The organism is Pseudomonas sp. D2002, assembly GCF_013385735.1.
Lineage (GTDB): Bacteria > Pseudomonadota > Gammaproteobacteria > Pseudomonadales > Pseudomonadaceae > Aquipseudomonas.
In genome coordinates this window covers 3,323-114,938 of the sequence record NZ_JACAPL010000003.1, presented here as the reverse complement: position 1 = coordinate 114,938, position 111,616 = coordinate 3,323, and the positions used below count along the sequence as shown (strand labels likewise).

At 60.6% G+C, this 111,616-nt stretch carries 114 protein-coding genes and 1 pseudogene (1 of these 115 only partly in view); 63 read left to right on the top strand and 52 right to left on the bottom strand.

Going from position 1 to position 111,616, the window contains the following annotated elements:
- Positions 1-607, top strand: partial view of an acyl-CoA thioesterase II gene (locus tag HX783_RS03780; RefSeq protein WP_177016014.1) — the 3' portion only. Its footprint begins 191 nt before the window's first position; 607 of the gene's 798 nt are visible here — the last part of the coding sequence; its start codon lies beyond the left edge, outside the window; the stop codon is at positions 605-607.
- A 6-nt stretch (positions 608-613) separates the two neighbouring features.
- Here HX783_RS03780 and HX783_RS03775 read toward each other — a convergent pair.
- The 5 genes and pseudogenes from HX783_RS03775 to HX783_RS03755 form a co-directional block, all read right to left on the bottom strand.
- Positions 614-862 (bottom strand): annotated as a pseudogene (locus HX783_RS03775) (terminase); the annotation flags it as partial.
- A gap of 171 nt (positions 863-1,033) precedes the next feature.
- Complete coding sequence (locus tag HX783_RS03770; RefSeq protein WP_177016013.1) at positions 1,034-1,438, bottom strand: Imm50 family immunity protein; 405 nt, start codon at positions 1,436-1,438, stop codon at positions 1,034-1,036.
- Complete coding sequence (locus tag HX783_RS03765) at positions 1,435-6,150, bottom strand: RHS repeat-associated core domain-containing protein (protein WP_177016012.1); 4,716 nt, start codon at positions 6,148-6,150, stop codon at positions 1,435-1,437. Before HX783_RS03765 ends, HX783_RS03770 begins: the two co-directional genes overlap by 4 nt.
- Before the next feature lie 198 nt (positions 6,151-6,348).
- Positions 6,349-7,830 (bottom strand): methyl-accepting chemotaxis protein, encoded by a 1,482-nt coding sequence (locus HX783_RS03760; RefSeq protein WP_177016011.1) that lies wholly within the window; start codon positions 7,828-7,830, stop codon positions 6,349-6,351.
- A 96-nt stretch (positions 7,831-7,926) separates the two neighbouring features.
- A complete protein-coding gene (locus HX783_RS03755) occupies positions 7,927-8,733 on the bottom strand; it encodes a TatD family hydrolase (RefSeq protein WP_177016010.1) in 807 nt (268 codons plus the stop codon).
- Between the two features lie 236 nt (positions 8,734-8,969).
- Here HX783_RS03755 and HX783_RS03750 point away from each other — a divergent pair, with 236 nt between their 5' ends.
- The 3 genes from HX783_RS03750 to HX783_RS03740 all read left to right on the top strand — a co-directional run bounded on the left by HX783_RS03750 (position 8,970) and on the right by HX783_RS03740 (position 11,496).
- Entirely contained in the window at positions 8,970-10,391 is a 1,422-nt protein-coding gene (locus HX783_RS03750) for a transglycosylase SLT domain-containing protein (protein ID WP_177016009.1), read from the top strand.
- 103 nt (positions 10,392-10,494) lie between these two features.
- The gene (locus tag HX783_RS03745; RefSeq protein ID WP_159954996.1) at positions 10,495-10,929 is read left to right on the top strand and encodes a DoxX family protein; all 435 of its coding nucleotides are present in this window, start codon (positions 10,495-10,497) and stop codon (positions 10,927-10,929) included.
- 258 nt (positions 10,930-11,187) lie between these two features.
- Complete coding sequence (locus HX783_RS03740) at positions 11,188-11,496, top strand: class I SAM-dependent methyltransferase (RefSeq protein ID WP_159954997.1); 309 nt, start codon at positions 11,188-11,190, stop codon at positions 11,494-11,496.
- Between the two features lie 18 nt (positions 11,497-11,514).
- On the opposite strand, the gene HX783_RS03735 is transcribed toward HX783_RS03740, so the two are convergent.
- The 3 genes from HX783_RS03735 to HX783_RS03725 are packed head-to-tail and all read right to left on the bottom strand — an operon-like array spanning position 11,515 to position 14,924.
- On the bottom strand, positions 11,515-13,260 hold the full coding sequence (locus HX783_RS03735) for a Gldg family protein (protein WP_177016008.1): 1,746 nt from the start codon (positions 13,258-13,260) through the stop codon (positions 11,515-11,517).
- A gap of 15 nt (positions 13,261-13,275) precedes the next feature.
- Entirely contained in the window at positions 13,276-14,001 is a 726-nt protein-coding gene (locus HX783_RS03730) for an ABC transporter permease (protein ID WP_159954999.1), read from the bottom strand.
- Positions 13,998-14,924 (bottom strand): ABC transporter ATP-binding protein, encoded by a 927-nt coding sequence (locus HX783_RS03725; protein WP_177016639.1) that lies wholly within the window; start codon positions 14,922-14,924, stop codon positions 13,998-14,000. Before HX783_RS03725 ends, HX783_RS03730 begins: the two co-directional genes overlap by 4 nt.
- 236 nt (positions 14,925-15,160) lie before the next feature.
- Between HX783_RS03725 and HX783_RS03720 the strand changes: the two genes are divergently transcribed.
- Positions 15,161-16,273: a hypothetical protein gene (locus HX783_RS03720; protein ID WP_177016007.1), complete on the top strand. Its 1,113-nt coding sequence runs from the start codon at positions 15,161-15,163 to the stop codon at positions 16,271-16,273.
- Between the two features lie 125 nt (positions 16,274-16,398).
- Positions 16,399-16,872, top strand: a complete 474-nt coding sequence (greB, locus tag HX783_RS03715) for a transcription elongation factor GreB (RefSeq protein ID WP_094952455.1) — start codon at positions 16,399-16,401, stop codon at positions 16,870-16,872.
- A gap of 43 nt (positions 16,873-16,915) precedes the next feature.
- On the opposite strand, the gene HX783_RS03710 is transcribed toward greB, so the two are convergent.
- Together HX783_RS03710 and HX783_RS03705 are read right to left on the bottom strand one after the other, a co-directional pair.
- The gene (locus HX783_RS03710) at positions 16,916-19,426 is read right to left on the bottom strand and encodes an ABC transporter permease (protein WP_177016006.1); all 2,511 of its coding nucleotides are present in this window, start codon (positions 19,424-19,426) and stop codon (positions 16,916-16,918) included.
- On the bottom strand, positions 19,426-20,109 hold the full coding sequence (locus tag HX783_RS03705) for an ABC transporter ATP-binding protein (RefSeq protein ID WP_106576832.1): 684 nt from the start codon (positions 20,107-20,109) through the stop codon (positions 19,426-19,428). The genes HX783_RS03710 and HX783_RS03705 overlap by 1 nt, the downstream gene beginning before the upstream one ends.
- Positions 20,110-20,119: 10 nt before the next feature.
- Here HX783_RS03705 and HX783_RS03700 point away from each other — a divergent pair, with 10 nt between their 5' ends.
- The 3 genes from HX783_RS03700 to HX783_RS03690 all read left to right on the top strand — a co-directional run bounded on the left by HX783_RS03700 (position 20,120) and on the right by HX783_RS03690 (position 22,130).
- Entirely contained in the window at positions 20,120-20,725 is a 606-nt protein-coding gene (locus tag HX783_RS03700) for an arylesterase (RefSeq protein ID WP_177016005.1), read from the top strand.
- 58 nt (positions 20,726-20,783) lie between these two features.
- Positions 20,784-21,074, top strand: coding sequence for a hypothetical protein (locus tag HX783_RS03695; protein WP_017136142.1), 291 nt, complete (start codon positions 20,784-20,786; stop codon positions 21,072-21,074).
- Positions 21,075-21,158: 84 nt separating this feature from the next.
- Entirely contained in the window at positions 21,159-22,130 is a 972-nt protein-coding gene (locus tag HX783_RS03690) for a L,D-transpeptidase family protein (protein WP_159955004.1), read from the top strand.
- A 134-nt stretch (positions 22,131-22,264) separates the two neighbouring features.
- Here the strand turns inward: HX783_RS03690 and oprI are convergent, their stop codons facing one another.
- Positions 22,265-22,516, bottom strand: coding sequence for an outer membrane lipoprotei OprI (oprI, locus tag HX783_RS03685; RefSeq protein WP_003172710.1), 252 nt, complete (start codon positions 22,514-22,516; stop codon positions 22,265-22,267).
- Between the two features lie 612 nt (positions 22,517-23,128).
- Between oprI and HX783_RS03680 the strand changes: the two genes are divergently transcribed.
- Positions 23,129-23,419 carry a GNAT family N-acetyltransferase gene (locus HX783_RS03680; RefSeq protein ID WP_159955005.1) on the top strand — a complete coding sequence of 97 codons (291 nt, stop codon included), beginning with the start codon at positions 23,129-23,131 and terminating at the stop codon, positions 23,417-23,419.
- A 119-nt stretch (positions 23,420-23,538) separates the two neighbouring features.
- On the opposite strand, the gene HX783_RS03675 is transcribed toward HX783_RS03680, so the two are convergent.
- Together HX783_RS03675 and HX783_RS03670 are read right to left on the bottom strand one after the other, a co-directional pair.
- On the bottom strand, positions 23,539-24,615 hold the full coding sequence (locus tag HX783_RS03675) for a 3-deoxy-7-phosphoheptulonate synthase (protein WP_177016004.1): 1,077 nt from the start codon (positions 24,613-24,615) through the stop codon (positions 23,539-23,541).
- A gap of 130 nt (positions 24,616-24,745) precedes the next feature.
- Positions 24,746-25,180, bottom strand: coding sequence for a PilZ domain-containing protein (locus HX783_RS03670; protein WP_177016003.1), 435 nt, complete (start codon positions 25,178-25,180; stop codon positions 24,746-24,748).
- Between HX783_RS03670 and HX783_RS03665 the strand changes: the two genes are divergently transcribed.
- From HX783_RS03665 to cysB, 5 genes are all read left to right on the top strand, one after another.
- The gene (locus HX783_RS03665) at positions 25,179-25,565 is read left to right on the top strand and encodes a thioredoxin (RefSeq protein WP_159955008.1); all 387 of its coding nucleotides are present in this window, start codon (positions 25,179-25,181) and stop codon (positions 25,563-25,565) included. The genes HX783_RS03670 and HX783_RS03665 overlap by 2 nt on opposite strands.
- On the top strand, positions 25,562-26,524 hold the full coding sequence (locus HX783_RS03660) for a putative 2-dehydropantoate 2-reductase (protein WP_177016002.1): 963 nt from the start codon (positions 25,562-25,564) through the stop codon (positions 26,522-26,524). The genes HX783_RS03665 and HX783_RS03660 overlap by 4 nt, the downstream gene beginning before the upstream one ends.
- 27 nt (positions 26,525-26,551) lie before the next feature.
- Positions 26,552-27,469, top strand: coding sequence for a 5'-nucleotidase (locus tag HX783_RS03655; RefSeq protein ID WP_177016001.1), 918 nt, complete (start codon positions 26,552-26,554; stop codon positions 27,467-27,469).
- Between the two features lie 69 nt (positions 27,470-27,538).
- Complete coding sequence (locus tag HX783_RS03650) at positions 27,539-28,039, top strand: universal stress protein (RefSeq protein WP_177016000.1); 501 nt, start codon at positions 27,539-27,541, stop codon at positions 28,037-28,039.
- Positions 28,040-28,142: 103 nt separating this feature from the next.
- Positions 28,143-29,117, top strand: coding sequence for an HTH-type transcriptional regulator CysB (gene cysB / locus HX783_RS03645; protein WP_003189876.1), 975 nt, complete (start codon positions 28,143-28,145; stop codon positions 29,115-29,117).
- A 5-nt stretch (positions 29,118-29,122) separates the two neighbouring features.
- On the opposite strand, the gene HX783_RS03640 is transcribed toward cysB, so the two are convergent.
- On the bottom strand, positions 29,123-29,605 hold the full coding sequence (locus HX783_RS03640; RefSeq protein WP_159955013.1) for a GreA/GreB family elongation factor: 483 nt from the start codon (positions 29,603-29,605) through the stop codon (positions 29,123-29,125).
- Between the two features lie 5 nt (positions 29,606-29,610).
- On the bottom strand, positions 29,611-29,979 hold the full coding sequence (locus HX783_RS03635; RefSeq protein WP_159955014.1) for a hypothetical protein: 369 nt from the start codon (positions 29,977-29,979) through the stop codon (positions 29,611-29,613).
- A 132-nt stretch (positions 29,980-30,111) separates the two neighbouring features.
- Here HX783_RS03635 and earP point away from each other — a divergent pair, with 132 nt between their 5' ends.
- Together earP and HX783_RS03625 are read left to right on the top strand one after the other, a co-directional pair.
- Complete coding sequence (gene earP, locus HX783_RS03630; RefSeq protein WP_177015999.1) at positions 30,112-31,245, top strand: elongation factor P maturation arginine rhamnosyltransferase EarP; 1,134 nt, start codon at positions 30,112-30,114, stop codon at positions 31,243-31,245.
- A gap of 49 nt (positions 31,246-31,294) precedes the next feature.
- Positions 31,295-31,867 (top strand): elongation factor P, encoded by a 573-nt coding sequence (locus HX783_RS03625; protein WP_003218698.1) that lies wholly within the window; start codon positions 31,295-31,297, stop codon positions 31,865-31,867.
- A 66-nt stretch (positions 31,868-31,933) separates the two neighbouring features.
- Here HX783_RS03625 and HX783_RS03620 read toward each other — a convergent pair whose 3' ends face one another.
- From HX783_RS03620 to HX783_RS03610, 3 genes are all read right to left on the bottom strand, one after another.
- Entirely contained in the window at positions 31,934-32,353 is a 420-nt protein-coding gene (locus HX783_RS03620; RefSeq protein ID WP_159955016.1) for an organic hydroperoxide resistance protein, read from the bottom strand.
- A gap of 254 nt (positions 32,354-32,607) precedes the next feature.
- A complete protein-coding gene (locus HX783_RS03615; protein WP_177015998.1) occupies positions 32,608-33,060 on the bottom strand; it encodes a MarR family winged helix-turn-helix transcriptional regulator in 453 nt (150 codons plus the stop codon).
- 80 nt (positions 33,061-33,140) lie between these two features.
- Positions 33,141-34,091, bottom strand: coding sequence for a LysR family transcriptional regulator (locus tag HX783_RS03610; RefSeq protein WP_159955018.1), 951 nt, complete (start codon positions 34,089-34,091; stop codon positions 33,141-33,143).
- Positions 34,092-34,196: 105 nt separating this feature from the next.
- On the opposite strand from HX783_RS03610, the gene HX783_RS03605 reads away from it, so the two are divergent.
- The gene (locus HX783_RS03605; protein ID WP_177015997.1) at positions 34,197-34,946 is read left to right on the top strand and encodes a sulfite exporter TauE/SafE family protein; all 750 of its coding nucleotides are present in this window, start codon (positions 34,197-34,199) and stop codon (positions 34,944-34,946) included.
- Here HX783_RS03605 and HX783_RS03600 read toward each other — a convergent pair.
- A complete protein-coding gene (locus tag HX783_RS03600) occupies positions 34,936-35,817 on the bottom strand; it encodes a LysR family transcriptional regulator (RefSeq protein WP_177015996.1) in 882 nt (293 codons plus the stop codon). The two genes, HX783_RS03605 and HX783_RS03600, sit on opposite strands and share 11 nt — an antisense overlap.
- Positions 35,818-35,887: 70 nt before the next feature.
- Here HX783_RS03600 and HX783_RS03595 point away from each other — a divergent pair, with 70 nt between their 5' ends.
- Together HX783_RS03595 and HX783_RS03590 are read left to right on the top strand one after the other, a co-directional pair.
- Entirely contained in the window at positions 35,888-36,094 is a 207-nt protein-coding gene (locus HX783_RS03595; RefSeq protein WP_177015995.1) for a DUF1127 domain-containing protein, read from the top strand.
- A gap of 45 nt (positions 36,095-36,139) precedes the next feature.
- Complete coding sequence (locus HX783_RS03590) at positions 36,140-37,372, top strand: winged helix-turn-helix domain-containing protein (protein ID WP_177015994.1); 1,233 nt, start codon at positions 36,140-36,142, stop codon at positions 37,370-37,372.
- 90 nt (positions 37,373-37,462) lie between these two features.
- Here HX783_RS03590 and HX783_RS03585 read toward each other — a convergent pair whose 3' ends face one another.
- On the bottom strand, positions 37,463-38,809 hold the full coding sequence (locus tag HX783_RS03585; protein WP_177015993.1) for a class II 3-deoxy-7-phosphoheptulonate synthase: 1,347 nt from the start codon (positions 38,807-38,809) through the stop codon (positions 37,463-37,465).
- A gap of 124 nt (positions 38,810-38,933) precedes the next feature.
- On the opposite strand from HX783_RS03585, the gene HX783_RS03580 reads away from it, so the two are divergent.
- Positions 38,934-39,689, top strand: a complete 756-nt coding sequence (locus HX783_RS03580) for a spermidine synthase (RefSeq protein ID WP_177015992.1) — start codon at positions 38,934-38,936, stop codon at positions 39,687-39,689.
- A gap of 101 nt (positions 39,690-39,790) precedes the next feature.
- Here HX783_RS03580 and HX783_RS03575 read toward each other — a convergent pair whose 3' ends face one another.
- Positions 39,791-40,582, bottom strand: a complete 792-nt coding sequence (locus tag HX783_RS03575; RefSeq protein ID WP_159955025.1) for a crotonase/enoyl-CoA hydratase family protein — start codon at positions 40,580-40,582, stop codon at positions 39,791-39,793.
- A gap of 421 nt (positions 40,583-41,003) precedes the next feature.
- On the opposite strand from HX783_RS03575, the gene HX783_RS03570 reads away from it, so the two are divergent.
- A complete protein-coding gene (locus HX783_RS03570) occupies positions 41,004-42,677 on the top strand; it encodes a DEAD/DEAH box helicase (protein WP_017136163.1) in 1,674 nt (557 codons plus the stop codon).
- A gap of 238 nt (positions 42,678-42,915) precedes the next feature.
- Here the strand turns inward: HX783_RS03570 and HX783_RS03565 are convergent, their stop codons facing one another.
- Positions 42,916-43,683, bottom strand: coding sequence for a class III extradiol ring-cleavage dioxygenase (locus HX783_RS03565; RefSeq protein WP_177015991.1), 768 nt, complete (start codon positions 43,681-43,683; stop codon positions 42,916-42,918).
- Positions 43,684-43,788: 105 nt separating this feature from the next.
- On the opposite strand from HX783_RS03565, the gene HX783_RS03560 reads away from it, so the two are divergent.
- Positions 43,789-44,445 (top strand): thiopurine S-methyltransferase, encoded by a 657-nt coding sequence (locus HX783_RS03560; RefSeq protein WP_177015990.1) that lies wholly within the window; start codon positions 43,789-43,791, stop codon positions 44,443-44,445.
- 155 nt (positions 44,446-44,600) lie between these two features.
- Here HX783_RS03560 and htpX read toward each other — a convergent pair whose 3' ends face one another.
- Positions 44,601-45,488, bottom strand: coding sequence for a protease HtpX (gene htpX, locus HX783_RS03555; protein WP_159955029.1), 888 nt, complete (start codon positions 45,486-45,488; stop codon positions 44,601-44,603).
- 303 nt (positions 45,489-45,791) lie between these two features.
- Positions 45,792-47,003 (bottom strand): pyridoxal phosphate-dependent aminotransferase, encoded by a 1,212-nt coding sequence (locus tag HX783_RS03550; RefSeq protein ID WP_017734399.1) that lies wholly within the window; start codon positions 47,001-47,003, stop codon positions 45,792-45,794.
- Between the two features lie 202 nt (positions 47,004-47,205).
- On the opposite strand from HX783_RS03550, the gene msrB reads away from it, so the two are divergent.
- From msrB to HX783_RS03535, 3 genes are all read left to right on the top strand, one after another.
- A complete protein-coding gene (msrB, locus tag HX783_RS03545; RefSeq protein WP_159955030.1) occupies positions 47,206-47,598 on the top strand; it encodes a peptide-methionine (R)-S-oxide reductase MsrB in 393 nt (130 codons plus the stop codon).
- A 214-nt stretch (positions 47,599-47,812) separates the two neighbouring features.
- On the top strand, positions 47,813-48,298 hold the full coding sequence (locus tag HX783_RS03540; protein WP_159955031.1) for a glutathione peroxidase: 486 nt from the start codon (positions 47,813-47,815) through the stop codon (positions 48,296-48,298).
- Positions 48,295-48,786 (top strand): MarR family winged helix-turn-helix transcriptional regulator, encoded by a 492-nt coding sequence (locus tag HX783_RS03535; RefSeq protein ID WP_159955032.1) that lies wholly within the window; start codon positions 48,295-48,297, stop codon positions 48,784-48,786. Before HX783_RS03540 ends, HX783_RS03535 begins: the two co-directional genes overlap by 4 nt.
- Here the strand turns inward: HX783_RS03535 and HX783_RS03530 are convergent.
- Positions 48,740-51,049, bottom strand: a complete 2,310-nt coding sequence (locus tag HX783_RS03530) for a response regulator (RefSeq protein ID WP_177016638.1) — start codon at positions 51,047-51,049, stop codon at positions 48,740-48,742. The two genes, HX783_RS03535 and HX783_RS03530, sit on opposite strands and share 47 nt — an antisense overlap.
- Positions 51,050-51,213: 164 nt before the next feature.
- Between HX783_RS03530 and HX783_RS03525 the strand changes: the two genes are divergently transcribed.
- Positions 51,214-52,104 (top strand): ATP-binding protein, encoded by an 891-nt coding sequence (locus tag HX783_RS03525; RefSeq protein WP_177015989.1) that lies wholly within the window; start codon positions 51,214-51,216, stop codon positions 52,102-52,104.
- Positions 52,101-52,583, top strand: coding sequence for a GAF domain-containing protein (locus HX783_RS03520; protein WP_159955034.1), 483 nt, complete (start codon positions 52,101-52,103; stop codon positions 52,581-52,583). Before HX783_RS03525 ends, HX783_RS03520 begins: the two co-directional genes overlap by 4 nt.
- A gap of 15 nt (positions 52,584-52,598) precedes the next feature.
- Here HX783_RS03520 and HX783_RS03515 read toward each other — a convergent pair whose 3' ends face one another.
- The 8 genes from HX783_RS03515 to HX783_RS03480 all read right to left on the bottom strand — a co-directional run bounded on the left by HX783_RS03515 (position 52,599) and on the right by HX783_RS03480 (position 61,406).
- Complete coding sequence (locus HX783_RS03515; protein ID WP_177015988.1) at positions 52,599-56,243, bottom strand: transporter substrate-binding domain-containing protein; 3,645 nt, start codon at positions 56,241-56,243, stop codon at positions 52,599-52,601.
- An 8-nt stretch (positions 56,244-56,251) separates the two neighbouring features.
- Positions 56,252-56,878 carry a response regulator transcription factor gene (locus HX783_RS03510; RefSeq protein ID WP_159955036.1) on the bottom strand — a complete coding sequence of 209 codons (627 nt, stop codon included), beginning with the start codon at positions 56,876-56,878 and terminating at the stop codon, positions 56,252-56,254.
- Between the two features lie 255 nt (positions 56,879-57,133).
- The gene (locus HX783_RS03505; protein WP_159955037.1) at positions 57,134-57,529 is read right to left on the bottom strand and encodes a response regulator; all 396 of its coding nucleotides are present in this window, start codon (positions 57,527-57,529) and stop codon (positions 57,134-57,136) included.
- A 173-nt stretch (positions 57,530-57,702) separates the two neighbouring features.
- Positions 57,703-59,034, bottom strand: a complete 1,332-nt coding sequence (locus tag HX783_RS03500; protein ID WP_159955038.1) for a deoxyguanosinetriphosphate triphosphohydrolase — start codon at positions 59,032-59,034, stop codon at positions 57,703-57,705.
- 72 nt (positions 59,035-59,106) lie between these two features.
- Positions 59,107-60,270 (bottom strand): EAL domain-containing protein, encoded by a 1,164-nt coding sequence (locus tag HX783_RS03495; RefSeq protein ID WP_177015987.1) that lies wholly within the window; start codon positions 60,268-60,270, stop codon positions 59,107-59,109.
- 94 nt (positions 60,271-60,364) lie between these two features.
- Complete coding sequence (locus HX783_RS03490) at positions 60,365-60,706, bottom strand: hypothetical protein (protein WP_159955040.1); 342 nt, start codon at positions 60,704-60,706, stop codon at positions 60,365-60,367.
- Positions 60,703-61,089, bottom strand: a complete 387-nt coding sequence (locus tag HX783_RS03485) for a phage holin family protein (protein WP_159955041.1) — start codon at positions 61,087-61,089, stop codon at positions 60,703-60,705. Before HX783_RS03485 ends, HX783_RS03490 begins: the two co-directional genes overlap by 4 nt.
- 2 nt (positions 61,090-61,091) lie before the next feature.
- Positions 61,092-61,406, bottom strand: coding sequence for a YqjD family protein (locus tag HX783_RS03480; RefSeq protein ID WP_058411763.1), 315 nt, complete (start codon positions 61,404-61,406; stop codon positions 61,092-61,094).
- Between the two features lie 363 nt (positions 61,407-61,769).
- Here HX783_RS03480 and HX783_RS03475 point away from each other — a divergent pair, with 363 nt between their 5' ends.
- Positions 61,770-62,978: an ammonium transporter gene (locus tag HX783_RS03475; protein WP_159955042.1), complete on the top strand. Its 1,209-nt coding sequence runs from the start codon at positions 61,770-61,772 to the stop codon at positions 62,976-62,978.
- Here HX783_RS03475 and HX783_RS03470 read toward each other — a convergent pair.
- Positions 62,965-64,683 carry a monovalent cation:proton antiporter-2 (CPA2) family protein gene (locus tag HX783_RS03470; protein ID WP_177015986.1) on the bottom strand — a complete coding sequence of 573 codons (1,719 nt, stop codon included), beginning with the start codon at positions 64,681-64,683 and terminating at the stop codon, positions 62,965-62,967. The two genes, HX783_RS03475 and HX783_RS03470, sit on opposite strands and share 14 nt — an antisense overlap.
- Before the next feature lie 155 nt (positions 64,684-64,838).
- Between HX783_RS03470 and HX783_RS03465 the strand changes: the two genes are divergently transcribed.
- The 3 genes from HX783_RS03465 (at position 64,839) to HX783_RS03455 (ending at position 66,449) form a co-directional block, all read left to right on the top strand.
- Positions 64,839-65,075 carry a glutaredoxin family protein gene (locus HX783_RS03465; RefSeq protein WP_177015985.1) on the top strand — a complete coding sequence of 79 codons (237 nt, stop codon included), beginning with the start codon at positions 64,839-64,841 and terminating at the stop codon, positions 65,073-65,075.
- A 74-nt stretch (positions 65,076-65,149) separates the two neighbouring features.
- Positions 65,150-65,485 (top strand): transcriptional regulator, encoded by a 336-nt coding sequence (locus tag HX783_RS03460; protein WP_177015984.1) that lies wholly within the window; start codon positions 65,150-65,152, stop codon positions 65,483-65,485.
- A gap of 73 nt (positions 65,486-65,558) precedes the next feature.
- Entirely contained in the window at positions 65,559-66,449 is an 891-nt protein-coding gene (locus tag HX783_RS03455; RefSeq protein ID WP_177016637.1) for a pseudouridine synthase, read from the top strand.
- A gap of 55 nt (positions 66,450-66,504) precedes the next feature.
- Here HX783_RS03455 and HX783_RS03450 read toward each other — a convergent pair whose 3' ends face one another.
- Both HX783_RS03450 and mobA read right to left on the bottom strand, forming a co-directional pair.
- On the bottom strand, positions 66,505-66,726 hold the full coding sequence (locus HX783_RS03450; protein ID WP_017136187.1) for a YgdI/YgdR family lipoprotein: 222 nt from the start codon (positions 66,724-66,726) through the stop codon (positions 66,505-66,507).
- A gap of 79 nt (positions 66,727-66,805) precedes the next feature.
- Complete coding sequence (gene mobA / locus HX783_RS03445) at positions 66,806-67,408, bottom strand: molybdenum cofactor guanylyltransferase MobA (protein ID WP_177015983.1); 603 nt, start codon at positions 67,406-67,408, stop codon at positions 66,806-66,808.
- A 76-nt stretch (positions 67,409-67,484) separates the two neighbouring features.
- On the opposite strand from mobA, the gene moaB reads away from it, so the two are divergent.
- Both moaB and glp read left to right on the top strand, forming a co-directional pair.
- The gene (gene moaB, locus HX783_RS03440; RefSeq protein WP_159955047.1) at positions 67,485-68,024 is read left to right on the top strand and encodes a molybdenum cofactor biosynthesis protein B; all 540 of its coding nucleotides are present in this window, start codon (positions 67,485-67,487) and stop codon (positions 68,022-68,024) included.
- A 22-nt stretch (positions 68,025-68,046) separates the two neighbouring features.
- Positions 68,047-69,234, top strand: coding sequence for a gephyrin-like molybdotransferase Glp (gene glp, locus HX783_RS03435; RefSeq protein WP_159961389.1), 1,188 nt, complete (start codon positions 68,047-68,049; stop codon positions 69,232-69,234).
- Between the two features lie 130 nt (positions 69,235-69,364).
- On the opposite strand, the gene HX783_RS03430 is transcribed toward glp, so the two are convergent.
- Positions 69,365-69,694 carry an EscU/YscU/HrcU family type III secretion system export apparatus switch protein gene (locus HX783_RS03430; protein ID WP_177015982.1) on the bottom strand — a complete coding sequence of 110 codons (330 nt, stop codon included), beginning with the start codon at positions 69,692-69,694 and terminating at the stop codon, positions 69,365-69,367.
- Positions 69,691-71,271 (bottom strand): flagellar hook-length control protein FliK, encoded by a 1,581-nt coding sequence (locus HX783_RS03425; protein ID WP_177015981.1) that lies wholly within the window; start codon positions 71,269-71,271, stop codon positions 69,691-69,693. Before HX783_RS03425 ends, HX783_RS03430 begins: the two co-directional genes overlap by 4 nt.
- A gap of 200 nt (positions 71,272-71,471) precedes the next feature.
- Here HX783_RS03425 and ccmA point away from each other — a divergent pair, with 200 nt between their 5' ends.
- The 10 genes from ccmA to HX783_RS03375 all read left to right on the top strand — a co-directional run bounded on the left by ccmA (position 71,472) and on the right by HX783_RS03375 (position 78,827).
- A complete protein-coding gene (ccmA, locus tag HX783_RS03420; RefSeq protein WP_177015980.1) occupies positions 71,472-72,107 on the top strand; it encodes a cytochrome c biogenesis heme-transporting ATPase CcmA in 636 nt (211 codons plus the stop codon).
- Complete coding sequence (ccmB, locus tag HX783_RS03415; protein WP_014717701.1) at positions 72,104-72,772, top strand: heme exporter protein CcmB; 669 nt, start codon at positions 72,104-72,106, stop codon at positions 72,770-72,772. Before ccmA ends, ccmB begins: the two co-directional genes overlap by 4 nt.
- 81 nt (positions 72,773-72,853) lie before the next feature.
- A complete protein-coding gene (locus HX783_RS03410) occupies positions 72,854-73,609 on the top strand; it encodes a heme ABC transporter permease (RefSeq protein WP_177015979.1) in 756 nt (251 codons plus the stop codon).
- Positions 73,606-73,782, top strand: coding sequence for a heme exporter protein CcmD (gene ccmD / locus HX783_RS03405; RefSeq protein WP_159955052.1), 177 nt, complete (start codon positions 73,606-73,608; stop codon positions 73,780-73,782). Before HX783_RS03410 ends, ccmD begins: the two co-directional genes overlap by 4 nt.
- Entirely contained in the window at positions 73,779-74,246 is a 468-nt protein-coding gene (gene ccmE / locus HX783_RS03400) for a cytochrome c maturation protein CcmE (RefSeq protein WP_159955053.1), read from the top strand. Before ccmD ends, ccmE begins: the two co-directional genes overlap by 4 nt.
- A gap of 3 nt (positions 74,247-74,249) precedes the next feature.
- Positions 74,250-76,238 carry a heme lyase CcmF/NrfE family subunit gene (locus tag HX783_RS03395; RefSeq protein ID WP_159955054.1) on the top strand — a complete coding sequence of 663 codons (1,989 nt, stop codon included), beginning with the start codon at positions 74,250-74,252 and terminating at the stop codon, positions 76,236-76,238.
- Positions 76,235-76,771, top strand: a complete 537-nt coding sequence (locus HX783_RS03390) for a DsbE family thiol:disulfide interchange protein (protein ID WP_016972113.1) — start codon at positions 76,235-76,237, stop codon at positions 76,769-76,771. The genes HX783_RS03395 and HX783_RS03390 overlap by 4 nt, the downstream gene beginning before the upstream one ends.
- On the top strand, positions 76,768-77,241 hold the full coding sequence (locus HX783_RS03385) for a cytochrome c-type biogenesis protein (protein WP_159955055.1): 474 nt from the start codon (positions 76,768-76,770) through the stop codon (positions 77,239-77,241). The genes HX783_RS03390 and HX783_RS03385 overlap by 4 nt, the downstream gene beginning before the upstream one ends.
- Positions 77,234-78,418, top strand: coding sequence for a c-type cytochrome biogenesis protein CcmI (gene ccmI, locus HX783_RS03380; protein ID WP_177015978.1), 1,185 nt, complete (start codon positions 77,234-77,236; stop codon positions 78,416-78,418). Before HX783_RS03385 ends, ccmI begins: the two co-directional genes overlap by 8 nt.
- 16 nt (positions 78,419-78,434) lie before the next feature.
- Positions 78,435-78,827: a hypothetical protein gene (locus HX783_RS03375; RefSeq protein WP_177015977.1), complete on the top strand. Its 393-nt coding sequence runs from the start codon at positions 78,435-78,437 to the stop codon at positions 78,825-78,827.
- A gap of 119 nt (positions 78,828-78,946) precedes the next feature.
- On the opposite strand, the gene HX783_RS03370 is transcribed toward HX783_RS03375, so the two are convergent.
- Entirely contained in the window at positions 78,947-80,479 is a 1,533-nt protein-coding gene (locus HX783_RS03370) for an MFS transporter (protein ID WP_177016636.1), read from the bottom strand.
- Positions 80,480-80,999: 520 nt separating this feature from the next.
- On the bottom strand, positions 81,000-82,184 hold the full coding sequence (locus tag HX783_RS03365) for an MFS transporter (protein WP_177015976.1): 1,185 nt from the start codon (positions 82,182-82,184) through the stop codon (positions 81,000-81,002).
- Positions 82,185-82,294: 110 nt separating this feature from the next.
- Here HX783_RS03365 and HX783_RS03360 point away from each other — a divergent pair, with 110 nt between their 5' ends.
- Positions 82,295-83,197: a LysR family transcriptional regulator gene (locus tag HX783_RS03360; RefSeq protein WP_177015975.1), complete on the top strand. Its 903-nt coding sequence runs from the start codon at positions 82,295-82,297 to the stop codon at positions 83,195-83,197.
- A gap of 121 nt (positions 83,198-83,318) precedes the next feature.
- Here the strand turns inward: HX783_RS03360 and HX783_RS03355 are convergent, their stop codons facing one another.
- On the bottom strand, positions 83,319-83,594 hold the full coding sequence (locus tag HX783_RS03355; protein ID WP_177015974.1) for a DUF6124 family protein: 276 nt from the start codon (positions 83,592-83,594) through the stop codon (positions 83,319-83,321).
- A gap of 524 nt (positions 83,595-84,118) precedes the next feature.
- Between HX783_RS03355 and phnC the strand changes: the two genes are divergently transcribed.
- The 14 genes from phnC to HX783_RS03285 all read left to right on the top strand — a co-directional run bounded on the left by phnC (position 84,119) and on the right by HX783_RS03285 (position 96,898).
- The gene (gene phnC / locus HX783_RS03350) at positions 84,119-84,952 is read left to right on the top strand and encodes a phosphonate ABC transporter ATP-binding protein (protein ID WP_177015973.1); all 834 of its coding nucleotides are present in this window, start codon (positions 84,119-84,121) and stop codon (positions 84,950-84,952) included.
- 32 nt (positions 84,953-84,984) lie between these two features.
- On the top strand, positions 84,985-85,986 hold the full coding sequence (gene phnD, locus HX783_RS03345) for a phosphonate ABC transporter substrate-binding protein (RefSeq protein ID WP_177015972.1): 1,002 nt from the start codon (positions 84,985-84,987) through the stop codon (positions 85,984-85,986).
- A 149-nt stretch (positions 85,987-86,135) separates the two neighbouring features.
- Entirely contained in the window at positions 86,136-86,918 is a 783-nt protein-coding gene (gene phnE, locus HX783_RS03340; protein ID WP_056857139.1) for a phosphonate ABC transporter, permease protein PhnE, read from the top strand.
- A 36-nt stretch (positions 86,919-86,954) separates the two neighbouring features.
- Entirely contained in the window at positions 86,955-87,659 is a 705-nt protein-coding gene (gene phnF / locus HX783_RS03335) for a phosphonate metabolism transcriptional regulator PhnF (RefSeq protein WP_177015971.1), read from the top strand.
- Positions 87,660-87,662: 3 nt separating this feature from the next.
- Complete coding sequence (gene phnG / locus HX783_RS03330) at positions 87,663-88,100, top strand: phosphonate C-P lyase system protein PhnG (protein WP_159961391.1); 438 nt, start codon at positions 87,663-87,665, stop codon at positions 88,098-88,100.
- Positions 88,100-88,690, top strand: coding sequence for a phosphonate C-P lyase system protein PhnH (gene phnH, locus HX783_RS03325; RefSeq protein WP_177015970.1), 591 nt, complete (start codon positions 88,100-88,102; stop codon positions 88,688-88,690). The genes phnG and phnH overlap by 1 nt, the downstream gene beginning before the upstream one ends.
- Positions 88,690-89,766, top strand: a complete 1,077-nt coding sequence (locus HX783_RS03320) for a carbon-phosphorus lyase complex subunit PhnI (protein WP_159955062.1) — start codon at positions 88,690-88,692, stop codon at positions 89,764-89,766. The genes phnH and HX783_RS03320 overlap by 1 nt, the downstream gene beginning before the upstream one ends.
- Complete coding sequence (locus HX783_RS03315) at positions 89,759-90,625, top strand: alpha-D-ribose 1-methylphosphonate 5-phosphate C-P-lyase PhnJ (RefSeq protein WP_177015969.1); 867 nt, start codon at positions 89,759-89,761, stop codon at positions 90,623-90,625. The genes HX783_RS03320 and HX783_RS03315 overlap by 8 nt, the downstream gene beginning before the upstream one ends.
- Positions 90,586-91,395: a phosphonate C-P lyase system protein PhnK gene (gene phnK / locus HX783_RS03310; protein WP_177016634.1), complete on the top strand. Its 810-nt coding sequence runs from the start codon at positions 90,586-90,588 to the stop codon at positions 91,393-91,395. Before HX783_RS03315 ends, phnK begins: the two co-directional genes overlap by 40 nt.
- Positions 91,395-92,114 carry a phosphonate C-P lyase system protein PhnL gene (gene phnL / locus HX783_RS03305; RefSeq protein WP_177016635.1) on the top strand — a complete coding sequence of 240 codons (720 nt, stop codon included), beginning with the start codon at positions 91,395-91,397 and terminating at the stop codon, positions 92,112-92,114. Before phnK ends, phnL begins: the two co-directional genes overlap by 1 nt.
- Entirely contained in the window at positions 92,104-93,249 is a 1,146-nt protein-coding gene (locus tag HX783_RS03300; protein WP_177015968.1) for an alpha-D-ribose 1-methylphosphonate 5-triphosphate diphosphatase, read from the top strand. The genes phnL and HX783_RS03300 overlap by 11 nt, the downstream gene beginning before the upstream one ends.
- Entirely contained in the window at positions 93,249-93,821 is a 573-nt protein-coding gene (gene phnN / locus HX783_RS03295) for a phosphonate metabolism protein/1,5-bisphosphokinase (PRPP-forming) PhnN (protein ID WP_159955066.1), read from the top strand. Before HX783_RS03300 ends, phnN begins: the two co-directional genes overlap by 1 nt.
- Positions 93,812-94,561 (top strand): phosphonate metabolism protein PhnP, encoded by a 750-nt coding sequence (gene phnP, locus HX783_RS03290; RefSeq protein ID WP_177015967.1) that lies wholly within the window; start codon positions 93,812-93,814, stop codon positions 94,559-94,561. The genes phnN and phnP overlap by 10 nt, the downstream gene beginning before the upstream one ends.
- Before the next feature lie 414 nt (positions 94,562-94,975).
- Complete coding sequence (locus HX783_RS03285; protein ID WP_177015966.1) at positions 94,976-96,898, top strand: M10 family metallopeptidase C-terminal domain-containing protein; 1,923 nt, start codon at positions 94,976-94,978, stop codon at positions 96,896-96,898.
- Positions 96,899-96,909: 11 nt separating this feature from the next.
- Here HX783_RS03285 and HX783_RS03280 read toward each other — a convergent pair whose 3' ends face one another.
- Both HX783_RS03280 and HX783_RS03275 read right to left on the bottom strand, forming a co-directional pair.
- Positions 96,910-97,791, bottom strand: coding sequence for a LysR family transcriptional regulator (locus HX783_RS03280; RefSeq protein WP_177015965.1), 882 nt, complete (start codon positions 97,789-97,791; stop codon positions 96,910-96,912).
- 29 nt (positions 97,792-97,820) lie between these two features.
- Positions 97,821-98,477, bottom strand: a complete 657-nt coding sequence (locus HX783_RS03275; protein ID WP_177015964.1) for a peroxiredoxin-like family protein — start codon at positions 98,475-98,477, stop codon at positions 97,821-97,823.
- Between the two features lie 227 nt (positions 98,478-98,704).
- Here HX783_RS03275 and HX783_RS03270 point away from each other — a divergent pair, with 227 nt between their 5' ends.
- Both HX783_RS03270 and HX783_RS03265 read left to right on the top strand, forming a co-directional pair.
- Positions 98,705-98,893 carry a type II toxin-antitoxin system HicA family toxin gene (locus HX783_RS03270; RefSeq protein WP_065901605.1) on the top strand — a complete coding sequence of 63 codons (189 nt, stop codon included), beginning with the start codon at positions 98,705-98,707 and terminating at the stop codon, positions 98,891-98,893.
- A gap of 11 nt (positions 98,894-98,904) precedes the next feature.
- Positions 98,905-99,309: a type II toxin-antitoxin system HicB family antitoxin gene (locus HX783_RS03265; protein ID WP_177015963.1), complete on the top strand. Its 405-nt coding sequence runs from the start codon at positions 98,905-98,907 to the stop codon at positions 99,307-99,309.
- Between the two features lie 6 nt (positions 99,310-99,315).
- Here HX783_RS03265 and HX783_RS03260 read toward each other — a convergent pair whose 3' ends face one another.
- Complete coding sequence (locus HX783_RS03260) at positions 99,316-100,512, bottom strand: MFS transporter (RefSeq protein ID WP_177015962.1); 1,197 nt, start codon at positions 100,510-100,512, stop codon at positions 99,316-99,318.
- Positions 100,513-100,690: 178 nt separating this feature from the next.
- Here HX783_RS03260 and HX783_RS03255 point away from each other — a divergent pair, with 178 nt between their 5' ends.
- On the top strand, positions 100,691-101,314 hold the full coding sequence (locus HX783_RS03255) for a DUF5666 domain-containing protein (protein WP_159955074.1): 624 nt from the start codon (positions 100,691-100,693) through the stop codon (positions 101,312-101,314).
- A gap of 131 nt (positions 101,315-101,445) precedes the next feature.
- Here HX783_RS03255 and HX783_RS03250 read toward each other — a convergent pair whose 3' ends face one another.
- The 8 genes from HX783_RS03250 to gcl all read right to left on the bottom strand — a co-directional run bounded on the left by HX783_RS03250 (position 101,446) and on the right by gcl (position 110,882).
- Positions 101,446-102,450 (bottom strand): sulfate ABC transporter substrate-binding protein, encoded by a 1,005-nt coding sequence (locus tag HX783_RS03250; protein WP_159955075.1) that lies wholly within the window; start codon positions 102,448-102,450, stop codon positions 101,446-101,448.
- Positions 102,451-102,555: 105 nt separating this feature from the next.
- Positions 102,556-103,380, bottom strand: coding sequence for an ion transporter (locus tag HX783_RS03245; protein WP_159955076.1), 825 nt, complete (start codon positions 103,378-103,380; stop codon positions 102,556-102,558).
- A gap of 31 nt (positions 103,381-103,411) precedes the next feature.
- Positions 103,412-104,284 carry an urea transporter gene (locus tag HX783_RS03240; RefSeq protein WP_177015961.1) on the bottom strand — a complete coding sequence of 291 codons (873 nt, stop codon included), beginning with the start codon at positions 104,282-104,284 and terminating at the stop codon, positions 103,412-103,414.
- Between the two features lie 129 nt (positions 104,285-104,413).
- Positions 104,414-105,829, bottom strand: a complete 1,416-nt coding sequence (gene pyk / locus HX783_RS03235) for a pyruvate kinase (RefSeq protein WP_159955078.1) — start codon at positions 105,827-105,829, stop codon at positions 104,414-104,416.
- The gene (locus HX783_RS03230) at positions 105,819-107,099 is read right to left on the bottom strand and encodes a glycerate kinase (protein ID WP_177015960.1); all 1,281 of its coding nucleotides are present in this window, start codon (positions 107,097-107,099) and stop codon (positions 105,819-105,821) included. The genes pyk and HX783_RS03230 overlap by 11 nt, the downstream gene beginning before the upstream one ends.
- 189 nt (positions 107,100-107,288) lie before the next feature.
- Positions 107,289-108,179 carry a 2-hydroxy-3-oxopropionate reductase gene (locus tag HX783_RS03225; protein ID WP_177015959.1) on the bottom strand — a complete coding sequence of 297 codons (891 nt, stop codon included), beginning with the start codon at positions 108,177-108,179 and terminating at the stop codon, positions 107,289-107,291.
- Positions 108,180-108,313: 134 nt separating this feature from the next.
- Positions 108,314-109,096 (bottom strand): hydroxypyruvate isomerase, encoded by a 783-nt coding sequence (gene hyi, locus HX783_RS03220; RefSeq protein ID WP_177015958.1) that lies wholly within the window; start codon positions 109,094-109,096, stop codon positions 108,314-108,316.
- 10 nt (positions 109,097-109,106) lie between these two features.
- Positions 109,107-110,882 carry a glyoxylate carboligase gene (gene gcl, locus HX783_RS03215; RefSeq protein WP_159955082.1) on the bottom strand — a complete coding sequence of 592 codons (1,776 nt, stop codon included), beginning with the start codon at positions 110,880-110,882 and terminating at the stop codon, positions 109,107-109,109.
- A gap of 257 nt (positions 110,883-111,139) precedes the next feature.
- On the opposite strand from gcl, the gene HX783_RS03210 reads away from it, so the two are divergent.
- The gene (locus HX783_RS03210; protein ID WP_159955083.1) at positions 111,140-111,580 is read left to right on the top strand and encodes a heme-binding protein; all 441 of its coding nucleotides are present in this window, start codon (positions 111,140-111,142) and stop codon (positions 111,578-111,580) included.
- Positions 111,581-111,616 lie beyond the last annotated feature (36 nt).

The window sequence follows — 111,616 nt, the reverse complement described above, 5'->3', positions numbered from 1 at the left end:
GCCGGATGTACCTGCCAGTTATCAAGTCGAAGTGCTGCGCGAAGGCAAGGCTGTCAGCCAGTTGCTGGGCCGCGTGGTGCAAAACGGCGAAGTGGCGACACTGGTACAGGCCAGCTTTGGTGCGTCTCGCGAGTCAGTGATTGAGGTCGCAAGCGAACCACCGCCTGCGTTCAAACATTGGGATGAATGCCAGGAACTGCCCTATATCAAGGGTGTGACCCCCGAATTCATGCGCCATCTGGCCATGCGCTGGAGCGTCGGCGGGCTGCCGTTCACCGGCAATAAATCACGCGACATGGGCGGCTGGGTGCGCCTGCGCGGTGATGTGAAGGAAGAGCCGCTGACCGAGTCGCACATCCTCGCCCTGGTCGACGCCTGGCCCCCGGCTTTACTCCCGCACCTGACCAAACCGGCACCGGGCAGCACGCTGACCTGGACCATCGAATTTATCCAGCCGCTGCAAGACCTGACCACGCTCGATTGGTGCCAGTATTACGTCAATATCGAACACGCCCGCGACGGCTACGGCCATGCCGCCGCGGCACTCTGGAGCCCAAGCGGGGAACTGATCGCCATCAGCCGCCAGACCGTGGTGGTCTTTGCCTGAGCCTCAGAACCGCTGGCTGCCTTGAGCTTCCAGCTTACGACCGTGGCGCTGAAGCGCCACGCCGGCCAACACGCCGATGACGCCGACGGCAAAACTGGCCAGGCTCAGGCTGAACACACCGGACGCCATCAACAGAAACCCGATGATCAGCAGCGGTACGGCAATTAACTGCAGCCCCAGGTTGGTCGGGTGCTGATGGGTTTCTGGGTGAATGCGCCATTGCCAGGCGGGGAAGTTGGGGTGACGTTTGCCCATGATTTTGAATCCTCTGTCCGTTGAAACAACATGGGGAGAGTTTAGGTGGGGGGCGGGCGGGGTGGCGAATTGGGGCTGGCTATGGGGGCCATAGTGTCTGACTACTTTGTTTGCATAACCATGATCTAATGTGGTCGGATCAATCAGATTGCACACACCTCTTTTCGCATCTCAGTAGCACGCTGAATCCGGGTCGTTGAAATATACAGATGGCCCACAGAGCGAAATATATTTCGCCTTGAACTCAATTACTGAAGTTGCAGATTTTGCTTGCAAGGCATAAAAATTTTCGTGTTTAGTTATTACCATTTTTAGTGGTTCCTTAGTCGGGATATTGCTGATTCTAACGTCGCTCAGACCTCCGCAATCTAAGCCTATCCGGCATGTATTGAACTCCTCCGGAATCCACTTTTTTGGTGGTGCGTCAGGAAGCTCCGAAATATCGAACCCTAAACCGATATTGGGCCTGTCATTGTCAATTGTCACAGAAAAAAGTGTTATTTCGCCTATTTCTACCGGATAGGTAAACACCTTGTTGAAGAAGATAGTATCTTCTAGATCATTCCAGTACTTCATTTCTTGCCTCGGAAGTAATAGTGGGCTTTGCCACCGTCTAATTTTCCATTTCTGGGCCTGTTTTTCGGCCGAAGGTTGAAATGTGATGTTTGATCACCCTTTCCCTCAGGTGCGGAAAATTTGTGTCCAGCTCCATGATCTTGAATTAGAATTTTAGAGCCGTCGGCGCGGGTGAACTCATACTCTCGCGTCATTATTGGTCGGCCTCGCTCATCTAGAACTTCATTATTTTGCTTGTCCCTCATTGATACCATTGAATATTGCCTTGTCTTCCCTAGTCTCGGATCAAGCACTGGGTCTGGGTGTTGCGTACGCGGAGCTCCTGCATCGACTTTAGCTTGTTTGAAAGCACCATTCCTTGAAACCTCTGGAGTAGACGGTTCGGCAGGTTTGTCACATGCTAGAGTTTTCCTACCTTTAGGTGGACAGTTGGCGCTTAACCCCGTTGGATCCACCCACCCCGTAGGGTTGGGCACGTACTGGTACGCATTGATCCCACCCGCCAGCTTCACCGGGTCAGGCGTCAGGTAACGACCAATATCTGGATTGTAGTAGCGGTGGCGGTTGTAGTGCAGCCCGCTTTCCGGGTCGAAGTATTGGCCTTGGAAGCGTAGCGGGTTGTCGATCTTGTTTATGTCGAGGCGGCTGATTTGGCCGTAGGCGCGGTAATGCGCGGACCAGACGATTTCGCCGTCTGGAGCGGTGAGTTCCTGCGGTGTGCCGAGGTGGTCGAGTTGGTAGTGGAAGGGCTGGGTGTCTTGAGGGCCAAAACCTTCCAACAGTACTAAGGGCCGAAAGCTGTCCGGCTCGTAGATGTAACTGCGATGACGATCGGCGTGATGCTCCGCAACCAGCTTGTCGCCTTGCCAGAAAAACTCAGTGGTTATCCCATCAACGGTTTTGCTGATCCGCCGACCGAACGGGTCATAGCGATAGCTGGCCGTTTTGCCGTTCGGTTGAGTAACGCCGATCAACCGATGCTGGCAGTCGTAGCGATACTCGGTGACGAGTTGATGGCCTTTACCGCGTCTTTGGCGGATCAGATTGCCGAAGGCGTCATAGTCATAATGATGATCGCCCTGAATCACCAGCCGATTCCCCGCCACGATGTCCGGGCCGGGACGATCCTGCATGAGCAGGTTTCCAGCCGGGTCGTGGCCGAAGCGCTCTTGCTGGTCTTGCGAGTGATCGGCCCGAGTCAGGCGGGCGAGGGGGTCGTAGTGGTAGTGGTGTTCGCCTTTGCGGGTGTCGAGCAGGCGGGTGAGGTTGCCGGTTTTGTCGTAGTCGTAGTGGCGGCGGTAGAGCTTGTGTTCTTCCTGGGTCACCGCGTGGGCGTGCAGGCGGTTTTGCTCGTCGTAGTGGTAGTGGCTGAGGAGCTGGCCTTGCTGGCGTTGGCGTTCTTTTCCGGTGTTGAACAGGTGAGACGTTAGGGTTTTGCCATTCAGCTCGACGGTGGCGAGGTGGCCGCCTTTGTCGTGGTTGAAGGTGAGGCGGTTGTTGTCCGGCAGGCGCAGGTTCTTCAGTTGGCCGCAGGTGTCGTAGCCGTAGCGCAGGGTGCCCCAGCCTTGGTGGTCGGCGGTGAGGCGGTTTTGGCTGTCGTATTCGTAGGCTAACGCCCAGTGGCCGTCGTCGACGCTGAGGAGGTTGCCCTGGCGATCGTAGGCATAGTCAACAACGTTGGAATCGGGAAGGGTTTTTCGTACAAGCCGCCCGGAAGCGTCTCGCTCGTAGCGGGTAATTAGCTGACTGCCGTCGTCGCCGTGTTCGGTCTTTTCCAGCAGGTTGCCGTTGAGGTCGTAAACGTACGCCGTACGCTGGCCATCAAAACCGATTTCTTGCTGGATCAGGCCGTTGGGGTGGTAATCAAGTCGGTAGGTCTCGCCGACTTCATTTTCGATCTCGGTCAGTAGCAACCGGGTGTTGTCATAGCGGTAGTTAACCTGGGTGCCATCGGCGTTGAGGCGACGGCTGATCAGGTGCAGGCCGTCGGCGTATTCGTAGCGGGTGACGTGGCCCAGTTCATCACGTTCGGAGGTGATTTTTCCGTACGGGTTGTAGCTGTATTCTCGCGCTGCGCCGCCAGGAAGTACGACACGAACCAACCGACCCACACCGTCCCACTGATACTGGGTCAGCGCGCCATGCTCATCCTCACGCGCAACCTGTCGCCCAACATCGTCATAGCGATAGCGTTTAACTCCACCGTTTGGAAGCTGTTCTTCAACAAGCTGCCCACGCTCATTCCAAACCAGCCGATGACAACCGTTATCCGGATACCAAACCCCAACCAGTTGCCCGTGTTTGTTGTAGGTGTAGTCCGTAACGTTGCCGTCAGGATCTGTCTGACGCGTAACGTCGCCCTGGTCATTGCGCTCATACTTCCAAACCGCCTCACCGCGCCGCACAACCCGTACGAACCCGTTGTCATGCTCGTAGGAAGTCGGCTCATCCTCCCCCGGAAACAGCGCCACCAAACGCCCAGCATCGTCGTACTGGTACGCCGTCACCGCGCCCAGCGGGTCCTGCTCAACCGTCAGTCGGCCCTTGTCGTCGTAGGATTTGAAATGCTCAGCACCATCAGGATCAATCCGCTGCACCAGCCGCGCGCGCTGGTCATGGACATACACTTCCTGACTGCCATCAGCGTTGTGAACCGTAACCTTGCCGTTGTCATCCCAGACATACCGCGTGTCCATCTGCGAAAAGCTGGCCCAATGCCGAACACACCGCGCGGCCTTGCCGGAACGTTCCCACTCCCAAAAGAAACTCGCCCCACCGGCCAATTGCCGCTCAAGAATGACGTGCTGCTCGTCGTATCGATAAACCTCGCTTTCGCCTACGGCATTGGTCGCCGAAACCAGTCGGCCAGCGTCGTCATAGGCGTAGGAAACGACGTTCTGCTCCGTCACCCAGACGTAGGGCTCACGCCCTTTGGCGCGATGAACCTGATAGTCCACCGCTACAATGCGGCCCAGTTCATAGCGCAAAAATAGAGACCGGCCTACACCGTTATCCAGCCGCTCAATCCGTCCCAAGCGATCACGAATAACCCGCAGCTGGTTGTCATACGCGTCGCTGATCGCTGTCAGAACACCGTCGCGAAAGTGATAAAAGCGCGATGCCTGAGCCAGTACCAGCTCATCGGGCAAATCGCCCAAATAGATCGCCGCTTCGGCCAGACTGTTAGTAATCGCCGGTCGAGCCACAGACGGCAAGGGCAGGGCAGTCGAGCGATTCTCATGATCCGTCCAAACCACCGAATCACCCGAAACCACCAACCGCTGCGCCAGCGAATGACTCCAGCCAAACCCCAACCCGCAATCCACTTCCACCGCACTGGTGCGGTACAACCGCGTCCACTCAAACGGCAAAATCCCGTCCAGCGCGCCATCGGTGAGGGTGAGCAATTCCTCGCCAGTGACCATCGACACCGGGCAGCCATTGGTGGCCGTTTTATCCGCAGGCGCCGTCGCATCGCCCTGGGGATTTTTCGCAGCGACAGGCACATCATCGACATGTTCCTGGCGCACCAACGTCGTCTGCTGGGTCTTCTTACGAACCGCAGGCACCGGGTTCGCAACCAGATTTTCCCCAGCCTTCAGCGGTGCAACCGGCACCGTCTGGATCCGAGTCGCCGGGCCACCGAGCAATAAGGGTTTAACCGTCTCGACATGGGCATCCAGCTTGGGCCCGACTATCTGATCCGCCAGCGTCTGCAGCCAGCCACGAACACGTCCGGACTTGATATGCCCCAATACTTGGGCACCCAGTCGAAGCTGCACGCCCATGCCTCGTGTTGCCCAGATCAAAACCAGGTTGATCAATACTTCGCCAGTAATCTCACCCATCAGTTCATACATCTGAGGCGGCGGCAGCAGGCGTATCCAGCTGACCATCGCTGACAGATAGATGAACAACAGCGGCTCATCGCTGAGCACCAGCAGGCCCTGTGCAATGGCGTCTTTGCTCAGTTTCAGCAGTTCATCAAGTTCGGTTTGGGAAATGTACTGGAGCAACTTCCGGCTATTGGTTCTGATGTCCGCCAGCAGGTCATACAGTTGCGTGATGTTGTCCCAGAGGTTGTAGAGGGCTTGGCTGATGCCGCTGACAAGCGCCACGCGTTGCAGCGCGCTACGTTCGAAAGGGGTGGCTTTGGCGAAGTCTTCCCACTGTGCCTTGAAGATTTTCGCCCATTCCTCGCTCAGGCGTGTTTCCAGCCCAGCTATCACCCGCTGATAAGACGCATACAGCGCCTTGACGTGGTCCCTGGAAACGTTTGGGTAAAAGGTGATTTTGTACCGCTGATCGCGGGTACATTCGTTGACTTCAAGAATGCCGCTTGGGCCAATGGTGTGATGGATCGGCGGCCCAACCGGGCTGCCATCCGCTGCAATGGCTTGCAGCATCACCGGCGTATTGCCGATGGGCACGAACTGCGTGCTTTCGAACATATGCACCAAGGTCAACGAACCCTGGGCCTTGCACATCGCAACGGTGGGACTTGGCGCTTTGGAAGAGACCGGCGCTACCAGTGCGACGTCTTCTCCCACTTTGAAAATCTGCTCGACCTCGAGTGTCGAACCACTCCAGAAGCGTTCGGCCCAGTCGTCAAAGGTGTTCAGGCACTCTCTGAAATCACGCAAGACGCTTTCAACATCCGGCGCGTTGGCGTCCATGGGGGCCAGGACAAACCCGGCAATCACCGGGATCAAAAGGCAGCCCTTTCGGGCGAGGCAGTCATGGAGAAATACATCGGCGGTCCCTCGCACTGAATAGTCAGGCGAGAGACTTTGGAGAGGTTCGTCAGGTAAATATGTCGGCGCTATTCGCTGGGGAGGCTAGGAGGTTTCGCCAAAATTTCGGGTAAACGGAGGGGCGATCGTAGGAGTCGGATTACAGGTTAGAAAGTCCTATAGCTTCAACTGCCCAATCGCCTTGCTCAACTCCCCGGCCAGCGTCGCCAGTTCATTGCTGGTCGTCGCTGAATCCACGGTTTGCTGCACCGTGTTCTCGGTCACATCACGAATGCTCACTACCGCGCGGTTCATCTCTTCGGCGACGTGGCTTTGCTGTTCGGCCGCCACGGCGATCTGGGTGTTGCTCTCGCGCATCTGCGCCACGGCGCCGGTTATTTCGGCGAGGGCCGCGCCGGCTTCCTGGGCTTGCTGTACGCAGTCGTCGGCCTTGAAGGAGCTTTCCTGCATGAAGTCCACCGCGTCGCGGGTGCCGGCCTGAAGCGCCGAGACCATGCGGGTGATTTCGTCGGTGGAGCTTTGCACGCGTTTGGCCAGGTTGCGTACTTCGTCGGCGACCACGGCAAAACCACGGCCCATTTCGCCGGCGCGGGCGGCTTCGATGGCGGCGTTGAGGGCGAGCAGGTTGGTCTGTTCGGCGATGCTGTGGATTACGCCGACCACGCCGTTGATTTTCTGGCTGTCCTCGGCGAGTTTCTGGATCATTTCGGCAGTCTGTTGCACGCCGGTGGACAGCCCGGCAATCGAACGCTGCACCCGGCTGACCACTTCCCGGCCGCTGCCGGCGAGGGTGTCGGCGGTTTGGGACAGGTCGCGGGTGGCGCCGGCGTGCTGGGCGATGTGGTAGACGGTGGCGGTCATCTCATTGATCGCGGTGGCGGCCTGATCGGTTTCGCTTTGCTGGCCGAGCATGCCGTGTTGTACCTCGTTCATGCTGCTGGCCAGGCGCGCGGCACCGTCATCGAGCTGCTGCGCTGTGCGCGCCACCGTGCCGACCACCCGCTGGTAGCCGGCTTGCATGGCGTTGAAGGCGCTGGCCATCTGGCCGACTTCGTCCTTGCAGGCCAACGGCACGCGGGCCGACAGGTCGCCGGTCTTCTCCACGTGCAGCATCACGTCTTTGAGGGTGTTGAGTTGGCTGAGCAGGAAGCGGATCAGCAGTTGCGAGGCACCGAGCATCGCCAGCATCAGGATCAGCACCGCCACGGCGTAGTTGGCGAAGCGTTCGCCAAAGACTTGGCTCAGGCTGCGCCCATAGGCCAGCACGGCGATCTGTTGACCGTCGGCCCGCGCGACGACGTCGGCACCAATCAGTGGGTTTTCGCCGAAAAGCGGCATGTGATTGAGCTCGATCCAACCACTGGCGGTGCTCAGGGCTGACAGATCCTGGTCGGCCAGCTGTGGGACTTGGCCACGGGCAAACGTCAGCCACTGTTCACCCTTGGGCAACGACTTATCGGCCGGCCACGCACCGAGCAATCGCGCCTGCGCCTGCGCCGAGGCCTGGGACGCATCGCTGCGTGCCTGTTGTTCGAGCTGCACGGCGTAAAGCACCAGCAGCAAGGTGGTGATGAAGGCGACCGCGTTGACGGCCCAGAATTTGTATTTCAGCGAGATATTGCTAAGCCAGGCACCCATGGAAGGTTTTCTCTGATAGCGGAAGCAGCATTGGCAAGGTGCCATTATTGTGCCGCTACTCAGGGAACCGGTTTTGACATGGGTCAATGCGCCGCATTAATCCACGGCAGGCAAGCCAAAAAACGCGCGCGAACAGGCGGTGCTGTGTTCGGCCAGGTCTTGCACCGTTTCATTGCGGTGCAGGGCGACTTCGCGCAGTACTTCCGGCAGGTAGGCCGGTTCATTGCGGCCATTTTTCGGCTTCGGTCGCAGTGTGCGCGGCAGCAAGTAGGGCGCATCGCTTTCCAGCATCAGGCGACCACGGGGAATTTCCCTGACCAGTGGATGCAGGTGTGTCCCACGGCGTTCATCGCAGATCCAGCCGGTGATGCCGATATGCAAGTCGAGGTCGAGGTAGCTGAACAGGGCTTGCTGTTCGCCGGTGAAGCAATGCACCACGGCGGCGGTCAGGTGGTCGCGGTAGTCCTTGAGGATTTCCAGCAGGCGCTGGTTGGCGTCGCGTTCGTGGAGAAACACCGGCAATTTCAGCTCGACGGCCAGGGCCAGGTGTTCTTCGAGGACTTTTTCCTGCTGTGGGCGCGGGGAAAAATCGCGGTTGAAATCCAGCCCGCATTCGCCCACTGCACGCACGCGGCTTTCGTTGAGTAAACCGCGCAATTGCCGCGCGCTGTCGCCGTTCCAGTCACTGGCGGAGTGCGGGTGGATGCCCGCGGTGCTGAATAGGCGCTGGCCGCTTTCATCGAGTTTTATACAGAGTTCCAGTGCCTGTTCGCTGCCTTCGACACTGGTGCCGGTGAGCACCAATTGCTGCACGCCGGCGGCATAGGCGCGGTCGAGAACGGCCTGGTGCCTCTCGTCGAAACTGGGGTTGGTCAGGTTGACGCCGATATCAATGAGTTGCATGGTGCTATCTCCGCCTGCGGCCGGAAAGCATATCAGAGCTGTAGATTTATAAGAAAAACTAAGAACTACAACGAGTTATAGCTGTCTTTGAACGTCGCAAGTGACATTGTGGTCGGCCGTACGCCTTCCTCCATGCCACCGTTGCGCGCCTTGCCAGCGCATAAAGCGCTCTGTTTCTGACCTCCAGCCCTTTGTCTTTCACGAAGGTGCTGGCCAGTATTCTTTCCGGAGAGCGGATGATCCGACCCTCGGCGTTGCTTATGTTGTGCCTGACGTTACTGCTGCCCACGGCGGCGGTCGCACGTCTGGACGGGCCGCTGGAAGTGACCAAGCCCGGCAAGGTGCGTGACCTGGCGCAGATTCGCTCCAGTCGCACGCTGCGCGTGCTGGTCAACCAGAGCCGCAACAGTTCCGGTGAAGTCCAGGGCCAGGCCATCGGTGTCGAATACCACCGCCTGCGCGCTTTCGAGCAATACCTCAATGGTCACGCCCGTGACGGTGAGGAAATCAACCTCAAGATTATTCCCAAGGCCAAGGACCAACTGCTCGGCGCATTGGCGCGTGGCGAAGGCGACTTGGTGGCGCCCGGTGAATTACTCGATGTGAAGGCCGCGCACAAGATCAGCACCAGTGACCCGATTGCCAGTGATGTGCCGTTGTGGCTGGTGGGCGTCAAGGGTGAACGGCGCTTTACCAAGTTGGAGCAGCTGTCCGGGCGCACCCTGGCGTTGACCACCGGCAGTGCGGCGGCGGATGCGATCAATCAGGTCAACCAGCAGTTGGCTTTGCATAAGCGGCCGCCGGTGAAGGTGGAGTGGGTCGATCCGACGTTGGCCGTGGAAGATGTGCTTGAGATGGTTCAAGCCGGGATCTTCCACCTCACCATCGTCGAGAAGCCGATTGCCGAGCGCTGGTCGAAAATCCTGCCCAAGTTACGCTTTGACCGGCAGGTGGCGATCAGCGAGCCGGGGGATGAATACTGGTTCGTGCGCCAGGATGCCTCGATGCTGCGGGCCAGTATTGACCGTTTTCTCAAGACCTACCGAACCCCGTCCGATCAGGACGTGGCCTTCCAACGTATCTACCGTCGCCTCTATCAAGTGCGCAACCCGCTGGCCCGCGCCGACCGCCAGCGCCTTGAAAAACTGCGCCCGGTCCTGCAAAAGCATGCTCGCGAGCAGGGCATGGACTGGTTGAACCTGGCGGCGCTGGCGTTCAAGGAGTCCGCTCTTGACCCCGGCGCACGTAGCAGTGGCGGCCCGACCGGGTTGATGCAGATCACGCCGTCGGCGGCGCAGCGCGTCGGCGTCAACAATATCGAGAGTCTGGACAGCAATGTGCAGGCCGGGGCCCGTTACCTGGCGATGATCCGTCGCAAGTTCTTTGCCAGCCCCAAACTCAACGAGCGTGAACGCATGGCCTTTGTACTGGCGGCCTACAACATGGGGCCTGAGCGGGTGCAGGGTATGCGCGCGGAGGCGCGTCGGCGGGGGCTCAACCCCAATCAGTGGTTCTTCCAGGTCGAGCGCATTGCCATGGAGCAGGTGGGAATGGGCGGCGTCAGCTATGTTAATAGCGTGAACAAGTACTACTTGGCGTTTGATCGGGAGCGGGAATCCCTGGAACCGGCAGCGCCAAAAATTGCTTCACGCAAATGATCGGGTTTATAGATAAGTATTAGGCATTATTTGCGCTTTTATCATTGCTTTATCCGATTAATATAGCGGCCAACTCACCCCTACTTTGAAAAGGATTAGCACCATGAGCCCACTGATCAACCGCATCCTGTCTACCCGCGCCGGTTATGGCCTGACTATCCTGCGAATCTTTGTCGGCATTATCTTCGCCGCCCACGGCTCGCAAAAACTCTTCGGCTGGTTTGGCGGCTACGGCCTGGCGGGTACTGCGCAGTATATGGAAAGCCTCGGCCTGACTCCTGGCACCTTGATGGCGGTGCTGTCGGGCGGTACGGAGTTCTTCGCCGGCCTGGCCTTGATCATCGGTTTATTGGCGCGCCCTGCGGCACTGGGGCTGACCTTCCTGTCGCTGGTGGCAATCTTTTCGGTGCATATCCATAACGGTCTGTTTATGGCTAACAATGGGTATGAATTCGCACTGGCCTTGCTCGGTGGCTCGCTGGCGGTGCTGCTGGAAGGGGCTGGCAAATTGTCTGTCGACCGCGCCATTGCCCACTGATACTCACATAACACCGGTAAAAAGCCCGCCATGAGCGGGCTTTTTCATTGCTCGGGATTCTTGACACTGCCCCACCGGCTTCTCTAGGATGCTGCTCATGCGCCGATTTAAACAGCTAATTGCGGGGCGCCACCGGGTTCAATGCAGCCCGACAGAAGCATGCACTCGTACAGAGTCAGGTTTCGAAATTCCGCTAAAGCGCTGGTTCGGTGTTGCCTCTCACCTGCCCGCAGACTTTTGAGGCAGAGACACGACACGATGAATGCACTACGCCCCCTCATACGCCTGGCCCCGATCACCGCGGACCTGACCCAACGCAACCCCAAAATCCTGCTGGGCGGCAAGCACCAGCCGACGCTATTACGTTATCTGGATGGCTGGCCGCGTCGCACGGGGCGTCCATCGGCGTTCCTGATCCAATTCGTGGAAGATGGCGAATCCCTGGCCCGTTTTGCCAGCAACAGCTTTGATCTTGCGGTTATCCAGGCGCCCAGTGCCGACCACGCCGAAGAGGTGATTCGTCAACTGACGCGCATTGCGCGACAAGGGCTGATTGCTCGTCGTTGACGCTCTGGTGTTGAGCGTTCAGCGAGGCCAGGTGGCAGCAGCTGAACGACGCCGGTGCTGGTAAATAAAAACGGCCCAGGCGATCAGGCATAACAGCAGTGGCACCGCCGCAATCATCAACAGCTTCAGGTGGCGTTCTGTTTGATGCACCTGTTGGTAAGCCTCGACTTTGAGGGCATGCAGCTCCATGGGGAGCCGCAGGCGTTCCTTGTTCAACGCTTGCAACTGGGTATTGCTGTCCACCGCTTGAGTGCCGACGCTTGATTTCGGTGGATTCAAGCGTTGCCACTCCTGTTCTGTTCGTTCAAGTCGTCGCTCAAGTTCAGCCGACTTTTGCGCATAGGTCTGTGCGGCCGCCTCGCGCATGTGCTCGAGCGGGTTTGAAGATTGGCCAGCCATTGCACGGGGTCTAATGCTTGCGAGCGCTTCGGGAGCAGCCAGGTTATCCAGGGTATTCAACACAAACGACACGTTGCTGTTGGGGGCCGAATCGATGACGGCATCCGTGAGCAAGTCCGTGTCGGCGACCACGACTACCTGGATGTTTTCAGCCTTCTGCAAACCAGCCGCACTGACTTTTATGCCGTCGGGGAATGTGGAGTAGGCCGGCCCATCGAGGCGAGCAGCGATCACCTGGCGCTGCCCGAGCGTGGACGTCTCATCAATCAGTGAATCGAACGCTGTCGCTGCTGCAAAGCGCTTGGTGTCCAGCAGTGCTGACTGCCTGGAACTTTGGAGTAGCGGGGTGAAGTTTGTGCGGCTTTTTCTTGGTCGAGAAAGTGCACCACTGCTTGAGACAATCACCGAGTTCAATTTCCAGGCACTGGCATCATTTTCTGTCATTGCTTGGCGTGGCAGGTTTAACCGGGCCGGATGCACTACGGTCGCCTGTCCTGTACCCAATGAGGCCGATGAGGCGTAGAGGTTGTCGACCAGTAGTTTGTCCGTTGGCATCTGTAGGCCCCAGGCCGACAGCAGCCCATCCAACTTGTTGTTTGTGGGGGCCACGTTTGTATCCATCTCGCTCATTGGGTCAATAAACAGCATCGCCTTCGCGCCGCTCAGTACAAACTGTTCAACCGCATACAAGGTTGCCTCCGGCAGCGCGCCCGGATGCACCACCATCAGCGCGCCGACTGATTGAGGGATTTGATCGGTGTTTGCTGCCAGTTCAACAAGGTTGAAATGCCGCTGCAGTTGCTCCAATACCTTTGCACCAGGCTGATCTAATGAAAGCCCGGATAGAACGCCGACGGTAGGGCGCTCAGGGTGCACCAACTTGTAGATCAGGTGGCTGATCTCGTACTCAAGCAACGAATCGTCGTCAAGACGGAATGCGTTGATACGTTGAGCGGCCTGGCCTGCACGGGTACCTATAAGGCCGAGAAACCCTTGCGAGTCGTCAAGGCCGAACAAGCCAGCTTTGTAGGCATCCTCTGAGTAAGGTGCTGGATCAATAACGTGCAGGTTAATCATGCCCTTTGCCGCTTTTTCGAACTCTTTGAGCAGGTCTTCCACATGCTCGCCATGGCGTTCCAGCGCTTGGCTTTTCTTCGGGTCATTGCTTGAATTGAAGTAATAAAGATCCAGGGGGTGTTCCAGCGTCGAGAGTAATTGGCGGACAGGGGGCGATAGCGTGTGGATTTTTTGTTGTGAAAAGTCCCAGCGCACATTGGGCAGATGGCTGACCCACGTTAGATTAAATGCCAGGAAAATCAGGAGTATGACCGTAAGTGTCATACCGGTACCAAGAATGGATCGCATGCGTTGCTTTCCTTTTCAACTGGTTTTGTAGTTCACAGTGACAATCGTTGCCGACAGAAAGGCAAAGATCATGCTGATGAAGTACAAACTGTCATGGAGTGTCAGCTTGCCGTTGTCGATAGCGCTGAAACGCGAGATTGGGTTAAGGGCGATCAGGCTGTCGATCACCCAAATGGGCGCCTGACGTTCAAGTGCATCCAGCACCGAGGAAAGTGCACTGGCGGTAAGCAGCAAACCCAGGGTCAATAGGAAAGTCACCATGCGCCGGTGCGTCAGTGCGCAAATGAAGCAGCCGACAGATAAATAGCTTCCGGCGAGCAACCAGCTGGCCAAAAATTGTGAGCTGATAACGAGATTGTCCGCGGCGCCCAAGTAATTGGCGATGACCACTATGGGAAATGTTAGGGTCAGGGCGATACCGCACACGAGCCAGGCGGCCAGAAACTTCCCGAGCACGCGTTCGGTTACCGTGATGGGCAGGGTGTTCATCACGTCGCGTAAGCCGGGGTTGCGTTCGTCCGACCAAAGTTGCGTCGATACAGCGGGAATCAGCAGCAAGTAGAGCCAGGGGTGCAGCTGGAAAAAGACCTGTAAGTCGCCACTGTCCTGTTCCAGCCATGGGCTCGTGTACAACCCCAGTGTTGCGCACAACACCAGAAACGCAGCTACACTCAGGTAAGTGCCGGGTGTGCTGGCGTAACTGGCGAACTGACGTTTGAAAATGACGGGCAGCTGTTTCAAGGGCTTACCTCTTGGCTCAGATGGTGCACAACTTCGTTCAGGCGCCCTGGCTCCAGATTCAGCGAAGTTATGTTCCAGCCGCTGCTGGCAATGAGTGCATTGATGGGGGGGTAGATGTTGTGCCCTGGCATGGCGAGAACCGTCACCTTGCCCGGTGCATGCCGGTCTTCTTCGATGCCAGCGACACCGGGTAGTACTGCCAGTGCCAGCAAGTCCAAAGGCGTTTCTGCGGCCAGGGTTACGGCGCGAAAATGCCGAGAGTTACGTTGCAGATCGAGCAGCGGGGCGTCAGCCATCGGTCGGCCTCCCGCGATAACCAGCGCACGCGTGCAGATGCTGGATAACTCGTTGCAGTGTCGGGAGGCGATGATGACCGTCATTTCTTCGGTCAAGGAGTGGATAAGTGTCCTGAACTTAAGCAGTTGATCCGTCGCCATACCTTCAGTGGGTTCATCCAGCAGGAGCAGGCTGGGTGTATGCAGGATCGCCTGGGCGATAGCGACTTTGCGCTTCAAACCGCTGGAGAGGGTATTGAGCGGGGCGTTGAGCACACGTGACAACTCCAGACGCATGGCCACCCGATCTACCCGGCTGCGCTTTTCAGCGCCGCTGAAGCCTCGGATGGCAGCAATGAAGTTGAGCATGTCTTTTACCGACATTGTGTGATGGTTGAGACCATCCTGAAGTTGGTAACCCAGTGCTTTGCGTGCTTGAAGTGGATGGGTTTGGGTGTCGAACCCTTGGATGTTGATATGCCCTCCGGAAGGTTTCACCAATCCGGATATCAAGTTCAGCAGTATGGTTTTACCCGCGCCATGTTCCCCGAACAGGCCTATGCATTCTTGGCGTTGAGCGCAAAACGAGAGGTTGTTGATAACGTTTCTTTTGCCCAAGTGCTTCGTCAGGCTGCTTATCTCGAGCATTTTTTTACCGAATAAGTTTTGCAGGACGTGAAATAGGCTTGCCATTTTGGTTGAACGCCGAAAAGGTTACGTTCAATCATTGCAGTTGGGAACGTGGGGGTGGCGATATCAGAAAAGTCCTACGTCAGGCCGGATAACTTGCTGTAACAATTACGTTGTTACGAGGCTTATTAGTGGTCGGGTTTAAACCCGACATTTATATAAGGTTTGTTCTTTTGTAATGAGGCCTGATTATCATGATGCTTTTACGTACGCTTGTTCTTGAACGCAACGGTCAGGACACCCCGGTCAACGGTGCCCTGCTCTGCGGGTTTGCGATTGCACAAACCGATTCCAACTTTCTCGTTTATAGCCTGGATGAAGAGACCGAGCCTGGTAACTCCAGGGTCTACATCGCGGCGTTACGTAAAAAGCTCGATCGGTATTTTCTCAGCGGTGTTGAGTCCAAGGAAGACCTGCAGGTGGCCATGCAAGTCTTCAAGCAAATCCTCACGACGGCCGCCGCTGGCGGTACTAAGGCAACTACCGATATCGAGGCAGGAGTGCCCTTTCATTTCATCGATTTGAAAGGCTGCAAGTTGCCGCCTGCCAGGCCAGAGGATCATCATTCAATGATCATCAAGAAGGCATTGGTGATGAAGGTGATCACGTTGGGCATGTCTGCTCCCTCGTTGCCGGCCATCGAGAGTGCTTCATTGATCGTGCCGTCCATTCGCTTCTCGTCGCAAATGGTCTCGCCGGCTGCCAGAGCCTCGAACCAGCCCAAGCTCGTGGAGGTGCCTGCACTCGAGCCTGTTGTTGAAGAAGCGTTGAACCCGGCCATTGCAATAAAGCAGCCGGCGCAGGTGAGTGAGGTCCCTCAGGTCCCCCAGGCCGCGCAGACAGTAGAGTTCAATGCGCCGCCCGCTCAAGCTCGTTTTGAGCCTGAGGAACCCGCCACGTCGAAACGCCCGGCCCCGATGGAACACGCAGCGATGCTTGAGGTTGACAGCACGCTGACCAGCCTCGCCAAGGTCGCCCAGGAGCTGACGCAACAAAAGCTCGCGGTCATCGAACGTGAGGAGGCGCTTGAGCAGTGGCAGGCTGGGCTGCAGCAGGCACAGGAAGAGCTCGACCAGAAGCTCGGTGAGCTGGAGCAACGCGATACCCAGCTGCAGCGCCAGCGGGTGGAAGTTAGCCAAAAGAGCCGTGAGTTGGAGCAGCGTGAAGCACAGTTGCTGAGCCAACAAGCAGACGTTGGCGAGAAGACCGAACAGTTGACGTTGGCGATGTCGCACTTGTCGACTATGCGCCAGCGCTTGCAGGGCGTGCTTCTTGAACTGGATCAAACCCTGGATGGCCACGCGTGAATTGATGCGTTTTACGACCTGGCTACTTTGCCGGGTTCATTTATCATCAACCCCTGCCAGCCGACGCCAATGCTTGAGGCAGCGGTGTAACGGCATTATTGGACATTGCCTGGGGATGCATGCGTTTGAGTACCAAGCTGATAACCAAAGAAGGTCATGAAGCGCTGAAAAAAGAGCTGGATTACCTGTGGCGTGAAAAGCGTCCGGACACCACCCGTAAGGTGACCTGGGCGGCGTCCCTGGGGGATCGTAGCGAGAACGCGGATTACCAGTACAACAAGAAGCTGCTGCGTGAGATTGATCGGCGGGTGCGCTATTTGCGCAAGCGGCTGGAAGATATGCGGGTGGTGGAGTACATGCCCGAGCAGGAAGGGAAGGTGTTCTTCGGTGCCTGGGTCGATATCGAAAACGAGCAGGGCGAAACCAAGCGGTTCCGAATCGTCGGTTATGACGAAATTTATGAGCGCATGGACTACATCTCCATCGATTCGCCCATGGCCCGCGCACTGCTGCGTAAGGAGGTTGACGATGAAGCGATCGTGCAAACCCCGAGCGGCGATGTGTGTTGGTGGATTACCGCGATCGAGTATGTGAAGTAGACGATGGCCGGCACGCAGCAGCGCGTGCTAGCCATCGGCCTTTTCAGCCTTCGCGCAACACCGTCAACGGGCTTGCATTCAATGCACGGCGTGTACCGAATACTCCGGCACCACCGATCAGCACGGCGCCGATCACCGGCAAGAGTATCAGCCACGGGTGAGGGTGCCAGCCCAGGTCAAACGCGTAACGGTACAGTACCCAGGTCACCAGCTCGGTACCCAGCGCTGCCAGCAGACCGCTGACCGCGCCCAGCAAGCCGAACTCTATACGTCGCGCCTTGACCAGCAACTTGCGCTCCGCGCCCAGCGCACGTAACAGCGCGCCTTGGCGAATCCGCTCATCCAGGGTGGCCTGCAAGCCGGAAAACAGCACTGCCATGCCCGCTGCCAACACAAATAACAGCACGTATTCCACCGCCAGGGTCACTTGGGCGAGGATGCTGCGCAACTGCTCGAGCAACGCCTCAACCTGCAGGATCGTAACAGCCGGAAACGCGCGGGACAGGTCGACGATCTGCTGGTCATGACCCGGTGCGAGGTAGAAGCTGGTCAGGTAGGTGGCGGGCAGGTCCTTCAAGGTGCCCGGCTGGAAGATCATGAAGAAGTTGGGCTGGAAGTTGTCCCAGTTGATCGTCCGCAGGCTGGTGACACGCGCTTCGCGGTTCTCCCCACCGATGGTGAACACCAGACGATCGTTCAGCTTGAGCTTCAGGCTTTCAGCGACTTTGGCCTCTACTGATACCCCGGGAATTTCATCACTCGGTTGCTGCGTCCACCAGGAACCTGCGGTCAAGACGTTGCCCGGTGGCAGGTCGGCTGCCCACGTCAGGCTCAAGTCACGTTGCACGGCACGGTCACCGCTGGAGTCTTTGCTGACGATTTGCTGCACCGGCTCGCCATTGATGCTGATCAAGCGCCCCGGTATCACCGGATACAACGGCGCCGCTTGAGCCTGCACCTCCAGCAGACGCGCGCCAAAGGCCTCCTTGTCGGCCGGCAGGATGTTCAGGGCGAAATAATTGGGCGCGTCCTTGGGCAACTGGTTTTGCCAGGTGTCGAGCAGCTCGCCGCGCAACAGCGCGATCAAGCCCATGGACAACAGGATCAAGCCAAACGCCAGGGATTGCCCGGCCGCTGCCAACGGATGACGCAGCAATTGGCCCAGGCCCAGGCGCCAGGGCAGGGTGGCGCGTGCCAATAAGCGCCGCAGGCTTTGCAGCAACAACAGCAGCAAGCCGCCGAGGATCAGCGCAGCTACGACACCGCCGCCCAGTAACGCGAAGGTCAATACCAGGTCGAGGCTCAGTCGCCACATGATCAGGCCAAGCGCGAACAGCGCCGCGCCATACACCATCCAGGTACTGGAAGGGATCGGCAGCAAGTCACGGCGTAACACCCGCAACGGTGGCACGCGACCCAGCGCCGCCAGGGGCGGCAGGGCGAAGCCGGCGAGGGCGACCAGGCCGGTGCCGATGCCCGCAACCGCCGGCAGCAACCCGCCGGGCGGTACGTCTGCCGGCAGCAGGTCGTGCAGGAAGTAGAACAGGCCAAACTGCGCCAGCCAGCCGAGCAGGGCACCGGCCAGGCTCGCTGCCAGGCCCAGTACGCTCAGTTGCAGGCTGAACAGCAACATCGCTTCGCGTCGTGACAAACCAAGGCAACGCAGCAGTGCACTGGCGTCGAAACGGCGGCTGGCAAAACGGTTGGCCGACAGCGCCACCGCCACACCGGCCAGCAGCACTGCGACGAGGCTGGCCATGTTCAGGTAGCGTTCGGCCTTGCCGAGGGCGCCGCCGATTTGCTGGTTACCGTCTCGCGAATCCTGCAAGCGCTGGTTGGCGGCAAGCCCTGGCTTGACCAGGTCGCGGTAGGTCTGCAGCGCTGTACTGCCTTGAGGCGCGCGCCACAGTTCGCGGTAGCTGACGCGGCTGCCGGGCTGGACTACGCCGGTAGCGTCCAGGTCCGCCAGGTTGATCATCACCCGTGGCGTAAGGCTGTAGAAGTTGCCGGCGCGGTCGGGCTCATACGTCAGGATGTGCGTCAGGCGCAGGGTCTTGTTGCCGACATCAATGTCATCGCCGACTTTCAGGTCCAGCGCCGTCAGCAGTCGTGCTTCCACCCAGGCCTCGCCGGGTGTGGGGCCGCCACCCGCTGTTTCAGCGCCGAAGGGCTGCGTGGCACTTTTGAGCTCGCCACGCAGCGGGTATTGCTCGTTGACCGCCTTGATACTGGAGAGCTGGATGCCGTTGTCCGTGGCGATGACGCTGGAGAACTCGACGATGCGTGCGTGATCCAGGCCTAGCTCAAGGCCGGATTTGATTTGCTCGGGACGGGCCGGCGAGCTGCCTTCGAGCACCAGGTCGGCACCGAGGAACTCGGTGGCACGCAACAGCATGGCACCGTTGAGGCGCGCGCCGAAGTAGCCGATGGCGGTGCTGGCCGCCACCGCCACCACGAGGGCGAAAAACAACACGCGCAATTCGCCGGCGCGGGCATCGCGCAGCAATTGACGCATGGCAAGGCTGAACAGGCGCAACAGCGGCAAACGTGCCATCAAGGCTCCAGGGGCGCGACCATCAGGCCGGCTTCAAGGCGGATCAGGCGTCGGCAACGGTGGGCCAGGCGCTCATCGTGGGTCACCAGCACCAGGGTCGTGCCGCTCTCTTTATTGAGTTCGAACAGCAGGTCGCTGATACGCTCGCCGGTGTGGCTGTCGAGGTTGCCGGTGGGTTCATCGGCAAACAGCACGTCCGGCTCGGCGGCAAATGCGCGGGCAATGGCGACCCGTTGTTGTTCGCCGCCGGACAGCTGGCGCGGCGAGTGGGTGAGGCGTTGGCCCAGGCCGACGCGCTCCAGCAGGTGCCGGGCGCGCTCGCGGGCGTCTTTGCGGCCGTCCAGCTCCAGCGGCAGCATGACGTTTTCCAGCGCGTTGAGGCTGTCGAGCAGTTGGAATGACTGGAAGACGAAGCCCACGTGCTCGGCGCGGATGCGCGCCCGCTGGTCTTCGTCGAGGGTGCTCAAGGCTTGCCCGGCGAGCGTGACTTCACCGCTGCTGGGCAGGTCGAGGCCGGCCAGCAGGCCGAGGAGGGTGGATTTACCGGAACCTGAGCTGCCGACGATAGCCAGGCTATCGCCCTTGTTCAGTTCCAGGCTCAGTTCGTGCAGGATAGTCAGTTCACCTTCCGCGCTGAGAACCACTTTGCTAAGGTTTCGCGCGGTGAGAATGCTTGCGCCCATGGAGAATCCGATGCGAATGTGGTTTTTGAGTGCTGGCCTGGCCTTGATGTGCATGGCCCAGAACGCAGCGGCGGGTACAGTCCTGATCGTTGGCGATAGTATCAGTGCCGGTTTCGGCCTGGATACCAGCAAAGGGTGGGTGGCGTTGCTGGAACAACGGCTCAAGCAGGAAGGTTTCGACGATAAAGTGGTCAACGCGTCCATCAGCGGTGACACCAGCGCCGGAGGGCTCGCGCGGCTGCCGGCGGCGCTTGCAGAGCATAAACCCGAGGTCGTGATCCTCGAGTTGGGCGGTAACGATGGCCTGCGTGGGCAGCCGCCAGCGCAATTGAAACAAAATCTTGCGTCGATGATCGACCAGTCCAAGGCCAGTGGTGCCAAGGTGCTGTTGTTGGGCATGCAATTGCCGCCCAATTACGGGCCGAAATACACCACGGCGTTCGCCGAGGTCTACGGGGCCCTGGCCAAGGAAAAAAGCATCCCGCTGGTGCCGTTTTTCCTTGAAGGCGTGGGCGGTCATCCGGAGTTGATGCAGGCAGATCAACTGCACCCGGCGGTCGGCGCGCAGGGCAAGTTGCTGGAAAATGTCTGGCCGACGCTAAAACCGCTGCTATGACGCTTTTCTACCGGCAGGCTTTCGGCTAAGGTGGCGCCCCCCCGATCTGGAGCCCCCGATGTCGCGCCCTGCCTGGTCCCTGTTCAACTACCAACTGATCGAGCCTGACGAGCAGCTGGATCTGTTCGCCTGCCAGGAAGTCCGGGTGCATCTGGTTGCGCGTCAACTGGAGCTGGGCGGCTCGATCGACCGCACGCTCTGCGGCACGTTGCTGCCGGCGCAACCGCGCTGGTCGTCGGTGGATCGCGCGATCTTCCAGGACCAGCGGCTGTGCCCACTGTGCCGTGCCATTCTCGAATCGCAAAAGCGCGGCACGCCGCTGATCTGGCCGGAGCTGCGCTTCGAATAGCAGCGGGGCGCACTGATGCTTGAAGCGTGCTTCACGTATACAATCAGTTTTTCCCTACCCGTCGTTCTGCGAAGGATTTTCCGGATGTTGTCGCGCCTCTCCGTCGTTACCTGCTGCCTGTCTCTCGCTGCCGTCTGCGCAGCCGGTTCGGCGTCAGCCTTGCAGTTGCCCCTGCCGCCGCCGGGCGAAGACATCGTTGGCCAGGTCCAGGTGATCAAGGCCAAGTACGAAGACACCTTTGCTGACCTCGGCACCACCTATGACCTGGGCTATTCGGAAATGGTCGCGGCCAACCCGGGTGTTGATGCCTGGCTGCCCGGTGCAGGCACCGAGATTGTGCTGCCCACCCGGTTTATCCTGCCGCCCGGCCCTCGCGAAGGCATCGTGATCAACTTGGCCGAATACCGGCTTTACTACTATCCCAAGGGACAGAACGTGGTTTACACGTTCCCGTTGGGCATTGGTCGTGAAGGCTGGGGTTCGCCGGTTGCGCACACCACCATCACCGGCAAAATCCCCAACCCGACCTGGACGCCACCCGCGTCGATCAAGGCCGAGCATGCCGCCAATGGCGATCCACTGCCTAACGTAGTGCCTGCCGGGCCGGACAACCCATTGGGGCCGTTCAAATTCACCTTGGGGACGCCGGGTTACTTGATCCACGGTTCCAACATGAAATTTGGTATCGGTACGCGTACAAGCCACGGCTGCTTCCGCATGTTTAACAACAATGTGCTGGAAATGGCCGACATGGTGCCGGTCGGCACGTCGGTGCGCATTATCAACGATGCCTACAAGTTCGGCAGCAGTGGCGGCAAGGTCTACCTCGAAGCCCATACGCCACTGAATGATGACGGCACACCGTCGGTGGTCGACAAACACACCGCGGTCATCAATGCCCTGCTCAAGCGCGAAGACCTGGCTAACAACCTGCGGGTCAATTGGGACCAGGTGCGTGACGTAGTGGCGGCCGAAGATGGTTTGCCGACAGAGATCGGTGTACCGGGCGCCAATGCGCCGGTGGCGTCGAGCACGCCGGTCGATCTGCAGCAGTAGCCTGCTCGATCAAAGCCCGCCACAGCCTTGTGCTGCGGCGGGCTTTTTTATTGCCTGGGTTTCAGGCCTGAATCCCAGGCATAAAAAAAGCCGACCCAAGAATGGATCGGCTTGATAACAACCCCGAAGGATTATTACTTGCGGCTTGCTTTTTCAAGCATGCGCAGAGCGCGCTCGTTAGCTTCGTCAGCAGTCTGTTGTGCTTTTTGAGCAGCAGCCAGAGCTTCATCAGCTTTACGGTAGGCTTCGTCTGCACGAGCCTGGGAGCGAGCTGCTGCGTCTTCAGTTGCAGTCAGACGAGCTTCGGTTTCTTTGGAGACGCTGCTGCAACCGGTAGCCAGAACTGCGGCCAGAGCCAGAGCAGAGAATTTCAGAACGTTGTTCATCGTGTTCCCCTTCAAGGACTTTCTATTAAATGGCTACTTTCTCAGAGTGAGCTGATAGCCGGCGTACATACTACTCATTACTTGTAGTAAGTAAACTGACGTAGCGCAAGAAGCAAAAAAAATTCTTGTGCCGAATCTATTTTGGCTAGTCTTTAGGAGGATTGTATAAAAACTGTCCAGTTTTTTTCAGCGCGGTGGGAACTGGATCCAAGCTGAGAGGTCCGGCCTGCATGTGTCGGGCAGGGTAAACAGGTAAAGATTTATATATCGACGCCGACACTTTTTTTCATTTGGCCTTTACCGCTCCCGGCATCTTTTGCGCATGTAGAGGTGACTTTAAGAGCGGCAGTTCGTCTCATGCTTCAACTGCCGGCAATGTTCAGGCTATCGATCACTGATTGATCGAAGCCCTGTCTGTAACCTCCAGCGGCAGGGGATGACGAGTGTGCCTTGAGCTATCACAGGATTGGTGCCTACTATTCTCTACGTGCTGGTTGTGAGCGCTATAGGTTTTCTCGTTGTCGAAACCGGCACGGGGTGGCGTAGATGTTCCTTCGCCGGAAAAACATCGGTAAGGTAGGGGTCGAATTCCAAGACCCGCGAGGAGTAGTGATGAGCGAGGCGTTGTCCATCCACCATGACCAGGCTGGTCATCAGTTCGAGACCAATGTGGACGGTCATCGTGCCTATCTGACCTATATGGACCTCGGGAAGCAGACCCTGGATATCTATCGCACCTTCGTGCCCAATGCACTGCGCGGGCGCGGCATTGCTGCTGCCTTGACCGAGGAAGCATTGAAGTTCGCCGAAGAGGCCGGGTACACCGTGATTCCATCGTGCTCCTATGTAGAGCGCTACATGGAACGCCATCAGCGCCACGCCGCCAAGCTGAATATTGAGTAAGGCGGGACGCAGAGCGTCCCAGGCCGCATTCCCACGCAGAGCGGGGGAACAATCAACCTTAAATGGCAGCATAAAAAACGCCGGGCTAAGCCCGGCGTTTTTGTGTGCGCAGTTTAAGGTCAGGTGCGTTTGCGTTTGGGCAATACGTCCTTGAGCTTGGCGTGCATGCTGCGCAGCGTGGTCTCGGTGGCGGACCAATCGATGCAGGCATCGGTGATCGACACGCCGTACTGCAAGTCGGCCAGGTCTTTTGGAATCGCCTGGCAACCCCAGTTCAGATGACTCTCGACCATCAAGCCGATAATCGACTGGTTGCCTTCGAGGATCTGGTTGGCGACGTTTTCCATTACCAGCGGCTGTAGGGCCGGGTCCTTGTTGGAATTGGCGTGGCTGCAGTCGACCATGATGTTCGGCTTGATCCTGGCCTTGTTCAGCGCCTGCTCGCACAGCGCAACGCTGACCGAATCATAGTTGGGCTTACCGTTGCCGCCACGCAATACCACGTGGCCATAGGCGTTGCCCTTGGTGGTGACGATGGACACGCCACCTTCCTGGTTGATACCCAGGAAGCGGTGCGGGCTGGACACCGATTGCAGCGCGTTGATCGCCACGGTCAGGCCGCCGTCGGTGCCGTTCTTGAAGCCCACGGCCGAAGACAGGCCGGACGCCATTTCGCGGTGGGTCTGGGATTCGGTGGTACGCGCGCCGATGGCCGACCAGCTGATCAGGTCCTGCAGGTACTGCGGGGAGATCGGGTCGAGGGCTTCGGTGGCGGTGGGCAGGCCCATTTCAGCCAGGTCCAGCAGCAATTGACGACCGATGTGCAAGCCGTCCTGGATCTTGAACGAGTCGTCCAGGTACGGGTCGTTGATCAAGCCTTTCCAGCCGACGGTGGTGCGCGGTTTCTCGAAATAGACGCGCATCACCAGGTACAAGGTGTCGGACACTTCAGCCGCCAGCACCTTGAGGCGCTCGGCGTATTCGTGGGCAGCCTTGAGGTCGTGGATCGAGCACGGGCCGATCACCACAAAGAGGCGGTGGTCGGTGCCGTCGAGAATGTCACGGATGACTTCGCGGCCCTTGGTCACGGTCTGCAAGGCAGCGTCACTCAGGGGGATTTCGCGCTTGAGCTGATCGGGAGTGATCAGGGTCTCATTGGATTCGACGTTTAGGTCATTGATCGGTAAATCAGCCATCGTGTTACTCGCCAGGGTCACGGGTGCCGGCCGCCAGCCATCCCCGTGCGGCGGGCACAGCATGATTTGAATGCAGGGGGGAGGAACCTTAGCGCGTAATGCGGGCCCGCGACAATGGGCAAAGCCGGCTTTAATCCAGCGCTGGCGCCACAACAGCCTCGTGGGAGAACTCGCCGGCATGGCGTGAAACCCATTCGCGGGCCATGGCCTCGAGTTGCACCGGCGTCGGCTCGGTGTGTTCGTGCAGGCGGCAGTAGCGTTCGATCTGGCACACTTGCTCACCCATTCGCGCACCGAACAGCGCGTGTTCATCGGTAAAAGAAATACCGACGCGATAGCCCGTTTCGACCTTGCGGCACCAGGCTACATAGCCCGGATAACGGGCACTGGCGCCCAGGGACGGGATGCGCAGATCAACCGCCGTGCCCTGGCGCCAGGCACGCGGGCAATTGCAGGCGACGCCGCCCAGGCCGATAGTGTGCAGGCGTTGGCGGGGAATGGCAGGAGTGGGGCGTTGGATTAACTCGACAGCGACATCATCAGGGTGAGGTAAAAAACGACCCATGTACACGGACTCCGAGCACCGTCCAGTTGACGGCGGTGGCAGCAGTATAGTGAAGGAACTGGAATTGACCGACCTGGATATTGACCAGCAATTGCTGGGATTGCCAGGTATTTCGCTTGTGGTGTTTACCAGTGTCGGCTGTTCCAGTTGCCGCTGGGCACGCCAGCAACTCCCCGGCTGGCGCTTGCCCGTAGACCGCGTGTGCTGGGTGGATGCCGGGCACAACGGCGGTGCGGTCGAGCGCTACCAGATCTTTCATTTGCCCGCGTTGTTCCTCGTGTGCGAGGGTCAATTCCTTGGGCAGTTACAGACCCGACTTACGCTTGGCGACCTGACTGAGGCCGTGAATCAAGCACTCACCCGTACACCAGAGGATTTGCCATGACCGCAGTTGCATCCCCGTCGCCACGCATAGGCATTATCGGCACCGGTGCTATCGGTGGGTTCTACGGCGTGATGCTCGCGCGTGCCGGTTTTGATGTGCACTTTCTGTTGCGCAGTGAATACGCAGCGGTCAGTGAGCACGGGCTGCACCTCAACAGTACATTGCATGGCAAGTTGCACCTGCACCCGGTGCAGGCCTATGCCCGCGCCGCAGACATGCCCGCGTGCGATTGGCTGTTGGTAGGCACCAAGTCCACCGGCAATGTGGACCTGGCGCCGACCATTGCCCAGGTCGCCGCGCCGGACGCCAAGGTGGTGCTGTTGCAAAACGGCCTCGACGTCGAAGACAGCCTGCGTGAGCACCTGCCCGCGTCGCTGCATCTGCTGGGCGGGCTGTGCTACATCGGCGTGCACCGCTCCGCGCCGGGCGTGGTCGAGCATCAGGCCTTGGGTCGAGTCAACCTGGGCTATCACAGTGGCACCGCGGCCAACGATGAGGCGCGCCAGCAAGCGATCGTCGAAGAGGGCGCCGCACTGTTTCATACAGCGGGTATCGAGTCCCAGGCCATGGCCAATGTGCACCTGGCCCGCTGGCACAAATTGGTGTGGAATGTGCCGTACAACGGCCTCTCCGTGTTGCTGGGCACCGGCACCACGGCAATGATGGCCGATGAATCCAGCCGTGAGTTGATCCAGGCATTGATGGCCGAAGTGGTGAAGGGTGCCCACGCCTGCGGCCATGAAATTCCAGCCAGCTACGCTGAGCAGATGTTCGCCATGACCGAAACCATGGACGACTACCTGCCCAGCATGTACCACGACCATGTGCACAAACGCCCGCTGGAGCTGGCGGCGATCTACGCCCGGCCTTTGGCCGCCGCGAAGGCCGCAGGGTGCGAATTGCCACGCATGCAGGCGCTGTACCAGGCCTTGAGTTTTATTGATCGGCGCAATCGCTGATACGGGCGCTGATTCGGGGGGAACACCATGGCAAAGGGATTGGGCGACAAACTGGTGCTGGCGATTTCGTCGCGGGCACTGTTCGACCTGAGTGACAGCCACAAGGTCTACCTGGCCGAAGGGGTGGAGGCTTACCGCAAGTACCAGATCGAACACGAGGAAGAAACCCTCGAACCCGGCGATGCCTTCCCGCTGGTCAAGAAGCTCTTGAGCCTCAACGCCAGCCTGGGCCGTGCCCGCGTCGAGGTGGTGCTGGTGTCGCGCAACAGTGCCGACACCGGTTTGCGCGTGTTCAACTCGATCCAGCATTACGGCCTGGATATTTCCCGCGCCGCTTTCGTCGGCGGGCGCAGCCCTTATCCTTATCTGGCCGCGTTTGGTTGCCATCTGTTTTTGTCGACCCATGCCGACGACGTGCGCAGTGCCCTGGACGCTGGTTTTGCCGCGGCGACGATTCTGTCGGGTGGCCCGCGCCGGGCGTCGAGTGAAGAGCTGCGGATTGCGTTCGATGGCGATGCGGTGCTGTTTTCCGATGAGTCCGAGCGTGTCTATCAGTCAGGCGGGTTGGAAGCCTTCCTGGCCAACGAGCGCGAGTCGGCGCGCCAGCCGTTGCACGGTGGCCCGTTCAAGGGATTCCTGGCGGCGCTCAACGTGTTGCAGCGTGAGTTCGCAGACGAGGCGTGCCCGATCCGCACGGCGTTGGTGACCGCGCGTTCGGCGCCGTCCCATGAGCGGGTGATTCGCACCTTGCGCGAATGGGACATCCGCCTGGACGAGTCGCTGTTCCTCGGCGGCCTGGAAAAATCTGCGTTTCTGGAGGCGTTTGCCGCCGATGTATTTTTCGATGACCAGGCCGGTCATTGTGAGAAAGCCAGGGAGGTGGTCGCCACCGGGCATGTGCCCCATGGCATCAGTAATGAGTTGAAAACCCACACCGAGAGCTAATCAGTCGAACTCCCGCAGGCGCTGCTAAGCTCATTCAATCCTCGCCATCCTGGCAGTCCAGGAGGTTCTATGATTCGTTCGATGTTGTATGCCACGGACCTCGGTCTGTATGCGCCTTATGTCATGCAACATGCGCTGGCGCTGGCCCGAACGTTCAAGGCGGATTTGTATGTGATTCACGTGGTCGAGCCGATTGGGCTGTTCGCCGAATCGGTGTTGCAGAGCTACCTTGATGAGAAGGCCTTGAGCGAATGGCAGAGCCAGGGGCTGACCACCGTCATGGCAACCATCGAGCAGCGCGTGCTGGACAGTTTTCGCGAGGAGTTGGGGGAAGGGGAGCAAGACTTGAAATTGATTCGCTCGGTGCGGGTGATCCAGGGGGACCCGTGCGAGGTGATTCTCGACCAACTGCGTAAACTTTCCGTCGACCTGCTGATCGTAGGAAGTCACAGCCACGCCACCGCGGCTGCCACACCGCTTGGGCGCACCGCTGCGAGGGTGCTGCAACTGGCGACAGTGCCGGTTTATATGGTGCCGTCACTGCAGCGTCGGCGCAGTGATGACAGTTGATGAGTCAAAACGATAAAAAGTTCTAGATTTATCCGTCTTACCTTTAATATAGTTATATACCGTCGCTGATACCCGTGGCGTCTATCTGCTTTGAGGGACATATATGAAGCTTCAACAACTGCGCTACATCTGGGAAGTGGCGCACCACGACCTCAACGTTTCCGCTACCGCTCAAAGCCTCTACACCTCGCAACCCGGTATCAGCAAGCAGATCCGCCTGCTCGAAGACGAGCTGGGCGTTGAAGTGTTCGCGCGCAGCGGCAAGCACCTGACCCGCGTCACCCCGGCTGGCGAGCGCATCATCACCACCGCCGGTGAGATCCTGCGTAAAGTCGAAAGTATCAAGCAGATCGCCCAGGAATTCTCCAACGAGAAAAAAGGCACCCTGTCGATTGCCACCACCCACACCCAGGCGCGTTATGCCTTGCCGCCGGTGATCCGCGATTTCATCAAGCAATACCCGGACGTCGCCCTGCACATGCACCAGGGTTCGCCGATGCAGATCGCCGAGATGGCTGCTGACGGCACCGTCGATTTTGCCATCGCCACCGAAGCGCTGGAGCTGTTCGGCGACCTGGTGATGATGCCGTGCTACCGCTGGAACCGTTGCGTCGTCGTGCCCCAGGGCCACCCGTTGGCCAAGCTGCCGAAGCTGACTCTGGAAGCCCTGGCTGAATACCCGATCGTGACCTACGTGTTCGGTTTTACCGGCCGTTCCAAGCTCGACGAAGCCTTCAGCCATCGCGGCCTCACGCCGAAAGTGGTGTTCACCGCCGCCGACGCTGACGTGATCAAGACTTACGTGCGCCTGGGCCTGGGCGTGGGCATCGTCGCCAAGATGGCGGTCGACACCAACCTCGACAAAGACCTGGTGGTACTCGACGCCAGCGAGTTGTTCGAGTCCAGCGTGACCAAGATCGGCTTCCGCCGCGGTACATTCCTGCGTGGCTTCATGTGCGACTTCATCGAGAAATTTGCGCCGCACCTGACCCGCGAAGTCATGGCCAAGGCGATCCAGTGCCACAACAAGCAGGAACTGGAAGAGCTGTTTGACGGCGTAGAACTGCCCGTCCACTGAGTGGTTTATTTGGCCTCGGTAACCGTAAAGTGTTGCCGAGCGCCTGCCACCAGAATCTCCACCTCATCACCTTCGAACTTGCCCAGCAGGCTTTTGCCCAGGGGCGAGCGTGGGGTGATGACGGTCACCGGTTGCCCCACCACATCCACCTTCAAGCCTGCCGCGTCCGGCGCCAGAAACAGCCATTGCTGGCGAGCGTTTTCGTCTTCCAGGCCCACCAGTGCGCCGACTTCTATGCCACGCTGATCATCGTAAGCGCGTAGCTGCAGGTTCTGGCACAGCGCCAGTGACTGCTTGATTTCCTCGACCCGCTTGGCTTGCCCGGCCGCCAGGTAGGACGCTTCCAGGCCCAAGGTGTCGTATTTGTTTTCGGCGATGTTTTCTTCGTGGGTCGCAGTTTCGTAGGCGGTCTGCGCGGCACGCTGGGCGATATCGAGGTCGACTGTGAGCTTTTCCAGGATCAACTGGAGAACGGCATGTTTATTCATGGTCATCAATCGCAGAATTGCAGGACATTTGCCTTGCTCTTTTCATTGGGCGCGTTCTGGTCCTGTTGCAGCCAGAACTGGCATTTGGGGTTGGCCAGGTTGCGCGCGTTGGTGCGTGCCTGGTCCAGGGTCTGCTGCTGTTCCTGCTTGCGAAGGTTCTCTTGGTATTGCTCGAACATGCGGTTCGGCGGTTCCGGCGCGGCCACGGCGGGTTTGCCCAATTGCTGCACCGCCTGGGCTACCGGCGCCAGGCTTTGCGGGAACAGGTAGCGCGAGGCCAGCCAGGTGGTCAGCACAATGGCGATGAACCCCAGCCACAGGCCGAACGCCACAGCAACACTGAGCTTGAACAGCGACAACGAACGATCAGACATGGTGGCCTCCTGGCAGGCATTTGCGGCGTGGCGGCGATTGTCGCACAGCCACTGTGCAGAATAATCGCGATCAAGCCTTCTGCATCGACGCATTTATGCGGACAATCGAGCCTTTGAGCGTTGGAGCCCGGAATGAAAGCCCGCTGGGATATTTTTTGCAGCGTCATCGACAACTACGGCGACATCGGCGTGACCTGGCGCCTGGCCCGGCAATTGGTGGTTGAGCACGCGTGTGAGGTGCGCTTGTGGGTCGACGACCTGCGCGCCTTCGAACGCCTGTGCCCAGAGATTGATGTGCGGCTGGACCAGCAGTGGCAGGAAGGCGTGGAGGTGTGCCATTGGCCGGCGCAGTGGCGCGACACGCCATCGGCCAATGTGGTGATCGCCGCGTTCGCGTGCCAGTTGCCGCCTGACTATATGGAAGCCATGGCCGCGTGCGAACGCACACCCTTGTGGATGAACCTGGATTACCTCAGTGCTGAGGACTGGGTAGTGGGTTGCCATCGCCTGCCGTCGGTGAAGTTCAAGGGTGTGCAGAAGTACTTCTTTTTTCCGGGCTTTCGTCCGGGGACTGGCGGGCTTTTGCGTGAAGGCGGGTTGCTGGAGCAGCGTCAGGCGTTTCAGCAGGATCCGGCAGCACAGCAACAATTCCTACAGGCGCTCGGCGTATTTCCAGCAGCGGGTGTGCGTTTGATGTCGTTGTTCGCCTACGAAAATGCCGGGCTCGCCAGTTGGCTCGACGTGCTGGCGACGGACGGGCGTGCCACTCATCTATTGGTGCCGGAAGGGCGCATCCTCGGCGATGTGCAGCGCTGGCTCGGTGTAGACGGGCTGGCCGTGGGAGATCTGCATCAGCGCGACGCTCTGACCGTGCAGGTGCTGCCTTTCGTGCGCCAGGAACAATATGACCGCCTGCTGTGGTGCTGCGAATTCAATGCGGTGCGCGGTGAAGACTCGTTCGTGCGCGCGCAATGGGCGGGGCGCCCGTTGCTGTGGCACATCTATCGCCAGGACGAAGACATCCACCTGGACAAGCTCGATGCCTTCCTGACGCTGTACACCGCCGCCTTATCGCCAGCCGCCAAAACGGCGGTGGTTGAACTCTGGCAGGCCTGGAACGCTGATGGCGATATGGCACAACCGTGGAAAATGCTGCTGGAGCACTGGCCAGAGGTGTGCCGGAACGCCGATTCGTGGTGTCTGGAACAAGGCTTGCAGGCGGATCTTGCGACGGCGCTGGTGAAGTTTTATGAAAGTTGGATATGATACGCCACCTTGAATTTTGTAAATCCCATCCAAATTTCGGATATATGCAATGAAAACTGGTAAAGAACTGAAACCCGGTACAGTGATCCGTCTCGAAAACGACCCTTGGCTGGTTCAGAAAGCTGAGTTCACCAAGTCTGGTCGTAACAGCGCAATCATGAAGACCAAGCTGAAGAACCTGCTGACCGGTTACAAGACCGAGATCGTCTACAGCGCCGATGACAAACTGGACGACGTGATCCTCGACCGCAAAGAAGCGACCCTGTCCTTCATCAGCGGCGACACCTACACGTTCATGGACACCACCGACTACACCATGTACGAGCTGAACGCTGAAGACATCGAAGCCGTTCTGCCGTTCGTTGAAGAAGGCATGGAAGACGTCTGCGAAGCGATCTTCTTCGAAGACCGCCTGGTTTCCGTAGAGCTGCCGACCACTATCGTGCGTAAGGTTGCCTACACCGAAGGTTCCGCTCGCGGCGACACTTCCGGCAAAGTCATGAAGCCTGCCAAGCTGGCTAACGGTACCGAACTGCAAGTGGCCGATTTCATCGAAATCGACGACCTGATCGAGATCGACACCCGCGAAGGTGGTTCGTACAAAGGTCGCGCCAAGAAGTAATTCTGGCCTCGCCGATACGAAAAAAAGCCCGACCTTGCGTCGGGCTTTTTTGTGGGCGTTTGTTAATCAGACCGTCACGTGCAGGCGCACATCGACGTTGCCACGGGTGGCGTTGGAGTACGGGCAAACTTGGTGGGCGGCGTCGACCAGGCTTTGCGCGTCGTCTTGATCCAGGCCCGGCAAGTTGATGTTCAGGTCGATATCCAGGCCGAAACCACCGGGGATTTGACCGATGCCGACGTGGGCAGTGATCGAAGCGTCATCCGGGATTTTGCGTTTGGTCTGGCTGGCGACGAATTTCAGCGCGCCGATAAAGCAGGCCGAGTAACCGGCAGCAAACAGCTGTTCAGGGTTGGTGGCCTGGCCACCGGCACCGCCCAATTCTTTAGGGGTGGAGAGTTTGACGTCGAGGATGTTGTCGCTGGAAACAGCACGACCATCACGGCCGCCGGTGGCGGTGGCTACTGCGGTATAGAGCGTTTGCATGGGGTCTTCCTCTTGGTTTGTTAGCGCTAAATATTTGCGCGCTAAGTAGATGGTGAGATGAATGTATAGCGCTAATGTTTAGTGCGCAAGATAAATTTATAAAAATCTTTTCCGACGGGAATTTCCTGACACTCACCCAAACAAATGTGGGAGCGGGCTTGCTCGCGAAAGCGGTGGATCAGTCAATTAATCAGTGACTGACACACTGCCTTCGCGAGCAAGCCCACTCCCACATTTTTACGGCGTGAATGCCTTCAAATTGCGTTTTGCAGATTGCCCCGCAAGGCAATCAAATCCCCCTGCAACTTGCGCAACTGCTCCAGTTGCAGCCCGCTGGCGCCGAGGATGCACTGCGGAATGCCCATGGCCTTTTCCTGCAGCGCACGGCCTGCCTGGGTCAATTCCACCACCACCACACGTTCATCCTCGCGGCTGCGGGTGCGGCTGAGCAGGCCTTCGGCTTCCAGGCGCTTGAGCAGCGGCGTCAGTGAGCCCGGGTCGGTCAGCAGGCGGCTGCTGATTTCGCCGACGGTCAAGCCATCCTCTTCCCACAACACCATCATGGCCAGGTACTGCGGGTAGGTCAGGCCGAGGGCTTGCAGCAGTGGCTTGTAGACCTTGGTCATCAGCAGCGAAGTGGAGTGCAGGGCGAAACACAGCTGGTTATCCAGCATCAAGGATTCGCAAGGATCGGGGTTTTTGCTCATGACGGTGCCTCGAAAAAGCGTGTATGGGCTGGAATCTAGCGGTCAAACCTTTAATGCGCCAGATAATTCTGTCTGCGCGGTCAGACCAAACCGCTTTGCAGCGCCAGATCCCACGGCGGCACCGGGCTGAAACGCGACTTCAAGTATTCCAGCAACAACCGGCTACGCGCATTTGCCTGTTGCTCCAGGCGTAACGCGTAGATGCCGCTGGTTTCCGGGCTGGGCAGCCCATCTTCGCAAAACAGCGGCAACAGTTCGCCGCGCACCAGGTATTCACTGGCAAGCCAGGTGGGCAGGTGCGCGATACCCAGCCCGGCGAGTGCGCCCGAGAGCAGCGCTTCGGCGTTATTGGCACTCATGCGAATGCGCTGCGGGCGATAGGTGGCGCGGCGCCCATCCAGCTCGAAGCGCCAGGCGAACATTGGCGCCAGGCCGTCCCAGTCGAGGCCGTCGTGTTCGCTCAACTCGCGCGGATGCGTCGGCGTGCCTCGGCTTTTGAGATAGGCCGGGCTGGCGCAGGCGATACGCACGATGCTGGCCAGCGGTGTGGCAATCAACCGCGTGTCGACGATATGCCCGGCGCGCAACACCAGGTCGACCTTGCCCAAGTGCGCGCCCTGCATGTCGACAAAGCTGTCGATCAGGTGCAGGTGCACGTCCAGCCCCGGGTACACATTCAGAAAATCGGCGATCACCGGCGCCAGATGCCGTCGACCAAACGCCGCCGGCGCGTCCACGCGAATCAAGCCCTCCGGCGCATGGCTCAACGACACCGCCTCAGCCCGGGCCAACTGCAACTCACCGACAATGCGCCGCGCCCGCTCGGCGAAGGCCAGGCCTGCCGGTGTCGGCACCACCGCGTGGGTGCTGCGTTGAAACAGGCGGCTGCCGACCGAACTTTCCAGGCTGTCGATCCGCCGAGCCACTGCCGAAGGCGTCAGCGGATGACGGCGGGCGGCGGCGGAAAAACTGCCGGTCTCCAGCACATCCAGAAACAGGCTCAGTTGATCGGTCAGCGTATTGGGGTTCATAGGCGCGCTTATGCGAGATTGGCACAGCCATTGTGCGTTGCTGTGCGTTTCCGCGCCAGAGCCGACTGCGTAGCATGCAAGGCCTGGGTTTTGGAGTGAGAAGCGGTGTTGGATTTAGCGATGTACCTGTTATTAGGCGCGGCCCTGGGCACGGTCGGCGGCCTGTTCGGCATTGGCGGCGGGCTGATTGCAATCCCGGTGCTGGGCGTGTTGTTCGGCCTCGATCAGCAACTCGCCCAAGGCACGGCATTGGTGATGGTGGTGCCTAATGTGATGCTGGCGCTGTGGCGTTACCACCAGCGCAATCGCATCGAACTGCGCCACGCGTTGCCATTGGGCGTCATGGGCTTCAGCTTCGCCTGGCTCGGTTCGATCTGGGCGGTCGGCCTGGATGCCGGCGCCATGCGCGTGGGCTTTATCGCGTTTTTGCTGACGCTCTCGGCGTACAACCTTGTGCGCATGTTCACCCGCAATGCGCCGCCGACGGCCGAGATGCGCTATTCCTGGCCATGGCTCGGGCTGCTGGGCGCGGCGTCCGGCTCCATGGGCGGTTTGTTTGGCGTGGGCGGCGCGGTGGTTGCCACGCCGGTGCTGACCAGCCTTTTCGGCACCACCCAAGTGGTCGCGCAAGGTTTGTCGCTGGCCTTGGCGTTGCCCAGCACCAGCGTGACGTTGGTGACCTATGCCTGGCACCACGAAGTCGACTGGATGATCGGCGTGCCCCTGGCCGTTGGCGGCCTGCTGAGTATCAGCTGGGGTGTAAAAGTCGCCCACGCCTTGCCCGAGCGCGTGTTGCGCGGCTTGTTCTGCGCTTTCCTGGCGATCTGCGCGGTGATGCTGACGTTTAAAGTCTGAAGCCTTCGAGGATGTATTCCGCCAGGCAATCGGTGATGGGCGAGGCCATTGCAGGGTTGCGCAGTAACCGCAGATCGACCGACGGTAGCGGCGGAAAACCTTCCTCACTGCCGAGTACGCGCAGGTCTTCGGTCACCAGGCTTTCCATGCTCACGGTAATCGCCAGGCCGGCGCTGACCACTGCCTGGATCGCTGCACCATTGGAGCTGTGATACGCCAGGCGATAGTCGCGCCCGCTGGCATCCAGCGCGGAGCGCGTCCAGTGGGTGCAGAAGCTGTCCAGGCCGGAAATGGCCAGGGGCAGCGACTCATGCTCGTCCACGCAGAAGCACGGCGCAGCCACCCAGACCATCCGCTCACTGCGCAACAGTTCGCCGATTTCGCTGCCCGGTTCACGGCTGATCACCGTGAGGGCCAGATCCCGGCGTTGCATCAATACCAGGGACGATTCGCAGTGCATCTCCAGCTGAATCAGCGGATAGGCCTTGGAGAATCGCTTCAGAATGCCCGGCAAGTAGCGCATCACGTAGTCATCCGGCGTGCCGATGCGCACCAAGCCGACCATGTGCGGTTCGCGCAGGGTGTTGAACACCTCGCTGTGCAGTTTCAGGATGCGCCGCGCATAACCGAGCAACACCTGGCCTTCCGGCGTCAGCCGCACCTGGCGCCCGTCGCGCTCGAACAGCTTGCGTTGCAGCACGTCTTCTTCCAGGCGCTTCATCTGCATGCTCACCGCCGACTGAGTGCGGTTGACCAGTTCACCGGCGCGGGTAAAGCCGCCCTGATCGGCGATGGCGACGAAGGTGCGCAGCACTTCAGTGTCGATGCTGGGGTAGCCGGACAATTGATCAATCTCCGAGATGTATTGCATAAGAAACATTCGTTGGATTGATCATAAGGCCAGGCACACACTCTCGTCATCCCCACTGGAGGGCGAGAAGATGAAAGGTCAGAAAGGTTTTGTGTTGATGGCGAAACGTCCGTTTTCCGGGCTGTTTCACACGATTGCGCGCTGGCAGGCGTTGCATCAAGAGCGTCAGACACTGGCAAGTTTGAGCGATGAGGCGCTCAAGGACATCGGGCTGAATCGCGGCGATGTCGAGCAGGATCGTCACCTGCATTTCTGGCAAGACCCGCTGCGAAAATGACCCAGGATGCAGTAGGGTGGTCGGCGAGCCCATCCGGAGAAACCCATGCCCGTCGACCTGTCTTTTTCACTCAAGCAAGCGCGACGCCTGGCGCTGGCGGCCCAGGGGTTCTCCGGGCGCCAGGCGCCGGCACAGGTCAAGGCCGCGCACCTCAACCGGCTGATTGAGCGTTTGGGTGTGTTGCAGATCGACTCCGTCAATGCGGTGGTGCGCTCGCATTACCTGCCGCTGTTTTCGCGCCTTGGCCATTACTCCCCGTTGATTCTTGAGCAAGCCGCCTGGAGTCAGGGGCGACGGCGCTCGCTGTTTGAGTATTGGGGCCATGAGGCTTCGCTGCTGCCTATGGCGTTGTACCCGTTGATGCGCTGGCGCATGGAACGGGCGAAGATGGGGCAGGGGATTTACTCGCAGATGGCGCGTTTTGGCCGTGAGCAGCAGGCCACTATTGAGCGCGTATTGCAGACCGTCGAGGCGCGCGGTGCACTGGGCGCAGGCAGTTTGTCGACCCGTGAGGAGCGCGCGGGCCCGTGGTGGGATTGGAGTGACGAAAAGCACGCGCTGGAGTGGCTGTTTGCCGCCGGGTTGGTCACCGTGGCGGGGCGGCGTGGGTTTGAGCGGCTTTATGATTTACCCGAGCGGGTGATTCCCGGCGAGATCCTTCAACAACCCGCGTTAAGCGAAGCCGAGGCCCAGCGTGGCTTGCTGCTGCACAGTGCGACGGCGCTGGGCGTGGGGACGGAAAAAGACCTGCGTGACTACTTCCGCCTTGACCCCGCCGACAGCCGCAGCCGCTTGGCCGAACTGGTCGAGGACGGTCAGTTGCTGGCCTGCCAGGTGCAGGGCTGGAAAGCACCGGCATTCTGCCTGCCCGATCCGAAAGTACCGCGCAAGGTACCGGCCAGCGCCTTGCTGTCGCCGTTCGACTCGCTGATCTGGGAGCGCAGCCGTACCGAGCGGTTGTTCGACTTCCGTTATCGGCTGGAGATCTACACCCCGCAAGACAAGCGGGTGTACGGCTATTACGTGCTGCCGTTTTTGCACAATGAGCGCATCGCTGCGCGCGTCGACTTGCGCGCCGAACGCGCCAATGGCTGCCTGGCGGTGCATGCGGTGCACGAAGAAGAGACGGGGTTGGATGAGGAAGGCATGCAGGCGTTGGCCTTGAACCTGGCGCAGATGGCCAGTTGGTTGGGGCTGGAGCAGGTCCAACTTAATTGCCAGCGGCCCAGTGCTGCTCGGCTGAGAGTAGCAATGCTCAACTTGGGTATAGGCCTATAGAGCGCCATCGCGGGCAAGCCCGGCTCCCACAGTTGGAATGCATTACCCTGTGGGAGCCGGGCTTGCCCGCGATGGCGTCGACTCAACTTCTTAGCGTTTAACCTGCTTCAAGGTCTCGGCAATCAGGAACGCCAGCTCCAGCGACTGATCGGCATTCATCCGTGGGTCGCAATGGGTGTGATAGCGGTCCGACAAGCCGTCCTCGGTGATCGGTCGCGCGCCGCCGATGCACTCGGTGACGTTCTGCCCGGTCATCTCGATATGAATCCCGCCGGCATACGAACCTTCGGCCTGATGCACCTGGAAGAACTCCTTCACCTCGCCAAGAATCTGCGCAAAGTCGCGCGTCTTGTAGCCGCTGCTGGCCTTGATGGTGTTGCCATGCATCGGGTCCGAGCTCCACAGCACCTGCTTGCCCTCGCGTTGCACTGCGCGAATCAGGTTGGGCAGGTGGTCGCCAACCTTGCCGGCGCCCATGCGCGCGATCAGGTTGAGGCGGCCGGGGTCGTTGTCCGGGTTGAGAATGTCGATCAAGCGGATCAGGTCGTCGGGGTTCATGCTCGGGCCGACCTTGACGCCGATCGGGTTATTGACCCCGCGCAGGAATTCAACGTGGGCGCCGTCCAGCTGACGTGTGCGGTCGCCGATCCAGAGCATGTGGGCCGAGCAATCGTAGTAGTCGTTGGTCAGGCTGTCGCGGCGCACGAAGGCTTGCTCGTAATTGAGCAACAGCGCCTCGTGGGCGGTGAAGAAGCTGGTTTCGCGCAGCTGGGGTGAATCGTCCATGCCGCAGGCACGCATGAACGCCAGGGTCTCGTCGATGCGGTCGGCCAGTTGGCTGTACTTTTCGGCCAGCGCGGAGTTGGCAATGAAGTCCAGGTTCCACTTGTGCACTTGGTGCAGGTCGGCAAAACCGCCCTGGGCAAACGCGCGCAGCAAATTGAGCGTGGCGGTGGACTGGTGGTAGGACTGCAGCAGGCGGTCCGGGTCCGGCACGCGGCTTTTCATGTCGAAGCCGATGCCGTTGACGATGTCGCCGCGGTAGGCGGGCAGGGTGACGCCGTCGATGGTTTCATCGTTGGCCGAGCGCGGCTTGGCGAACTGGCCGGCCATGCGCCCGACTTTCACCACCGGGCAGCCGGCAGCGAAGGTCATCACGATGGCCATCTGCAGCAGCACCTTGAAGGTGTCACGGATTTTTGCCGCCGAGAACTCGGCAAAGCTCTCGGCACAATCGCCGCCTTGCAGCAGGAACGCGCGGCCCTGGGTCACTTCGGCAAACTGACGGCGCAACTCGCGGGCTTCCCCGGCAAACACCAGCGGCGGGTAGCTGGCCAGGTTCTGCTCCACTTGCAGCAAGTGTGCAGCGTCCGGGTACTGGGGTTGTTGCTGGATCGGCAGGGCGCGCCAGCTGTCGGGGCTCCAGGGATGGCTCATCATGAACTCGATTGGGTGATTGACGGTCGGGCGCCAATGTTATCAGCAATTAGTGCGTGACCTGTTGCCGCCGGTTGGCCGACAATCGCGCCTTTGCCGTGCGGTAAACCCTTTAGGAGTAGTGATGACCGAGGAGCGTGTCGAGCGCCTGCTGGCCGAAGTCCATGATGATTTCGGCATGATCCGCGTGCTCGAAGTGGCCGATTACCGCTTTCTCGAGTTTGGCGATGCCATCGAGCAAAGCTGCGTATTTACCGCCGACCCGAGCTGGCTGGAGTACGACTACACCCGCGCGATGCTGATTGGTGCGTTGTGCCATGAGCAACCTGAGAGCGCGCTGTTCCTCGGCCTGGGTGCCGGCACGCTGACCCAGGCGTGCCTCAAGTTTCTGCCGCTGGAAGATGTCGAAGCCATTGAGCTGCGCCCGGATGTGCCGCGCCTGGCCATCGAATACCTGGGGCTGGATGACGACCCGCGCCTGTACATCCGCATTGGCGACGCGCTGCAACTGCTGGATACCGCCGAATCGGCCGACCTGATTTTCGTCGACCTGTACACGGATGTCGGCCCGGGCGTCGGCCACCTGGCCTGGACCTTCCTGGAAAACTGCCAGAAGAAACTCAACCCCGGCGGCTGGCTGGTGATCAACCAGTGGGCGACCGACGATGGCAAACCGCTGGGTGCGGCGTTATTGCGCGGGTTGTATCACCGGCATTACTGGGAACTGCCGGTGAAGGAGGGCAATGTGATTTTGCTGGTGCCTTCGGAGCTGGATCAGGAGCTGGACATTGATGCGCTTTCAACGCGTGCCGAAGCCTTGGCGCCGCGATTGGGGTACTCGTTGCAGGCGTTGATCAAGGCGATTCGGCCGGCGACTTAGTTGCCTGTTCTGGCGCCATCGCGGGCAAGCCCGGCTCCCACAGGGGATAGGCGATCAACTGTGGGAGCGGGCTTGCCCGCGAAGAGGCCCGCACTGCCAGCTCAAATCCCCTTGAACACCCCCGGCCGCTTCTCAACCATTGCTCGCACGCCCTCTTTGGCATCTTCACTGTTGAGCAATTTCTCCACCACCACCTGCAACCCGGCCGCCGCAACAGCCTCACCCTCCATCCGCGCCAGGCGCGCCGACATCAATGTCGCCTGCACCCCAAGCGGCGCCTGGCGGGCAATGCGGTTGGCCAGCTCGATAGCGCGGGGCAGCAAGTCTTCACTGGCCATCACTTCCTGCACCAGCCCCAGCCGCAGTGCCTCGTGCGCATCAAACTCATCGCCGGTAAGCAACCAGCGCATCGCATTGCCCCAGCCGGCCACCTGATGAAAGCGCAGCGTCGCACCGCCAAACGGAAAGATCCCGCGCTGGACTTCCATCTGCGCAAAGCGCGTGTTGCTCGCGCAAATATTGATATCCGCCGCCAGCATCAACTCGATGCCGATGGTCAGGCAGTAACCCTGGGCCGCAACGATTACCGGTTTGCTGACCCTGGGCCCGGCGAACACGCCCCACGGGTCGCAGCCGCCCAACGGTGGCTGCCAGCCGCCCGACATCACCCCGCTGACATTCGCCAGGTCCAGCCCGGCGGTGAAGTGGTCGCCGTGGGCAAACACCACGGCCACCCGCGCGTCGTCGTTTCGATCAAATTCGCCATAGGCCAGGCTCAATTCATTGAGCAAATCCAGGTCAAAGGCATTGCGCTTGGCCACCCGGTCCAGGCCCAGCAGCATGACATGGCCTTGAAGTGCACGGCTGACGCGACTACTGCTGGCTTGATTCATCGAGTGTGCCCTCAGGGCGTGGGTAGGTTTCAGACCAAAGGTCTTAAGCATTGGGTGAACCGTTTAAGCGTTATGACCAGCAGGGCCGGGCCTTTGAAAAATAGACCCTGGCACGGCTCTCTGCAAAGACTGTGACACAGCGCGGTATATCAGTGCTTTACGATAAAAAAAGCTCCCTTTTTCAGGTATTTCCGGTATAGTGCGCGCCGGCCTTTAACCGGGCCGCGTTTAGGTAGCGCAATTCCCCGAAGTCAGCTTCGGCTGCACGTCCGCACAGCGGACTCTTCCTTGACGAATCTTTTTCATTCATTCGTTTTCGCAAATCCCCGCCGACAAAGCAGCCAGGGCGACTCTTGAGTCTCAACACGGCATGCGCAGCTTTGGAGCATGGGTCTTTGCGGATGCACTTAGAGGCAGACCCATGACCCAGGAAACCGGCGGCTTCGCCGCTTTTAATCTTAACCCGAACATTCTTGCTGCCGTCATCGCGACCGGCTACGAAGAACCTTCGGCTATTCAGCAGCAATCGATCCCGATCATCATGGCCGGCCAGGACATGATTGGCCAGGCACAAACCGGTACCGGTAAAACCGCCGCGTTCGCCCTGCCTATCCTGCACTGCATCGATCCTGCCAAGCGCGAGCCGCAAGCCCTGATCCTGGCGCCAACCCGTGAGTTGGCGCTGCAAGTAGCAACCGCTTTTGAAACCTACGCCAAGCAAATGCCAGGCGTAACCGTTGTGGCCGTTTACGGCGGCGCGCCTATGGGCCCACAACTGAAAGCAATCCGTAACGGCGCACAAATTGTTGTCGCCACTCCGGGCCGTCTGTGCGACCACCTGCGTCGTGACGAGAAAGTCCTGTCGACCGTGAACCACCTGGTTCTGGACGAAGCTGACGAAATGTTGAAGCTGGGCTTCATGGATGACCTGGAAGTCATCTTCAAGGCGCTGCCACCGACCCGTCAGACTGTACTGTTCTCGGCCACCCTGCCACAGTCGATCCGTGCCATTGCCGAACGCCACCTGCGCGATCCGCAACACGTGAAGATCCAGACCAAGACTCAGACCGTTACCGCGATCGAACAGGCTCACCTGTTGGTTCACGCTGACCAGAAGACCTCGGCTGTATTGAGCCTGCTGGAAGTCGAAGACTTCGACGCCCTGATCATGTTCGTGCGCACCAAGCAAGCGACCCTGGACCTGGCCAGTGCCCTGGAAGCCAAAGGCTACAAAGCCGCTGCGCTGAACGGTGACATCGCCCAGAACCAACGTGAGCGCGTGATCGACTCCCTCAAGGATGGCCGTCTGGACATCGTTGTGGCGACCGACGTTGCTGCTCGTGGCCTCGACGTTCCACGTATCACCCACGTGTTCAACGTTGACATGCCTTACGATCCAGAGTCCTACGTTCACCGTATCGGCCGTACCGGCCGTGCTGGTCGCGAAGGTCGTGCACTGCTGCTGGTGACTCCACGTGAGCGCCGCATGCTGCAAGTGATCGAGCGTGTAACCGGTCAGAAAGTCGCCGAAGTTCGCCTGCCGGATGCCCAGGCCGTTCTCGATGCCCGCATCAAGAAACTGACCAACAGCTTGTCGCCGCTGGTGGCTGACGCTGAATCGACCCACGGCGACCTGCTGGACCGCCTGACCGCCGATATCGGTTGCACCCCGCGTGCCCTGGCTGCAGCCCTGCTGCGCAAAGCTACCAACGGTCAGGCCCTGACCCTGGCAGCCATCGAGAAAGAGCGCCCACTGGTGCCGAACAACGCGCCACGCGGTGATCGTCCAGAGCGTACTGGCGACCGTCCAGACCGTGGTGATCGTGAGCGTCGTGCTCCGGTTCCATTGGCCGAAGGCCGTGCTCGCTGCCGTACCGCGCTGGGCGCGCGTGATGGCATCGCTGCCAAGAACCTGCTGGGCGCTATCCTCAACGAGGGTGGCCTGGCACGTGAAGCCATCGGTCGTATCCAGGTCCGTGACAGCTTCTCCCTGGTGGAGCTGCCGGAAGACGGTCTGGAAAAACTGCTGGCCAAGCTGAAAGACACACGCGTTGCCGGTAAGCAGCTGAAGCTGCGTCGCTACCGCGAAGATTGATCCGCCTTTGGGCTGATTGATCGCACATAAAAAATCCCCGACTGGTTCGGGGATTTTTTTTGCCTGGATTTCAGGTTTGGGTCAACACTCGATCCAATGTGGGAGCGGGCTTGCTGTGGCGAGGGAGCTTGCTCCCGTTCGACAGCGCAGTTGGAGTCGGCTTTTTGGGGGCGCTTCGCACCCCAGCGCAAGCAAGCTTGCTCGCCACAGCAAGCCCGCTCCCACATTTAGATCTGTGTCAGCCGAAGCGGTAGATGTCCATGCCCAACGCACCCAGGGTGAACCCCTGATGCGCCACGCTGAAATCACCCCCCGCGCCCCGCGCAAAATACAGCGGCAACAGGTGCTCATCACTCGGATGACTGCGCACGGCATGCGGCGCCTGGCGGCGATAGTCATGCAGTGCCGCCTCATCGTTGGCGGCGAGTTTATCCACCACCCAGTCTCGGAAATCCCGCGCCCAAGGCTCGATGCTTTCAGGCCCGGCCTGCCAGTTCAGTTCCCCCAGGTTATGGGTGATGCTGCCGGAGCCGATCAACAGCACGCCTTGTTCACGCAGGCTGGCGAGCGCATGCCCGACGCGGGTCTGCAGGGCAGGGCCCATGCGGCTGGGCAACGACACCTGGACCACGGGAATATCCGCTGCCGGGTACATCAGTGACAGCGGCACCCAGGTGCCGTGGTCGAAAGGGCGGCGCTCATCGATTCGCGCAGCCAGGCCATCGGCGTTGAGCAGCTCGACAATTTCACTCGCCAATGCCGGGTTGCCCGGCGCAGGGTATTGCACGGCAAACAGCTCGCGGGGGAAGCCGCCGAAATCGTGCCAGGTCTCCGGAGCGGCACTGCCGCTGACCAGTAACTCATGGCTTTCCCAATGCGCCGACACCACCACAATCGCCTTGGGCCGTGGCAGTTCGGCCGCCAGGCGCCGCAACGCCGGGCCGCTGGCGCCGGGTTGCAGGGCGAGCATGGGCGAACCGTGGGAGATAAACAGGCTGGGGAACATAAGTGGGGTCCTGAGCGTTAACATGGGCCCATCTTCAATCAGATCATTGATCTAAATCTAATATAAGTTTTAGCGCCTTTTGATCGAATTTTCAGGGTGATTTTTATGGAGCCTAAGTTTTGGCAAGAGCGCTGGGCCCGCAACCAGATCGGTTTTCATCTGCCCGAGGTCAACCCCTACCTGCAACGTCACTGGCCGAAACTGGCGCTGGTCGAAGGGGCGAAGGTGCTGGTGCCGTTGTGCGGCAAAAGCCTGGACCTGATGTGGCTGGCAAGTGCCGGGTATCGCGTGCTGGGGGTGGAGCTGTCTGAGCAGGCGGTCGAGGCGTTTTTCAGCGAGCAAGGGCTCGTGCCCAGGGTCAGCCAGCGGGGCGTGTTCAAGGTGTACCAGGCCGATCAGATCGAACTGTGGTGCGGTGACTTCTTTGCCTTGGGCGCCGACGCGGTTGCCGATTGCGCCGCGCTCTACGACCGTGCGGCATTGATCGCATTGCCGCCGTTGATGCGGGCGCAGTATGCCGGGCATCTCAATACCGTATTGCGCCCAGGCTGCCGGGGTTTGCTGATCACCCTCGACTACGACCAGACGCAGAAGGCCGGCCCGCCCTTTGCGGTAACCGATGAAGAGGTCAGGGTATTGCTCGAATCACACTGGGCTGCGCAGGTGTTGGAGGAACAAGACATCCTGGGCGAGAGTTGGAAGTTTGTGCAGGACGGCGTCACGCGGTTGGAGGAGCGTGTGTACCAACTGGAAAAGTATTGACCTTGCTATCGCCATAGCGGGCAAGCCCGGCTCCCACATTGACCGTGTCGTTCGCGCAAGATCCCTGTGGGGCCCGGGCTTGCCAGCGATGACGATTCAGGCGCCCACAAAAAAGGGGCGATCAAATCGCCCCTTCTCGTGTTACTGCCTGGCTATCAGCCCCGACGACGCAGTGCGTCAATCCGCTCTTCCAGCGGCGGGTGGCTCATGAACATGCGTGCAAAGCCTTGCTTGATGCCACCGTTGATACCAAACGCCGTCAGGCTGTCCGGCATGTGCACCGGCAGGCCTTGTTCGGAGCGCAGGTGTTGCAGCGCTGCAATCATCGCCCCGGTACCGGCCAGGCGGGCACCGGCTTCGTCTGCGCGGAACTCGCGTTTGCGCGAGAACCACATGGTGATTGCGCTGGCCAGGAAGCCCAGTACCACTTCGGCGAAGATGGTCGCCACGAAGTAGGCAATGCCACGGCCGCCTTCGTTCTTGAAGATCACCTTGTCGACAAAGTTGCCGATGATCCGCGCAAAGAACATCACGAAGGTGTTCACCACGCCTTGTACCAGCGCCAGGGTGACCATGTCGCCGTTGGCCACGTGGCCGATCTCGTGGGCCAGTACCGCCTTCACTTCGTCGTAGGAGAAGCGTTCCAGCATGCCCTGGCTGACCGCGACGAGCGCGTCGTTCTTGTTCCAGCCGGTGGCAAAGGCGTTGGCTTCATAGGCCGGGAAGATCCCGACCTCAGGCATCTTGATGCCGGCCTCGCGGGACAGTTGCTCAACGGTTTGCAGCAACCATTGTTCATGCCGGGTGCGGGGCTGGGTGATGACCTGGGTGCTGGTGCTCATTTTCGCCATCCACTTGGAGATGAATAGCGAGAAGATCGAACCGGCAAAACCAAAGACTGCACAGAAAACCAGCAGCTGATTGAGGTTCAGATCAACCCCGTTGGCCGCCATGAACCCGTTGAAGCCGAAAAGGCTCAGGGTAATGCTGGCAATCAGCACGACCGCCAGGTTAGTGGCCAAGAACAGCAGGATGCGCATCATGGTTGTAGAGTTCTCCTCATGCTTAATATGTCGCGTACTGCGGGGTATATAAGGTGCGGCCAGGGGTGATTCAACCGAGCGACTATTTCAAACTGTGTCCTACAGCGCGAATGTAGAGCCTTGAAAGGATTTTCCGACCGGTAAAGCCAGCTGCGAACGCTGCAGTCACACCTTTGTCTCCCGTAATTGCGGGGGTTGACCGGTCCGTGGCGTACAGCGGCAAGGGAAGAGGAGCGTCGCGCAGAGAAGTGTTGCCAGATACTCGCTGTACGACCGATTGTCGGTCGTACAGCGTCATTTGCACTACTGGCGATAGGACTTGAGGAAGTTGCCGATGCGACCAATGGCCATGTCCAGGTCATCCACCCGCGGCAACGTCACGACGCGGAAGTGATCCGGCCACGGCCAGTTGAACGCCGTTCCTTGCACCACCAGCAGTTTTTCCGACAGCAGCAGGTCGAGCACGAACTTCTCGTCGTTGAAGATCGGGCAGACTTTCGGGTCGATCCGCGGGAAGGCGTACAGCGCGCCCATGGGTTTTACGCAGCTGACGCCCGGGATCGCGTTGAGCAGTTCCCAGGTGCGGTTGCGCTGTTCCAGCAGGCGGCCCTGGGGCAATACCAGGTCGTTGATGCTCTGATAGCCGCCGAGTGCGGTCTGGATCGCGTGCTGGCTCGGCACGTTGGCGCACAGGCGCATATTGGCCAGCATGTCGATGCCTTCGATGTAGCTCTGGGCGTTGTGCTTGGGGCCCGAAATGGCGATCCAGCCGGAGCGGAAACCCGCCACGCGGTAGGACTTGGACAGGCCGTTGAACGTCAGGCACAACAGGTCCGGCGCCAGCGAGGCGGTGCACACGTGCACGGCGTCATCGTAGAGGATCTTGTCGTAGATCTCGTCGGAGAACACCACCAGGTTGTGCTGGCGTGCCAGTTCCAGCATGCCCAGCAGGACTTCCTTGGAGTACACGGCGCCGGTCGGGTTGTTCGGGTTGATGATCACCAGGGCCTTGGTGTTCGGGGTGATCTTGGCCTTGATGTCGGCCAGGTCCGGGAACCAGTCGGCACCTTCGTCGCACAGGTAGTGCACCGGGTGGCCACCGGCCAGGGTCACGGCGGCGGTCCACAGCGGGTAGTCAGGCGCCGGCACCAGCACTTCGTCGCCATTGTTGAGCAAGGCCTGCATGGACATCACGATCAGCTCGGACACGCCATTGCCCAGGTAGATGTCTTCGATGCCGACACCTTCCACCTGCTTCTGCTGGTAGTACTGCATCACGGCCTTGCGCGCGCTGAACAGGCCTTTGGAATCGCTGTAGCCCTGGGCGGTCGGCAGGTTGCGGATCACATCCTGGAGGATTTCGTCCGGCGCTTCGAAACCAAAAGGCGCCGGGTTGCCAATGTTCAGCTTGAGGATGCGATGGCCTTCCTCTTCCAGGCGTTTGGCGTGCTTGAGCACTGGGCCGCGAATGTCGTAGCAGACGTTGGCGAGCTTGTTCGATTTGCTGACCTGCATGGCGATGTGATCCTGAAAATGAACGATCCAGACGGCGTGGACACTACCGTACTGCGAATCCTGCGAGGCCTGCACCCATAAATACGTTTGAATGCCGATAGCGCGGGTGCCAGACTGGCGTTTTGAAGAGGCGCAATCATACGTGCCGCCTGATCCATGGAAAAGACACAGATCAGGCTTTTTCAGTTGCCGAGGTGTACCGATGGAAAAGTTGCAGAAAACCGTTGATGAATGGAAGGCCATGCTCGACCCGGAGCAGTACCAGGTTTGTCGTCTCAAGGGCACCGAGCGGCCTTTCAGCGGCAAGTACAACGAAACCAAGACCGACGGCGTGTATCACTGCATTTGCTGCAATGAACCGCTGTTTGATTCCACCACCAAGTTCGATTCCGGCTGCGGCTGGCCGAGCTTCTACGCGCCGATTGCCGACAGCGCGATGATCGAGATCCGCGACGTCAGCCACGGCATGATCCGTACCGAAGTCACCTGCGCCAAATGCGATGCGCACCTGGGCCACGTGTTCCCGGACGGCCCGCCGCCGACCGGCCTGCGTTACTGCATCAACTCGGTGTGCCTGGACCTCGTCCCCCGCTAAAACCACTGATCGCTGATCGTTCCCACGCTCTGCGTGGGAATGCAGCCCTTGACGCTCCGCGTCAGCTTCAAAGCAGTGACTGGCTTGCCTGCACCGCGGGCAAACCCGCCCCACCGTTGCATCGAGTACGCATCATCAATGCGGTCAATTAAATTGCACGCAATTGAATCGTCTACTATCTTTCAGCGTCTTTCATCTTAATCGAGGCACTGCCATGAGCAACAACCTGCTGAGCATCCCGTGCACCACCATCAAAGGTGAGCAAAAGACCTTGGCCGATTTTGCCGGCAAGGCCATTTTGGTGGTCAACACCGCCAGCAAATGTGGCTTCACCCCGCAGTACAAAGGCCTCGAACAGCTCTGGCAGCAGTACAAAGACCAAGGATTGGTGGTGCTGGGGTTCCCCTGCAACCAATTCGGTAAACAGGAGCCGGGCAACGAAACGGCGATTTCCGAATTCTGCGAATTGAATTTCGGCGTCAGCTTCCCGCTGTTCAAGAAGATCGACGTCAACGGCAGCGAGGCTCACCCGCTGTTCGTGCAGCTTAAAAAGCAAGCGCCTGGGTTGCTGGGTTCCAAGGGCATCAAGTGGAATTTCACCAAGTTCCTGATTGGTCGTGACGGCAAGGTGGTCAAGCGTTTTGGCCCAACTACCAAGCCCCAGAACTTGACCCAAGAGATCGAAGCCCTGCTCAAATGATCGACGCAACCACCGTGTCCCTGGCCCTGGACGACCAGCTGTGTTTCAAGCTCTACGCCGCCTCCCGCGCGGTGACGCGTGCCTACAAGCCAATGCTCGACCAGTTGGGCCTGACCTACCCGCAATACGTGGTCATGCTGGTGCTGTGGGAGTGGCACGCGGCAGCTGCGCCGCAGCCCACGGTCAAGGCATTGGGGCAGCGGTTGATGCTTGATTCCGGCACGTTGACGCCGTTGCTCAAGCGTCTTGAGCAGCTCGCCCTGGTTCGGCGCCAGCGCAGTGCGCGGGATGAGCGGGAGGTGCACTTGAGCCTGACCCCGGCCGGTGTGCATTTACGCGACCAGACCCACGGCCTGAAAACCCGGCTGTTGTGTGACAGCGGCATCGACCTGAATCAGGCCGACGCCTTGCGCCACGGCCTGGACCAGTTGCTGGCGCAGATCAAAGACTTGTCGTCTGTGGCACCCACAGGTCCAGCAGCGCCTTGAGTTCTTCACGGCGAAACGGCTTGGCCAGGTAGTCATCCATGCCGGCGGCCCGGCAACGTTCGCGTTCCTCGGCCAGGGCGTTGGCGGTCAAGGCGACGATGGGCAAGTCCGGCCAGCGCCCGCTGCGACGAATCTGCCGGCTGGCTTCGTAGCCGTCCATCACCGGCATGTTGCAGTCCATCAACGCCATGTCAAAGCGCTGTTCCTCGAGGAACTTGAGCGCTTCGCCACCGTGGGCGGCCACGATCACTTCGCAGCCGAGCTTGCTGAGCATGCCCTTGGCCACCAGTTGATTGACCGGGTTGTCCTCCACCAACAGGATGCGCGCCCGGTGCGTGAAGGGCGCGGCGTCCATCTGGATCGGGTCAAGGATCAGTTGTGCGTCACTGTGCAAGTTGCGCTGCAGAATCTGGTACAGCGCGTTGCGGCTCAATGGGCGTGCCTGTTGCTGCAGCGGTGCCAGGCCTGCGACTTCCTCGCTGGGCATGAAGTTGCCATAGGCGGTCACCAGCAGGATTGGCGCGGTAATCGCCGGGCGTAAGCGGAACAGGCACTCCGGGCAGTCGGTGATCAGTAAGTCGGGAGTTTGCCCGCTCAGGTCATCGTCCTGGGAGTAAAGGCGCGGCGTCAGGCCCCAGTGGGGCAGCAAGGTGGTCAGCAACTCCGTCAGGCCATTACTGCTGCTGGTGATAACCATCACGTCGCCTGCCAGGGGCGCCTGACGGGCAGCAGGTAAATGCGTGGGCAGCGGCAGCTCGGCACAGAACTGGCTGCCAAACCCGACTTCAGAGCTGATACTCAAGCGGCCGCTCATTGCTTCACACAGGTTATGCGTCAATGCCAGCCCCAGTCCCGTGCCGCCAAACTGGCGAGTGATACCCGCACCCGCCTGGGTGAACGGCTGGAATATCTTCACCTGCGCTTCCTGGGCAATGCCGATACCGGTGTCACAGACTTCGATTTTTACCCGGCCATTAAGGGCGCTCAGGTATACGTCCACGCGCCCGAAGCGGGTGAACTTCAAGGCATTGGAGAGCAAGTTGCTGACGATCTGCCGTACCCGTGTCGGGTCACCCATCACCTGGGCAGGAAACAGCGGGTCGATCAAGCAGGTCAACTCGACACTCGGCGCGGCGTTCTGCGACAGCAAGTTGGCGGTGTCTTCCACCAGCGAGCCCAGGTCAAACGGGATGCGCTCCAGCTCCAGCTGGCCGGCGTCGAACTTCGACAGGTCGAGGATATCGTTGAGCAACTCCACCAGCACCTTGCCCGAATCGTGGGCGATGGACAGCTGTTGGCGCTGTTCGGCGTTCAGCGGGCTGTCCAGCGACAGCGCGATCATTCCCAGCAGCCCATTGAGCGGTGTACGGATCTCGTGGCTCATATTGGCCAGGAATGCAGCGCGGGCCTGGGCCATGGCCAGCGCGGTCAACTTTGCCGCTTCCAGTTCATCATTGGATTGGCTCAAACGCTGGTTGCTGGCCTTGAGTTCAAGGGTGCGCGCAGAGACGATAGTTTCCAGTTGGCTCAGGTATTCGGTGAGGCGGTCCTCGGCGTGGCGCCGTTGCTGGATTTCGGTCTCCATGTTTTCAAATTGCTGGTTGGCAACGCTGACCAGCACGCCGATTTCGTCGTTTTCGTGCCCCGGTGGGCAATCCAGGTGGGCCTGCTTGCTGGTACTCAGCGCGCGAATAATGCGCACCAGTGGCTGAGTCAGCATCACGTAGAACAGGCCGAGCAGAATGCCCGTCAGCAGCAGGCTGCGGGCAAAGCCGTTGAGCAGGGTGATCTCGGCGCGGTGCAGGAAACGGCTGCCAAAGGCGTAAGTGTCCACGTCCAGGCGCAAGACGCCGAGGGAATCGTTGGGCATGTGGCTCAAGAACAGCCGGTCTTCAAACTGGCGGTTGGCGCCGAACAGAAAATCGCTGAGAGGCCGGTAGGTACTTTCCTTGCGCGGGCGATCAACATCGGCCAGGACCACGCCATTGTTATCGACCAATTGCGCATGAATGATCGCCGGGGAATGCAGCAGGCCCAGGGTCAGTTCCTGGGCGAGTTCGGCGTCGATGTTGTAGGCAATACGTGAAGCGGGGTTATGGCTGATTTCGATCAGCGAGCGTATTTCACGGTTGATGGATGCGTCTTCGCTGGCATAATCAATGCCGATTTGGATCAGACTGAGCAAGGTTCCCAAGACGAAACCGACCAGCACAGTCAATCGAGCTTGTTTATAAGACAAGCGGTGGGCGAACTTGATATCCATCGGGTGTTGAACCACTTCACGTTTCCCTTCGCCCGGCAAGCATAGCTGAACATCCACAGGCTCTGGCTTGGCCGGCATGAATCATTTTTTTACGCAGCCGCGTGCGGTCTGCCGCAGGGTTGCCAATACGCCATCTTTTGCAAGAACTTGCCAGAGGAATAATCGTGGATTCTCGATTGAATGCCTTTCTTGAGCGGGCCGATGCGGTACTGGCTCGCCTGGAACCCTTGTTACCTGCACCGCGCCAAGCCATCGACTGGAACCAATGCCTCGCCGCCCGTTGGCAGCGTGAAGGCCGCTCAGGCTTTTTGCTGCCGCTGGACGTCAGCCTGGACATGCGCCTGTCCGACCTCATTGGCGTAGACAAGCAACGTGAGCAGTTGGCGCGCAACACTCAACAATTTCTTGATGGCCTGCCCGCCAACCATGCGCTGCTGTGGGGCTCGCGTGGCACGGGTAAATCGTCGATGGTGCGCGCCTTGCTGGCGCAGCACGCCAAGGCCGGTTTGCGCCTGATTGAAATCGAGCGCGATCACTTGGCCGACCTGCCGCGCGTGGTCGAGCAACTGCTCAAGCTGCCGCAGCGTTTTATCCTGTTCTGTGATGACCTGTCCTTCGAGGCCGGCGAGGGCGACTACCGCGTGCTCAAGAGTGTGCTGGACGGCTCGCTGGAACAGGCGCCGGAAAACGTGCTGCTGTACGCCACCTCGAACCGCCGTCACCTGGTGCCGGAAAACCAGAGCGACAACGACAATTGGAAGCGGGTGGATGGCGAGTTGCACCCCAGTGAGGCGGTGGAGGACAAGATTGCCTTGTCCGACCGTTTTGGCCTGTGGTTGTCGTTCTACCCGTTCAGCCAGGAACACTTCCTGGATGTGGTTGAGCACTGGATCGGCGAGCTGGCCAGCAAGGCAGGTTTGCAGTGGCAGCGTGATGAAGCCCTCGACATTCTCGCCGTGCGCTGGGCCACCGGGCGCGGCAACCGCAACGGCCGTTGCGCGTATCAATTCGCCCGTTACTGGGTAGGACTCAAGTTGTTGGAGCGTCAACCATGATCGATTTACAACAGGCCGGCACCGGCCTGGACGGCTATGCCATGCTTTGCGCGCAGTTGGAGTCGCTGCTGGCCGATGAGCGCGACTTCATTGCCAACAGCGCGCAGTTTTCGGCGTTTCTGTTCAACCAGCTGGATGACTTGAACTGGGCGGGCTTCTACCTCAATCGCAATGAAGAATTGGTGCTTGGCCCGTTCCAGGGCCAGATCGCCTGTGTGCGTATTCCGTTCGGTCGTGGCGTCTGCGGCGCCGCGGCGGCATCGCGGCAAACCCAGCGGGTGGAAGATGTTCACGCGTTCCCCGGGCATATCGCCTGTGACAGCGCGTCTAACAGCGAGCTGGTGGTGCCGTTGGTCAAGGACGGCGTGTTGATCGGCGTGCTTGATCTGGACAGCCCGTCGCTGGCCCGTTTCAGCCTTGAGGACCAGGCGGGTATCGAGCGGTTGGCGGCGATTTTCCTGCGCTTGACCGACTGCTGATCTGTCAGAAAGGGGCTAGCCAAGGTTCTGGCTAGCCAGCTTATGGAGCTGCACGTGCAGCGTCCTCTCCAGTTCAAGCATGAGCTTTTCCAGGGACTTCACGTAGGTTTCGATCAGGGCACGATCGTCGCTGCGGGCGCAGGCCTGTTCGAGCGCTTCGCATTGCGTCGCCAGGGCGCTTGCCTGCACGATGCGCGCCGCGCCCTTGATTTTGTGGGCTTGCTCGATAATGGCTTGGGGCGGCGCCTGCCGAGCCAGCAGGGCCAGCAGTTCCTGGCGGTCCTGACGGCTGCTGCTCAACAGTTCCTCCAGTAAACGCCGGCTCAGGTGCGGGTCGCCACCGGTCAACGCATCCAGGCAGTCCAGGTCCAACTGCTGGCCCGCGGGCTGTGGTCGGATTTGCCCCAGTTGCTGCTCCAGTGCCGTGAGGCTGATGGGTTTGAACAGGCAATCGTTCATGCCCGCTTGCGCGCAGCGTAGTTTCTCCTCGGGTTGGGCGTTGGCGGTGAATCCGAGTATCACGCAAGGCGCCAGTTGCTCACGTTGCTCATATTCACGGATCGAGCGGCTCAACTCGTAGCCATTCATGACGGGCATATTGCAGTCGGCGATCACCAGGTCGAAGCGCTCCTGGCGCCAGGCTTGAAACCCGGCGGCACCGTGCTGGGCGGCAGTGAACTGGTGCCCCAGGTAACCCAGTTGCTGGCACATCAACAAGCGGTTCGCCGGGTGGTCGTCCACCACCAGTACGTTGAGTACCGGAGCGGCAGCGGGGGCCTGCGACTTGAGTTCGTCCAGCACTTCGATCGGCTGCAGGAGCGTCATGTTCAGGGTGACATGGACCTGGGTACCGACCATCGGCACGCTGCTCAGGCTCAGTTGCCCGCCCATCATCGCGCACAGGCTGCGACAGATCACCAGGCCCAGGCCTGCTCCGCTCCTGGCCAGGTGCCCGGAGTTGTCAGCCTGGGCAAAGGGCTCGAACAGCCTTAATTGGTCGTCCCGGCTGATGCCGATGCCGGTGTCCTCGACCACCAGTTTCATCTGGATCTCCTGCGGCCGTTCGGTGGCGTGCACGTTTACCTTGATCTTCACCTGCCCGCGCTCGGTGAACTTGATGGCATTGCTGACCAGGTTGGACAGCACCTGTTTGAAGCGCAAGGGGTCGATCAGCACGGCGGTATCGTCGATAACGGGATCGGACTCCAGCAGCAGGCTGAGGGTTTTCTGCCGGGCCAGGCCATCGAAGACGCGCACCACCGACTCGATCACCTCGCCCAGGTTCACGCGCTCCGGGGCCAGGCTCAGACGGCCGGACTCGATGCGCGCGATGTCGAGGATGTCGCCGATCAGCTCCAGCAGGTCCTTGGCCGAGTTGTAGGCCACTTCGATAGCCGGGCGATCGAGATGGCCCTGGTCGGCGCGTTTGAGGGTCAGCTCGAGCATGCCGATCACCGCATTCATCGGCGTACGGATCTCATGGCTCATGGTGGCGAGAAAGGTGCTTTTGGCACGGTTGGCTTCGTCGGCGCGTTCCTTGGCGGTGCGCAACTCGTCGAACAGTTGGCGCCGCTCACTGATATCGATCCAGCCGCCGATGATGCCTTGCACTTCGCCGACCGAATCGCGATAGGGCAGGATCCAATGGTAGATCGTCAGTTTTTTTCCTTGAATATGCAGCGTGCGATCAAGGATCAACGGGTTACCTTCGACCACCACCCGCTGGTAGTCGGCGTGGTACTGCGCAGCTTCCGACTCCAGCGCCATGTCCATCTGGATCACACTTTTGCCAATCACTTCTTCGCGCTTGACGTCGAACACCTGCAGGTAACTGTCATTGCAGGTTTGCAGCAGCCCCTTGCGATCACGCACATAAATGGGGTGCGGCGTTTCATTCACCAGTGCCCGCATGAATTCGAACTGATCGTTGAGGGCGCGCTCGGCCATCTTGCGGTGTTTGATCTGGCGGCGCATGTAGGCGTTCCAGGTCAGCGAGATCAGCAGCAACAGCCCGGTGCCGATGATGATTTGCGCGATCAGTTGGTGGTAATTGCGCCAGTAGCTGTCGGAGGCGGCGCTGTAGCCTCGCCAGCGACTGTTGATCACGCCCATTTCGTCTGGCGCAATGCTCAGCAGCGCCTTGTCCAGGATTGAACTGAGTTCGACCGCGCGGCGCGGCGTCGCCAGGGCGAACGTGGCGGGCAGGGTGCCGATACTGGTGCTGATCTGCAGCTTGTCCTGGAACATCAGCGAGGAGAGCAAATAGTTGGCGATCACCAGCGAATTCACCGCGCCTTCCACATTTCCCTGGGCAAGCAATTCCGAGGCCTTGAAGGTATCGCTGACTTCCACGAGTTGGACCAGCGGGAAGTCCTGGCGCAGGATTTTTTCCATTGGGTTGCCCTCGGTGATTGCCAGGCGCAGGCCTGCCATCTGTTCCAGGTTCGAGGGCGCGTTGGGCTCCTTGCGGGTCAGCAGGACATAGGAGTTTTCCAGGTAGGGGCGACTGAAACTCAGCTGGGTTTCCCGTTCGGCGCTGGGCACGATAGCGCCGATGATATCGGCCTTGCCGGTGGCGAGCTCGTCGATCATCGCGTTGACTTCGCGAGTGCGCTGGATCTCGAAACGCAACCCGGTACGCAGGCGAATCAGCTCCAGCAGATCTGCGGTGATGCCGCGAAAGTTGCCGTCGGCATCAAAGAACGTCAGGGGCGCGAGGGTCTCGTTGACCACGACCTTCACCACCGGGTTGTCTTTGAGCCAGCGCTCTTCGCGTTGGGTCAGCTGCAGTTTTTTATCGGTCAGCAAAATATCGCTGCCGGCGCTCCAGCGCTTGGCGATGCTGTCCCGCTCATTGATGGGCACGGCGGCCAGCACCGTGTCGACGATACTCAAGAGCGTGTATTGGTCGTGGCGCATGGCAAAGCTGAAACCGTAGGCTTCATGCTTGCCGAAGTTGGCCATGCGGATATTCTTCAGGTAGCCCTTGTTGATCATGTAATGGGTGGAAATGGTATCGCCGAGAAACACGTCCGCCTGTTCGAACGCCACCGCATTCAACGCGTTTTGAAACGAGGGGTAAGCGCGAATCTGCGCTTGCGGGTATAACTTTTCCACTTCATCGAGCGGCAGGTAATGGTAGACCAGGCTCATGCGAAGCCCGGCCAGGCCGTCGCTCAGGCTGCGCGTTTCGCCCTCCCGGGTCACCAGCACGGGTTGATCCACGGCGTAGGGTTGCGACAGCGTGAGGTTCGGGTTGGCGGCCTCAAAACCGTTGGCGGAGCCCAGCAGGTCAATTTCGCCGGTTTCGAGGGCATGTATGGATGCCTCCCGCGATGGGTAGCGAAGTACCTTGATCGGCAAGGCCAGGGCTTTGCTCAACAACCCTGCATAATCGGCGGTCAGGCCCTCATAATCGCGGCCACTGGAGGTAAGATCGAAGGGCGGGTAGTCAGGTGCGGCAGTGCCTAATACCAGCTCGCGTTTGTTCTGCAGCCACTGGCGCTGAGCCTTGTCCAGTTGAACATCCAGTTGAACGGCAGCCGCGCGGCTCAATAAGGTGAAGTGTTCCGGACCGGGTTGAGAGGTCGCGGAGGCGGTCGTGCTGAAGCACACGCCGGCGATTAATATAATCAAATAGTCCTTTATACACCTGGGCATCCGCTTTCTCACACTAGCGCGTTTCGTTTTGCCATCTCGATAAGTTCTACCAAGGATTTGGCTTTAAGTTTTTGCATCAGCCTTTTTTTGTAAGTACTTACTGTCTTGTTGCTGAGAAACATGCCTTTGGCTATTTCCTTGTTGGTGCGGCCTTGTGCAAAAAGTTGTAACACCATTAGTTCTCGATCATTCACGGTCTTGAACAGTTCAAGTTCCTCGAAGTCCTTGCCGTCTGCGTTGTTAGCGTTCAAGGCCTGGCTGGGGAAGTAATTGTAGCCCGACAGCACCGCACGGATCGCGCTCAGCAGCTCGCTCAGGTCGCCTTCCTTGCACACATAGCCATCCGCACCTGAGCGCATGCAGCGGGTGGCGAACAGCGTCGGGCATTGGGCGGTCAGAATCAGGGTTTTCATCGAGGTGTTCATGGCGTTGAATCGGCACAGCACTTCGAGGCCATCAAGTTTGGGGATGCTGATATCCAGAATAATCAAGTCCGGCAGGCATTCACGAACCATCTGTATCGCATCACAGCCGTTGTCCGTTTCACCGACGACTTTATAACCTTCGTGTTCCAACAACATCCGAATCGCCAGCCGTATAACCGGGTGGTCATCAATGATAAAAACTGTGTTCATAATCACGTTCCATGCAAGTGCAAATAAAGCGGGCACATTAGCTCAGAAGATGAGGGGGGCGCATGAACCTTGTGGGGAGTAGGTATAAAACAAGAGAATTCCTACATGAAAAAAGGTAATAGCCTACCGGTCGATAAGTCTTTGTGACGGTAGGTGTAAGCAATTATTGAGGCATTGTGCTTATTGGCGGCGCCAAGGGTTTAGCGGAGGGTTCAGGCGATGTTTCGTCGGTGGATAGCGTTTAAAGTCCTACATTTATAATCGGCGAATTGGCGCAATCAACGTTGCAAGTTCGTCTCTGTTCAAAGGCTTCAATAAATACCCCAGGAGGGGTAAACCGCGCGCCAGGGCTTGGCTCATCAGGTTGGAAAGTTCTGTGGCGGGGAGCCCGCTCAATAGGATGGCCCCCATTATAAAGCGTTGGCGGCTGGCGATTTCCACCAGTTCCAGCCCCGGTAAATCCGGCAGGCATTGGTCGCATAGCATCAGATCAAAGGGTGCCTGGGACGCAGACATCACGCGGATGGCCTGTTCGGCATTTTCTGCCAGGGTCAGGCGCTCGAAGCCGAAACTTTTGAGAAGGCACTGAGTGGCCAGCAGCTGAAAGGGATGATCCTCCACCAATAGGATTCGGAGGGGGGAACTGGGCATAGGAGGCACATGGGTCAGTCAAGAGTCGATGGGGTGGGGCGTAGGAATTGCTCGCCACGTCCGCCGGAAGCGTGCGTGATTATTTCTCGAATGAATGTGCGAATTCGATCAGGCCGCTCTGTTCCCGCCGTAGGCAAATTCTGTGCGGGAGGCAGGCGGCGTGACCCATTTCTTCACTGCGGGCTGGAGCGCCCTGTCATCTCACGCGCCATTTCGGTTGCATAGCTGTCGGTCATGCCGGCGATAAAGTCGATCATGCGCAGGAACGAGGCGTGCAGCGGCCAGGCTGGGTTAGGTGCGTTGTTACCCAGCAGGTCGAGGATGCGCCGGTTCTTGAACGACGGCGTGCGCCCGCCATGTTGCTCCAGCGCCGCACCACAAAACGCGTTCAAGAGGATTTCCAGCGTGGTGTAGGCGCCGATTTCATGCAGGGTCTTGCGCTTGTCCTGGAAGATTTTCTTGCGCGCCATGTCCTTGGCGTCCAGCACGCAACGCTTGGCGGGGCCGTGCATGTGCTCCACCAGGTCGCCCGGCAGCGTGCCGGCGAGCAAGGCATCCTGTTGTTCGACGAAAGCACGTGCAGCGGCATTGGTCAGGTGCTCAATGGCCTTGCCGCGCAGGATCGCCAGCTTGCGTCGACGCGAGTCCTGCGCGCCCAGTTGCCGATACGTCTGGGGCAGATCGTCGCCCACCAGGTCGAGCAGCAACGACTCGACCTCGGTGTATTCGAGCAACTCCATTTCCAGCCCGTCTTCGAGGTCGATCAACGCGTAGCAGATATCGTCGGCTGCCTCCATCAAGTACACCAGCGGGTGACGGGCCCAGCGTTGTTCTTCCAGCTGTGGCAGCCCGAGCTTGTGGGCGATCTGCTCAAGGATCGGCAGTTCGCTCTGGTAACAGCCGAACTTGTGCTTTTTATAACCCAGCGAGTCTGCGTGGCGGGCGGTCCAGGGGTATTTCAGGTAAGTGCCCAAGGTGGCATAGGTCAGTCGTGTGCCGCCGTCGAACTGGTGGTACTCAAGCTGGGTGAGCACGCGAAAGCCTTGCGCGTTGCCTTCAAAATTGAGGAAGTCATTGCGTTCGGCACTGCTCATGTCGTCCAGCCAACCGCGCCCGGCTGCCTGCTGGAACCAGTGGCGAATCGCATCTTCACCGGAGTGCCCGAACGGCGGGTTGCCGATGTCGTGTGCCAGGCAAGCCGATTGCACCACCATGCCCAGGTCGCTCGGGTCGCACCAGTCGGGCAGGGCGCTGCGCAGGGTTTCGCCTACGCGCATGCCGAGGGAGCGACCGACGCAACTGACTTCCAGTGAGTGGGTCAGGCGGGTGTGGATATGGTCGTTGCTGGACACCGGGTGCACTTGGGTCTTGCGCCCCAGGCGGCGGAACGCGCCGGAGAAAATAATGCGGTCATGGTCCTTGTGAAACGGGCTGCGACCCAATTCTTCCGGGCTATGCAGGGGTTTTCCAAGACGTTCGCGGGTTAGCAGGGTGGGCCAATCCAAGGCGGGTACTCTCCGTGCGGTGAATGACACCGCCCAGCTTCGCGGTTCCGCCCTGGCGGGGCAAGCGAAAATCTACAGTCCGGCCGCGTCGATATCGATTAACAGCAAACGCTGACCGTTATCGAAGAATTGTGAGGCGGTCAGGCAGTACTGGTTGGTGGTGGCATCGCGGTAGGTTGAGGAAAGGGTCAGGCGCCGTTCCTCCCAGCCTTCGGCGAGCAGATGGTAGAAGTAGGGCCGCCACGACCAGTTGTGGCCCAGGTAGCGACTGTCGGCCTGCCAGGCGTCCTGGCGCCACTCGAAGTTGGGCGTCAACTGGGTGCCATGGCGGTCGCACTGGTAAAAGCGCAACAGCCAGGGGAAGTCCGGCAATTGCGGCAAGTGGTCCAGCGGTGCACGGTTTTGTGCCCAGGCCTGGAGGATTTTCATCAGCTCGGCCAATTGCAGGCGCAACTGCATGATGCGCCCGCGCTCCGCCAGTTTGTGCTGGACGTAGACGCTGCGCAGCTGGGCAAAGCGCGACACGAACGCATCCGTGGCAAACCAGTCGAGCTGCGCCTGGGCAAACAGATAACCCTGCACATAGCGTGCGCCGCATTCCAGGGCGAAACTCAGTTGCGCTTCGGTTTCCACGCCTTCGGCGATGATCCAGCACCCGGTCTTTTCGGCCATTTGCGCCAGCGCCCGCACCACTTCGCTGCTCGGGCCGCCCTTGGCGGCTTCCTGAAACAGGCGCATGTCCAGCTTGAGGATGTCCGGCTGCAGCGCCAATACCCGATCGAGTTGGGAATAACCGGCGCCGAAGTCATCGATGGCAATGCGTGCACCGGCTTCGCGATAACGCGCGACTACATCGGCGAGGCGCTGAATGTCGCCGCCCAATTCGGTGATCTCGAACACGATGCGTTGCGGGTCGACGCCATGGGCATGCACCTGCTTCAAGCTCGGCAAGGCTTGGCCGGGGCGCAGCCGGTTGATCCAGCGCGGCGAGATGTTCAGGCTGAGGAACCAGTCTTCGGGCGCTTCATGCAGACGGCTCAGGGCATTGTCTCGGATCTGTCGGTCGAGGCGGCGCAAGGCCACGCCCGGCGTGCGCGGGTCGGCAAACAGTGGGCCTACCGACTGCAAGCGGCCGTCCGCCTGGCGCAGGCGGCCGAGCGCTTCGACGCCGGCGATGCGCCCGGTGGCGGTGTCGATAAACGGCTGGAAACAGGCGAGCGGTTGCCCGTCGATCACGAGGCCTCCTTAAAAACAATCAGCGAAAAAAGGCCCGGCCCTCAGTAACGAGGGCCGGGCCGATTCTGTTTGCAAGAATGCAGCCAGCGCGGGCTTAGCCTTTGCGCGAAGCGCCTTGCATGGCCAGCTTGATCAACGGGATCAACCCCGCCCCCAGCCGCACCAGGCGCGTAAGGCTGCTGATACTGCCGCCTTTGGCGCCCTTGCCGGTGAAGAAGCCCATCAGCGTCACCGCCGCCACGCCCCACAGCGGCGCGTGTTTGATGCCCAGGCTGTCTTGCCAGTTATGGCGCATGTCGCGCACTTTGTTCAGGGGCGCCATGAGTTGCTGGGACTCGTGACGGATTTCCTGGCGGTGCATTTCCATGCGCAGACGAATCAACGCCTTGCGCATTTCCCGACGCGTAGTGTTTTGCGGGACTTCAGTGAGGCTCATGGCAGCAGGCGCTCCCGATCATTGGCCAGCTCTTCGAGGGTGGCGTGAAACGGCGTGGATTCATCAAATATCGCCGCTTTCAAACGCACCCCGCAAAAGGCTGCGGCCAGGGTGTAGAACACGCAGAGGCTGATGATCCCCGTAAGACGGTAGGTGTCCCATACCAGAATCATCACCAACGCCGACAACCCCACCAGCAACAGCAGGGCAAACACCAGCGCCAAGCCGGCAAACAACAGCAGGCTGACCGTACGCGACTTCTGCTCTTGCAACTCGATGCCAAACAACTCGACATGGCTGTGCAGCAGGCCGAGAACGGCCGCGCCCAGGCGTCGTGATGTGGAGCCTGCGCCCGTGGACGGGCCGTTTTCGCCGATTGCCATAGTTAGCGCCTTGTAGCCAGCAGGCCGATCAGAAAGCCCACGCCGGCAGCAATGCCGACGGACTGCCAAGGGTTGGCCTGCACGTAATCTTCCGTCGCAGTCACCGCCGCCTGGCCGCGCTCACGCAGGGAGTCTTCGGTCAGTTGCAGGGTTTCACGGGCCTTGAGCAGGCTGTCATGGATCTTGGTGCGCAGCTCATCGGCCTGGTCACCGGCCAGCACGGCGGTGTCGTCGAGCAACTTTTCGGTGTCACTGACCAGGGTTTGAAAATCCGCCATCAGTATTTCTTGAGCAGTCTTTGCAGTTCTTCTGGCCATGGTTATCTCCGTGATTGGCTGATCTGTACGTCTGTTGTGTTCGTTACGTTTGTTTTCGAGTCACCGGCTTCGGTGAAGGTTCAGTGCAATTGTCTGGTACAGCTTTTGCTTTGCCTTGGTGCGCAAGCCCTGGGCCTGCGCTGAATCCGGGCGGTTCGGGCGAATGCCCTGAAAAACCTTACCCTAAATAACCGAAACTCGCGGAAAAACCCTGTCGGCAACGGCCTGTTGTGTTGATCGCTGCGCTAAAGCGGTTCACGCCCTCTGAAGAGGGGCGGGGCCGGTGGTGCCAATTTAGTGCGCGCAACCCCGGCTTGAACCGCTTTGGTGCTTTTTGCCTTTATTACAGGCCTGCCAACCTCCATGGACAACCTGCAAAGTGCAGTGGACACGCTCGTCCACAGCTCCAACACCCTGTTTATCCTGATCGGCGCGGTCATGGTCCTGGCCATGCACGCCGGCTTCGCATTCCTGGAAGTCGGCACCGTACGCCAGAAAAACCAGGTCAATGCCCTGTCGAAGATCCTCAGCGACTTCGCCATCTCCACCCTGGCCTATTTCTTTATAGGCTATTGGATCTCCTACGGTGTGAGCTTCATGCAACCGGCGGCGGTGATCAGTGCCGATCATGGTTACGGCCTGGTGAAATTCTTCTTCCTGCTGACCTTTGCGGCGGCGATTCCGGCAATCATTTCCGGCGGCATTGCCGAACGTGCAAAGTTCGCTCCGCAGCTGTGCGCCACCGCGCTGATCGTGGCGTTTATCTACCCGTTTTTCGAAGGCATGGTGTGGAACGGCAACTTCGGCCTGCAAGCCTGGCTGCTTGCGCGCTTCGGCGCCAGTTTCCATGACTTCGCCGGTTCCGTGGTGGTGCATGCCATGGGCGGCTGGCTGGCGTTGGCGGCTGTGTTGTTGCTGGGGCCGCGCAACGGGCGATATCGCGAAGGGCGACTGGTGGCGTTTGCGCCGTCGAGCATTCCGTTCCTGGCGCTGGGCTCGTGGATTTTAATTGTCGGCTGGTTCGGTTTTAACGTGATGAGCGCGCAAACCCTCAATGGCGTCAGCGGCCTGGTCGCCGTCAACTCGCTGATGGCCATGGTTGGCGGCACCGTGGCGGCCCTGTTAATCGGCCGCAATGACCCAGGTTTCCTGCATAACGGTCCGCTGGCCGGGCTGGTGGCAATCTGCGCCGGTTCCGACCTGATGCACCCGGTGGGCGCGCTGGTCACGGGGGCGGTGGCCGGAGGCTTGTTCGTATGGTTCTTCATCGCGGCCCAGGATCGCTGGAAGATCGACGATGTGCTGGGCGTGTGGCCGCTGCATGGCCTGTGCGGCGTGTGGGGCGGCATTGCGTGTGGCATCTTCGGCCAGACCGCTCTGGGCGGCCTGGGCGGTGTCAGCCTGATCAGCCAATTGATCGGCACGGCGCTGGGCGTGGTGGTGGCGCTGGTCGGCGGCCTGTTGGTGTACGGCGTGATCAAGCGCGTGCACGGGCTGCGCCTGAGCCAGGAACAGGAGTATTACGGCGCGGACCTGTCGATCCACAAAATTGGCGCGGTCAGTCAGGATTGATCGGTTTTTCAGTCGGCGGGTAAACGCCGTGCAGCAGGCGATAACGGCTGCGCCGCACGTCATCGACCCGCGCCTGCACCTGTTGGTCCGGCAGGCCCAGCAGGATCAAGGCGTGGGAGGCGAGCATCAGGCTCGACTCCAACAGCTCGGGCACCACTTCGCTGGCGCCCGCTGCTTTCAATTCGGCCAGTTGGCTGTCATCCCGGGTGCGCACCAGGATGGGCACCCGCGGGTTGATCCTTCTTGCCTCCTTCAGGACGGTCAGGGCGACATCGCTGTTGTCCACGGCAATCACCACCAACCGCGCGCGTTCCAGGCCGACGGCACTGAGCAGCGCACCCCGACGGCAGTCGCCGTAATGCACGTTGCGGTCTTCGGTGGCGGCTTCCTTGACGCGTTCAGGGTCGTCATCCAGGGCGATAAACGCCTGTTGTTCGCGGCGTAGAAACCGCCCGATGGTTTGCCCGACGCGGCCGTAGCCGCAAATCACCGCATGGCCGCGTAACTCGGCATTGAGTGCGGTGATTTCTTCCAGCTGCACTTGCTGGTTGGGCTTGCGGTGCAGGCGCAGGGCAATCGCCGGTGCGGCGCGCAGCAGCAATGGGGTCAGCAGCATCGAGCAGAAGGTGGCGGCCAGCAGCAAGCCGTTGAATGCGTCCGGAATCAGCCGGCTCTGTTGCATTTGCGCCATCAGGGCAAAACAGAACTCGCCGCCTTGCGCCAGGGCCAGGCCGCTGCGCCAGGCGGTTTCACTGTCGCTGCCGCGCAGCTTGACCAGCGCTGCCACGACGCAGCCCTTGATCAGCATCAGCGCGAGGGTCAGCCCGAGAATCAGCAGGCTATGGCTGACGAACAGCTGCAGGTCGATGAGCATGCCGATGCTGACGAAAAACAGCCCCAGCAGAATGTCGCGAAACGGGCGGATATCCGCTTCGATCTGATGACGGTAGTGGCTTTCCCCCAGCAGCATGCCGGCCAGGAACGCGCCGAGGGCAGGGGAGAGCCCCAGCAAATGTGTGAGCCAGGCGGTGAGCAATACGATCACCAGGGCTAACAGCACAAACAGCTCCGCCGAATGGGACGCGGCGACTTCATGGAACAGGCGTGGCAATAACCAGCGGCTGGCGAACAGCAGGCCGACGAACAACACCACGGTTTTGCCCAAGGTCAACGGCAGCGCCCAATACCAGGCTTGCTCGCTGCTGCCGGCAAACACCGGCACCAAGGTCAGCAGCAACACCGCCACCACATCCTGGAACAGCAGCACGCCAATCGCGTTCTGGCCATGGCTGCTGAAAATTTCGCCGAGGCTGCCCAACTCCTTGCTGACGATGGCCGTAGACGACAGTGCCAGGCCCGCGCCGAGCAGCAGCGCAACACCTGGCGACAGGCCAAAGCCCATCAGCATGCCGCCCAGCAACACCCCGCAACCGAGCACCTGAAAACTGCCCAGGCCAAATACCACGCTGCGCAGGGCCAGCATCTTGGTCAGGGAAAATTCCAGCCCCAAGGAAAACAGCAGGAACACCACGCCCAGCTCGGCGAGGTCGGGCAGGTCTTCGCTGTCGTTCACCCAGTCGAGGGCAGTAGGCCCCACCGCCAGGCCCACACACAGATAGCCCAGCACGGGCGGCAGTTGCAGCCGGCGAAACAGCGCAATCACCACCAGGGATGAGGCCAGAATGATCAGCAGGTTGGCGAACACGAGCAGCTTCCTTGCAGGTTGAGCGGACAAAAAGCCGCGAGAATCGCTGAATCAGTTATAGGCCATGGTGATCTGGGTCAGGTGTTTTGTGAGTAGTCGGGCTCATTCTGGCGGGCATACAATGACCGTCTACTTTCTGATCGAGCCCCATCGCCATGCTTCCTGAATGTCGGTTGTTCGGCACCCTGGGTTGCCATCTTTGTGAGATCGCCGAGGTCGAAATCATGCCGTTGGTCGAACACGGTTTGCTGGTGGAACTGGTGGACATCACCGACCCCGACGACCTGACAGAAGCCTACGGCCTGCGGATTCCGGTGCTTCGCCGGGTGGACACCGGGGCGGAACTGGACTGGCCATTCGACACTGAACAGATTGTTGCCTTCCTTTCTTAAGCCTTCTCCGATGGCGGGTTTCCAAATATTACGATACTGTATGCTTGTACAGCGATTGAATAGAGGGAACGCCCGTGGTGAATGTTGAACAACTGAAAAGCAGCGTCAATCGCATGTCCGCCGACGTCGTGCGCGACGCGGTAAACGAGCTGCGCCTCGACGGCCTGGTCACGGAAGGCAAGACGCCGTTTAACAAAGTGCATTTCAATACCTGCTTTGCCGAGATCGAAGCGTTGTTCCAGCGCGCCGGTTATCACAAGCAGTTGGATGTGGTGGGTTATCAGGGCTTGATGTACGCGCTTTACGACCCTGGCCGCTGGGAAGCCGTAGACGTGCTGCGTTGGCTCAAGGAATTCACCGAGGCGGCCAGTGCCTCGCCGATCCTGCGTGCGGAATTGGCCAAGGCTTGAGAGATGCCCTAGGCTCAATCCCGTTGCATGCGGGATAATGCCTGCCTGTTTTTTCCAGGCTTCGAGCATGTCCATGTCCACAACCGGTTTTTCCGCCTCGCAACATCAAGCCAGCACGTTGTATTTGCCACCCGGCCCTTGGGCCACGGTGCTGGATTGCCTGTGCGAGCACTTTCCGGCGATCAGCCGTGAGCACTGGCTGGACCGCATCGCCCGCGGCCGCGTGCTGGACATCAACGGCACGCCCATCCGCCTGGACCTGGCCTATAAAGAGGGCCTGTGCATTTATTACTTTCGCGAAGTGCCGAATGAAAAAGTGATCCCGGTGCAGGAAACCATTCTGTACGCCGACGAACACCTGGTAGTGGCCGACAAGCCGCACTTTCTGCCGGTGACGCCAGCCGGTGAGTACGTCGAACAGACGTTGCTGCGCCGCCTGATCCGTCGCCTGGATAACCCCTCGCTGGTGCCTCTGCACCGCATCGACCGGCACACCGCAGGGCTGGTGTTGTTCTCGGCCAACTCGCAGAGCCGTTCGGCGTATCAACAGCTGTTTCCCACGCGGCGCATCGACAAATTCTACGAAGCCATCGCCCCCGCCTTGCCAAACCTGACGTTCCCGCTGGTGCACAAAAGCCGCCTGGTGGACGGCGAGCCGTTCTTCCGCATGCAGGAAGGGCCGGGTGCCAGCAACACTGAAACTGCCGTGGAGGTGCGCGAAAAAAATGGCGAGTTGTGGCGCTACGGCCTGTTCCCCGTGACCGGCAAGAAGCATCAGCTGCGTGTGCACATGACAGCGCTGGGGGCGAGTATCTGCAATGACCCGTTCTACCCCGAGGTGCTCAAAGACGCCGAAGACGACTACGCCAAGCCACTTAAACTACTGGCCCAAGGCGTGCGGTTTATCGACCCGGTCACCGGCGAGCAACGCGACTTTCGCAGCCAAATCACCCTCGACTGGTAACCCCCGGAAACGACAAGGCCCGCGCGAGGCGGGCCTTGGGGCAAACGCTTAAGACTTACAGGTCTTTAACGGTGCGAACCTGGTCTTTGTTGATGCGGGTCTGCTTACCGTCAAGTTGTTCGAACTCATAGAAGCCCGAAGCCTTGTCGTATTTAGGGGTGTCGACGGCCTGGATTTCGCGACCGTCATTCAGGGTGATCACTGTAGGCGAGGCGCAACCGGCGAGAGTAGCGAGGCCCAGTGCAAGCATGAGAGCGGCGATGGTCCGTTGAGTCATGAGTTTGTCTCCGAGAGAATTCTTTTAAATTGCTGACCGTGTGACGCGCGCGGCGTCGACAAAGTTCCTTGTGCGAGGTTCATTCTGACACGCCGGAGCCTGGGTGCAACAGCTCAGGTGTATTCAGGTTGGCCAGGCGTGGGTCATTCGCGGCGCATTCCAGGCCCACGCCACCCAGTTGCAGGAGAATCTTGCGCGGGCTGCGTTCACCGGCGTCCCAGGCCCGTTCTACCTCGGTTTGCAGGTGGGTGGGGATGATGCAGATCAATGGTTCCCAGAACTCGCCATGGCGCACCATCACCGGCAGCGATGGGTTGCGCCGCGCAGTCTCACGCAGGTCGGTCAGCAGTCTCACATCAATGTTGGGCACGTCACACGGCAGTATCAGCAGATGCGCATGACGTGCGGCGGCCAACCCGGCGCGGATGCCGGCCAGCGGGCCGGGGAAGTCCGGGCTGTCGTCACTCACCAACTGGTCTGCATACGGCGCATAGAGGTGGTGGTTGCGGTTGCAGGAGATGATCAGGTCATCCGTCAGCGGCCGGGCCAGGCCCTGCAGATGCGCAATCAATGGCTGGCCGCGCCAGGGCAGCAGGCCTTTGTCCTGGCCGCCCATGCGTTGGCCACGGCCACCGGCCAGCAACAGAATCGAACAGGGCAGGGGCGAAGAATCGAGAGACATGGCGGTTCCGCTGCGGCAGGCAAATAGGGCCCTGTGATATAACATCGGGCTGTTCCTTCGACAACCGGACCGAGCCATGAAAGCCAAGGCTGATGCGCCCTTCGTACCCCTGAATATTGCTGTACTGACCGTCAGCGACACCCGCACCCTGGACACCGACACCTCGGGCCAGGTCTTCGTCGACCGCCTGAGCGCCGCCGGCCATAACCTGGCCGAGCGCGTGCTGCTCAAGGACGACCTCTACAAAATTCGCGCGAAAGTCGCGCATTGGATCGCCGAAGACGTGGTGCAAGTGGTGCTGATCACTGGCGGCACCGGCTTCACCGGCCGCGACAGCACGCCCGAAGCGGTGAGCTGCCTGCTCGACAAGCACGTCGATGGTTTTGGCGAACTGTTCCGCCAGATCTCCGTGGCCGACATCGGCACCTCCACCGTGCAATCGCGCGCGCTCGCCGGCCTGGCCAATGGCACGCTGGTGTGCTGCCTGCCGGGCTCGACCAACGCGGTGCGCACCGGCTGGGACGGCATCCTCGCCGAGCAACTGGATAACCGCCACCGCCCGTGCAACTTCGTGCCCCACTTGAAGCAGGCTGAACCCTGCGAAACCCGTGGATAAGCCCGGCAAAACCGGCGCGCTGATGCCGGTGGAAGACGCGCTGCGCCAACTGCTGGACATGGCCGAAGCCGCGCCGATCCGTGAGCCCCACGTGCTGCCGCTGGCTGACTGCGATGGCCGCGTATTGGCGCAAGACCTGATCTCCACCCTTGACCTGCCGCCGTGGCCGAACAGCGCCATGGACGGCTACGCCCTGCGCCTTGCGGACTGGACAGGCGAGCCCTTGCCGGTCAGCCAACGGATCTTCGCCGGCCAGGCGCCGCAGCCGTTGGCGGCTGGCACCTGTGCACGCATCTTCACCGGCGCACCGGTGCCCGAAGGCGCCGATTGCGTAGAGATGCAGGAAAACGCCGTGGTCCACGCCGACGAACGCGTGAGCTTTACCGAGCCGTTGCAGGCGCACCAGAACATCCGCCCACAAGGCCAGGAAACCACCGTTGGCGAGCGGGTGTTGAACGCCGGCACGCGCCTGGGCCCAATCGAACTGGGCCTGGCCGCGTCCCTCGGCCACGACCGCCTGAGCGTGGTTCGCCGCGTGCGTGTGGCCGTGCTGTCCACCGGCGACGAGTTGATCGAGCCGGGTTTGCCGCTGGGCCCGGGACAGATCTACAACAGCAACCGCCGCGTGCTGTGCAGCTGGCTGGCGCGCATGGGCTGTGAAGTGGTTGATGCCGGGATCCTGCCGGATGACCTGGAAAAAACCCGCAAACGCCTGGCAGACCTGGGCAATGTCGACCTGATTCTGTCGACCGGCGGTGTGTCGGTGGGCGAGGCGGACTTCCTCGGCATCGCCCTGCGTGAAGAGGGCGAGCTGGCTTTGTGGAAGTTGGCGATCAAGCCGGGCAAACCGCTGACCTTCGGCCACTTCCGTGGCGTGCCGGTGATCGGCCTGCCCGGCAACCCGGCCTCGACCCTGGTGACCTTTGCATTGTTGGCGCGGCCTTACCTGCTGCGCCGCCAAGGTGTGCAAGAGGTTGAGCCGCTGCGTTTCGAAGTGCCGGTGGGGTTCACGTGGCCCAAGCCGGGCAACCGTCGCGAGTACCTGCGCGGGCGTATCGAGCAGGGCAAGGCGATCATCTACCGCAACCAAAGCTCCGGCGTGCTGCGCAGCGCGGCGTGGGCGGAAGGGTTTGTGGAGGTGCTGGAAGGGACGACGCTGGCTATTGGGGATCGGGTCAATTTCATTCCCCTGAGTGAAGTCCTGAACTGACAATAGAGATCTAATTGTGGGAGCGGGCTTGCTCGCGAATGCGGTGTATCAGTCACACGTGTATGAGCTGACACACCGCATTCGCGAGCAAGCCCGCTCCCACATTTGGTTTGTGTGTACCTGAAAACTTTTAGTAATCATCCCCACGCTCAGTCACATCCCGCTCCACCGGCTCGGCATTCGGGTCGTAGCCCACCGGGAACTTGCCCTTCAGCGTCCACGCAAACGCGATAATCTCTGCCACCGTGCGGTACAACTCTTCGGGGATGCTGTCGCCCAGTTCCATGCGTGCCAGCAGCTTCACCAGCTCGGCGTTCTCATAGATCGGCACTTCATTTTCCCGCGCCAACTTCAAAATGGCTTCAGCCAGGGCGTCGTCGCCCTTGGCCGTCAAGGTCGGGGCTTGCTGGCCGTCATACTTGAGGGCAATCGCCTGGCGTGGTGGAGACGGGTTTTTCATGCGGTTTCATCCACCCAGCGTTGTTCCAGTCCGGTTCGTGGCCCGCGAGGCGGCGTGCCGAGGTGGCAATCGAGGTCGCCGACGTTGAGGCCCGAGGTCACCAGGCGCTCGCGCAAGCTGCCCAAATGGCTTTCGATCAAGCTCGCGGTATAGGGCCGTGTCGCCCACAGCTGGCTGGACAGTTTGCCCTGTGTCAGTTGCGCCTGAACCTGCAGCGGCCCCAGCGGCTCCATGTCGAACGCCAGCTCGACGCGCCAGAGCATCTGTTTCGGGTCTTTCTTGTCTTTACGCTCCGGCTGGTCCTTGTCCGGCGCCGGCTCCTCGCGCTGGAACTTGACCTGCAACGGCACAATGTCCTGCAAGGTGCGCATGGGGATTTCCAGCTGCCAGGTGGTTTGCAGGCGGCCGTCGGCGGTGGTGCCGGTTTGCTCCAGGCTCGACAGCTGGTGGCTCTGCAGGCGCGAAATCGCCCCTGCGGCCAGGCGCAGCAGGTTTTCCAGGTCGCCTTCGCCTTCCAGTTTCGCCATCAGCCGCTCGGGCAACGGGAAGCCGGCGGGTGTCTGGCGGGCGCTGACCTGGCCCAGTGTGTTCAACGGGCTGCGCACAAAATTTGGCAGCACCTGGGCCAGGGTGTTGGCGGCGAGAATCGCATTGAGATTGGTGGTGTTGGGCAGGGCCGGCAGCAAGTCGGCGACCAGACGCAGCAGCGCGCCTTTCATGTCCAGCGGCGGTATTTGCGGGTTTTGCCCGGCGAGTAGCTTGGCTTCAAGGAACGCGCCGCTGTTCTGAACCAGTTGCGCCAACACCTTGGGGTTGCTGACTTGGGCCAGGTCGGGCAGCGCCGCCAGCAAACGCGCGGCTGCGGCACGCAGGTCGGTGGAAGTGCTGTCGTCCGTCGGCAGGTTTTGCGCGGCGGTGAAGACAACGTCCAACGAGCCTTGGCGACTTTGCTGGGTGGAGAGCTGTTGCGCGACCGCCAACTGATCCTTGAGACCGCTCAACGGCACGAAATTCAAGGTCTGCGCGTTCTGCACCACCGCGCTGAGCAAGCTGCCGACCCGCAGCGGCTGCGGGCTTTCCAGCGTCAGCGTGGTGCCGGCAAGGGCGTTGTTGAGCACGGTCACCAGCGAGCGATAAATTGCCGGTTGCGTGGTGCCTTGCGGCAGCATCTGCGTGGTCAGCACCTTGGCTTGCAACAGCGTGCCCACCGGCATTTGCGTGGTATCGATGCGGGTGAGGGCAGCCACGTTGGCGCTCAAGGCTTGCTGCAAGGAAATGGTCAGGTTGCCGGTGGGCGTCTGGCTCACCGCCACGTTGCTGCCCAGCGGCAACGGCTGGGCGCTGCTGGCTTGCACCAAGGTCTGGCGGCCGCCTTCGAGGGTCAACTTGAGCAACAACTGAAACGCATCGCCGCCTTGTTTAAGCGCGATCACCTCGGCATTGACGGTTTTCCCAGGGTCGATCAGGCCGGTCTGCGGCTCCAGCAGCTTGAGCAGCTCACCGGTCGGCGGCAGCGGGGCAGGGCTGGGCGCCGGGGCGGCAGGCGGCAGCGTGGGAAGGTTGATCTCACCGGTCATCGTGCGCGTCGTCTCTGGGGAAATTGCCCTCTTTAGAGTAGGGCATCACATGTATAATGCCGCCCGTCTGCAAAGAGAGCGGTAAAAACCTCACAACTATTTGATCCAGCTCTCTAAAATCGGTCGCCAAAGCCGTTATTGTGCTTTTCTCTATAACGGCTGCTGCACCGCCGACTTGAACCGTAAAGGCCCGCGATCTTTTGACCAGCCCTCTTCTTGAAGCCGTAGCGCTCTCCTGTGAACGCGACCTGCGCCTGCTGTTCGAGCACCTCGACCTGCGGCTGACGGGCGGCGACATGGTGCAGGTCAGCGGCCCCAACGGCAGCGGCAAGACCAGCCTGCTGCGCCTGCTGGCCGGGTTGATGCAGCCGACGGCCGGTGAGGTGCAACTCAACGGCAAACCCCTGACCGAGCAACGCAGCGAGCTGGCCCGCAACCTGATCTGGATCGGCCACGCCGCCGGCATCAAGGATGTGCTCACGCCGGAAGAAAACCTCAGCTGGCTCAGCGCCCTGCATCACCCGGCTTCCTGCGACGCCATCTGGCAGGCCATGGCCGCTGTCGGCCTCAAGGGTTTCGAAGACGTGCCGTGCCACACCCTGTCGGCCGGCCAACAGCGCCGCGTGGCCCTGGCGCGTTTGTATCTGCCCGGGCCGCCGCTGTGGATTCTCGACGAGCCGTTCACCGCGCTCGACAAACAAGGCGTTGCCCAGCTCGAAGAGCACCTGGCCCAACACTGCGAGCAGGGCGGGCTGATTGTGCTCACCACGCACCACACACTGACGCGCATGCCCGCCGGTTACCGCGACCTCGACCTGGGCCGGTGGTCGGTATGAGTGTGTTCGCCCTGCTGGTCGCCCGCGAAGCGCGGCTGTTGTGCCGCCGCCCGGCGGAATTGGCTAACCCGCTGGTGTTCTTCGCCATTGTCATCGCCCTGTTCCCGCTGGCGGTCGGCCCCGAGACTAAACTGTTGCAAACCTTGTCCCCAGGACTGGTGTGGGTAGCGGCGCTTTTATCGGTCCTGCTCTCGCTGGACGGGCTGTTTCGCAGTGATTTTGAAGACGGTTCCCTTGAACAGTGGGTCCTTTCGTCGCACCCTTTGCCACTTCTGGTACTGGCCAAGGTGCTGGCACACTGGGTTTTTTCCGGCTTGGCGCTAGTCTTGCTCTCGCCGCTGTTGGCGATGATGCTCGGCTTGCCCGTCGAATGCCTGCCGGTATTGCTGCTGTCCTTGTTGCTCGGTACGCCGGTGCTCAGCCTGTTGGGGGCGGTGGGCGCAGCGTTGACCGTCGGTTTAAAGCGCGGCGGCCTGTTACTGGCCCTGCTGATTCTGCCTTTGTATATCCCGGTGTTGATCCTCGGCAGCGGCGCCTTGCAGGCCGCGCTTATGGGCATGCCGGCGACCGGTTACCTCCTGTGGCTTGGCAGCCTGACCGCCCTGGCGGTAACCCTGACACCCTTTGCTATAGCGGCTGGCCTGAAGATCAGCGTCGGCGAATAATGAGGTCTGGTTAAGCGTTTTTAACCAGTAAAGACCCTGAGTTTCTCGCCAAGACGAGAAACCACCGTGATGGAAACAGCAATGAACTGGACCTGGTTTCACAAGCTCGGCTCGCCCAAATGGTTTTACGGCATCAGCGCCAGGCTGCTGCCGTGGTTGAGTGTCGCCGCCGTGTTGCTGATCGGCATCGGCCTGGTCTGGGGCCTGGCCTTTGCGCCGCCGGACTACCAGCAAGGCAACAGCTTTCGCATCATCTATATCCACGTACCCGCCGCGATGCTGGCGCAGTCCTGCTACGTGATGCTGGCGGTGTGCGGCGTCGTCGGCCTGGTGTGGAAGATGAAACTGGCCGACGTCGCCCTGCAATGCGCCGCGCCCATCGGTGCGTGGATGACCGCCGTGGCGCTGGTCACCGGGGCGATCTGGGGCAAACCGACCTGGGGTTCGTGGTGGGTGTGGGACGCGCGCCTCACCTCCATGCTGATCCTGCTGTTCCTGTACTTCGGCCTGATTGCGCTGGGCAATGCCATCAGCAACCGCGACAGCGCCGCCAAGGCCTGCGCAGTGCTGGCCATCGTCGGCGTGATCAACATCCCAATCATCAAATACTCGGTGGAGTGGTGGAACACCCTGCACCAGGGCGCCACCTTCACCCTCACTGAAAAGCCGGCAATGCCCGTGGAAATGTGGGCGCCGCTGTTGCTGATGGTGCTGGGGTTCTACTGCTTCTTCGGCGCTGTGCTGCTGATGCGCATGCGTCTGGAAGTGCTCAAGCGCGAAGCCCGCACCAGCTGGGTCAAGGCCGAAGTGCAAAACAGCCTGGGAGCGCGTGGATGAGCTTTAACTCTTTCAGCGAATTTCTCGCCATGGGCCATCACGGCCTGTATGTCTGGACCGCCTATGGCATCTGCCTGGCGGTACTGGCCCTCAACGTCGCCGCGCCGATCCTGGCCCGCAAGCGTTACCTGCAACAAGAGGCGCGTCGTTTGCGCCGGGAGACCGACAAGTGAATCCGCTGCGTAGAAAGCGTCTGTTAATCATCCTGGCCATCCTGGCCGGCGTCGGCATCGCGGTGACCCTGGCCCTGAGCGCCTTGCAGCAGAACATCAACCTGTTCTACACCCCGACCCAGATCGCCAATGGCGAAGCGCCGGTGGACACGCGCATCCGCGCCGGCGGCATGGTCGAGAAGGGCTCGCTGAAACGTTCCGGTGATTCCCTGGACGTCACCTTTGTGGTCACCGACTTCAACAAGGCCGTGACCATCACTTATCGCGGCATCCTCCCGGACCTGTTCCGCGAAGGCCAGGGCATCGTCGCCCTGGGCAAGCTGAATGCGGACGGCGTAGTGGTCGCCGACGAGGTGCTGGCCAAGCACGATGAGAAATACATGCCGCCCGAGGTCACCAAGGCCCTCAAAGACAGCGGCCAATCGGCCCCTGGCTCAAATGCACAGCCTGCCAAGGAGGGCTAAGCCATGACGTCCGCACTGTTTATTCCGGAGCTGGGCCAGTTGGCGATGATCCTCGCCCTGTGCTTTGCCGTCGTCCAGGCCGTGGTGCCGTTGCTCGGCGCCTGGCGCGGTGATCGCCTGTGGATGAGCCTGGCCCAGCCGGCCGCCTGGGGCCAGTTTGCCTTTCTGCTGTTCGCGTTTGGCTGCCTGACCTACGCCTTTATGACCGACGACTTTTCCGTCGCCTATGTCGCCAACAACTCCAACAGCGCCTTGCCCTGGTACTACAAATTCAGCGCCGTGTGGGGCGCCCACGAAGGTTCGTTGCTGTTGTGGGCCTTGATCCTCGGCGGCTGGACCTTCGCCGTGTCGGTGTTCTCGCGCCAACTGCCGCAAGTCATGCTGGCGCGGGTGCTGGCGGTGATGGGCATGATCAGCATCGGTTTCCTGCTGTTCCTGATCATGACCTCCAACCCGTTCAGCCGCATCCTGCCGCAGATCCCGGTGGACGGCCATGACCTCAACCCGCTGCTGCAAGACATCGGCCTGATCGTGCACCCGCCGATGCTCTACATGGGTTACGTGGGTTTCTCGGTGGCCTTCGCCTTCGCCATCGCTGCCTTGCTCGGCGGGCGCCTCGATGCGGCCTGGGCGCGATGGTCGCGGCCATGGACCATCGTGGCCTGGGCCTTCCTCGGGATCGGCATCACCTTGGGCTCGTGGTGGGCCTACTACGAACTCGGCTGGGGCGGCTGGTGGTTCTGGGACCCGGTGGAAAACGCCTCGTTCATGCCCTGGCTGGTCGGCACTGCGCTGATTCACTCGCTGGCCGTCACCGAAAAGCGTGGCGTGTTCAAAAGCTGGACTGTGCTGCTGGCGATTGCCGCGTTTTCCCTCAGCCTGCTCGGCACCTTCCTTGTGCGTTCGGGTGTGCTGACGTCGGTACACGCGTTCGCCTCCGACCCTGCGCGCGGCGTGTTCATCCTGATCTTCCTGCTGTTTGTGGTCGGCGGCTCGCTCACCCTGTTCGCCCTGCGTGCGCCGGTGGTCAAGAGCCAGGTCGGCTTCAACCTGTGGTCGCGGGAAACCCTGCTGCTGGGCAATAACCTGGTGCTGGTGGTGGCCGCGTCGATGATCCTGCTCGGCACCTTGTACCCGCTGGTGCTGGACGCCCTGAGCGGCGCCAAGCTGTCGGTCGGCCCGCCGTACTTCAACGCGTTGTTTATCCCGCTGATGGGCCTGTTGATGGTAGTGATGGCCGTCGGTGTGCTGGTGCGCTGGAAAGACACCCCGGTGAAATGGCTGGCCGGCATGCTGATGCCAGTGCTGCTCGGCAGTGTGGCCTTGGCGGTGATCGCAGGCTTTGCCTACGGCGACTTCAACTGGGCCGTGCTCGCCACCTTCCTGCTCGCCGCCTGGGTGTTGCTGGCCGGCGTACGCGATATCTTCGACAAAACCCGCCACAAAGGCCTGATCAAAGGTTTGCCGACGCTGACCCGCAGTTACTGGGGCATGCAGGTCGCGCATATCGGCATCGCCGTGTGCGCCCTCGGCGTGGTGCTTTCCAGCCAGAACAGCGCCGAGCGCGACCTGCGCCTGGCGCCGGGCGAGTCCATGGACCTGGCCGGTTACCACTTCATCTTCGAGGGCGCCAAGCACTTCGAAGGCCCGAACTTCACCTCAGACAAAGGCACCGTGCGTGTGGTGCGCAACGGCAAGGAAGTGGCGGTGCTGCACCCGGAAAAACGCCTGTACACGGTGCAAAGCTCGATGATGACCGAAGCCGGTATCGACGCCGGTTTCACCCGCGACCTCTATGTAGCGCTGGGTGAACCGCTGGGCGACGGCGCCTGGGCGGTGCGGGTGCATGTGAAACCGTTCGTGCGCTGGATTTGGTTCGGCGGTTTGCTCACCGGTTTCGGTGGTTTGCTGGCCGCGCTGGATCGGCGTTATCGGGTCAAAGTGAAAAGCCGCGTGCGTGAAGCCCTCGGCCTGCAAGGAGCGCCAGCATGAAGCGTTGGTTGATGGTGTTACCGCTGGCGGCCTTTCTGGTGGTGGCGGTGTTTCTGTATCGCGGCTTGTATTTGGACCCGGCCGAGCTGCCGTCGGCGATGATCGGCAAACAGTTCCCGGCCTTTAGCCTGCCGACGGTGCAAGGCGACAAAACCTTGACCCAGGCCGATCTGCTGGGCAAACCGGCGCTGGTCAACGTGTGGGGCACCTGGTGCATCTCGTGCCGCGTCGAACACCCGGTGCTGAACAAACTGGCCGAGAAGGGCGTGGTGATCTACGGCATCAACTACAAGGACGACAATGCAGCGGCCTTGAAATGGCTGGCGGAATTTCACAACCCGTACCAGTTGGATATCCGCGACGAAGACGGCAACCTCGGTTTGAACCTTGGCGTGTACGGCGCCCCGGAGACCTTTTTCATCGATGCCAAAGGCGTGATCCGCGACAAATACGTCGGAGTGATCGACGAAGTGGTGTGGCGCGAGCAACTCGCCGCCAAGTACCAGGCGCTGGTCGATGAGGCCAAGCCATGAAGCGTCTGTTAGCCGCTGCGGTTCTCGCACTCGGGTTGGTCGGCGTCGCGCATGCGGCCATCGACACTTACGAGTTCGCCAAGGACAGTGACCGCGAGCGTTTTCGCGAACTGACCAAGGAACTGCGCTGCCCCAAGTGCCAGAACCAGGACATTGCCGACTCTAACGCGCCGATTGCTGCCGACTTGCGCAAAGAGATCTTCCGCATGCTGGGGGAGGGCAAGGACAACCAGCAGATCATCGACTTCATGGTCGACCGCTACGGTGATTTCGTGCGTTACAAACCGGCCCTCACCGGCAAGACCGCGCTGCTCTGGTTCGGCCCTGCCGGGCTGTTGCTGGCCGGCGTGGTGGTGATGGCCGTGATCGTCCGCCGTCGCCGCGCCGCGCCTACTGATGGCTCCGACGCGTTATCCCCTGAAGAGCGCAAACGCCTCGACCAATTGCTGGACACCAAGACTGATGATTGATTTTTGGCTCGCAGCAGGGTTGCTGCTTCTGATTGCCCTGAGTTTCCTGTTGATCCCTGTGTTGCGCGGCCGCCGTGCCCAGCGTGAAGAGGATCGCACCGCGCTGAACGTGGCGCTTTACCAAGAGCGCGTGGCCGAGCTGCAAGTGCAGCAGGACGAAGGCGTGCTCAACGCCGCGCAACTCGACACCGGCCGCGCCGAGGCTGCCCGCGAACTGCTGGCCGATACCGAAGGCGTGGAAAAACCCCGCGAATCGCGCCTCGGCAAACCGCTGCCGTTTCTGGCGGCGTTTCTGGTGCCGGTTTTGGGTGTTGCGCTGTACCTGCATTACGGCGCCAGCGACAAGGTCGAATTGACCCGCGAATTCTCCCAGCCGCCAGTGTCCATGCAAGACATGACCCAGCGCCTTGAGCGTGCCGCCGCCGCCCAGCCGGATTCGCCGGAAGGCTTGTACTTCCTGGGCCGCGCCTACATGGCCCAGGACCGTTCGGCCGATGCCGCGAAAGTCTTCGAACGCACCGTGGCCCTGGCCGGTCGCCAGCCGGAACTGCTCGGCCAATGGGCGCAGGCGCAGTACTTTGCCGACAATAAACAGTGGTCGCCCAAAGTGCAGGCGTTGACCGATGAAGCCTTGAAGCTGGACCCGAAGGAAGTCACCAGCCTCGGCCTGCTGGGTATCGCCGCCTTTGAAGGCCAGCGTTATCAGGAAGCCATCGACTACTGGAATCGCCTGTTGGCGCAGTTGCCAGCGCAAGACAATTCCCGGGTCGCGCTGCAAGGCGGGATTGACCGCGCGGCCGAAAAGCTCAAGGAAAACGGCGGCACCGTGGCGCAAAAGACCGTGATGAACGTGCGTGTGGACCTGTCTGCCGAGGTGAAAGCCAAAGCCTTGCCCACCGACAGCGTGTTCATCTTCGCCCGCGCCGTCTCCGGCCCGCCTGCGCCGCTGGCGGCCAGGCGCGTGACCGTCGCCGAACTGCCGATCACCGTGGAACTGGGCGATGCGGATGCGATGATGCCGCAGTTGAAACTGTCCAACTTCTCCGAAGTCCAACTGGTTGCGCGCATATCCCGGGCCGGTCAGCCGACCACTGGCGAGTGGATCGGCCGCAGCCAACCGCTGGCCAGCTCCACCACTGCGCTGCAGCAGCTGACTATCGACAGTCCGGACAAGTAATTTCGAGGAAACGCCTATGACCGCATTTGCACGTATCACCTTGCTCAGCCTGGTATTGGGGCTCAGCGCTTGTGCGGTCCACCGCCCCCCTCAACCTACCGGCCCGACCATCCCGCCGTCCGGCCCGTCGACCCAGCCGAGCACCAAGCCTTCCGGCCCGGTTACCCCGTCGCCAAAACCGCTGCCAAGCTCATCGCCGACGTTCGCCCCACCACCGGGCGCCGCCAGCCACTGGGACGGCAAGATGCAGGTGTATGTGCTGGAAGAACAGCCCGACACCTTCTACCGCCAGCGCACCTACTACCGCTGGAGCAACGGCTGGAGCCGCTCGATCAGCCCGAACGGCCCATGGGAAGAGACCGACGTGCACGGCGTGCCGCCGGGGTTGAGCAAGCAGTACGCGCAATGACAAAAGGCGACCTGCGGGTCGCCTTTTTCATAACCTTGAAATACATCCCTTCAAAACATGGGTCTTAAATGTGAGAGCCGTTTTCCTGCGATAGCAGTCAGTTAGAAAAAAAGACTTTTCTACCCTTTACTATGTGCGCACGCCGTTTGAGGTGTTTTCAGCGTTCGGCTCGCGACGAAGATTGCCAGCACCGCCAAACTGAAGGTGGCCCAAGCCATCAAGCTAGTCCCCCCTTCAAATGCGCGTGTCGCACTGCGCATCAATTCATCGGCTTGATCCTCCGACAATGTCGCCGATACCGCGTAGGCTCCCGCCAATGTTTCGCCGGCTAACTGTGTTTGCAGCGATGTCAGGAAGTCCGGTAGCTGTAATGTGCCGCGGTAGTACGCGGTGACAATTCCACCGAGCAGCGTGGTGCCAAGTACAACGCCCACTTCATAGGCTGTCTCACTGATGGCGGATGCAGCTCCGGCTTTATTGGGCGGGGCAGCCGATAGAATCACATCGTTAGATACAGTGGCGATGGCACCGACGCCGATGTTCAGCAACGCAAATGCCAGCACCAACACCGTCAGACTACTCCCGAAGCTGGCTACCATGAAAAATGCCCCGGCCGTAAAGGCCAGCAAGACCGGAATCAGAACATTGACCGAAACTCGCTGGGCGACTGGGACTATCAGGATACCTACGACAATCGCCATGATCTGACCCGGTATTAACGCCAGGCTGGCGCTAAGGGGGGACATGCGCAGGACGATTTGCAGGAGTTGAGTGGAGAAAAATACAAAGCCGATCAGAAATGCCAGGCTCATCAGGTTGATGGTCACAGACCCGCTGAAGGTCTTGTTGCGAAACAGGCTCAGGTCCATCAATGGCGTCGGTAGGTTTAGTTGTCGGTGCACGAATTTCCAGCCAACAACGATAGCAATACAGAAGGCCGCCAATGCCAATGCATCGGGCCCATCACTGGCGATGTGCTTGATGCTATACACCAGCGCGCTGAGGGCTACCATGGACTGTACAGTACTGAGCACGTCTATCGGCCCAGACGCATCGGGCTCCGACTCAGGTAACAGCAATGGTCCGAGAATCAATAATGGCACCAGCACCGGTATTGCCAGCAGAAAGATCGATCCCCATCTGAAGAACTCCAGCAATAGTCCGCCGACTAAAGGCCCAAGCGCAGAACCGACTGTCAAGGTCGTTGCCCAGATAGCCACGGCTAGCCGCCGTTCCTCTCGATCATTAAAGAGTGAGCGAATCAGCGCCAATGTTGAAGGCATCAGCATAGCCCCGAAGATCCCCATGCAGGCGCGCCCTGCGATCAGTTGCGCGGCAGTGCTGGAATAGGCCGTCATTACGGAAACGACGGTAAATCCCAGTGAACCGATGAGCAGTAGTTTTCGATGACCTTTACGGTCACCCAAACTACCCATGGTAATCAGCAATCCGGCCAGCACTAATGAATAGGCATCAATCATCCAGAGTTGCTGACTCGCGCTGGGATGCAAGGCCTCAGCGATTTTTGGCAGGGCGAAACCCAATACGGTGTTATCCACTGTCACCAGTAAGACCGGCAGCATCAAAATAGCTAGAGCCCACCACCGCTTGGACCGGGGTTGCTGTTTTACATCGTCAGCCGTCAATGGCATCACCGGCTCCTTATCAATAAAGTTCATGATCCCTATCAAGCTGTCGGCTAAGGGATGAAAGTCGTTCTTGTAGAAGAACGTGCTGAACTTTTTATAGTCTGTAAGAGGGTGCGGCCATCGAGTATTTGTTTCATGTTGTATCGTATTTACAAATGCACATTTCCATGAGGAAAGCTCTGGGCACGCTGTATGAAATTTGTCTCGGAAGAGCCGTAGGAAGTAGCCGAGGTGCAGGGCTTACCTTCTATCGTCGAGCAAGCAACATGCGCAATAAAAAGGCGATCTTCGGGTCGCCTTTTTATTGTCTTGAATTACCCCTCATCCTCTGTAGGACAAATTTGGGAACAGGCAAGCCAGCTCCCACAGTTTTGTGCCTGGCCTGAATTCTGTGCACGCCGCAGATCAAATGTGTGCGGGCTTGCTCGCGAAAGCGGAGTGTCAGCCACTGAATAGGTTGGCTGATGCACCGCATTCGCGAGCAAGCCCGCTCCCACATTTCGATCTTCATTCGGCCTGAGATTTACGCCAGTTCCTGAGCTTGGCGTGGCGCGCCGAGCCAGTGAATCACCCCAGCCAACACCCCCAACACCACCCCAAACTCCACAATCCCCACCCAACCAAAACTGGCCATCAACCACCCGCTCACCGTCGCCCCCACCGCTCCACCCACAAACGTCGCGGTCATATACAAACTATTGATGCGCCCCTGCGCCTTCGGGTCCACCGCAAACGCCTGCGTCTGGTTCGCCACCAACCCCGCCTGCACGCCGATATCCAACACAATCACCCCAATCACCAGCAAGATCAGCGAGGTCTGCGCCCCAGCCAACAGCAGAAATGCCAAGGTCACAATCCCCACGCTGGCTCCAATCACCTTGCGACAACCCACCTTATCCGCCGCCCGGCCGCCATACGACGCTGCAAACGCACCCACCGCGCCAATAATCCCAAACCCACCGGCCCAGGCACTGCCCAACTGCCACGGCCCATTGGCCAGCAGCCCTGCCAGATTCACCCAGAACGCGTTAAAGCACGCCCACAACAATGCCTGCACCATCATCGATTGCCGAATCGGGCTGTTATCGCGCATCAAAGGCCACAGCGAAGCCAGCAGGCGAGGGTAGGACAGGTTGCTGCTCGGCACGCCCGGCGGCAGCAGCTTGGCCGCGATAAACCACACCGGCAGCATGAACGCCGCCTCCATGGCATACACCGCGCGCCAGCCATACGCCTCACCGACCACACCGCTGATGGTGCGCCCGAGCAAGATCCCTAGCATGATCCCGCTGACCACCGTGCCCACATTGCGCCCGCGCTCGTGGGGCGGCGACATCACCGCCGCAAACGGCACCAGTTGCTGCGGCACGCAACACACGATGCCCAAGCCAAATGAGGCGCCGATCAACGCCCAGATACTCGGCGCAAACGCTGCTGCCAAGGCAAAACAGAACGCCAGGGCGATCTGCCCCAGCACCAGCTTGCGCCGGTCAAAGCGGTCGCCCATCGGCAGCAACAACGCCAGGCCGGTGGCAAACCCCAGCAAGGCCGCGCCCGCCACCAGGTTGACGGTCGAGACGGCCACGCCCATGTCCGAGGCAATCAACGGCAGCACCGGCTGCGTGCAATAGATATTGGTGACCACCGCCCCGGCGATCACAGCCATCATGATGATCTTGCCTCGCGGCGGGGAATTCTCGGATGTCATGGCGTTTACCTCATGTCGCTGGGGGAAGAGTCGCCAACCTTACGCAGTCGCGTTTATGTCGATAATCCCCTAGGATCGGGAATCATCCTTCCAGAATTTGATAGGGCGTTATGAACCGTCTTGAGTCGATGTCGGTGTTTGTTGCGGTGGTCGAGGCGGGCAGCCTGTCGGCGGCGGCGCGCCAGTTGGGCATGCCGTTGGCCACGGTCAGCCGCAAAGTCGCGGAGCTGGAAGCCCACCTGAAATCCCGCCTGCTGCACCGCACCACGCGGCAACTGTCGCTGACCGACGTGGGCGCGTCCTATCTGGCGGCGTGTCGGCGCATTCTTGAAGAGATTGGCGAAGCGGAGCGGGCGGCCACCGGCGAGTACGCCGTGCCCAAAGGCGAGTTGGTGGTAACCGCACCCATCGTGTTCGGGCGCCTGCACATCGTGCCGGTGGTGGCGGATTTTCTGGCGCAGTACCCCGAGATCAGCATCAACCTGATGCTCACCGACCGCGTGGTGCATCTGATGGAAGAGCAGTGCGACGTCGCCGTGCGTATCGGTGACCTGCCCGACAGTGCGCTCAAGGCGGTGCAGGTCGGCACGGTGCGGCGGGTGGTGTGCGCCAGTCCCCGGTATTTGCAAACCCATGGCGAGCCGGCCACGCCGCAGGCGCTGACGGACCACAGTTGCATCACCTTTGAAGTGCTGTCCTCGGTGGGCGCCTGGGTGTTTGGGGCGGGGAAAGCGCAACAGAGCGTGCCAGTGCATTCGCGGCTGTCGGTGAACACGGCGGAAGCGGCGATCACGGCGGCGACATTGGATGTTGGCGTGATTCGGGTGCTGTCCTATCAAGTTGCGGATGCGGTGCACAAGGGTGAATTGCAGGTGGTGCTGCAGCCGTTCGAGTCGGCGGCATTGCCCATCAGCCTGGTGCATAAAGGGCAGGCGCCATTGCCGTTGAAAGTGCGCGCCTTTCTGGATTTCGTCAGCCCGCGACTGCGTTCCCGGCAAGTGAGCATGTGCTGATGCACACGGACTAACTGTGGGAGCGGGCTTGCTCGCGAAAGCGGCGTGTCAGTCACTGAATAGGTTGGCTGATGCACCGCATTCGCGAGCAAGCCCGCTCCCACAGGGGATCACCGCGCTATCAAACGACGGGGCACTCCCGATTCAGCGCTTGATCCACCAACAACTGCGCAATCTCAACCATCTGCACCACCGCCAGCACCTGCTTGCGGCTTGATCCATCCAAATGCTCGGCACAGTCGTAGGCACACACCGTCGCCGATTCCAGCATCTCGCTGGCATTGCTCAAGGCTACTTCAGTGCTGAGGCCGGGGCGGACGGTGAAGATGAGGTTCTTTGTGGTTTGTGAGGTTTCATCCGGGGTAGACGATATTGGGTTAGGCGTTACTTTTTTCATACGGATGCTCCGTGAGTTATGAAAAAAGCGCTCACTTCTGTGGGCGCTAATGCGCCTGGATCATTCGGGCTTCCACACCCGGCCGTTGATTTTGCAACGACTCGAAAAGGTTAGCGGTGAGCTTTGCTCGGACGCAACCCGAAATCTGTGTAGGGCATGTCCTAACAAGAGGGCAGCTAAAAAAGGTGAGCCGTACGCAGATAGGTCGACCGGGGAATGGGAAACCCGGCAGGGCTTGGCCCTCCTGCGTACGGCTCGGTCCACATAATGCCGAGCGGTTAAATGACTGGCCGTAGGGAAAGTCTTGCTCAACAGACGTAGATCGTTCCCACGCTCTGCGTGGTAATGCATCCCGTGACGCTCTGCGTCACCCTTGCGCTGGCTTTGCAACCTTTCACAAAACCTTCATCAAAGCGCCGCCCGCCAGTCATGTGCAAGTAATAGCACTGACACCTGGCGCGCCTACTGTCGTTTGAACTCAACCGCAGCCCTGTTGTGGCTGTTCAAACCAGACAGAGAAGCCCATGACTCACGCTATCCATGTCGATCACTTGAACAAGACCTTTGCGAAGAAATCCGCATTGGTCGACCTCGAACTCACCATTGCATCCGGTGAGATGGTCGCGCTGATTGGCGCTTCCGGTTCCGGCAAGTCCACGTTGTTGCGCCACCTGGCGGGCCTGGCCTGTTGCGACAAAAGCAACGGCGGCAGCGTCAAGGTGCTGGGCCGGGAGGTGCAGGCCAGTGGACGCTTGAATGGCAAGGTGCGGCGGTTGCGTGCAGACATCGGCTACATCTTCCAGCAATTCAACCTGGTCAACCGCCTGAGCGTGCTCGACAACGTGCTGCTCGGTTGCCTGGGCCGCATGCCGCGCTGGCGTGGCAACCTCGGCTTGTTCAACGCCGAGGAGAAGGCCTTTGCCCTCGAATCCCTGGCCCGCGTCGGCCTGGCCGATCTGGCTGCGCAACGTGCGTCGACCTTGTCCGGCGGCCAGCAGCAGCGCGTGGCGATTGCTCGTGCCTTGACCCAGCGCGCCGAGGTGATCCTCGCCGATGAGCCCATCGCCTCGCTGGACCCGGAGTCGGCGCGCAAGGTCATGGAGATCCTCGCCGACATCAACCGCCGCGACGGCAAGACCGTGGTGGTGACCCTGCATCAAGTCGATTACGCCATGCGTTATTGCCCCCGAGCCGTGGCGCTCAAAGGCGGGCGGATTCATTTCGACGGGCAGGGCAGCGCCATGAGCAGCCAGTTCCTCAACGATTTGTACGGTGCCGACGTCGACACCAGCCTGATGTTTTCCGACCAGACCCGCCACACCGAAACCACCCCTCGGCTGGCCCTGGCGCGCGCTTGAAACCCTACTCACGACCCACAGGAATCCTTTCCATGTTGAACCGTATCGGCCACGTGTTTCTGTCTGCGGTGTTGCTGGCCGGCGTCGCCCTGGGCAATGCCCAGGCCGCCGACAAAGCCATCAACTTCGGCATCATGTCCACCGAGTCTTCGCAAAACCTCAAGAGCATCTGGCAGCCATTTCTGGATGACATGCACAAGAAGACCGGCCTGACCATCAACGCCACCTTCGCCTCCGACTACGCCGGCCTGATCCAGGGCATGCGCTTCAACAAGGTCGACGTGGCCTGGCTGGGCAACAAGGCGGCTATGGAAGCCGTGGACCGTTCCAACGGCGAGATCTTCGCCCAGACCGCCGCCGCCAACGGCGCCGCCGGTTACTGGAGCGTGCTGATCGTGCGCAAGGACAGCCCGATCAACAACGTCGACGACATGCTCAAGAACGCCAAGAACCTGACCTTCGGCAACGGTGACCCGAACTCCACCTCGGGCTACCTGGTGCCGGGCTACTACGTGTTCGCCAAGAACCACGTGGATGCCGCTACCGCGTTCAAACGCACGCTGAACTCCAGCCATGAAGTTAACGCGTTGAGCGTGGCCAAGGGGCAGTTGGACGTGGCCACCTTCAACACCGAAAGCTGGGACCGCCTGGAAGTCACCCAGCCGGACAAGGCCGCCATGCTCAAGGTGATCTGGAAGTCGCCGCTGATCCCGGCTGACCCGATGGTCTGGAGCAAAGCGCTGAGCGACAGCGAGAAGACCAAGATCCGCGATTTCTTCGCCCACTACGGCGACACCGATGAAGAGAAGGCGGTGCTGAAGAACATGCAGTTGGGCAAGTTCCTCGCTTCGAATGACGACCAACTGCTGCCGATCCGCCAGCTGGAGCTGTTCAAGCAGCGCACCACCATCAGTGCCGACGACAAGCTGGAAGCGGCTGACAAAGCCAAGAAGCTCGCCGATATCGACGCCGACCTGGCCAAGCTGCAACAGCGCATCAGCGAACTCGACAAGAAAACCGCAGCCAACGGCTAACCCCCTGTAGGAACCGGGCTTTATGTGGGAGCGGGCTTGCTCGCGAAAGCGGTGTGTCATTCAACACATCCAGGGACTGACACACCGCATTCGCGAGCAAGCCCGCTCCCACATTGAACCCCGTTCCAACCTTATACCGAGAGTGACCCATGACAACTCTGCACGCTGAAGCAGTGGGCAAAAGAACCTGGCCGCAATACCTCGGCTGGGGCCTGTTCCTGGTCTTGCTGGCCTGGGCCTGGCACGGCGCGGAAATGAACCCGCTGGCGCTGTACCGCGACTCCGGAAACATGGCGACCTTCGCCGCCGACTTCTTCCCGCCCGACTTCCACGAATGGCGCTCCTACCTCAAGGAGATGATCGTCACCGTGCAAATCGCCCTTTGGGGCACGGTGTTGGCCATCGTCTGTTCAGTGCCGCTGGGCATCTTGTGCGCCGACAACATCACCCCGTGGTGGGTGCACCAGCCGCTGCGCCGGGTGATGGACGCCTTCCGCTCGATCAATGAAATGGTGTTCGCGATGTTGTTCGTGGTCGCGGTCGGCCTCGGCCCTTTCGCCGGTGTACTGGCGCTGTGGATCAGCACCACCGGCGTGCTCGCCAAGCTGTTTGCCGAAGCCGTCGAGGCCATCGACCCCGGCCCGGTCGAAGGTGTGCGGGCCACTGGCGCGAGTGCCTTGCAGGAAGTGATCTACGGCGTGATCCCGCAAGTCATGCCGCTGTGGGTGAGTTACGCGCTGTACCGCTTCGAAGCGAATGTGCGTTCGGCCACGGTGGTCGGCATGGTCGGCGCCGGCGGTATCGGCGTGATCCTCTGGGAAAACATCCGCGCCTTCCAGTTCGTCCAGACCTGCGCGGTGCTGCTGGTGATCATCGTGGTAGTGAGCGGTATCGACGTGCTGTCCCAACGCCTGCGCAAGCAGTTCATCTGAAGCCTGAGGGGTGCCCGCGCGGCGCTTTTTTTAAGCATGCAGTTGTCTAGACAAGATGAGCCGGTGTACCGCGAACTCGCGGACATCCTGCGCCGTGAACTGAGCAGCTACAGCGCCGGCGACTTCCTGCCCGGCGAGGTGCACATGGCCGAGCGCTTCGGCGTCAACCGCCACACCTTGCGCCGTGCCATCGACGAGCTGGTGTTCGAAGGCAGCCTGCTGCGCCGCCAGGGCAAAGGCACCCAGGTACTCGACCGCCCGCTGATTTACTCGATGGGCGCCGAGACCTCCTACAGCCAATCGCTGTCAGCCCAGGGCGTCGGTGTGCAGGCGCTGTTGCTCAAGCGCCGCTATTGCTACGCCAGCCGCGACGAAGCCCTGCACTTAGGCATTGCCGAGATGGCGCCGATGATCGAACTGCAAACCCTGCGCAAGCTCGATCACCAGCCGGTCAGCCTGATCCGTCATCGCTACTGCGCCAGCCGTGCGCCGTTGCTGGCCGACTACAACGGCGGTTCGCTGCGCCAGTACCTGCGCGAGCGTGACCTGCCGCTGACCCGCACCCAAAGCCTGATCGGCGCGCGTTTGCCCAACCGTGATGAAGCCGCGCTGCTGATGATGCCTCGGCACTTGCCGGCCCTCACGGTTTTTACCCTTTCCTGCGATCCCGACGGCCGCCCGGTGGAGCTGGCGCAGTCCACCAGCCGTTCGGATCGCTTTCAGTACCAAGTGGTGACTTGAATGATGAGTGTGTCCCCGCGACAACATTGGATCGGCGTATTAGCCCGCGCCCAGCTCAATGAACTGCAACCCCACGAAGCCGCCTTGAAGGACGCCGAATACCAACTGATCCGCGCCCCGGAAATCGGCATGACCCTGGTGCGCGGGCGCATGGGCGGTGATGGCGCGGCCTTCAACGTTGGCGAAATGAGCGTGACCCGCTGCGTGGTGCGCCTGGCCGATGGCCGCACCGGCTACAGCTACCTGGCCGGGCGCGACAAGCTGCACGCCGAGTTGGCCGCCCTGGCCGACGCCCATTTGCAAGGCAGCCAGCCGAGCCTGTGGCTCAGCGATTTGATCACCGCGCTGGCCACTGCCCAAGCCAAACGCCGCGCGCAAAAAGAAGCCGACACCGCTGCCACCAAGGTCGAGTTCTTCACTTTGGTGCGAGGAGAAAACTGATGAACGCTCACCTGTTACAGCCGGCGTTTGTCGACCCGGTATTGGACGCCCAGCGCGGTTTTCGCGCGGCGCTCAAGGCGCTCGCCGAACCTGGCCTGCTCCAGCACTTGCCCTCGGCCCCACGCCTCGACGGCCTGGCACCTGCCACCTATGCGCTGTGCCTGGCGCTGCTGGATATGGACACGCCGCTGTGGCTGGCACCCAGCTTCGACACGCCGCTGATCCGCGCCAACCTGGCCTTTCACTGTGGCTGCCCGCTCACGGATAAGCGCGAGGAAGCAGCGTTCGCCTTGCTCGGCGAACACGACCTGCTCGACCTCAGCGGTTTCGACCACGGCAACGACCGTTACCCCGACCAGTCCTGCACCTTGCTCGTGCAACTCACCGACCTGGAATCCGGGCGCGGCCTGCACTGGCGCGGCCCCGGCATCAAGACGCAACGCCTGGTCAATGTGCCGGTACCGCAAGCCTTCTGGCTCGAACGCCAGCGCCGCGAAGCCTTCCCGCGTGGCCTGGACGTGGTGTTCAGCGCAGGTCATCACCTGATCGGCCTGCCACGCAGCAGCCGACTGTTAGAGGAGCGTGCCTGATGTACGTAGCCGTCAAGGGTGGCGAACAGGCCATCGACAATGCTCACCGCCTGCTGGCGAAAAAGCGCCGGGGCGATACCCGCGTGCCTGAACTGAGCGTGACGCAAATCCGCGAGCAACTGCCGCTGGCCGTGGCGCGGGTGATGACCGAAGGCTCGCTGTTCGACGAAGAACTGGCTGCGCTGGCGATCAAGCAAGCGGCGGGGGATTTGGTTGAGGCGATCTTCCTGCTGCGCGCCTACCGCACCACGCTGCCGCGCTTCAGCCCGAGCTTGCCGATTGATACGTCGCAGATGTCGCTGAGCCGGCGTTTGTCGGCCACGTTCAAGGACGTGCCCGGCGGCCAATTGCTCGGCCCGACCTTCGACTACACCCACCGCCTGCTGGATTTTTCGCTGCTCGCCGAAGGTCAATACCCAGGCCCGCAGACCACGCCCGAGGCGCGCATCGAAGCCTGCCCACGGGTGCTCGGTTTGCTCGCCAAAGAAGGCCTGATCAAGCACGAGGCCGACGACAACGCCAGCGTCGCAGACATCACCCGCGACCCGCTGGAGTACCCGGCCAGCCGCGCCGAGCGCTTGCAGGCCTTGGCCCGTGGCGATGAAGGTTTCCTGTTGGCGCTGGGCTATTCGACCCAGCGCGGTTACGGCCGCAACCACCCGTTTGCCGGTGAGATTCGCATTGGCGACGTGGAGGTGTGGATCGACCCCGAAGAGCTGGGCTTCCCGATCTGCCTGGGCAGCATCGAAGTGACCGAGTGCGAGATGGTCAATCAGTTCGTCGGTTCGGCCACTGAGCCGGCGCAGTTCACGCGCGGTTACGGCCTGGCGTTCGGGCATGCCGAGCGCAAAGCCATGGGCATGGCGCTGGTCGACCGCTCGCTGCGCGCCGAGGAATACAACGAAGAAGTCGTCTCACCGGCCCAACGCGAAGAGTTTGTGTTGGCCCACTGCGACAACGTCGAGGCGGCGGGGTTTGTCTCGCACCTCAAATTGCCTCACTACGTGGACTTCCAGGCCGAACTGGAGCTGATCCGCAAACTGCGCCAACCGGCCGAGGGCACCCGCCATGAATGACTTGACCCAAACCCCGGCGCGCGACCCGGCGTACAACTTTGCCTACCTCGACGAGCAGACCAAACGCATGATCCGCCGCGCCTTGCTCAAGGCTGTGGCGATTCCCGGTTACCAGGTGCCGTTCGGTGGCCGCGAGATGCCGTTGCCGTATGGCTGGGGCACGGGCGGCATGCAATTGACCGCCGCGATCCTCGGTGATGACGACGTGCTCAAGGTCATCGACCAAGGCGCCGACGACACCACCAACGCCGTGTCGATCCGGCGCTTTTTTGCGCGCACGGCGGGCGTCGCCACCACCGAAGCCACACCGCACGCCACGGTGATCCAGACCCGCCACCGCATCCCGGAAACCCCGTTGCAGGCCGGCCAAATCATGGTTTACCAAGTGCCGATCCCCGAGCCGCTGCGCTTTATCGAGCCCTCGGAAACCGAGACCCGCACCATGCACGCCCTCAACGATTACGGGGTGATGCACGTGAAACTCTACGAAGACATCGCCACCTTCGGCCATATCGCCACCGCCTACGCCTACCCGGTGATGGTCGACGAGCGCTACGTGATGGACCCGTCGCCGATCCCCAAATTCGACAACCCGAAACTCGACATGAGCCCGGCGCTGATGCTGTTCGGCGCCGGTCGTGAAAAACGCTTGTACGCGGTGCCGCCTTACACCCAGGTCACCAGTCTGGACTTTGAAGACCATCCGTTCGAAGTACAGAAGTGGGAACACAACTGCGCCATCTGCGGCAGCCACGATTCCTTCCTCGATGAGCTGATTCTCGATGACGCGGGAACCCAGAGTTTTGTGTGTTCCGACACCTGGTATTGCGCCCAACGCGTGAAGGAGAACAACCAGTGAGCCAGCCGTTATTGCAAGTGCGCGACTTGTCCCTGCTGTACGGCCCGGAGAAGGGTTGCCAGGGCGTCAGCTTCGACCTGTACCCCGGCGAAGTGCTGGGCATTGTCGGCGAGTCCGGCTCGGGTAAATCCACCTTGCTCTCGCTGTTGAGCGGGCGTTTGCCACCGCAAGCCGGCACCATCGGCTACCGCAGCAAGGACGGCGAATGGCTGGATTTGTACAGCGCCAGCGAAGCCGAGCGCCGCACCTTGCTGCGCACCGAATGGGGCTTTGTCGAGCAGAACCCACGGGACGGCCTGCGCATGGGCGTGTCGGCCGGCGCGAATATCGGCGAGCGCCTGATGGCTCAGGGCGTGCGCAACTATGAGCAGCTGCGTGGCGCCGGTCTCGACTGGCTCGGCCAGGTGGAAATCGACCCGCAGCGCATCGACGACCTGCCGCGCACCTTTTCGGGCGGCATGCAGCAACGCCTGCAAATCGCCCGCAACCTCGTCTCCAGCCCACGCCTGGTGTTTATGGACGAACCCACAGGTGGCCTCGACGTGTCGGTGCAGGCGCGCTTGCTCGACCTGTTGCGCGGCCTGGTGCGTGAGCTGGATCTGGCGGTGGTGATCGTCACCCACGACCTGGCGGTGGCACGTTTGCTGGCTGACCGCCTGATGGTGATGCGCCGCTCGCACGTGGTGGAAACCGGGCTCACCGACCAGATCCTTGATGATCCACAGCACCCTTACTCTCAACTGCTGGTGTCTTCGGTATTGCAGCCATGATGAATGCCTTGATCGAGGTCCGCGACCTCTCGAAAACCTTCACCCTGCACCAGCAGAACGGCGTGGTGCTCAACGTGCTGCGCGGTGTGGAATTCAGTGTGCAGGGCGGCGAATGCCTGGTGCTGCACGGCCAATCCGGCGCGGGTAAAAGCACCTTGCTGCGCACGCTGTACGGCAACTATCTACCGGCAGGCGGCAGCATTCGCGTCAGGCATGCCGGTGAGTGGCTGGAGCTGGTCGGCGCCGAGCCGCGTGACATTTTGCAGGTGCGCCAGCACACCCTGGGCTATGTCAGCCAATTCCTGCGGGTGATTCCGCGCGTGGCCTGCCTGGACGTGGTGATGGAGCCGGCGCTGGCCCGTGGTTGGTCGAAGGCCAATGCGCAGTCACGCGCCGAGCACCTGCTGACGCGTCTGAATATTCCTCAGCGCCTGTGGCAACTGGCGCCCGGCACCTTCTCCGGTGGCGAGCAACAGCGCGTCAATATCGCCCGCGGCTTTATGGTCGAGTGGCCGGTGATGCTGCTCGACGAACCCACCGCGTCCCTGGACGACAACAATCGCCAGGTGGTGCTGGAACTGATGAACGAAGCCAAGGCGGCGGGTGCCGCGCTGATCGGCATCTTCCACGACCGCGCCGCCCGTGAAGCGGTGGCTGACCGCCATTTCGACATGACCCCCACGCCCGTTGCCGAAGAGGAATATGAACATGCCCGCTGAACAGATCCTCAGTAATGCCCAGGTCGTCACGGCTGAGCGTGTGTTCCTCGGTTCGGTGGTGCTGCGTGACGGCAAGATCGTCGACATCGCCGAAGGCCGCAGCCAGTTGCCCCAGGCCCAGGACCTGGGCGGTGATTGCCTGCTGCCGGGGCTGGTGGAATTGCACACCGACAACCTGGAAAAACACATGACCCCGCGCCCCGGCGTGGACTGGCCGTCGACCTCGGCGGTGCTCAGCCATGATGCGCAGATCATCGCGGCGGGCATCACCACGGTGTTCGACGCGGTGTCCATCGGCGATGTGAACCCCAAGGGCAACCGCATGAAGAAACTGCCGGCGATGCTCGATGCCATCGCCCAGGCCGAAGGCGCCGGGCTGACTCGCGCCGAGCACCACCTGCACCTGCGCTGCGAGTTGTGCCACCCGGACACCCTCAGCGTGTTCCGCGACCTGGTGGAAAACCCGCTGGTGCGCCTGGTGTCGGTGATGGACCATTCGCCGGGTCAGCGCCAGTTCGTGCTCGAATCCAAGTACCGTGAGTACTACATGGGCAAGTACCACCTCAACGATGAAACCATGGACGCGTTTATCCTGCTGCAAATGGCCAACTCCCGCGAGTACAGCGACCGCTATCGCGCGGCCATCGTCGAGCATTGCCTGGGGCGCGGCCTGTCGGTGGCCAGCCATGACGACGCGACGCTTGCACATGTCGAGGAATCGGCGCGCTATGGCATGACCATCGCCGAATTCCCGACCACGCTGGAAGCGGCGAAGGGCTGCCAGGCGCTGAACATGAAAGTGCTGATGGGCGCGCCGAACGTGGTGCGCGGTGGTTCGCACTCGGGTAATGTGGCCGCCGCCGGCCTGGCGGCCGAAGGCTTGCTGGATATACTTTCCAGTGACTACTACCCGGCCAGCCTGTTGCAGGCCGCGTTCGTGCTGGCCGACCAACAGGACGGCGGTGATTTGGCGCGCGCGGTGAAGATGATCAGCCTGGCACCGGCGCAAGCGGCGGGCCTTGACGATCGCGGTGAAATTGCCATTGGCCTGCGCGCCGACCTGGTCCAGGCCAAGCGCCGCGAAGGGCTGCCCGTAGTGCAACAAGTGTGGCGACAAGCGAAGAGGGTGTTTTGATGGCAGGCAGGTTGATCTATCTCATCGGGCCATCGGGTTCGGGCAAGGACAGCCTGCTGGATGCCGCGCGCCCGCGCTTGGCCGAACGCGGCTGCCGCATTGTGCGCCGGGTGATCACCCGTTCGGCCGAGGCGGTGGGCGAGGCGGCCCAAGGTGTGAGCCCCGAGCAGTTCGCCGCGATGGACGCCGAGGGCGCGTTTGCGCTCAGCTGGCACGCCAACGGGTTGTCGTATGGCATTCCCAAGGCAATCGATGCATGGCTGGCGGCGGGGGACGATGTGCTGGTCAACGGCTCCCGTGCGCACCTGGCGCAAACGCGCGTGCGTTATCCGACGGTGTTGGTGCTGTTGCTGACGGTGGACCAGGCCGTTTTGCGCCAGCGTCTTATCGCGCGCGGGCGTGAGTCGCTGGCCCAGATCGAAGAGCGCCTGGCGCGCAATGCGCAGTTCACCGCCGAGCTGATCAGCGGCAATAGCGCGGGGTTGTTTGTGCTGGATAATTCCGGCCCATTGGGCAACACCGTCGAGCGCTTGCTGTGCTGTCTGGACCAAGGGCACTCGGCATGCGCCTGACATTGCTGGGCACCGGCGACGCGCGGCAAGTGCCGGTGTATGGCTGCGAGTGTGCGGCCTGTGGCCTGGCGCGCAGCGATGCAAGCCTGCGCCGCCTGCCGTGCAGCGCGTTGATCGAGTGCGGCGACCAGCGCTGGTTGATCGACAGCGGTTTGCCCGACCTCTGCGAACGCTTCCCGCCGCGCAGCTTCACCGGGATTTTGCAGACTCACTACCACGCCGATCATGCCCAAGGGTTGCTGCATTTGCGTTGGGGCCAGGGCTTGATCATTCCGGTGCATGGCCCGGCGGATCCAGAGGGTTTGTCCGACCTCTACAAACACCCCGGCATTCTGGATTTCAGCCAGCCGTTCGCGGCGTTCGAAACCCGGCAGTTCGGCGAGCTGAGCGTCACCGCGTTGCCGTTGCAGCATTCCAAACTGACCCTGGGTTATTTGCTTGAAGGGCAAGGGCGGCGCATCGCCTACCTCACCGACACTGTCGGCCTGCCGCTCGACACGCTGGCCTGGTTGCAGCGTGAGCCATTGGATGTGTTGGTGCTCGATTGCTCCATGCCCCCACAGCCGCAAGTACCGCGTAATCACAATGACCTGACGCTGGCGTTGCAAAGCATTGAGGACAGTGGTGCGCAATTGGGCGTGTTGACCCATGTGGGGCATACGCTGGATGCGTGGTTGCTGGAACATCGGCGCGAGCTGCCCAGGCATGTAACGGTGGCATGGGATGGCCGAATTCTCTAGGCAGCGCATAACCCTGTGGGAGCTGGCTTGCCTGCGATAGCAGCACTTTGGTTCCCCCAGTAATACCGAGTCGTCTGCATCGCAGGCAAGCCAGCTCCCACACAAGCCAGCTCCCACACAAGCTGGTTCCAACCTGTCTGTATTTCAAGTCGGGACGTGAGTGTCCTGCGCTTCTTGGCGCTGTGATGTTTGCGCAGTGTTTAATTGTAGAATTTTATGTGCGGTCCTTTATTCTCCAAGCCTGTAATTGCGGGCGGGTGAAGAGTTTTAAGATGTTTTAAAGTTTGAACATGAAATACTATCGGGTTGGCGTTAGCGAGTTGTCTATGGGACTTTATTGTTGCGGTAAGTTGGAATTACCGTCATCACAGCCTTTTGGCAGGGCTGAATATAAAGTTTTTCAAAGGATGTTTTATGCGTGTCGCTCATTCGTTTGTTAATCAGTCTGTTCCCGATAATGAACTTCCTACGCTGAATGCTCCCGCTTTCTCACCGTACTCGACGTTATCCACTCGCGCAACTCAACAACGTTCCTTTAACACGGACGAGGCTGCCCAGCAGATTCTGCGAGGAGGCTATCGGCATTATGATCGCAATGGTGATGGGAAAATCGAGCTGTCATTCACCCTTGATCCAGCCTTCTCCGCACCCCAGAAAGCGGCTATTCGCAAAGCGCTGCAGGCCTGGCAGGACGTGGCCAATATTGTATTCAAAGAACGCTCAGCTGACGCGGACGGTTCAATAGCAATCAAAGCGGACCCTTCCACCAGTGCCGGGGAGTCACATTTACCTAATCGGTATCACAATGATATGACCACCACGATCGGAACGTATAACGCTTCTGACGCGCCCGAGAATGGCGATTATTTTTTATTAACGGCCATTCATGAGTTAGGGCATGCCATTGGTCTTAGCCACCCCGGCGATTACGGTAAGGTCAACGATAAAGATAAAACCAAGCGTAGCTATGCGGATGCGCACTACGAGCAAGACACCCGAGCCCATAGTGTCATGAGCTACTGGAATGCAACCGAACAACCGGGCCATGATTTTCAGCGACGCCAATCTGCAGTTCCTTTGAAAGATGATATTGCAGCGGCGCAGAAGTTATATGGAATTAACTTCAAGACCCGGAATACGGACACTGTATATGGTTTTAACTCCACGACTGGAAATGCTTACTTCAGCCTTAAGTCCGCGAACGACAAACCAATATTTTCAGTATGGGACGGCGGCGGTATTGATACCCTGGACTTCTCCGGCTTTTACCAGTATCAGATAATCAATCTGCGCGCTGAATCGTATTCCAGTGTTGGTGGCTTGAAGGGCAATGTGTCCATCGCCAAGGGCGTCGTCATAGAAAACGCTATCGGCGGTTCCGGCGATGACGACATCAATGGTAACGAGGTTGGCAACAGGCTCCGTGGCGGGGGCGGAGCGGACCGGTTGAGAGGCGGTGCAGGCGCGGATATTTTTGTTTACGACAAAGCCAGTGACTCTACGCTCGACAGCCCGGATGACATTCTGGATTTCACCAGTGGGTCGGACAAAATTGACCTCAGCGGCTTATTCAAAAACTACTCGGTCAAGCATTTCAAGGTGGTTGAGCAGTTTACCGGCCGAGCCGGCGAGATCGTTCTCAGCCATGATCAGAACAGCGGGAATGGCAGCTTGAGCGTTGACCTGACGGGGCGTGGCAAAGCCGATGTGTTTATCAGGAGCGTGGGCGGTATTCAGGCCAGTGACATTGTCACTGGCGAGGGTGTTGCGCCACTGAACCCCACCCCGATCATCCAGGGCTCGGGTGGCCACGACACCCTGGACTTTTCCGGCGCCAGGCAGAACCAGACCATCGACTTGCGCCGCTCTGCAAGCTCCAGCGCAGGCGGCCTGCGCGACAACTTCGCAATGGCTGAAGGCGGTCTAGTGGAGAATGCCATCGGCGGTTCAGGCAGGGACCGGATCATCGGCAACGAGGTGGACAACACCCTCGCCGGCGGTGGCGGCGGCGATGTGCTGTGGGGCGTGGGCGGTAGAAACACATTCAAATATGCCAAGGTCACCGACTCGATCTTTTACGACCCTGACCAGCTCATGGATTTCGCCAGTGGCGAAGACACGATCGACCTGACGGCACTGGCAACCGAGCTGGGAACCCCTTTGCGCCTGGTTGATGCCTACACTGGGCGTATTGGCGATACCGTGGTCAAGCACGACCCAAGGACTGGCCGTTCCGTTGTGGGAATCGACCTGCTCGGCAGGCGTCACTCGGACTTCCTTATTCGAAGCGCGCGGTTGATCAAGCCGCAGGACCTGCTCGGCGTGGCCAGCCGTTAGCGTCGACCGGCTCAGGCGTTGAGCAGCGTTTCGACATACTCCACAAACGCCCGAGCCTTGGCGCTTGCCATCCTGCCGGTTGGGAACACCGCCCACAAATCAATCGGCGGGAGATGCCAGTCGGTCAGCACCGGCTTCACTTCGCCATTGGCCAGTTCCGGGGCAAACATCCAGGTCGACGCCATGGTCAGGCCCAAATGGCTCAGCACGGCGGCGCGTACACCTTCCGCGGCGGTGACGCGTATGCGGCCGCGTGCGACGATGGGGTGTTGGGTGTCGCCTTGGCTGAAGGCCCAGGGTGAGCCGCCGCCGAGGGTGTAGATGATCGCCGGGTGCTGCAGCAAATCGGCTGGGGTGGCCGGCTCGCCGAAACGCTCGAAGTACGCCGGGGTGGCGAGCACTTGGCGCGGGGATTGGCCGATCTTGCGCGCGGTAAGGCCGGAGTCGGTCAAGTTGCCCATGCGCAGGGCAACGTCGATGCCTTCTTCCACCAGGTTGAGGCTGTGGTCATTGAGCACCACTTCGATATTGACCCCGGGGTATTGCTCCAGGAATGGCCCCAGGTGAGGAATGATGTGCAAGCGGGCGAAGGTGGTTGCGGCGCTGATGCGCAAGTTGCCCGACAAGCCTGCACCCGCGCCTCGGGCGGCGTCGTCGGCTTCGTTGGCTTCGTCGATGGCGCGCTTGGCTTTTTCAAAGAACGCCAGGCCGGCTTCGGTCGGGGTCAGGCCACGCGTGGAGCGCAGCAGCAAGCGCACCGCCAGGCGCGCCTCCAATTGCGCAATGCTTTTGGAGACGGCGGGTTGGCCCACGCCAAGCTGTTTGGCGGCGGCGGAGAACGAGCCCGTCTCGACCACATGCACGAAAGTTTCCATGGCGGTGAGGCGGTCCATCGAGTCTCCTTGGTTTATCGGTTAAGGGGTTATTGGGTAAGCGCGTCGAGCATCGCCGACGGTTCTGGGCGTTGAGTGTAATCCGGGTTGACCTCGGCGTAACGAATCACGCTGTCCTGGCCGATCACATAGCGCGCAGGCATGGGCAGGGTCCAGGCCGGATCATCGTTGATCAGTGGCAGGTTGTTGCCGAAGCCCTTGTAGAGTTCGATCAGGTAGTCCGGCAGTTGAAAGCGCAGGCCGAACGCCTCGGCGACGTCGTTGTGGGTATCGCTGAGGATCGGGAAGTTCAGTTCGGCGATGCGCTCGGCTTTACGGCTGTTGGCGGCCGTCTGCGGCGACAGGGCCAGCAAGGTCGCGCCAGCGGCTTTCAACGTCGGCAGAAACGCTTGCAGCGCTTGCAGCTCCATATTGCAGTACGGGCACCACACGCCCCGGTAGAACGTCAGCACCAGCGGGCCTTTGGCCAACAGGTCGGCCGAGGACACCAGGGTGCCGTCGGCGTCCTTGAGGCTGAACAGCGGCGCCTTGTCACCCACCTTGAGCGCGCGTTCTGCGGCGCCGGAAGCGATCAGCTCGGCGGTGGCGCGCTCCATGATCGGGTGAATGTGCGCCGGCGCGTTGTAGGGCGGCTTGCCGGCTTTGAAGTCGGCGCGGAAGGCATCAAGTGTGGCTTGAAGTGTCATTGCGATATTCCCTCGGGAGATGAGCCAGGTTGGCTGGAGAGCAGCATGAGGGAGGCAGGATGGGCGAGGAAGCGGGGCGCAGGGCATAGGATTTATGCTCTGTGGGAATAGGTTCGGCGGTTTTCCAATATGGCGTAATACAACCGTCAATCCACTCCAGCAAATCTGTGCTTGAGTAAATATAACTCTAGGGTTACTTTTATTCAGGCCAAGCCAAGGAGGCTGGGGTGCAAAGCAGGTTATTGATCAAGGAACTGCAAGAGGCGGGTTGGGTGCTGGATCGGGTTACGGGCAGTCATCATATTTTTACTCACCGCTATAACCCGTACACGATCCCGGTGCCGCACCCCAAGAAGGACTTGCCCCTGGGCACCGTCAGAAGCATCAGGAAACGCGCCGGGCTGTTTCAGTTTTAAGGAGAGCACTCATGCAATACCCAATGTGTATCGAATGGGGCGACGACTTCACCGCCACCGGTATTCAGATCCCCGATATTCCAGGCGCGGTCACCGCCGGGGACAGCTTTGAAGAGGCGTACAACGCCGCCGTGGAAGTCGCGCACATCATGCTGCACGAGATCGCCGCCGAAGGCGGGCCGATTCCGATGCCCACCTCGGTGGCCAACCACCACGCGAACGAAGACTACGCCGGGATGGGCTGGGGGATGTTGGAGTTGGACATCTCGCCCTATCTGGGCAAGACCGAGAAGGTCAATGTGACCTTGCCCGGTTATGTCATCCAGCGAATCGACCGTTATGTGCGTGAGCACAAAGTCAAAAGCCGCTCGTCATTTCTGGCGGATGCGGCCTTGGAGAAATTGGTGCGCTCCTGACCGCCATCAGGCTGTGGCGACCGCCACTTGCCGCGACGCACTCACGAACCGCAACAACGCCACCAGCGGGAACGCACTGCCCACCAGCATCACGCCAAGCCAGCCGCCGTGTTCATACACGCTGCTGGCAATCGCCGAGCCGAAGGCACCGCCGATGAAGATGCTGGTCATGTACAGCGCGTTCAGGCGGCTGCGGCTGTTGGCGTCGAGAGCGTAGATGGCGCGTTGGCCGAGCACCATGTTCATCTGCACGCAAAAATCCAGTACCACACCGGTCACGGCCAGGCCGATCACGCTGTACAGCGGGTGCACAAAGGCCGGCAGAAAACTCAGCGCGGCAAACAGCATGGCCAGCAACGAGGCGCGGTGCGTGTGGCCTGCATCGGCCAGGCGGCCGGCGATTGGGGCGGCAATCGCGCCCAGTGCACCGACCAGGGCAAACAACGCGATCTCGCTTTGGCTCAGGCCGTGATTGCGTGCCAGCTCAAGTGGCGCGGCGGTCCAGAACAGGCTGAAGGTGGCAAACATGCAGCCTTGGTAGAACGCCCGCTGGCGCAATACCGGTTGCTTGCGCAGCAGCGTACCGAGTGAGCGCAGCAGTTGGCCGTAGCTCGCGCTGTGGTCGGGTTGACGCTTGGGGATGGTCAGCAGCAGCACGATGCTGATGAACGCCATCAACGCGGCGGCGGCCATGAACATCGCACGCCAGCCGAAGTGATCGGCCACCACGCTGGACACCGGCCGTGCCAGCAGGATGCCGAGCAACAGCCCGCCCATGATGCTGCCGACGACGCGGCCACGGGATTCGGCAGGCGCCAGGTGTGCGGCCAGCGGGATCAGAATTTGCACCGAGACGGAACTGAATCCGATCAGCAACGACACAAGAAGGAACAAATTCGGCTGCTCGGTGAAAGCCGCACCCAGTAGGCTGGCGATGGCCAGTACCGTGGTGGCGATCATCAGCTTGCGGTTTTCCAGCAGGTCGCCCAGCGGCACCAGGAAGAACAGGCCCAAGGCGTAGCCGATTTGCGTCAGGGACACGATCAGGCTGGCCATCGCCGGGGTCAGGCCGATGTCCGGCGCAATCAATTCGATGATCGGTTGGGCGTAGTAGATGTTGGCCACAATGGCGCCGCAACAGAACGCAAAAAGCATCACCATGCCTCGGGTCATGGTACCTGTAGCGTGTGGAGTCGCGTTCATGGTGTTCTCGTCAAAGCAAAGGAAGATGGCGTGCGAGAGTAAAGACAACCTCGTGGCCGGAGTAGAGCGCTGTGAGTGATATCACTCATGCCGCAAATTAATGACTGAATCGTTAACTTTTGAGTCGAACGGCAATGATACATTCAGTCACAACTGCCGAAACAGGAAATCCACTTTCATGAAAATCACGCTGAACAAGATGATCCTGGCTTCAACCCTGGCCGCGGCCATGGCCATTGGCTTGGCCAACGCCGCCAATGCCGCCGACGCGCCACGCGTTGGTGTGCGCGGCGCCATCACGGCGATCGACGGCGACGCCATGCACGTCAAGATCAACAGCGGTGAAGACGTCACCGTGCACCTGACCAAAGACACCCAGGTGCGCGCCGTCACCCTGGCCAAGATTGATGAAATCAAGCCTGGCAGCTACATCGGCTCTGCCGCCATGCCGAATGCCGACGGCACCCTGACGGCCTTGGAAGTCCACGTGTTCCCACCGGCCATGGCCGGCACCGGCGACGGGCACCGCGCGTTCGATTTGAAAGAAGGCAGCAGCATGACCAACGGCACCGTCGGCGACCTGGTGGTCAGCAACGGGCGCACCTTGACCGTGAAGTACAAAGGCGGCGAGCAGAAGATTGTGGTACCGGACGATGTGCCGATCGTGAACCTGGAGCCAGGTGACCGCAGCTTGCTCAAACCGGGGGTGAAGGTGGTGATGTTTGCGGCGCAGGGCGCGGATGGGACGATTACCGCCCAAGCGATCTCGGCCGGCAAGGATGGCGTGACACCGCCGATGTAACGGCCAAACACAGATCCAAATGTGGGAGCGGGCTTGCTCGCGAAAGCGGAGTGTCAGTCACCGAATCAATCGACTGAACCACCGCATTCGCGAGCAAGCCCGCTCCCACATTGTTTACCGCGTTTATTCAGTTATTGACCGCTGTAGATCTGATCAAAAACCCCGCCATCATTGAAGTGGGTTTTTTGCACGGTGCGCCAGTCACCAAAGGTCTTCTCTACCGACAGGAAGTCGACTTTAGGGAAGCGGTCGGTGTACTTGGCCAGCACCTTCGGGTCACGTGGGCGCAGGTAGTTGTTGGCAGCAATTTCCTGGCCTTCCGGCGACCACAGGTATTTCAGGTAGTCCTCGGCGGCCACGCGGGTGCCTTTCTTCTCGACCACTTTGTCGACCACCGACACCGGTGGCTCAGCTTCGGCCGAGACGCTTGGGTAGATGACTTCGAACTGGTCACGGCCAAATTCACGCGCGATCATTTCCGCTTCGTTTTCAAACGTCACCAGCACGTCGCCGATCTGGTTGGTCATGAACGTGGTGGTGGCTGCACGGCCGCCGGTGTCCAGCACTGGTGCGTGTTTGAACAGCTCGCCAACGAATTTCTTCGCCTTGTCTTCATCGCCGCCGTTCTTCAGCACATAGCCCCAGGCCGACAGGTAGGTGTAGCGGCCGTTGCCCGACGTTTTCGGGTTGGGCACGATCACTTGCACGCCATCCTTGAGCAGGTCCGGCCAGTCTTTCAGGGCTTTTGGGTTGCCCTTGCGCACGATAAACACCGTGGCCGAGGTGAACGGCGCGCTGTTGTTCGGCAGGCGCGTTACCCAGTTGTCCGGCACCAGCTTGCCGTTGTCCGCCAGGGCGTTGATGTCGGTGGCCATGTTCATGGTGATCACGTCAGCCGGCAGGCCGTCGATCACTGAGCGCGCTTGTTTGCTGGAGCCGCCGAAGGACATCTGCAACGTCAGCTTGTCGTTCGGGTGCTCGGCTTCCCAGTGTTTCTGGAAGGCGGCGTTGTAGTCCTTGTAGAAGTCGCGCATCACGTCATAAGAGACGTTGAGCAGTGTGACGGGGGCGGCCTGCACGGCGCCCGCCAGGGCAAGGCCGGCGGCCAGGAGAGAGGCGCTAACGAGTTTTTTCACTGCTCATTCCTTGTTGTTCGAGAAGGTTGCTGATTGAGTGGGGGCAATTTGCCAGCGACTATAGCCGGGCCTGCATAGACGTTTAAAGATTAAAACGAACTTTGCTTATTCCACTTTACGAAACAAGTTACTGCCACAGCGCGAGCAAAACGCCGCGTTGGGTTCGTGGTTGTCTTTCTTGCACACCGGGCAATCGTGCTGCAACTGCTCGCCGCGCATGGCGCTGGCCAATTCGGCGGTGAAAATCCCGGTGGGCACGGCAATGATCGAGTAACCGGTGATCATCACCAGCGACGAAATCACCTGGCCCAGCGGGGTCTTCGGCACGATGTCGCCAAAGCCCACGGTGGTCAGGGTCACAATCGCCCAGTAGATGCCTTTGGGAATGCTGGTAAAGCCGTGTTCCGGGCCTTCGATCACGTACATCAAGGTGCCGAACACCGTCACCAGGGTGCATACGCTGACCAGGAACACCACGATCTTCTGCTTGCTGCCGCGCAGCGCCGCCATCAGGTAGTTGGCCTGCTTGAGGTACGGGCTGAGCTTGAGCACGCGGAAAATCCGCAGCATCCGAATGATGCGGATGATCAGCAGGTACTGGGCGTCGCTGTAATACAGGGCGAGGATGCCGGGCACGATGGCGAGTAAATCCACCAGGCCATAAAAGCTGAAGGCGTAGCGCAACGGCTTGGGCGAGCAATACAGGCGCAAGCCGTACTCGATGGCGAAGATCAGCGTGAAGCCCCACTCGATATACGCCAGCAGATTTGCGTAGTTCTGGTGAATCTGGTCGATGCTGTCGAGCATCACGATCACAATGCTGGCGAGGATGATCAGCAGCAGGATGCCGTCAAAGCGCCGCCCGGCCAGCGTATCGCTCTGAAATACCATGACGTAGAGCCGCTGACGCCAGTCGTTGTTGCTGTCCATAAAGCCCGCCCAAATCGAATATCGAGCAAGCCTAGGGGGATTCGTACGGGCTGTCCACGCGGGCTTTAAACAACCGCCGGCTGGCGCGTACCAGCCAGCAGGCAAGGATAAACGGCGCGGTCAGCGCAGGCAGGTGCAGCGCGGCGAAACCGGGCGTGAGAATGACCGCCAGGAGAATGCCGAGCAGCGGCAGCCAGGGTTGGCGACGTGTCTGGCTCAACGCCAGTGCGGCCAATGCCGGGTTGTAGCTGTGCAGGCCGAGGAGGGCGCTGCCGGGTTCGTCCATCAACAGGGCGAGCAATACGCCGCAGCTGGCACCGATCAGCGCCCACAGCGCGGCGCGGCGGTTGGCCAGCAACAGGCCCAGCGCAATCAGTGCGCCGGCCACCGGTTGGTCCAGCAGCATGATTTGCGCGAGCCCGGTAAACGGCGCGCTGAGCACGCTCAAAGTATCGGGTTCGGTGAGTGTAAATGTGTTCTCAGGCACGCTGCCCAGCAGCAACCAGCCCAGGCCGACAAAAGGCGCGGTATAGGCGGGCAGGTCATCCGCCGCCGTCGCGTGTTTCAACCATTGCCGTGTGAGCATCGCACTCAAGCCGCCACACGCCAGGATCAGCGGCGGCAACAAGGCTGACCAGGCGAAATGCTGGCTGATCAACACACCCAGCAGCACACCGTTGTAGCTATATAGCCCGGCCTGGCGTTCCGCCTTGGGATAACCCCGGCGCTGGGCGGTGAGCAAACCCGCGACGCCACCCAGCAACGCCCCGCCGAACAAGGCCGGGGCGCCGATCAGGATGGCCAGCAGGCACAGCAAGCCACACAGCGGCTGGCGTTGCAGGAAGATTTGGCTGAAGCCGTTGAGCAGGGCTTCGGCCCAGTCGGGGCAGGTTGGGTTGTGCATGAGTTGAGTTTCTGCAGATGAACACTAACCCTGTGGCGAGGGAGCTTGCTCCCGCTGGGGCGCGAAGCGGCCCCAAAAGATAGGCCTGCTGCGCAGTCCAGCGGGAGCAAGCTCCCTCGCCACAGGGGTTCAGATCAACGTCTCGATACGCAACGAGTTGGTCGACCCCGGCTGTCCGAACGGCACCCCGGCGGTAATCACCAAGGTATCGCCGCGCTGCGCCATGCCTTGGGCCTGGGCAATTTCCAGCGCTGTGGAACACACCTCATCCACTTGGCGCAGCCGATCATTGACCACCGAGTGCACGCCCCACGCCACGCTCAAGCGCCGCGCCGTGGACAGGTTGGGCGTGAGGTTGAGGATCGGCGCCACCGGTCGCTCCCGCGCTGCGCGCAGGCTGGAACTGCCGGACTCGCTGTAGTTGACCAGCACCGCCACCGGCAGGATGCTGCTGATACGCCGGATCGCGCAGCTGATGGCGTCCGACACCGTGGCATCGGCCTTGGGCCGGCTGACATCGAGTTGCGTCTGGTAATCCGGGCCATTTTCCACCTGGCGGATGATCTTGCTCATCATCTGCACGGCTTCCAGCGGGTACTCGCCCGACGCGGTTTCCGCCGACAGCATCACTGCGTCGGCGCCTTCGGCCACGGCGTTGGCCACGTCCGTCACTTCGGCGCGGGTCGGCGCCGGAGAGAAGCGCATGGATTCGAGCATCTGCGTGGCCACCACCACCGGTTTGCCCAACTGGCGGCAGGTGCTGATGATGTCTTTCTGGATTTGCGGCACGCTTTCGGCGGGCACTTCAACGCCCAGGTCGCCTCTGGCCACCATGATTGCGTCGCTCAGTTCGGCGATTTCCTGCAGACGTTGCACGGCTGAGGGCTTCTCGATCTTGGCCATCAAAAACGCCTTGTCGCCGATCAACTCGCGGGCTTCGCGGATGTCTTCCGGGCGCTGCACGAAGGACAGCGCCACCCAATCCACGCCCAGTTCCAGGCCGAAGCTCAGGTCGCGGCGGTCCTTGGCGGTCAGCGGGCTGAGTTCCAGCAGCGCTTGCGGCACGTTAACGCCTTTGCGGTCGGACAGTTCACCGCCATTGAGCACGGTGGTGTCGATGGCTTCGGCATGTTTGGTAATCACCCGCAGGCGCAGCTTGCCGTCGTCGAGCAGCAGGTCCATGCCTGGCTCCAGCGCCGCGATGATTTCCGGGTGGGGCAGGTTGACCCGGCACTGATCGCCCGGCGTCGGGTCCAGGTCCAGGCGCAATGCCTGGCCGCGCACCAATTGCACCTTGCCCTCGGCAAACCTGCCGACGCGCAGCTTCGGCCCTTGCAGGTCCATCAGGATGCCCAGCGGGTAATTCAGCTGGCGCTCCACCTGGCGAATCCACTGGTAACGCTGGGCATGATCGGCGTGGTCGCCGTGGCTGAAGTTGAGGCGGAAGATATTCACCCCGGCTTCCACCAGCTCGCGGATGTCGTCGATGCCGTCGGTGGCCGGGCCCAGGGTGGCGAGGATTTTGACCTTCTTGTCAGGCGTCATGGTTGGCAGTCTCAAGGATCAGGATGGCGCGGAAGTCATTGACGTTGGTGCGCGTCGGCTCGGTGACGATCAAACCGTCGAGGGCAGCGAAGTAGCCGTAGCCGTTGTTGTTATCCAGCTCATCGCTGGCCGACAGGCCCAGGGCTTCGGCGCGCGCGTAGCTGGTGGGGGTCATGATCGCGCCGGCGTTGTCTTCCGAGCCGTCGATGCCGTCGGTGTCACCCGCCAGGGCATATACGCCGGGCAGGCCTTTGAGGCTGTCGGTGAGGCTCAGCAGGAACTCGGCGTTGCGCCCGCCACGGCCATTGCCGCGCACGGTGACGGTGGTTTCACCGCCGGAGAGGATCACGCACGGCGCCGCCAGCGGCTGGCCATGCTGCACGATTTGGCGGGCGATACCGGCGTGTACCTTGGCCACGTCCCGCGCTTCGCCTTCGAGGTCGCCGAGGATCAACGGGCTGAACCCGGCCTGGCGGACTTTCACCGCCACCGCTTCGAGAGATTGCTGCGGGCGGGCGATCAGTTGGAAGTGGCTGCGCGCGAGCACCGGGTCGCCGGGCTTGACGGTTTCCGACGCCGGGTTCTGCAACCAGCTGCGCACCGAGGCGGGCGCGTCGATGCCGTAGCGCTTGAGGATCGCCAGGGCTTGCTGCGAGGTGCTCGGGTCGCCGACGGTGGGGCCGGAGGCGATGACGGTGGCCTGGTCGCCCGGCACATCGGAAATCGCGTAGGTGTAGACCGTCGCCGGCCAGGCCGCCTTGGCCAGCCGCCCGCCCTTGATCGCCGAGAGGTGCTTGCGCACGCAATTCATCTCGCCAATGGTTGCGCCGGATTTGAGCAGGGCTTTGTTGATGGTTTGCTTGTCGGCCAGGGTGATGCCTTCGGCGGGCAGCGCCAGCAAGGCCGAACCGCCACCGGAGAGCAGGAAGATCACGCGGTCGTCTTCGGTGAGGTTGCTGATCAGCTCCAGCACGCGCTTGGCCACCGCCAGGCCCGCTGCATCGGGCACCGGGTGTGCGGCTTCGACCACTTCGATTTTCTTGCACGGTGCGCCGTGGCCGTAGCGGGTGACAACCAGGCCGGTGACCTCGCCCTGCCAGCAATTTTCGACGACAAGGGCCATGGCAGCAGCGGCTTTGCCGGCACCGATCACGATCACCCGGCCACTGCGGTCGGCGGGCAGGTAAGGTTCAAGGACCAGCCGGGGGTGGGCGGCGTCGATGGCTGTGGCAAACAGCTCGCGAAGCAGGTGTTGCGGATCGACCGACATAAGCGGGCTCCCGGGGATTTTTTGTTATTAGAGATGCATCAATTTCAGACTTGGAATGCGATCAAATGTGGGAGCGGGCTTGCTCGCGAATGCGGTCTTTCATTCAACATCCATGCTGACTGACCTACCGCTTTCGCGAGCAAGCCCGCTCCCACATTCGACCGCATTTCAAAGGGGGAGCGGTGTGGGTCACTTATCGCGAATCGAAAAATTCGCCATATGCTCCAGCCCCTTGATCAGCGCCGAGTGGTCCCAATTACCGCCACCAATCGCCGTGCATGTGCTGAACACCTGCTGCGTACCGGCCGTGTTCGGCAGGTTGATCCCCAGTTCCTTGGCCCCGGCCAGTGCCAGGTTCAAATCCTTCTGGTGCAGGTTGATACGGAAGCCCGGATCGAAGGTGCCCTTGATCATGCGTTCGCCATGCACTTCCAGAATCTTCGACGAGGCAAAGCCACCCATCAGTGCTTCGCGCACCTTGGCCGGGTCGGCGCCGTTTTTCGAGGCGAACAACAGCGCTTCGGCCACCGCCTGGATGTTCAGCGCAACGATGATCTGGTTGGCCACTTTGGCGGTTTGGCCATCGCCATTGCCGCCGACCAGCGTGATGTTCTTGCCCATGCTCTGGAACAGTGGCAGGGCGCGTTCGAAGGTCTGCGGCTCGCCACCGGCCATGATGCTCAAGGTGCCGGCCTTGGCGCCAACTTCACCACCGGACACCGGCGCATCCAGGTACTGCGCGCCGGTTTCGTTGATCTTCGCCGCGAACGCCTTGGTGGCGGTGGGCGAGATCGAGCTCATGTCGATCACCACCTTGTTCGGCGACAGGCCAGCCGCGACGCCATCCTTGCGGAACAACACGTCATCGACCTGCGGGGTGTCGGGAACCATGACGATGATGAATTCGGCTTCCTGCGCCACTTGCTGCGGGTTGGCCAACGCCACGGCGCCGGCGTCGATCAGGGCTTGCGGGGCTTTGCCGTGGTGTTCGGAGAGGAACAGTTGGTGACCTGCTTTCTGCAGGTTCGCAGCCATGGGTTCGCCCATGATGCCGGTGCCGATAAATCCGATTTTAGCCATGATTAAAATCCTCTTTTTATTAGGTGTATGGGCCTGGCACGGCCTTCTAAACACAGGAGATCGAATGTGGGAGTGGCGGTGCGACGATTCGACTTGCNNNNGCCCGCTCCCACATTGGGTCCGTGTTTGTTCAATCAGATAGCGTTGTGGGTTTTGAGCCAACCCAATCCCGCCTCGGTCGTGGTCAACGGCTTGTACTCACAGCCGACCCAACCTGCATAACCAATGCGGTCCAAATGCTCGAACAGGAAGCGATAGTTGATCTCCCCGGTCCCCGGCTCGTTACGCCCCGGGTTATCGGCCAGCTGGATGTGATTGATCTCACCCAGGTGCGCCGCCATGGTCCGGGCCAAGTCACCTTCCATGATTTGCATATGGTAGATGTCGTATTGCAGGAACAGGTTGGCGCTGCCCACCTGCTCGCGAATCGACAGGGCTTGCGCCGTGTTGTTCAGGTAGAAGCCCGGAATGTCGCGGGTGTTGATCATTTCCATGACCAGCTTGATACCCGCGGCTTGCAGCTTGTCGGCGGCGTACTTGAGGTTGGCGACAAAGGTTGTTTCCACGGTTTCGTCGTCAACGCCCTGCGGCCGGATGCCTGCCAGGCAGTTGACCTGGGTATTGCCCAAGACCTCGGCGTAGGCGATGGCCAGCTTGACCCCGGCGCGGAACTCCTCGACGCGGTCCGGGTGGCAGGCCAGGCCGCGTTCACCCTTGGCCCAGTCACCGGCCGGCAGGTTGAACAGCACTTGAGTCAGGCCGTTGGCGTCCAGCTGCGCCTTGATGTCGGCGGAGCTGAACTCGTACGGGAACAGATATTCCACACCCTGGAAGCCCGCATCGGCGGCCGCTTTGAAACGGGCGAGAAAGTCCTGCTCGGTAAACAGCATGGACAGGTTGGCAGCAAAGCGCGGCATAGGGTTCTCCTTAATCGAGCAGGGAAATGGCAGTCGGCGCATCGTTGCCGACCAGTGCCAGATCTTCGAATTCGTTGACGGCGTTGATCTCGGTGCCCATGGAAATATTGGTCACGCGTTCCAGAATAATCTCAACAATCACCGGCACTTTAAATTCTTCGATCATTTCCTCGGCGCGGCGCAACGCCGGGGCGATTTGGCCTGGCTCGAACACACGCAAGGCCTTGCAACCCAGGCCTTCGGCGACCGCAACGTGGTCGACGCCATAGCCATTGAGTTCCGGGGCGTTGAGGTTGTCGAAAGACAGCTGCACGCAGTAGTCCATTTCAAACCCGCGCTGGGCCTGGCGGATCAAACCGAGGTAGGAGTTGTTCACCACCACGTGGATGTAGGGCAGCTTGAACTGCGCGCCCACGGCCAGCTCTTCGATCATGAACTGGAAGTCATAGTCGCCCGACAGCGCGACGACCTTGCGGCTCGGGTCGGCCTTGACCACGCCGAGTGCTGCTGGAATGGTCCAGCCGAGCGGGCCGGCCTGGCCGCAGTTGATCCAGTGGCGCGGCTTGTACACATGCAGGAACTGCGCGCCGGCAATCTGCGACAGGCCGATGGTGCTGACGTAGCAGGTGTCTTTGCCGAACACCTGGTTCATCTCTTCGTACACCCGTTGCGGCTTGACCGGCACGTTGTCGAAGTGGGTCTTGCGGTGCAGGGTGGCCTTGCGCTGCTGGCAGTCATTGAGCCAGGCGCTGCGGTCCTTGAGCTTGCCGGCGGCTTTCCACTCGCGGGCCACTTCAATGAACATTGTCAGTGCGGAACCGGCGTCGGACACGATGCCCAGGTCCGGGGTGAACACGCGGCCAATCTGCGTCGGCTCGATGTCGACGTGAATGAATTTGCGCCCCTCGGTGTACACCTCCACCGAGCCGGTGTGGCGGTTGGCCCAGCGGTTACCGATGCCCAGCACCACGTCCGATTTCAGCATCGTCGCGTTGCCATAACGGTGTGAGGTTTGCAGGCCGACCATGCCGACCATTTGCGGGTGATCGTCCGGGATCGTGCCCCAGCCCATCAGGGTCGGGATCACCGGAATGCCGGTGAGCTCAGCAAATTCAACCAGCAGTTCGCTGGCATCGGCGTTGATCACGCCGCCACCGCTGACCAGCAATGGGCGCTCGGCCTGGTCGAGCAGGGCCAGGGCTTTCTCGACCTGAATGCGCGTGGCCAAAGGCTTGGCCAGGGGCAGCGGCTGGTAGGCGTCGATGTCGAACTCGATCTCGGCCATCTGCACGTCGAACGGCAGGTCGATCAGCACTGGGCCAGGGCGGCCGGAGCGCATTTCGTAGAAGGCTTTCTGGAACGCGTAAGGCACTTGGCCGGGTTCGAGCACGGTGGTCGCCCACTTGGTCACCGGCTTGACGATGCTGGTGATGTCGACGGCCTGGAAGTCTTCCTTGTGCATCCGTGCACGTGGAGCCTGGCCGGTGATGCACAGAATCGGGATCGAGTCGGCCGAGGCGCTGTACAGGCCGGTGACCATGTCGGTGCCCGCCGGGCCCGACGTGCCGATGCACACGCCGATATTGCCGGCCTTGGTGCGGGTGTAACCCTCGGCCATGTGCGAGGCGCCTTCAACGTGGCGAGCAAGGACGTGATCGATGCCACCGACCTTCTGCAAGGCCGAATACAGCGGGTTGATGGCGGCGCCTGGGATGCCGAAGGCGGTGTCTACACCTTCACGGCGCATCACCAGGACGGCGGCTTCGATTGCTCTCATTTTGCTCATGGTTTTGGTGCCTCTTGCGTTTTGTAATTGTATACAAGTGGTGTCTGTTCAAAGTGTATTCACGGCGAGCGGCGCAGGTCAATGCATTTTATAAACTGGCGTTTGCGTTCGTCTGAATGGCTTTTTTCGACGTGTGGAGCCTTTGTGCGAAAATATTGTATACAAAAACAATATTCATTGTGTTCTATTTGTTTGATCGAGCTTCTGATCCTTCAGACCTCAACGGCTTTACCCATAACAAGATAAGGACGGCACCTATGAGCGCTTTAACCTTGAAACTCGCCACCCAACTGGCCAGCCAGGCCCTCACCGCAGGCCGCACCATTTCAGCCGCGCCGCTGACCATTGCAGTGCTCGACGGCGGTGGCCACTTGGTCACCCTGCAACGCGAGGACGGCGCCAGCCTGCTACGCCCGCAAATCGCCATCGGCAAGGCCTGGGGCGCGATTGCCTTGGGCAAGGGCTCACGTTTGCTGGCGCTCGACGCCCAGCAGCGCCCGGCGTTCATCGCCGCCTTGAACAGCCTGGGGCAGGGCAGCGTGGTGCCGGCGCCGGGTGGGGTGTTGATTCGGGATCAGCAAGGGCTGGTGCTGGGGGCGATCGGGATCAGTGGGGACACCTCGGATATTGATGAGCAGTGTGCGATTACGGCGATTGAGGCGGTGGGGTTGTTGGCGGATGCGGGGGTGTCTGCTTGATTTGAGGTGACAGATAGATCGCCATCGCGGGCAAGC

Coding starts and splice junctions, on each gene's coding strand:
- HX783_RS03300 (WP_177015968.1), top strand. CDS start 92,104: ATGCCCGCTGAACAGATCCTCAGTAATGCCCAGGTCGTCACGGCTGAG.
- moaB (WP_159955047.1), top strand. CDS start 67,485: ATGAAAGCCAAGGCTGATGCGCCCTTCGTACCCCTGAATATTGCTGTA.
- HX783_RS03770 (WP_177016013.1), bottom strand. CDS start 1,438: ATGAAGTACTGGAATGATCTAGAAGATACTATCTTCTTCAACAAGGTG.
- glp (WP_159961389.1), top strand. CDS start 68,047: ATGCCGGTGGAAGACGCGCTGCGCCAACTGCTGGACATGGCCGAAGCC.
- HX783_RS03365 (WP_177015976.1), bottom strand. CDS start 82,184: ATGACATCCGAGAATTCCCCGCCGCGAGGCAAGATCATCATGATGGCT.
- pyk (WP_159955078.1), bottom strand. CDS start 105,829: ATGACGCCTGACAAGAAGGTCAAAATCCTCGCCACCCTGGGCCCGGCC.
- HX783_RS03540 (WP_159955031.1), top strand. CDS start 47,813: ATGAGCAACAACCTGCTGAGCATCCCGTGCACCACCATCAAAGGTGAG.
- HX783_RS03680 (WP_159955005.1), top strand. CDS start 23,129: ATGAGCGAGGCGTTGTCCATCCACCATGACCAGGCTGGTCATCAGTTC.
- HX783_RS03520 (WP_159955034.1), top strand. CDS start 52,101: ATGATCGATTTACAACAGGCCGGCACCGGCCTGGACGGCTATGCCATG.
- HX783_RS03675 (WP_177016004.1), bottom strand. CDS start 24,615: ATGGCTGATTTACCGATCAATGACCTAAACGTCGAATCCAATGAGACC.
- HX783_RS03505 (WP_159955037.1), bottom strand. CDS start 57,529: ATGCCCAGTTCCCCCCTCCGAATCCTATTGGTGGAGGATCATCCCTTT.
- phnL (WP_177016635.1), top strand. CDS start 91,395: ATGAATGCCTTGATCGAGGTCCGCGACCTCTCGAAAACCTTCACCCTG.
- HX783_RS03570 (WP_017136163.1), top strand. CDS start 41,004: ATGACCCAGGAAACCGGCGGCTTCGCCGCTTTTAATCTTAACCCGAAC.
- HX783_RS03275 (WP_177015964.1), bottom strand. CDS start 98,477: ATGACACTTCAAGCCACACTTGATGCCTTCCGCGCCGACTTCAAAGCC.
- HX783_RS03565 (WP_177015991.1), bottom strand. CDS start 43,683: ATGTTCCCCAGCCTGTTTATCTCCCACGGTTCGCCCATGCTCGCCCTG.
- HX783_RS03375 (WP_177015977.1), top strand. CDS start 78,435: ATGACCGCATTTGCACGTATCACCTTGCTCAGCCTGGTATTGGGGCTC.
- htpX (WP_159955029.1), bottom strand. CDS start 45,488: ATGATGCGCATCCTGCTGTTCTTGGCCACTAACCTGGCGGTCGTGCTG.
- ccmI (WP_177015978.1), top strand. CDS start 77,234: ATGATTGATTTTTGGCTCGCAGCAGGGTTGCTGCTTCTGATTGCCCTG.
- HX783_RS03560 (WP_177015990.1), top strand. CDS start 43,789: ATGGAGCCTAAGTTTTGGCAAGAGCGCTGGGCCCGCAACCAGATCGGT.
- ccmD (WP_159955052.1), top strand. CDS start 73,606: ATGAGCTTTAACTCTTTCAGCGAATTTCTCGCCATGGGCCATCACGGC.
- HX783_RS03485 (WP_159955041.1), bottom strand. CDS start 61,089: ATGGCAATCGGCGAAAACGGCCCGTCCACGGGCGCAGGCTCCACATCA.
- HX783_RS03410 (WP_177015979.1), top strand. CDS start 72,854: ATGAACTGGACCTGGTTTCACAAGCTCGGCTCGCCCAAATGGTTTTAC.
- phnF (WP_177015971.1), top strand. CDS start 86,955: ATGCAGTTGTCTAGACAAGATGAGCCGGTGTACCGCGAACTCGCGGAC.
- HX783_RS03395 (WP_159955054.1), top strand. CDS start 74,250: ATGACGTCCGCACTGTTTATTCCGGAGCTGGGCCAGTTGGCGATGATC.
- HX783_RS03750 (WP_177016009.1), top strand. CDS start 8,970: ATGATCCGACCCTCGGCGTTGCTTATGTTGTGCCTGACGTTACTGCTG.
- HX783_RS03655 (WP_177016001.1), top strand. CDS start 26,552: ATGGCAAAGGGATTGGGCGACAAACTGGTGCTGGCGATTTCGTCGCGG.
- phnP (WP_177015967.1), top strand. CDS start 93,812: ATGCGCCTGACATTGCTGGGCACCGGCGACGCGCGGCAAGTGCCGGTG.
- HX783_RS03650 (WP_177016000.1), top strand. CDS start 27,539: ATGATTCGTTCGATGTTGTATGCCACGGACCTCGGTCTGTATGCGCCT.
- HX783_RS03690 (WP_159955004.1), top strand. CDS start 21,159: ATGTTGTCGCGCCTCTCCGTCGTTACCTGCTGCCTGTCTCTCGCTGCC.
- HX783_RS03480 (WP_058411763.1), bottom strand. CDS start 61,406: ATGGCCAGAAGAACTGCAAAGACTGCTCAAGAAATACTGATGGCGGAT.
- HX783_RS03620 (WP_159955016.1), bottom strand. CDS start 32,353: ATGCAAACGCTCTATACCGCAGTAGCCACCGCCACCGGCGGCCGTGAT.
- HX783_RS03585 (WP_177015993.1), bottom strand. CDS start 38,809: ATGAGCCATCCCTGGAGCCCCGACAGCTGGCGCGCCCTGCCGATCCAG.
- HX783_RS03580 (WP_177015992.1), top strand. CDS start 38,934: ATGACCGAGGAGCGTGTCGAGCGCCTGCTGGCCGAAGTCCATGATGAT.
- HX783_RS03425 (WP_177015981.1), bottom strand. CDS start 71,271: ATGACCGGTGAGATCAACCTTCCCACGCTGCCGCCTGCCGCCCCGGCG.
- HX783_RS03490 (WP_159955040.1), bottom strand. CDS start 60,706: ATGAGCCTCACTGAAGTCCCGCAAAACACTACGCGTCGGGAAATGCGC.
- oprI (WP_003172710.1), bottom strand. CDS start 22,516: ATGAACAACGTTCTGAAATTCTCTGCTCTGGCTCTGGCCGCAGTTCTG.
- HX783_RS03455 (WP_177016637.1), top strand. CDS start 65,559: ATGTCCACAACCGGTTTTTCCGCCTCGCAACATCAAGCCAGCACGTTG.
- HX783_RS03240 (WP_177015961.1), bottom strand. CDS start 104,284: ATGCACAACCCAACCTGCCCCGACTGGGCCGAAGCCCTGCTCAACGGC.
- HX783_RS03515 (WP_177015988.1), bottom strand. CDS start 56,243: ATGCCCAGGTGTATAAAGGACTATTTGATTATATTAATCGCCGGCGTG.
- mobA (WP_177015983.1), bottom strand. CDS start 67,408: ATGTCTCTCGATTCTTCGCCCCTGCCCTGTTCGATTCTGTTGCTGGCC.
- HX783_RS03670 (WP_177016003.1), bottom strand. CDS start 25,180: ATGGGTCGTTTTTTACCTCACCCTGATGATGTCGCTGTCGAGTTAATC.
- HX783_RS03280 (WP_177015965.1), bottom strand. CDS start 97,791: ATGGACCGCCTCACCGCCATGGAAACTTTCGTGCATGTGGTCGAGACG.
- HX783_RS03465 (WP_177015985.1), top strand. CDS start 64,839: ATGCTTCCTGAATGTCGGTTGTTCGGCACCCTGGGTTGCCATCTTTGT.
- HX783_RS03600 (WP_177015996.1), bottom strand. CDS start 35,817: ATGCAATACATCTCGGAGATTGATCAATTGTCCGGCTACCCCAGCATC.
- HX783_RS03315 (WP_177015969.1), top strand. CDS start 89,759: ATGAATGACTTGACCCAAACCCCGGCGCGCGACCCGGCGTACAACTTT.
- HX783_RS03260 (WP_177015962.1), bottom strand. CDS start 100,512: ATGAACGCGACTCCACACGCTACAGGTACCATGACCCGAGGCATGGTG.
- HX783_RS03355 (WP_177015974.1), bottom strand. CDS start 83,594: ATGAAAAAAGTAACGCCTAACCCAATATCGTCTACCCCGGATGAAACC.
- HX783_RS03320 (WP_159955062.1), top strand. CDS start 88,690: ATGTACGTAGCCGTCAAGGGTGGCGAACAGGCCATCGACAATGCTCAC.
- HX783_RS03695 (WP_017136142.1), top strand. CDS start 20,784: ATGTCGCGCCCTGCCTGGTCCCTGTTCAACTACCAACTGATCGAGCCT.
- HX783_RS03265 (WP_177015963.1), top strand. CDS start 98,905: ATGCAATACCCAATGTGTATCGAATGGGGCGACGACTTCACCGCCACC.
- HX783_RS03450 (WP_017136187.1), bottom strand. CDS start 66,726: ATGACTCAACGGACCATCGCCGCTCTCATGCTTGCACTGGGCCTCGCT.
- HX783_RS03530 (WP_177016638.1), bottom strand. CDS start 51,049: ATGGATATCAAGTTCGCCCACCGCTTGTCTTATAAACAAGCTCGATTG.
- HX783_RS03700 (WP_177016005.1), top strand. CDS start 20,120: ATGCGAATGTGGTTTTTGAGTGCTGGCCTGGCCTTGATGTGCATGGCC.
- HX783_RS03390 (WP_016972113.1), top strand. CDS start 76,235: ATGAAGCGTTGGTTGATGGTGTTACCGCTGGCGGCCTTTCTGGTGGTG.
- HX783_RS03535 (WP_159955032.1), top strand. CDS start 48,295: ATGATCGACGCAACCACCGTGTCCCTGGCCCTGGACGACCAGCTGTGT.
- HX783_RS03720 (WP_177016007.1), top strand. CDS start 15,161: ATGATGCTTTTACGTACGCTTGTTCTTGAACGCAACGGTCAGGACACC.
- HX783_RS03665 (WP_159955008.1), top strand. CDS start 25,179: ATGTACACGGACTCCGAGCACCGTCCAGTTGACGGCGGTGGCAGCAGT.
- HX783_RS03635 (WP_159955014.1), bottom strand. CDS start 29,979: ATGTCTGATCGTTCGTTGTCGCTGTTCAAGCTCAGTGTTGCTGTGGCG.
- HX783_RS03370 (WP_177016636.1), bottom strand. CDS start 80,479: ATGCCATTGACGGCTGACGATGTAAAACAGCAACCCCGGTCCAAGCGG.
- HX783_RS03760 (WP_177016011.1), bottom strand. CDS start 7,830: ATGGGTGCCTGGCTTAGCAATATCTCGCTGAAATACAAATTCTGGGCC.
- HX783_RS03725 (WP_177016639.1), bottom strand. CDS start 14,924: ATGCTCGAGATAAGCAGCCTGACGAAGCACTTGGGCAAAAGAAACGTT.
- hyi (WP_177015958.1), bottom strand. CDS start 109,096: ATGCCGCGCTTTGCTGCCAACCTGTCCATGCTGTTTACCGAGCAGGAC.
- ccmB (WP_014717701.1), top strand. CDS start 72,104: ATGAGTGTGTTCGCCCTGCTGGTCGCCCGCGAAGCGCGGCTGTTGTGC.
- phnE (WP_056857139.1), top strand. CDS start 86,136: ATGACAACTCTGCACGCTGAAGCAGTGGGCAAAAGAACCTGGCCGCAA.
- HX783_RS03360 (WP_177015975.1), top strand. CDS start 82,295: ATGAACCGTCTTGAGTCGATGTCGGTGTTTGTTGCGGTGGTCGAGGCG.
- HX783_RS03230 (WP_177015960.1), bottom strand. CDS start 107,099: ATGTCGGTCGATCCGCAACACCTGCTTCGCGAGCTGTTTGCCACAGCC.
- HX783_RS03550 (WP_017734399.1), bottom strand. CDS start 47,003: ATGCAGGTCAGCAAATCGAACAAGCTCGCCAACGTCTGCTACGACATT.
- HX783_RS03225 (WP_177015959.1), bottom strand. CDS start 108,179: ATGGCTAAAATCGGATTTATCGGCACCGGCATCATGGGCGAACCCATG.
- HX783_RS03660 (WP_177016002.1), top strand. CDS start 25,562: ATGACCGCAGTTGCATCCCCGTCGCCACGCATAGGCATTATCGGCACC.
- HX783_RS03595 (WP_177015995.1), top strand. CDS start 35,888: ATGAAAGGTCAGAAAGGTTTTGTGTTGATGGCGAAACGTCCGTTTTCC.
- HX783_RS03255 (WP_159955074.1), top strand. CDS start 100,691: ATGAAAATCACGCTGAACAAGATGATCCTGGCTTCAACCCTGGCCGCG.
- phnN (WP_159955066.1), top strand. CDS start 93,249: ATGGCAGGCAGGTTGATCTATCTCATCGGGCCATCGGGTTCGGGCAAG.
- cysB (WP_003189876.1), top strand. CDS start 28,143: ATGAAGCTTCAACAACTGCGCTACATCTGGGAAGTGGCGCACCACGAC.
- HX783_RS03710 (WP_177016006.1), bottom strand. CDS start 19,426: ATGGCACGTTTGCCGCTGTTGCGCCTGTTCAGCCTTGCCATGCGTCAA.
- HX783_RS03285 (WP_177015966.1), top strand. CDS start 94,976: ATGCGTGTCGCTCATTCGTTTGTTAATCAGTCTGTTCCCGATAATGAA.
- HX783_RS03210 (WP_159955083.1), top strand. CDS start 111,140: ATGAGCGCTTTAACCTTGAAACTCGCCACCCAACTGGCCAGCCAGGCC.
- HX783_RS03615 (WP_177015998.1), bottom strand. CDS start 33,060: ATGAGCAAAAACCCCGATCCTTGCGAATCCTTGATGCTGGATAACCAG.
- HX783_RS03245 (WP_159955076.1), bottom strand. CDS start 103,380: ATGGACAGCAACAACGACTGGCGTCAGCGGCTCTACGTCATGGTATTT.
- msrB (WP_159955030.1), top strand. CDS start 47,206: ATGGAAAAGTTGCAGAAAACCGTTGATGAATGGAAGGCCATGCTCGAC.
- HX783_RS03475 (WP_159955042.1), top strand. CDS start 61,770: ATGGACAACCTGCAAAGTGCAGTGGACACGCTCGTCCACAGCTCCAAC.
- HX783_RS03625 (WP_003218698.1), top strand. CDS start 31,295: ATGAAAACTGGTAAAGAACTGAAACCCGGTACAGTGATCCGTCTCGAA.
- HX783_RS03745 (WP_159954996.1), top strand. CDS start 10,495: ATGAGCCCACTGATCAACCGCATCCTGTCTACCCGCGCCGGTTATGGC.
- HX783_RS03590 (WP_177015994.1), top strand. CDS start 36,140: ATGCCCGTCGACCTGTCTTTTTCACTCAAGCAAGCGCGACGCCTGGCG.
- HX783_RS03575 (WP_159955025.1), bottom strand. CDS start 40,582: ATGAATCAAGCCAGCAGTAGTCGCGTCAGCCGTGCACTTCAAGGCCAT.
- phnH (WP_177015970.1), top strand. CDS start 88,100: ATGAACGCTCACCTGTTACAGCCGGCGTTTGTCGACCCGGTATTGGAC.
- gcl (WP_159955082.1), bottom strand. CDS start 110,882: ATGAGCAAAATGAGAGCAATCGAAGCCGCCGTCCTGGTGATGCGCCGT.
- HX783_RS03610 (WP_159955018.1), bottom strand. CDS start 34,091: ATGAACCCCAATACGCTGACCGATCAACTGAGCCTGTTTCTGGATGTG.
- phnC (WP_177015973.1), top strand. CDS start 84,119: ATGACTCACGCTATCCATGTCGATCACTTGAACAAGACCTTTGCGAAG.
- HX783_RS03640 (WP_159955013.1), bottom strand. CDS start 29,605: ATGAATAAACATGCCGTTCTCCAGTTGATCCTGGAAAAGCTCACAGTC.
- earP (WP_177015999.1), top strand. CDS start 30,112: ATGAAAGCCCGCTGGGATATTTTTTGCAGCGTCATCGACAACTACGGC.
- HX783_RS03430 (WP_177015982.1), bottom strand. CDS start 69,694: ATGAAAAACCCGTCTCCACCACGCCAGGCGATTGCCCTCAAGTATGAC.
- HX783_RS03755 (WP_177016010.1), bottom strand. CDS start 8,733: ATGCAACTCATTGATATCGGCGTCAACCTGACCAACCCCAGTTTCGAC.
- HX783_RS03385 (WP_159955055.1), top strand. CDS start 76,768: ATGAAGCGTCTGTTAGCCGCTGCGGTTCTCGCACTCGGGTTGGTCGGC.
- phnD (WP_177015972.1), top strand. CDS start 84,985: ATGTTGAACCGTATCGGCCACGTGTTTCTGTCTGCGGTGTTGCTGGCC.
- HX783_RS03510 (WP_159955036.1), bottom strand. CDS start 56,878: ATGAACACAGTTTTTATCATTGATGACCACCCGGTTATACGGCTGGCG.
- HX783_RS03705 (WP_106576832.1), bottom strand. CDS start 20,109: ATGGGCGCAAGCATTCTCACCGCGCGAAACCTTAGCAAAGTGGTTCTC.
- HX783_RS03740 (WP_159954997.1), top strand. CDS start 11,188: ATGAATGCACTACGCCCCCTCATACGCCTGGCCCCGATCACCGCGGAC.
- HX783_RS03735 (WP_177016008.1), bottom strand. CDS start 13,260: ATGCGATCCATTCTTGGTACCGGTATGACACTTACGGTCATACTCCTG.
- phnG (WP_159961391.1), top strand. CDS start 87,663: ATGAGTGTGTCCCCGCGACAACATTGGATCGGCGTATTAGCCCGCGCC.